General features: G+C 30.0%; 84 protein-coding genes (1 of these 84 only partly in view). 47 read left to right on the top strand and 37 right to left on the bottom strand.

Going from position 1 to position 88,174, the window contains the following annotated elements:
• The 3 genes from ACOQN8_RS11670 to ACOQN8_RS11660 form a co-directional block, all read right to left on the bottom strand.
• Positions 1–2,091 (bottom strand): proprotein convertase P-domain-containing protein (locus ACOQN8_RS11670; protein ID WP_420552793.1); only part of this gene is annotated, 2,091 nt, incomplete at its 3' end.
• 356 nt (positions 2,092–2,447) lie between these two features.
• Positions 2,448–3,587, bottom strand: coding sequence for a cysteine desulfurase family protein (locus tag ACOQN8_RS11665; protein ID WP_420552792.1), 1,140 nt, complete (start codon positions 3,585–3,587; stop codon positions 2,448–2,450).
• 15 nt (positions 3,588–3,602) lie between these two features.
• Positions 3,603–4,151, bottom strand: coding sequence for a Smr/MutS family protein (locus ACOQN8_RS11660; protein WP_420552791.1), 549 nt, complete (start codon positions 4,149–4,151; stop codon positions 3,603–3,605).
• A gap of 83 nt (positions 4,152–4,234) precedes the next feature.
• Here ACOQN8_RS11660 and ACOQN8_RS11655 point away from each other — a divergent pair, with 83 nt between their 5' ends.
• Positions 4,235–4,867, top strand: a complete 633-nt coding sequence (locus ACOQN8_RS11655; protein WP_235275667.1) for a low molecular weight phosphatase family protein — start codon at positions 4,235–4,237, stop codon at positions 4,865–4,867.
• Between the two features lies 1 nt (position 4,868).
• Here the strand turns inward: ACOQN8_RS11655 and ppk2 (ACOQN8_RS11650) are convergent, their stop codons facing one another.
• Both ppk2 (ACOQN8_RS11650) and ppk2 (ACOQN8_RS11645) read right to left on the bottom strand, forming a co-directional pair.
• A complete protein-coding gene (ppk2, locus tag ACOQN8_RS11650; RefSeq protein ID WP_235275668.1) occupies positions 4,869–5,648 on the bottom strand; it encodes a polyphosphate kinase 2 in 780 nt (259 codons plus the stop codon).
• Between the two features lie 3 nt (positions 5,649–5,651).
• A complete protein-coding gene (gene ppk2, locus ACOQN8_RS11645) occupies positions 5,652–6,509 on the bottom strand; it encodes a polyphosphate kinase 2 (protein ID WP_235275669.1) in 858 nt (285 codons plus the stop codon).
• A gap of 68 nt (positions 6,510–6,577) precedes the next feature.
• On the opposite strand from ppk2 (ACOQN8_RS11645), the gene ACOQN8_RS11640 reads away from it, so the two are divergent.
• Together ACOQN8_RS11640 and dnaN are read left to right on the top strand one after the other, a co-directional pair.
• On the top strand, positions 6,578–7,528 hold the full coding sequence (locus ACOQN8_RS11640; protein WP_420552790.1) for a lipid A deacylase LpxR family protein: 951 nt from the start codon (positions 6,578–6,580) through the stop codon (positions 7,526–7,528).
• Between the two features lie 84 nt (positions 7,529–7,612).
• Complete coding sequence (dnaN, locus tag ACOQN8_RS11635) at positions 7,613–8,731, top strand: DNA polymerase III subunit beta (RefSeq protein ID WP_235275671.1); 1,119 nt, start codon at positions 7,613–7,615, stop codon at positions 8,729–8,731.
• Between the two features lie 108 nt (positions 8,732–8,839).
• Here the strand turns inward: dnaN and ACOQN8_RS11630 are convergent, their stop codons facing one another.
• Positions 8,840–10,513 carry a vWA domain-containing protein gene (locus tag ACOQN8_RS11630; RefSeq protein ID WP_420552789.1) on the bottom strand — a complete coding sequence of 558 codons (1,674 nt, stop codon included), beginning with the start codon at positions 10,511–10,513 and terminating at the stop codon, positions 8,840–8,842.
• Between the two features lie 406 nt (positions 10,514–10,919).
• Here ACOQN8_RS11630 and ACOQN8_RS11625 point away from each other — a divergent pair, with 406 nt between their 5' ends.
• From ACOQN8_RS11625 to ACOQN8_RS11590, 8 genes are all read left to right on the top strand, one after another.
• A complete protein-coding gene (locus ACOQN8_RS11625) occupies positions 10,920–11,684 on the top strand; it encodes a ParA family protein (protein WP_150900772.1) in 765 nt (254 codons plus the stop codon).
• A 9-nt stretch (positions 11,685–11,693) separates the two neighbouring features.
• Positions 11,694–12,581, top strand: a complete 888-nt coding sequence (locus ACOQN8_RS11620; protein ID WP_235275673.1) for a ParB/RepB/Spo0J family partition protein — start codon at positions 11,694–11,696, stop codon at positions 12,579–12,581.
• Complete coding sequence (locus tag ACOQN8_RS11615; protein WP_235275674.1) at positions 12,582–13,160, top strand: DUF5683 domain-containing protein; 579 nt, start codon at positions 12,582–12,584, stop codon at positions 13,158–13,160. It begins immediately after the preceding gene.
• 2 nt (positions 13,161–13,162) lie between these two features.
• Entirely contained in the window at positions 13,163–13,864 is a 702-nt protein-coding gene (dapB, locus tag ACOQN8_RS11610; protein WP_420552788.1) for a 4-hydroxy-tetrahydrodipicolinate reductase, read from the top strand.
• 79 nt (positions 13,865–13,943) lie between these two features.
• On the top strand, positions 13,944–15,539 hold the full coding sequence (gene lepB / locus ACOQN8_RS11605; protein WP_420552787.1) for a signal peptidase I: 1,596 nt from the start codon (positions 13,944–13,946) through the stop codon (positions 15,537–15,539).
• Entirely contained in the window at positions 15,539–16,159 is a 621-nt protein-coding gene (locus ACOQN8_RS11600; RefSeq protein WP_420552786.1) for a WbqC family protein, read from the top strand. Before lepB ends, ACOQN8_RS11600 begins: the two co-directional genes overlap by 1 nt.
• A gap of 21 nt (positions 16,160–16,180) precedes the next feature.
• Positions 16,181–16,756, top strand: coding sequence for a Crp/Fnr family transcriptional regulator (locus tag ACOQN8_RS11595; RefSeq protein ID WP_420552785.1), 576 nt, complete (start codon positions 16,181–16,183; stop codon positions 16,754–16,756).
• A gap of 233 nt (positions 16,757–16,989) precedes the next feature.
• A complete protein-coding gene (locus ACOQN8_RS11590) occupies positions 16,990–17,559 on the top strand; it encodes a Crp/Fnr family transcriptional regulator (protein WP_235275679.1) in 570 nt (189 codons plus the stop codon).
• 131 nt (positions 17,560–17,690) lie between these two features.
• On the opposite strand, the gene ACOQN8_RS11585 is transcribed toward ACOQN8_RS11590, so the two are convergent.
• From ACOQN8_RS11585 to ACOQN8_RS11565, 5 genes are read right to left on the bottom strand one after another with little or no spacing between them, the layout of a single operon-like run.
• The gene (locus tag ACOQN8_RS11585) at positions 17,691–19,196 is read right to left on the bottom strand and encodes a lipopolysaccharide biosynthesis protein (protein WP_420552784.1); all 1,506 of its coding nucleotides are present in this window, start codon (positions 19,194–19,196) and stop codon (positions 17,691–17,693) included.
• 1 nt (position 19,197) lies between these two features.
• Positions 19,198–20,283 (bottom strand): non-hydrolyzing UDP-N-acetylglucosamine 2-epimerase, encoded by a 1,086-nt coding sequence (gene wecB / locus ACOQN8_RS11580; protein ID WP_420552783.1) that lies wholly within the window; start codon positions 20,281–20,283, stop codon positions 19,198–19,200.
• Complete coding sequence (locus tag ACOQN8_RS11575; protein ID WP_420552782.1) at positions 20,280–21,566, bottom strand: glycosyltransferase family 4 protein; 1,287 nt, start codon at positions 21,564–21,566, stop codon at positions 20,280–20,282. Before ACOQN8_RS11575 ends, wecB begins: the two co-directional genes overlap by 4 nt.
• Entirely contained in the window at positions 21,567–22,742 is a 1,176-nt protein-coding gene (locus tag ACOQN8_RS11570; protein ID WP_420552781.1) for a glycosyltransferase family 4 protein, read from the bottom strand.
• Between the two features lie 2 nt (positions 22,743–22,744).
• Positions 22,745–23,266, bottom strand: coding sequence for a class I SAM-dependent methyltransferase (locus ACOQN8_RS11565; RefSeq protein ID WP_420552780.1), 522 nt, complete (start codon positions 23,264–23,266; stop codon positions 22,745–22,747).
• A 320-nt stretch (positions 23,267–23,586) separates the two neighbouring features.
• Here ACOQN8_RS11565 and ACOQN8_RS11560 point away from each other — a divergent pair, with 320 nt between their 5' ends.
• Positions 23,587–25,284 (top strand): helix-turn-helix domain-containing protein, encoded by a 1,698-nt coding sequence (locus tag ACOQN8_RS11560; protein ID WP_420552779.1) that lies wholly within the window; start codon positions 23,587–23,589, stop codon positions 25,282–25,284.
• An 11-nt stretch (positions 25,285–25,295) separates the two neighbouring features.
• On the opposite strand, the gene ACOQN8_RS11555 is transcribed toward ACOQN8_RS11560, so the two are convergent.
• Positions 25,296–27,695: a YfhO family protein gene (locus tag ACOQN8_RS11555; protein ID WP_420552778.1), complete on the bottom strand. Its 2,400-nt coding sequence runs from the start codon at positions 27,693–27,695 to the stop codon at positions 25,296–25,298.
• 2 nt (positions 27,696–27,697) lie between these two features.
• Positions 27,698–27,979: a DUF4834 family protein gene (locus ACOQN8_RS11550; protein WP_235275687.1), complete on the bottom strand. Its 282-nt coding sequence runs from the start codon at positions 27,977–27,979 to the stop codon at positions 27,698–27,700.
• 141 nt (positions 27,980–28,120) lie between these two features.
• Between ACOQN8_RS11550 and ACOQN8_RS11545 the strand changes: the two genes are divergently transcribed.
• The 11 genes from ACOQN8_RS11545 to ACOQN8_RS11495 all read left to right on the top strand — a co-directional run bounded on the left by ACOQN8_RS11545 (position 28,121) and on the right by ACOQN8_RS11495 (position 39,697).
• Positions 28,121–29,494: a transporter gene (locus ACOQN8_RS11545; RefSeq protein ID WP_420552777.1), complete on the top strand. Its 1,374-nt coding sequence runs from the start codon at positions 28,121–28,123 to the stop codon at positions 29,492–29,494.
• An 18-nt stretch (positions 29,495–29,512) separates the two neighbouring features.
• Complete coding sequence (locus tag ACOQN8_RS11540) at positions 29,513–30,631, top strand: GTP cyclohydrolase (protein ID WP_420552776.1); 1,119 nt, start codon at positions 29,513–29,515, stop codon at positions 30,629–30,631.
• Positions 30,631–31,341: a 16S rRNA (uracil(1498)-N(3))-methyltransferase gene (locus ACOQN8_RS11535; RefSeq protein ID WP_420552775.1), complete on the top strand. Its 711-nt coding sequence runs from the start codon at positions 30,631–30,633 to the stop codon at positions 31,339–31,341. Before ACOQN8_RS11540 ends, ACOQN8_RS11535 begins: the two co-directional genes overlap by 1 nt.
• A gap of 148 nt (positions 31,342–31,489) precedes the next feature.
• Entirely contained in the window at positions 31,490–32,551 is a 1,062-nt protein-coding gene (locus ACOQN8_RS11530) for a helix-turn-helix domain-containing protein (RefSeq protein ID WP_420551163.1), read from the top strand.
• Between the two features lie 516 nt (positions 32,552–33,067).
• Positions 33,068–33,709, top strand: coding sequence for a DUF4159 domain-containing protein (locus ACOQN8_RS11525; RefSeq protein ID WP_420551164.1), 642 nt, complete (start codon positions 33,068–33,070; stop codon positions 33,707–33,709).
• Positions 33,693–34,607, top strand: a complete 915-nt coding sequence (locus ACOQN8_RS11520) for a bile acid:sodium symporter family protein (protein WP_150900753.1) — start codon at positions 33,693–33,695, stop codon at positions 34,605–34,607. The genes ACOQN8_RS11525 and ACOQN8_RS11520 overlap by 17 nt, the downstream gene beginning before the upstream one ends.
• A gap of 3 nt (positions 34,608–34,610) precedes the next feature.
• Positions 34,611–35,663 (top strand): lysophospholipid acyltransferase family protein, encoded by a 1,053-nt coding sequence (locus tag ACOQN8_RS11515; RefSeq protein ID WP_420551165.1) that lies wholly within the window; start codon positions 34,611–34,613, stop codon positions 35,661–35,663.
• Positions 35,664–35,747: 84 nt separating this feature from the next.
• Positions 35,748–36,188, top strand: coding sequence for an RrF2 family transcriptional regulator (locus ACOQN8_RS11510; protein ID WP_150900751.1), 441 nt, complete (start codon positions 35,748–35,750; stop codon positions 36,186–36,188).
• A 125-nt stretch (positions 36,189–36,313) separates the two neighbouring features.
• On the top strand, positions 36,314–36,760 hold the full coding sequence (locus ACOQN8_RS11505; RefSeq protein WP_420552774.1) for a hypothetical protein: 447 nt from the start codon (positions 36,314–36,316) through the stop codon (positions 36,758–36,760).
• Positions 36,744–37,478 (top strand): iron-sulfur cluster repair di-iron protein, encoded by a 735-nt coding sequence (gene ric / locus ACOQN8_RS11500; RefSeq protein ID WP_420552773.1) that lies wholly within the window; start codon positions 36,744–36,746, stop codon positions 37,476–37,478. Before ACOQN8_RS11505 ends, ric begins: the two co-directional genes overlap by 17 nt.
• Positions 37,478–39,697 carry a nitric-oxide reductase large subunit gene (locus ACOQN8_RS11495; RefSeq protein ID WP_420552772.1) on the top strand — a complete coding sequence of 740 codons (2,220 nt, stop codon included), beginning with the start codon at positions 37,478–37,480 and terminating at the stop codon, positions 39,695–39,697. The genes ric and ACOQN8_RS11495 overlap by 1 nt, the downstream gene beginning before the upstream one ends.
• 69 nt (positions 39,698–39,766) lie before the next feature.
• On the opposite strand, the gene ACOQN8_RS11490 is transcribed toward ACOQN8_RS11495, so the two are convergent.
• The gene (locus ACOQN8_RS11490; protein WP_420552771.1) at positions 39,767–40,822 is read right to left on the bottom strand and encodes an alpha/beta hydrolase; all 1,056 of its coding nucleotides are present in this window, start codon (positions 40,820–40,822) and stop codon (positions 39,767–39,769) included.
• Positions 40,823–40,958: 136 nt separating this feature from the next.
• Here ACOQN8_RS11490 and ACOQN8_RS11485 point away from each other — a divergent pair, with 136 nt between their 5' ends.
• Positions 40,959–41,837 carry a LysR family transcriptional regulator gene (locus ACOQN8_RS11485; protein WP_272150368.1) on the top strand — a complete coding sequence of 293 codons (879 nt, stop codon included), beginning with the start codon at positions 40,959–40,961 and terminating at the stop codon, positions 41,835–41,837.
• 8 nt (positions 41,838–41,845) lie between these two features.
• Here ACOQN8_RS11485 and ACOQN8_RS11480 read toward each other — a convergent pair whose 3' ends face one another.
• The 6 genes from ACOQN8_RS11480 to ACOQN8_RS11455 all read right to left on the bottom strand — a co-directional run bounded on the left by ACOQN8_RS11480 (position 41,846) and on the right by ACOQN8_RS11455 (position 48,177).
• On the bottom strand, positions 41,846–42,379 hold the full coding sequence (locus ACOQN8_RS11480) for a GNAT family N-acetyltransferase (protein ID WP_420552770.1): 534 nt from the start codon (positions 42,377–42,379) through the stop codon (positions 41,846–41,848).
• 46 nt (positions 42,380–42,425) lie between these two features.
• Positions 42,426–42,968 (bottom strand): Crp/Fnr family transcriptional regulator, encoded by a 543-nt coding sequence (locus ACOQN8_RS11475; RefSeq protein ID WP_175578742.1) that lies wholly within the window; start codon positions 42,966–42,968, stop codon positions 42,426–42,428.
• 2 nt (positions 42,969–42,970) lie between these two features.
• Positions 42,971–45,886 (bottom strand): serine hydrolase domain-containing protein, encoded by a 2,916-nt coding sequence (locus ACOQN8_RS11470; protein WP_420552821.1) that lies wholly within the window; start codon positions 45,884–45,886, stop codon positions 42,971–42,973.
• 37 nt (positions 45,887–45,923) lie between these two features.
• Complete coding sequence (locus ACOQN8_RS11465; protein WP_420552769.1) at positions 45,924–46,409, bottom strand: ABC transporter ATPase; 486 nt, start codon at positions 46,407–46,409, stop codon at positions 45,924–45,926.
• A gap of 70 nt (positions 46,410–46,479) precedes the next feature.
• Positions 46,480–47,307, bottom strand: a complete 828-nt coding sequence (locus ACOQN8_RS11460; RefSeq protein ID WP_235275703.1) for a 3'-5' exonuclease — start codon at positions 47,305–47,307, stop codon at positions 46,480–46,482.
• A 15-nt stretch (positions 47,308–47,322) separates the two neighbouring features.
• Positions 47,323–48,177, bottom strand: a complete 855-nt coding sequence (locus ACOQN8_RS11455) for a PPK2 family polyphosphate kinase (RefSeq protein ID WP_420552768.1) — start codon at positions 48,175–48,177, stop codon at positions 47,323–47,325.
• Positions 48,178–48,323: 146 nt separating this feature from the next.
• On the opposite strand from ACOQN8_RS11455, the gene ACOQN8_RS11450 reads away from it, so the two are divergent.
• The gene (locus tag ACOQN8_RS11450; protein ID WP_420552767.1) at positions 48,324–48,833 is read left to right on the top strand and encodes a flavodoxin family protein; all 510 of its coding nucleotides are present in this window, start codon (positions 48,324–48,326) and stop codon (positions 48,831–48,833) included.
• Between the two features lie 40 nt (positions 48,834–48,873).
• Here ACOQN8_RS11450 and ACOQN8_RS11445 read toward each other — a convergent pair whose 3' ends face one another.
• The 6 genes from ACOQN8_RS11445 to ACOQN8_RS11420 are packed head-to-tail and all read right to left on the bottom strand — an operon-like array spanning position 48,874 to position 53,175.
• Positions 48,874–49,797, bottom strand: a complete 924-nt coding sequence (locus tag ACOQN8_RS11445; protein ID WP_420552766.1) for an AraC family transcriptional regulator — start codon at positions 49,795–49,797, stop codon at positions 48,874–48,876.
• A 59-nt stretch (positions 49,798–49,856) separates the two neighbouring features.
• Entirely contained in the window at positions 49,857–50,219 is a 363-nt protein-coding gene (locus ACOQN8_RS11440) for a hypothetical protein (protein WP_420552765.1), read from the bottom strand.
• A gap of 1 nt (position 50,220) precedes the next feature.
• A complete protein-coding gene (locus ACOQN8_RS11435) occupies positions 50,221–50,532 on the bottom strand; it encodes a hypothetical protein (RefSeq protein WP_420552764.1) in 312 nt (103 codons plus the stop codon).
• Positions 50,525–51,829, bottom strand: coding sequence for an NAD(P)/FAD-dependent oxidoreductase (locus ACOQN8_RS11430; RefSeq protein ID WP_420552763.1), 1,305 nt, complete (start codon positions 51,827–51,829; stop codon positions 50,525–50,527). The genes ACOQN8_RS11435 and ACOQN8_RS11430 overlap by 8 nt, the downstream gene beginning before the upstream one ends.
• Before the next feature lie 44 nt (positions 51,830–51,873).
• Positions 51,874–52,419, bottom strand: coding sequence for a hypothetical protein (locus tag ACOQN8_RS11425; RefSeq protein ID WP_420552762.1), 546 nt, complete (start codon positions 52,417–52,419; stop codon positions 51,874–51,876).
• Positions 52,420–53,175 carry a helix-turn-helix domain-containing protein gene (locus ACOQN8_RS11420; protein ID WP_420552761.1) on the bottom strand — a complete coding sequence of 252 codons (756 nt, stop codon included), beginning with the start codon at positions 53,173–53,175 and terminating at the stop codon, positions 52,420–52,422.
• 251 nt (positions 53,176–53,426) lie between these two features.
• Here ACOQN8_RS11420 and ACOQN8_RS11415 point away from each other — a divergent pair, with 251 nt between their 5' ends.
• From ACOQN8_RS11415 to ACOQN8_RS11350, 14 genes are read left to right on the top strand one after another with little or no spacing between them, the layout of a single operon-like run.
• A complete protein-coding gene (locus ACOQN8_RS11415) occupies positions 53,427–53,822 on the top strand; it encodes a type III secretion system chaperone family protein (RefSeq protein WP_150900735.1) in 396 nt (131 codons plus the stop codon).
• Positions 53,823–53,834: 12 nt separating this feature from the next.
• A complete protein-coding gene (locus ACOQN8_RS11410) occupies positions 53,835–54,560 on the top strand; it encodes a PspA/IM30 family protein (RefSeq protein WP_235275712.1) in 726 nt (241 codons plus the stop codon).
• A 27-nt stretch (positions 54,561–54,587) separates the two neighbouring features.
• A complete protein-coding gene (locus ACOQN8_RS11405; protein ID WP_420552760.1) occupies positions 54,588–55,259 on the top strand; it encodes a hypothetical protein in 672 nt (223 codons plus the stop codon).
• Positions 55,260–55,289: 30 nt separating this feature from the next.
• A complete protein-coding gene (locus ACOQN8_RS11400; protein ID WP_420552820.1) occupies positions 55,290–57,362 on the top strand; it encodes a flotillin family protein in 2,073 nt (690 codons plus the stop codon).
• A 56-nt stretch (positions 57,363–57,418) separates the two neighbouring features.
• The gene (locus ACOQN8_RS11395; RefSeq protein ID WP_420552759.1) at positions 57,419–57,931 is read left to right on the top strand and encodes a toxin-antitoxin system YwqK family antitoxin; all 513 of its coding nucleotides are present in this window, start codon (positions 57,419–57,421) and stop codon (positions 57,929–57,931) included.
• 43 nt (positions 57,932–57,974) lie between these two features.
• Positions 57,975–62,837: a DNA repair ATPase gene (locus tag ACOQN8_RS11390; protein WP_420552758.1), complete on the top strand. Its 4,863-nt coding sequence runs from the start codon at positions 57,975–57,977 to the stop codon at positions 62,835–62,837.
• 15 nt (positions 62,838–62,852) lie between these two features.
• On the top strand, positions 62,853–63,407 hold the full coding sequence (locus tag ACOQN8_RS11385; protein ID WP_420552757.1) for a DUF4178 domain-containing protein: 555 nt from the start codon (positions 62,853–62,855) through the stop codon (positions 63,405–63,407).
• A gap of 3 nt (positions 63,408–63,410) precedes the next feature.
• A complete protein-coding gene (locus ACOQN8_RS11380; RefSeq protein ID WP_420552756.1) occupies positions 63,411–64,235 on the top strand; it encodes a hypothetical protein in 825 nt (274 codons plus the stop codon).
• A 28-nt stretch (positions 64,236–64,263) separates the two neighbouring features.
• The gene (locus tag ACOQN8_RS11375; RefSeq protein WP_420552755.1) at positions 64,264–65,142 is read left to right on the top strand and encodes a DUF350 domain-containing protein; all 879 of its coding nucleotides are present in this window, start codon (positions 64,264–64,266) and stop codon (positions 65,140–65,142) included.
• Complete coding sequence (locus ACOQN8_RS11370) at positions 65,130–66,692, top strand: polyamine aminopropyltransferase (RefSeq protein WP_420552754.1); 1,563 nt, start codon at positions 65,130–65,132, stop codon at positions 66,690–66,692. Before ACOQN8_RS11375 ends, ACOQN8_RS11370 begins: the two co-directional genes overlap by 13 nt.
• A 6-nt stretch (positions 66,693–66,698) precedes the next feature.
• Positions 66,699–66,995, top strand: a complete 297-nt coding sequence (locus ACOQN8_RS11365; RefSeq protein WP_150900727.1) for an S-adenosylmethionine decarboxylase family protein — start codon at positions 66,699–66,701, stop codon at positions 66,993–66,995.
• On the top strand, positions 66,992–67,999 hold the full coding sequence (locus ACOQN8_RS11360) for a potassium channel family protein (RefSeq protein WP_420552753.1): 1,008 nt from the start codon (positions 66,992–66,994) through the stop codon (positions 67,997–67,999). Before ACOQN8_RS11365 ends, ACOQN8_RS11360 begins: the two co-directional genes overlap by 4 nt.
• Positions 68,000–68,002: 3 nt before the next feature.
• On the top strand, positions 68,003–68,404 hold the full coding sequence (locus ACOQN8_RS11355; protein WP_420552752.1) for a glycine-rich domain-containing protein: 402 nt from the start codon (positions 68,003–68,005) through the stop codon (positions 68,402–68,404).
• A gap of 10 nt (positions 68,405–68,414) precedes the next feature.
• Complete coding sequence (locus ACOQN8_RS11350) at positions 68,415–69,494, top strand: hypothetical protein (protein ID WP_420552751.1); 1,080 nt, start codon at positions 68,415–68,417, stop codon at positions 69,492–69,494.
• A gap of 18 nt (positions 69,495–69,512) precedes the next feature.
• Here the strand turns inward: ACOQN8_RS11350 and ACOQN8_RS11345 are convergent, their stop codons facing one another.
• From ACOQN8_RS11345 to ACOQN8_RS11300, 10 genes are all read right to left on the bottom strand, one after another.
• The gene (locus tag ACOQN8_RS11345) at positions 69,513–69,941 is read right to left on the bottom strand and encodes a secondary thiamine-phosphate synthase enzyme YjbQ (RefSeq protein WP_420552750.1); all 429 of its coding nucleotides are present in this window, start codon (positions 69,939–69,941) and stop codon (positions 69,513–69,515) included.
• Positions 69,942–70,002: 61 nt separating this feature from the next.
• Positions 70,003–70,542: an NUDIX hydrolase gene (locus tag ACOQN8_RS11340; protein WP_420552749.1), complete on the bottom strand. Its 540-nt coding sequence runs from the start codon at positions 70,540–70,542 to the stop codon at positions 70,003–70,005.
• Positions 70,543–70,613: 71 nt separating this feature from the next.
• Positions 70,614–71,831, bottom strand: coding sequence for a hypothetical protein (locus tag ACOQN8_RS11335; protein ID WP_150900721.1), 1,218 nt, complete (start codon positions 71,829–71,831; stop codon positions 70,614–70,616).
• 22 nt (positions 71,832–71,853) lie between these two features.
• Positions 71,854–73,206: a hypothetical protein gene (locus ACOQN8_RS11330; protein ID WP_420552748.1), complete on the bottom strand. Its 1,353-nt coding sequence runs from the start codon at positions 73,204–73,206 to the stop codon at positions 71,854–71,856.
• Between the two features lie 226 nt (positions 73,207–73,432).
• Positions 73,433–73,654: a T9SS type A sorting domain-containing protein gene (locus ACOQN8_RS11325; RefSeq protein ID WP_420552747.1), complete on the bottom strand. Its 222-nt coding sequence runs from the start codon at positions 73,652–73,654 to the stop codon at positions 73,433–73,435.
• Between the two features lie 157 nt (positions 73,655–73,811).
• The gene (locus ACOQN8_RS11320) at positions 73,812–74,546 is read right to left on the bottom strand and encodes a LytR/AlgR family response regulator transcription factor (protein WP_420552746.1); all 735 of its coding nucleotides are present in this window, start codon (positions 74,544–74,546) and stop codon (positions 73,812–73,814) included.
• Between the two features lies 1 nt (position 74,547).
• Positions 74,548–75,783 carry a sensor histidine kinase gene (locus ACOQN8_RS11315; protein WP_420552745.1) on the bottom strand — a complete coding sequence of 412 codons (1,236 nt, stop codon included), beginning with the start codon at positions 75,781–75,783 and terminating at the stop codon, positions 74,548–74,550.
• Between the two features lie 105 nt (positions 75,784–75,888).
• Positions 75,889–78,798 (bottom strand): sensor histidine kinase, encoded by a 2,910-nt coding sequence (locus tag ACOQN8_RS11310; RefSeq protein ID WP_420552744.1) that lies wholly within the window; start codon positions 78,796–78,798, stop codon positions 75,889–75,891.
• Between the two features lie 261 nt (positions 78,799–79,059).
• Entirely contained in the window at positions 79,060–80,961 is a 1,902-nt protein-coding gene (gene dnaK / locus ACOQN8_RS11305; RefSeq protein WP_235275732.1) for a molecular chaperone DnaK, read from the bottom strand.
• Between the two features lie 134 nt (positions 80,962–81,095).
• Positions 81,096–81,701 carry an NUDIX hydrolase gene (locus ACOQN8_RS11300; RefSeq protein ID WP_420552743.1) on the bottom strand — a complete coding sequence of 202 codons (606 nt, stop codon included), beginning with the start codon at positions 81,699–81,701 and terminating at the stop codon, positions 81,096–81,098.
• A 7-nt stretch (positions 81,702–81,708) separates the two neighbouring features.
• Between ACOQN8_RS11300 and pyrE the strand changes: the two genes are divergently transcribed.
• Together pyrE and ACOQN8_RS11290 are read left to right on the top strand one after the other, a co-directional pair.
• Positions 81,709–82,356 carry an orotate phosphoribosyltransferase gene (pyrE, locus tag ACOQN8_RS11295; RefSeq protein ID WP_150900713.1) on the top strand — a complete coding sequence of 216 codons (648 nt, stop codon included), beginning with the start codon at positions 81,709–81,711 and terminating at the stop codon, positions 82,354–82,356.
• A 12-nt stretch (positions 82,357–82,368) separates the two neighbouring features.
• Complete coding sequence (locus tag ACOQN8_RS11290; RefSeq protein WP_235275734.1) at positions 82,369–82,758, top strand: SRPBCC family protein; 390 nt, start codon at positions 82,369–82,371, stop codon at positions 82,756–82,758.
• Between the two features lies 1 nt (position 82,759).
• Here the strand turns inward: ACOQN8_RS11290 and ACOQN8_RS11285 are convergent, their stop codons facing one another.
• Positions 82,760–83,491 carry a biotin--[acetyl-CoA-carboxylase] ligase gene (locus ACOQN8_RS11285; RefSeq protein ID WP_420552742.1) on the bottom strand — a complete coding sequence of 244 codons (732 nt, stop codon included), beginning with the start codon at positions 83,489–83,491 and terminating at the stop codon, positions 82,760–82,762.
• Between the two features lie 86 nt (positions 83,492–83,577).
• On the opposite strand from ACOQN8_RS11285, the gene rsfS reads away from it, so the two are divergent.
• The 6 genes in view from rsfS to ACOQN8_RS11255 are tightly spaced (at most 28 nt apart) and all read left to right on the top strand, a layout consistent with a single transcriptional unit that may run on beyond the window.
• Complete coding sequence (gene rsfS / locus ACOQN8_RS11280; RefSeq protein ID WP_150900710.1) at positions 83,578–83,946, top strand: ribosome silencing factor; 369 nt, start codon at positions 83,578–83,580, stop codon at positions 83,944–83,946.
• A 28-nt stretch (positions 83,947–83,974) separates the two neighbouring features.
• Positions 83,975–85,909 carry an ATP-dependent zinc metalloprotease FtsH gene (gene ftsH / locus ACOQN8_RS11275; protein WP_420552741.1) on the top strand — a complete coding sequence of 645 codons (1,935 nt, stop codon included), beginning with the start codon at positions 83,975–83,977 and terminating at the stop codon, positions 85,907–85,909.
• A gap of 12 nt (positions 85,910–85,921) precedes the next feature.
• Positions 85,922–86,512, top strand: a complete 591-nt coding sequence (locus ACOQN8_RS11270; protein ID WP_150900708.1) for a hypothetical protein — start codon at positions 85,922–85,924, stop codon at positions 86,510–86,512.
• Between the two features lie 9 nt (positions 86,513–86,521).
• Entirely contained in the window at positions 86,522–87,316 is a 795-nt protein-coding gene (locus tag ACOQN8_RS11265; RefSeq protein WP_420552740.1) for a phosphatidate cytidylyltransferase, read from the top strand.
• A 21-nt stretch (positions 87,317–87,337) separates the two neighbouring features.
• Complete coding sequence (locus tag ACOQN8_RS11260) at positions 87,338–87,595, top strand: acyl-CoA-binding protein (RefSeq protein WP_150900706.1); 258 nt, start codon at positions 87,338–87,340, stop codon at positions 87,593–87,595.
• A gap of 9 nt (positions 87,596–87,604) precedes the next feature.
• Positions 87,605–88,174, top strand: the 5' portion of a protein-coding gene (locus ACOQN8_RS11255; protein WP_420552739.1) for a YceI family protein. 60 nt of this gene lie beyond the right edge of the window; only the first 570 of its 630 coding nucleotides appear in the window; it begins with the start codon at positions 87,605–87,607; its stop codon lies beyond the right edge, outside the window.

Genomic DNA, 88,174 nt, shown 5'->3' with positions numbered 1-88,174 from the left:
TATTTCTGTTACAGTTACAGTAGCTGTATTGTCTATTGTACATGGACTTGTAGCTGCTTGTGTATATGTATAAACTAATCCAACATTACTCCAAGTCCCTCCTCCCGCTGGACTCCCTCCTAAAGCTCCAAATAACTGAGCTGTCGTTGGTGTATCCCCAGGACATACTTCTAAAGTTCCATTAGTACCGGCACTAGCAGGTTGCGCTTGAACTGTTATAAATATATTATCTTGTTCTATACAACTATTGTTTATAGTAGTAACTTCTACACGGTAACTATTCCCTGATAAAGCTGTTGTTGCATTTGTTATTGTTAAAGAAGCTGTATTTGTTCCACTATAAGGTGGTGAATTTGGTAAAGGAGTACTACTTGCCCCTAAATACCAATTATATATATAATCTCCAGCAGGAATAGCTCCCGCTGAATTTCTAACTCCTATAGGAGCAGCTGTTAATGTTATATTACTTCCTTCACATACTGAAGCGGGACTTGGTGTTATAGGTATACTAGAAATAACATCACCTATCCTTACTGCAGTTGTTATCGCTTGTGGACTACCTGCATTTGTAGGTACACCATTAGCATTTACACAAGCTGAAGACGTACAAAGCCTACCTGATGTTAAATCTGCAGCAACAAAACTACCTGCCGCTTCTATTGCGTCAAAACACCCATCTGCATCAGAATCAACTTCAAATGGATTTGTTTCTCCATCTGAATCAGAATCTAAAACCGTATAATTTAAATTAGCTCCAAACGTATCATTCGTTTCTATAGTATTGAATAAACCATTGGCCCCAGATCCAGTGTTTGCTCCATCAACTACTCCATCATTATTCGCATCTGCAACTCCACCTACAGCCAACACACCTGACTCGACAATATCGTAAATCCCATCATTATCTGAATCTAAGTCTAATTCATTACTGATTCCATCCCCATCTGTATCACAAATATTACTTGCCAACAAACTACCTCTTAATTCTTCAGGCCCTGGTCCTGTTTGATTTATAATTATAAAAGTATTATTTGCTAAAGGTGTCCAAGTAATTGTATTAAATGGTGTTCCGTCTTGAGCCACCATTGGCTCTAATGTTGTAGAAGTTGTTGTTCTTGTACCTAACAATGTAATTACTCCTGTTTCATCAATGGTTAACCTTAAACGCGGTAACCCATTAACATTTGGATTCCAAGGGCTCGAAATAAACGCGTTATCAGATTGAAATCTAAAATAGACTTCTCCTGTACCTAATGCTCCATTCTCAAATTCTAATATCGATGGATGCACTGGAGTTCCATTTACCGTCATTTGAAAAGAGTTATCTAACTCAGTTAAATCTAACCTAGCAAAACCTGTATCCGTATGATTTACTGTTACTTGACGATCACCTGATGCATTTGCAGAAGGTAGCAATGCTGTTGTTGCATTAGTACAGTATTCTTCCACATCAGTAATACCATCATTATCATCATCTAAATCACATTCATTATTAATACCATCTCCATCTGGATCATTAGCTGTAGGTGTTCCTACTATTGCTCCATCTGTACAAGGGTTTGCAATAACTACAGTCTGACATAAATTTAGTGTAAACAAATTTATAATACCATCATCAACTCCTAAGAAAGTATCTCTTCCTTGCAAACGCCACAATCCTGTAGAATTTTTACCATCAAAATCAGATAAATTTCCTATTGGTCGATAATTACCCGATAAATTCACATTCCCGGTTGGAAGAACATTCCCTGATTCATCATCAAAAGTAACATTCGAATAATTATCTCCACTACCTCCATTACCTGAAGACAAAAGAACTATAGTCCCATCAGGATGTCTAAGTCTTAAATCAATATCTGCATTCCAATTAATATTTATATTAACTAGTACATTTACATCTGTAATAGTAAACGAATCACTAACATTTACAGAAGCTATTGTTCTATAGTTACTATTATTAATATTCTGGGGAGTAGTATCTGAATAATTCGTACAAGTAGTTTGACCAAACGAATTATTAATAAGCAGAAATAATAAGAACACAAAAAACAGGGGTCCATTCTTTGAAGTGTCGGGGTAATTTTTCCTCATATTATTATATATATATCCTTATCCCAAATAAAATTTGGGAATTTTAATCTTTTTTTATAAAATGTTTGAGAATTTTTAAATCCCCAAGACTAACAATATCAACACTTTAAAATATTAATACTAATAGTTTGGGGGGACAACTGTAAGTAGTGCAAAGATAATTATAAATACTACTTTTCAAATTTTTAGATACTTTTTTTTGTAAAAAGTCACACTATAGAAAAAACAAATAACAAAAAAAGTCTCAATAAGAAAACAAAATAAAAAGCTCTCTTTTTAAAACCATTTAAGTTAATATTTTTCTAAATATAAGGGTTTTTATTTAAAAAACAAAAAAAAGCCTTAAAAAGGCTTATTTAAAGTTTTAGATTGTTTTTAATTTTTTCGATTGCAAAATATACATCTTGAATCGTTGTTAATTTACTAAATGAAAATCTAACTGATGTTTTTTTCGATTCTTCTTCCGACAAAAAAGCACTTAAAACATGCGAACCTTTACTCGCTCCACTTTGACAAGCACTCCCTCCAGAAACTGCAACCCCAACCAAATCCAAATTAAATAACAACATTTTTTCATTTACTGGGAAGCGCACATTTAATATTGTATAACTACTTTTTCTCATATTAGAAGATTCACCGTTAAACTCCACACCCTTAAAATGTGTTTTTAACTCACTTATCAAATAACTCTTCACCTCTTCCATAGACCTCTTATCATCCTCAAGACCTTCACACGAAATACTCAAAGCCTTCTCCATACCTAAAACAGCATGCACATTTTCTGTACTAGACCTCGCTCCTCTTTCTTGATTACCCCCATGTAATATTGGCTTAAGAAGAAGCCCTTTTTTCACATATACAAAACCCACTCCTTTAGGACCATGAAATTTATGCGCACTTGCTGCAATAAAATCTATTGGTGTTTTTTTCAAATCAATCTTATAGTGTCCAATTGCCTGAACCGTGTCTGAATGAAAATACGCTTGATATTTCTCACACAATAAGGCGACATCATCTATAGGCAATAAATTCCCTATTTCATTATTAACATACATTAAACTCACCAAAGTTTTTTCCTCCGACCTTTTTAAAACCTCCTCCAATTCACCTAATAAAACATTCCCTTTCTCATCTACATCAATATATTCTACAGCTACATTATAGCATTTCTGCAAATATTCAACTGTATGTAAAACTGCATGGTGTTCAATTTTAGAAGTCACTATTCTTGTTACACCAATATTCAAAACAGCATTATACAAAACCAAATTATCAGCCTCAGTCCCTCCTGCCGTAAAATAAATTTCACTTGATGAAACATTAAATTGTTTTGCTATATTTTTTCGAGCTGTTTCAACGGCTGCTTTTGCCTTTCTTCCAAACTGATGAGTAGACGATGGGTTACCAAAATTATCCATCATTGATTGTCTCATAACCTCCACAACCTCTGGCAACATTGGCGTTGTTGCCGCATTATCTAAATAAACATTTTTCATTTCGCAAAATTACAATTAATTCACATTTTTATATACGTATACCTCCGTAGCTCCTTGCCCATATTTTTGATATGAAGCGTCATAATACCGTACATTATAATTATTCAACAAATACTGTAACTCACTTTTCAAAACACCTTCTCCAACTCCATGAATTAACACTAATTTTGATATTCCTTTTGATATACAATACTCCAATTTTTGCTTTGCCAATTGAATTTGCTTTGACAAAATATCATATTTATCCATTCCTCTAACAGATTTCACAATCTTTTCTATGTGCAAATCAACCTCCATAACCACTTCGTTTTTATCTTTAATAAAAGGCGATTTCTTACTTTTAGCTCTCTGATTAATTTTTGCTTTTAATAATGGGTTATTTATATCTATATATTTACTCAACTGATTTTGATCTGCTTCAATTTTCACCAATTCAGAAGCTAAAAAACAATACTCCATCCCTTCATCATCTTTAATAAAAAAACTATTTCCTTCTTTTTTTATTACGAATCCTCTAATATCAGCATCCAAAACCGCCACTTTATTACCTATTTCTAAACACATTCTTAACCTTTACTTAATTCTACAAAAGAGCTTTACAGTGTATTTTTGCACATAATTCTATTTTACAAAAGAACTGTAAATAAATGATAAAGACTAAAAATATTAGTACAAAAACTTTCTTTGAAGAAGCTCGAAAAGAAACTATTATTAATAATGACCGTTTAAATTTAATTGACGATATCGCTCATACTATCATTGATGAATTTAATGATAGAGAAAAAATTAATTTAAACTTTATTTGTACTCATAACTCAAGAAGAAGCCAACTAGCTCAAGTCTGGAGCTTTTACGCTATAGAATATTTTAATTTAAAAAACATTTTCACGTATTCTGGCGGTACAGAAATTACCGCTTTTCATAGAAACACTGTAAAATGTCTTCAAAAAACTGGCTTCAACTTTAATATCATAGATTTTTCACATCAGAACCCTCGTTATTTAATCTCTTTTCAAGGAACTAAAAAGTCTATTTTAGGTTTTTCAAAAACATATGATCATTCAAGTAACAGCTTCCCTTATATAGCAATTACAACTTGTGATAGCGCTGATGAAAACTGCCCTTTTATCCCTGACGCTATCTCTAGGTTTCACCTTCCTTTCAAAGATCCTAAAATTTCTGACAACACAGATTTAATGGAAGAAACCTACTTAAACACTAGTAAACAAATTGCCGGTGAGGTATTTTACATTTTTGAAACTATAAAAAACCATTTATAATTTAGACTTCTGTATTTTTATCGTACGGAATACTCTTTAAAACATGGTTAATCACATTAATACGAGCTATGGTTTTTCTATTAGCTCGTATCACTTTCCAAGGTGATGTTTTTGTATTCGTTTTAGAAAACATTGCTCTTTTATACTCAGTATAATCATCCCACAATTCTTGCGCTCTCATATCTACAGGCGTCATTTTCCATTGCTTTAATGGATTATTCTTAATATCTCTAAATCTCTTCGCCTGTTCTTTTTTATTGATTGACATATATATTTTTACCAATCTGATTCCTGACTCTAAAATCATTCTTTCAAAATCATTTACCTGATTCATAAATATTTGATATTGCTCTTGAGTACAAAAGCCATTTACAGGCTCTACAACAGCCCTGTTATACCAACTACGATCAAAAAATACAATCTCTCCCGCTTTTGGAAACTGCTCTACATAACGCTGAAAATACCATTGAGACTTTTGATCTTCATTTGGCTTTGGCAATGCCACAATTCTCATATGCCTTGGATTAATTCGTTCTGTAATTCTACGTATTGCCCCACCTTTTCCTGCTGCATCTCTTCCCTCAAAAAGAACTATGATTCGTTCATTATTATTTATAGCCCAGGTTTGTAAACGAATTAATTCTACTTGTAATTTTTTTAATTTTCGTTCATAATCAACGTAACGTAATGCACGTTCCAAATTAAAAGGTTTTGACAATACTGCCTTCAAACCTCTATTCGTATTTAACTTATCTACATCTTTTTGTGTTAACTTTTCCATATCTTAATCTAAATGATTTGCTGAACGATAATAACGCATTACTATATTAGGATCAGGGTTTGATACCGTTTTAGACTCCTCTTCTTCTTCATAATTAAACTGAGACAAAACGTGTCGTATACACTCAACTCTTGCCTTCTTTTTATCATTTGTTTTTACAACTATCCAAGGACTATATGTTGTATGTGTTTTACTAAACATCTCATTTTTGTAATAAGTATATTTATCCCACAACTCTTGCCCTTTTTTATCTACTGGACTAAATTTCCATCTTTTCAAAGGATTGTCATTTCTTGCATCAAACCTACGTAATTGTTCATCTTTTGATATAGACAACCAAAACTTTATAATTATAACTCCATCTTCATACAACATATGTTCAAACTCTGGAACTTGCACTAAAAAAGTCTTATACTGTTCTTTTGTACAAAACCCCATAACCGGTTCTACAACTGCTCTATTATACCAACTACGATCAAAAAAAACAATCTCTCCCGGATTAGGTAATTCTTTAATATATCTTTGAAAATACCATTGTCCTTTTTCTACATCTGTTGGTTTATTTAAAGCCACTAAACGCATAGATCTTGGATTCAAATGCTCCATGAAACGACGGATACTTCCTCCTTTACCCGCTGCATCTCTTCCTTCAAAAATAACAGCTACTCGCTTGTTATTTTTCGCTATCCATTGTTGCAATTTCACCAATTCTACTTGAAGTTCTTTTAACTCTTTTTCATAAGCCAACTTAACCTCTACTTTATCTATAGAAATTTTCTTCTTTTTGATCACCTTCAACAACTCTTCATTTGTTGAAACACTTTCAAAATCAGCAAGTGTAAGTTTCGCCTTTTCTTTCATTAAAAAAACTATTATAATTATGAATAAATTAACCCTCGTTTTGCTAAAATAAAACGATATTAGCAGTTATGAAAAAAATTAGCTTCTTTTTATTCTCCTTAATTTCAATTAATTTTTATTCTCAAAGAAAATACTCCAAAGAGTTTAGTTTTCTTAACGATAATGATCTATTTGTATCAACATCACAAGACAGATATTATACTAATGGAATGTTTTTCACTTACAGGTATCTTAGCAAAAAAGAAGATGAAAACCTTGTAAAAAAATCATATGAAATTCAATTAGGGCATCATATGTATACACCATACAAAGCTACAGTTAACCAATTCATGAATCATGATCGACCATTTGCTGGCTATCTATTTGGAAGTTTTGGTATTAATCGGTTTTATAAAAACGAATCCATTCTAAAAACTTCAATTCAAACAGGAATTATCGGGCCTTCCGCTCTTAGCAAGGATCTACAAGATTTTATTCATGATATTTATGGCTATAAAAAAGCTATTGGATGGAAATATCAAATTGCTGATGCTTTTGCTTTAAATCTTTCTGGAAATTACATAAAAAAATTAGTAATTGACAAATCTAGTACTTTGGACATTAACTGGGTAAACAACGCCAGATTAGGAACTGTTTATACAGACTTTTCTAGTGGTTTACTATTACGTATTGGATTAAAACCTTTACAGAAAATCACCAATTCTATTATTTTTAACGCTAACCTTAATAATGACAAAACTGGCTCTAATAACGAAATTGAATCTTTTCTTTTTATCAAACCAATGCTAACTTACGCTATCTACGATGCTTCTATTCAAGGTAGTTTTCTTAATAACAATAGCCCTATTACATTTGAACTTGAACCTTTTAGGTTTACAAACGAAATAGGAATACGCTTTACTGCCAATCGTTTTAACTTTGGATACTCAGTCCATTTTCACACAAAAAAACTAAAAAGCATTAGAGTTCCGAGAGGAAATTTTTATGGTTCAATACAGTTAAATTATCAGTTTAACTAATCATTTTTAACTATTAAAAAAATAATTTTTAAAATCATCAAATTAAGATATATTTGTAAATCTAATAAACAGAAACTATACTAAATGAAATTTATCGTATCTAGCTCTCAATTATTAAAACAACTACAAGTTTTAGGAGGAGTTATAAATAGCAATAACACATTACCTATTTTAGACAACTTCTTGTTTGAACTAAATGAAAACGAACTTAAAGTATCGTCGTCTGATCTTGAAACTACCATGACTTCTGTTGTTGAAGTTGAGAGTACTGACACTGGTGCTATTGCCATTAATGCTCGTTTATTACTAGATACTTTAAAAACATTCCCAGAACAACCTTTAACATTTAAGGCTGAAGGAGATAGTACAATTGAAATTATTTCTGAGCAAGGTAAATACGATATGGCTTATTTTAGTGGTGAAGAGTTCCCTAAAGCTGTTGAATTACCTTCTCCTAGTAGCACTGAAATCCCTTCTCATATTTTAGCTACTGCGATTTCTAAAACAATATTTGCTGCTGGTAACGATGATTTAAGACCTGTAATGAGTGGTGTCTTTTTTCAATTTAATTCAAAAGAATTAACTTTTGTTGCTACAGATGCTCATAAATTAGTAAAATACACTCGTACTGATGTTACTGCTGATAAATCTGCTGAATTTATCATGCCTAAGAAACCTTTAAATTTATTAAAAGGAATTTTAGGAGGTTCTGACAACAATGTTGTTATTGAATACAATGAGACTAATGCAAAATTTACTTTTGAAAACGCAGTTTTAGTATGTAGATTAATTGACGGTAAATATCCAAATTACGAAGCTGTAATCCCAAAAGAGAACCCTAATAAACTTACTGTTGACAGGGCTTCTTTCTTAAATTCAGTTCGTCGTGTTTCTATTTTCTCAAGTAAAACTACACATCAGATTCGATTAAAAATGGCTGGAACTGAGCTAAATATTTCTGCTGAAGATTTAGATTACTCAAATAAAGCTGATGAGCGTTTAAATTGCGATTATCAAGGTGATGATATGCAAATTGGATTTAACTCTCGTTTTTTAAGTGAAATGTTAAACAACTTAAACTCTAACGATGTTTTAATTGAAATGAGTTTACCAAATAGAGCTGGTATTTTAACTCCAATTGATGGCACTGAAGAAGGAGAATTAGTTACTATGTTAGTTATGCCTGTAATGCTTAACGGATAAGACATTCAAAATTATATATTAAAAGCCACAAATGGAAATTTGTGGCTTTTTTATTTATCACCTAGTATCTCTTCTACTCCACTGTAAAGAAACTATATTTTCTTTTTTTCAGAACCCTTTACGCTTTACAGCTGTCAATTCTTTTATAATTGCTTCCAAACTATTTTTAATAGTTATTTTTTGATAATGTCCCATTCCTACTTCTGCTAATTTTTTCAATTGTTTTTCATTAGAAATTCTTTTACCAAACCCAAAAACAGAAAGTACTATATTTTCTTTAGCTCCTTGTTTTACTTGATCAAAACTTTTTTGAGTTAATGCAAAATCCCCATCCGTAGCTAATATAATCCTGTTATTACCATTAGTAATGAATTTTGAACGCCCTATTTCAAGGGCCAAATCTAAACCTTTTGCCGCGTTTGTTTTTCCGCTAGAACTCAGTTTTTCGAGTAAATCTATTGACTTTGAATCTGTAAAAGAAACATCTGTCATAATAGCCTTAGCATCATTAGAATAAATCACTACCGATAATCGATCATTTTTTCTTAAATGCAAAGAAAGTTGCTTTACAGAATTTTTAATCAATGGTAATTTTGTGTAATGATTCATGCTACGAGACACATCTAACAACAACACTGTATGGTTAAAAGCATATGATTCTATAAATAAATTTTCAATTGTTGGCGTTGGGTGATTTGGTTGAGGCTCCATATCATACCATCCAAAATCAATTACTTTATGTAGCAAAAATTGCGGGGCTACTTTCATATATTTCGTTTCAATGCTAGAATTAGCAAAGTTATTATAGTAAGCAATAGCACTATTTAAATCATAATATGGATAATTGTATAGTCTACTAACATCTCTTTTTTTAGATTTTTTATTAGACAAACAACTACTACAACTTATCCCTTTTATAAATTTTCTTAAAACACTTCCAAACATATCATAGTCATCATGTATTGAATGTACAGTTTCATAAGTATAAGGATGAATACCTTGTAAATTTCTATTTCTGTTGTTTTTTAATTGATCTAACAGTTTACTTAAACCAACGGTATCTATTAATTTAGTTGACGAGATCTCCTGTTTTCTAATTTTTTTCAAGTACAAACGAGCAGTATCTATAGCCATTTCCATTTTCTTGGCACTTAACACCCAAGAATTATTATTACTCGTAACAGGAAAGTATTTTCTATACACATTATGCACTAAGTTTTCAAATTCATAATTTAATTTACGTATCAACTCTTCAGCATTATCGAGCTTAGCTAAATTTAAATAAACACTATTAATTATTTTTTGATTATTAGATACAAGAGGCGCGTCTTTAGTTAAATCATATATTTTTTTATGAGCTACAGCAAAATTTTCAATATTATTTTTAATCGAATCAAACAACGATATTATTTTAGACCGGTCAGTTATTGGAATATTTTCTTGTAATAATCTCGCTTCTTTCAATAAAGATTCTTTTTTCTTCAAATCATAAGAAAACATTTTAGCAGGTTTATTAAACCTAGGAACTCTTAATTGATATTTTGAAGATTCTTGAATAGAAGACTTATAACTTTTGGTTACCTTCTTATTAAGACTTTGATTAAAAGTTAAATAGTTGAGTAACTTACGACCATATCCGTTTTTTTTAGCTATAAAATTCAGGTAATCTATATGCACATTAATTGTATTAGCTAATAAAGCCTGATTCGGTTTTTCTTCTTGTTGAGCGAAAGATGAAAAACAACATAGTAAGATAGTTAACAATAAGCTAATAATTCTCATAGAAGATAAAAAGAGTAGATGAATTCAATTTTTTGTTAAAACTACAAAAAACTATCTTTAACCTCACAAATTTCAACTCATTTAGCTTTACATTCCCTAATATTTCAGTAATTCAATAATTTAAACTCTAACGATGTCTTAACTGAAATGAGTTTACCAAGTAGAACAGGTATTTTAACTCCAATTTACAGCTCTGAAAAAGAAGAATTATTTATTATACTAATTACATCTATAAATCTGAACAGATAATATTCTCAAATCTAACATATTACAAAGCTATAAACTTGCATCTCCTGCTTTTTCTTTTTAACTCCATAAAATCAAACAGTTACATTTATTAACATCTTTCCCTTTCAAAAATGATAAATAATTGTAAATTTACCTCTTTCAAACTTTTCATATTATAATGGGTAGAATAATAGCAATTGCAAATCAAAAAGGTGGAGTGGGTAAAACTACTACTACTGTAAACTTAGCAGCATCATTAGGTGTTTTAGAAAATAAAGTATTGTTAATTGACGCCGATCCCCAGGCGAATGCTACTTCTGGTTTAGGCTTAGATGTTGAAAGTGTTGAATTGGGTACATATCAGGTTTTAGAACATGCTATTCCTGTAAAAGATACTATTTTAAAAACAGATTCTCCTAATGTTGATTTGATCCCTGCGCATATTGACTTAGTTGCTATTGAAATTGAATTAGTAGACAAACAAGAAAGAGAATACATGCTAAAAAAAGCATTAGAAGAAGTTAAAGATGATTATGATTACATCTTAATTGACTGTGCTCCTTCTTTAGGTTTAATCACATTAAATTCGCTAGTATCGGCAAATTCTGTAATTATACCTATTCAATGTGAATATTTTGCATTAGAAGGTTTAGGAAAATTATTAAACACTATTAAAAGTGTTCAAAAAATACACAATCCTGACTTAGATATTGAAGGTTTATTATTAACGATGTTTGATTCTCGTTTAAGACTTTCTAATCAAGTAGTTGAAGAGGTTAAAAAACACTTCAGTTCTATGGTATTTGAGACAATAGTGCATAGAAATATTCGTTTAAGTGAGGCACCTAGTTATGGTGAAAGTATAATTTCATACGATGCTACGAGTAAAGGTGCGGTAAATTACTTAAATTTGGCGAACGAAATTATAAACAAAAACGCATAATTATTGTAAATGGCAAAAGCAACAAAAAAACAGGCTTTAGGTAGAGGTTTATCAGCATTATTAAAAGAAACTGCAGAAGTAAATTCAGCAGAAGATAAAAACGCAGATAAACTAGTAGGTACAATTGTTGAATTAGATATTAAGTCTATAGATGTAAATCCGTATCAACCTAGAACTTATTTTGATGAAGAGGCCTTACAAGAATTAGCAAATTCGATTAAAGAACTTGGTGTAATACAACCTATTACAGTTCGTAAATTATCTAGTGATAAATTTCAATTAGTTTCTGGAGAACGTAGATTTAGAGCTTCTAAATTGATAGGAAACAAAACTGTTCCTGCATATATCCGTTTAGCTAACGATCAAGAAATGCTAGAAATGGCATTAGTTGAAAACATTCAACGTAAAAACCTTGACCCTATTGAAGTTGCACTTTCATACCAACGATTAATTGATGAAATTCAATTAACTCAAGAAGAGTTAAGTACTCGTGTTGGTAAAAAGCGTTCTACTGTTACAAACTATTTACGTTTATTAAAACTTGATCCTATTATCCAAACAGGAATGCGTGATGGTTTTATTTCTATGGGACATGGTAGAGCACTTATCAATGTTGATAGTAATTCTGATCAATTAAATATTTACGAAAAAATAGTTCGTGAAAAATTATCTGTTCGTCAAACAGAAGAGTTAGTTAAGAATTTAAAAGCTGGTAAAGTAGCTAAAGCTAGCAAAAAGAAAGCTTTACCTAGCTTTGTTGCTGACAGTGTGAAAGAAATTAGTGATTATTTTGGACATAAAATTGATGTTAGTGTAAATAATCGTGGAAAAGGAAAAATATCTATTCCTTTTCATTCTGAAGAAGATTTTAATAGAATCAAAAACCTTTTAAAGTAATTGAACATTCGACTTATCATATTCGTTTTTTTATGTGTTTCTTTTAGTCAAACTTCATTTGCGCAAAAAGATTCAACAGCTATTAGAGCTAAACAATTACAATTAGGTAGCGATAAATACAATCCTTTATCACCTTCAAAAGCAGCTTTTTATTCAGCTATTTTTCCCGGAGGTGGTCAAATTTATAATAAAAAATATTGGAAAGCCCCCATTGTTTGGGCTGCCATAGGAGCTAGTGTTTACTTTTACGTTGACAATAGTAATGAATACGATCGTTTTAGAACCGCTTTTAAGCTTCGTAGTCAAGGGCTTCCTGATGAGTTTGATGGCTTAAATGGGAACCCAAGTATTTCAACTACTGGTTTAGAAAATGCACAAAAAACATTACGTGAAAACCGAGATCTTTCACTTTTAACAGGTGTTTTACTATATGTTTTACAAATTGTAGAAGCTAGTGTTAATGCTCATTTATTGCAATTTGACACTGATGATAGCTTATCTATAAATCCTACAATTCAACCAGATCCTATGCTTATTGAAGCACCAAAAGTTGGTTTAACTTTAAAATATTCTTTTTAAAAATGAAAATAGCCTTACTTGGTTATGGTAGAATGGGTAAAGAAATTGAAAAAATTGCTTTACAAAGAGGTCATGAAATAGTAATCAAAACTTCTGGAAAAGAAGAATATAACATTACCGATGCTGATGTTGCTATTGATTTTAGTGTACCTTCTTCTGCATTTAATAATATAACAAACTGTATTAACAATAAAATACCTGTAGTTTCTGGAACTACTGGTTGGTTAGAACATTACAATTCTGTTATTGAGCTTTGTAATGAAAAAAAAGGTGCTTTTATTTACGCTTCAAATTTTAGCCTGGGCGTTAATGTATTCTTTGAATTAAACAAACAACTTTCTAAAATGATGAATACATTAAATCAATATAATGTTTCTATTGAGGAAATTCATCATACTAAAAAATTAGATGCACCGAGTGGAACTGCTATTACTCTTGCTGAAGGAATTATTGAAAATTCTGACAAAACAGCTTGGGAGTTAGATCAAAAAACATCGGAAAATAATATTCCTATTTCCGCTATTAGAACACCTGAAGTTCCTGGTACACATACAGTAACTTATAACTCAGAAATTGATACTATAGATATAAAACATACAGCTCATAACAGACAAGGTTTTGCCTTAGGTGCTGTAGTAGCTGCTGAATGGTTAATTTCTAAAACTGGAGTTTATACTATGAGAGATGTGTTAAACTTAGGTTAATTAGGTAACAAATAGAGAAAAAAGACACTAATACTATTGAATTTTATTCCTTTTTAAGGGAAACCAAAATATATACATTATGACATTTACTGAATGGTTTATATTCTTCTTAATACTTCAAGTAATTCATTTTTTAGGAACTTGGAAACTTTATGTTAGAGCTGGAAGACAAGCATGGGAAGCTGCTATTCCTGTTTACAATGCTATAATTTTAATGCAAATTATAAACAGACCTAAATGGTGGGTCATTTTGTTATTCTTTCCAATTGTAAACTTATTAATGTTCCCTATTATTTGGGTAGAAACTTGTAGAAGTTTTGGTTTTAATCAACGAAAAGATACTATTCTAGTTATCTTAACTTTAGGATTATATATTTACTATATAAATTATGCTACTGAAGCTAAATATATTGAAGATAGAAGTTTAGAACCGAGATCTGAATTAGGTGAATGGGTTAGCTCTATTTCTTTTGCCATAATTGCTGCTACTTTAGTGCATACATATTTTATGCAACCATATACAATCCCTACTTCTTCTTTAGAAAAAACATTATTAGTTGGAGATTATTTATTTGTAAGTAAGTTTCACTACGGAGCTCGTGTACCAAATACTGTTGTTGCTGCACCAATGGCTCATGACACTATACCTGGTTTAGGTATAAAATCTTATTTATCTAACGACAAAAATGAAGATAGCTTTTTAAATAAACTTTCATTACCGTACATGCGTTTACCTGGTTTCCAAAAAATTAAACGTAATGATATTGTCGTATTTAGCTGGCCTGCTGATACTTTGGCTTTAATGTGGGGAGATAGGTCTGGAAAGTCAACATACAAACCAATTGACAAAAGAACAAACTATGTAAAAAGAGCTACTGGTATACCAGGAGACACTTTAGAAGTTAGAGAAGGTTATGTTTACATTAATGGTAAAAAAACTGTATTACCAGACAGAGCTAAACCACAATGGTACTTTAAAGTTGATACAGACGGTAAAGATTTGCCTATGAGTGTTATAAATGAATATAACAAAAATGGAGAAGGTAAAATGTCTAATGATCGTGCTTTTTATTATTTCAATTTAACAGATGATGAGGCTAAAGCTTTAAGTAAAAACCCACTTGTAAAAAGTGCTACTAAATATTTAAAGCCTAAAGGGTTTTATGACAAATCTGTTTTCCCTCATAGCCCAAAATATGCTTGGTCTGGTGACAACTTCGGCCCTATTTACATTCCTAAAAAAGGAGCTACGGTTGAATTAAATGAAAATACAATTCCTTTTTACGAACAAATTATTAGAAGATACGAAAATAACGATTTAACGATATTTGGAAACAACATCTATATCAACGGTAAAAAAGTCAAAACATACACTTTTAAGCAAGATTATTACTGGATGATGGGAGATAACCGTCAAAACTCATTAGACGCTAGAAATTGGGGATATGTACCAATTGACCATGTTGTTGGTAAACCTGTTATGATATGGTTAAGTTGGGATCCTAATATTTCTATTCTTGACTTTGGTGCTAAAATAAAATCAATACGTTGGGATAGAATGTTTACAACTGTTGGTGGTAGTGGTAAACCAACTTCTTATTTATGGGTTGTAATTCTTTTAATTGCTGGATACACAGTTTATAGTTATAGAAAAGGTAAAAAGAACAAAGCTTAATGGCATTATTTATCCCTACATACTTTGCTCCTATTTCACAATATGCAGCAATATATCAATCAGACTCGATTTGTTTTGAAATACACGATAATTATCAAAAACAAACATATCGTAATCGTTGCTATATATATGGAGCTAATGGTAAACTTGCCTTAAATGTACCTGTAAAGCATAAAACAAAAGTTGGCAGAAAAAAAACTAAGGACACCTTAATTGAAAATGATTTCCCTTGGCAATCACAACATTTTAAATCCTTACAATCAGCCTATCGATCTTCACCATACTTTGAGTTTTTTGAAGATGATTTATCAAAAATTTTCACAAAAAAATACACTTTTTTACAAGATGTAAATATTGATTGTCATTTATTTATTGCTGATGCTTTACAAATAGAAACTTCTTTTGATAAAACTGAAAGTTATAGTTTAACACCAGAAACGATTGATTATAGAAATTTAGCTCTTGCTAAAAAAGGTTTGGAAATTGAACTAGATACTTATGTTCAAATGTTTGATGATAAATACGGATTTATACCCAATTTATCTATTCTTGACTTACTTTTTATGGAAGGCCCAAATGCTATTAGTTTTTTAGAAAAAATTAATGTAAATTTGGAGTAAACCACAACTTAACAGCAACTTATGTCTTTTTTCAGAAACTTTGTTTTTAATTTTTATGATAAAGTTTCAGAGAATTCTTTCGAAGAGTTTAATAGATTAATGTTTTCTAAAAGTTTTTCTAAAGACCATAAGCTTGTTGATTTAAATCAAACTCCTACAAACTTTTATATTTTAAAATCTGGTGTTGTCAGGTCTTTTTTAGTTGATGAAAAAGGCAAAGAATATACTAAAACTATATTTGTCCCAATAACTACAACAGGTAACTTAGGAGCTTTAATTACAAATACTCCTTCTAATTTAATTTATGAATGCTTAACCGATTGTGAAGTTTTAGAATGCAATTATCAATCCTTTTACAATTTATCATTAAAATATCATGATCTTTCTATTTTTCATTACAAAGTCTTAGAACACATATATATGAGAGAGGAAGCAAAAATACTTGAGCTATCAATACTAGACGCTTCTCAAAGATATGAAAAGCTTAAAAAGAGACTTCCGAATATTGATAATTTAATCAATCAATACCACATCGCTTCTTATTTAAATATTACTCCTGTTCAATTAAGTCGTATTAAAAAGAATAGTTATAAATAACTCTTTTCTTAACATATGTTAATGCGTAAATTTTAGATCTCTTTTATATTCGTAACGTAATTAACAAGTTACATATTTGAAAAAAAATTCCCCTAATTAATACTTTTTTTTCAATAGTCAGACTTATCCCCTTATATAAGTCTGATTTTTTGCGTCTATTTTTTTTTATCTCATAATTTTCATTAAATTTAGCTACTCTCAAAAGGGGTTAACTTGTTAATTTATATATATTTATGAGAAATGATATTGAGCAATTTCTTTATCAATTTACCGGTATACCTAGTAATATCATCTCTATTTTTGAAAATCTAGTTACATATTCCGAATTGGAACCTTTAGATTTTTTAGTAAAAACTAATGAATATCCTACTGATTTTTTCATTATTAAAACAGGAATAGTTAGATCTTATCTTGAAACAGAAACTGGAAAAGAAGCTACCAGAACTTTTTTTACTTCTGGTCAAACTACTGGTGGAGCCTCAGCAATGATGAGAGAAATCCCTTCTGAACTTAACTACCAAGCTTTAACAAAAGTAACTGGTTATAGAGGTAGTTTTCAAAAATTTAAAGAACTCACTTTGAAACACCATGAGATGAGTACTTTTTATGTAAAAATCTTAGAAGACGCCTATTTAAAAGCTGAAAATATTATTCTTGACATTTCTATGTATACTGCAAAAGAAAGGTATTTAAAACTGAGGAAAAGAATCTCAGGAATAGATAATTTGATTGCTCAAAAACACATCGCTTCATTTCTTAACATCTCCCCTGTTCAATTAAGTAGAATTAAAAAAACTTTATAGAACACCTCTTTTTTATAAACATATGTTAATCAAAAACATACAAAAACAACTGTATATTTGCCGCCGAAATATTCCCCTTATTTCTTTTTCCCTTATTAAAGACTTATTCCTCTTGTGAATACAGTCTTTTTTTATTTAATAAATCTAGCCACTAGGTTATTTATTTGACTAGATATTGATAATTTTATTACAATAAATACATAAACTACAATTATCAAAATACTCTTCAAGATAATATTAACTATTGGATCCAAAGGAAAATCGAAAGCTGAGAACTCAGGAACTGAGAAGTTCCAAAAATAAAAAGTAAAAAACATCGCTACAATTACCAAAAGGATTTGTAATGTTTTACCTGTATAAGGGAACATTTTTAACTTATTACTTACAAACCACAATTTAAAAATATTAAAAAATAAAATGGTTAATAAGGTAGCTAATGCTAAACCTTCAGTTCCCATTCCAATATAATTATAGAAGAATTTATTTAAATAAAATACCAAAAAAGCAGACCCTACTCCTATTGGCATTACAATTCTATAAAATTTAGAGTTGGTTATAATTGCACCATTGCTTCCCAAAGACATTAAAAATAACTTACCAATAGATATCAATAAAACCACTAATATTCCTCCTTCTCCATAATTCTTATTAGGCATAATTCTAAACAACTCAGCTACATTACAATTTACCAAAACAAAAAACAACCCTCCAATAACCAATAAATTTATTGAACTCTTCTTATACAAACTTTCAGTTTCCTTTACATTATTATCGTTTATAGATTTAGATGTAAGAGGTTGTAAAATTTGCCCCATTGCTCTACTTGGAGCTTCTATAAATGTTCCTATAAAAAGTGCAACACCATAATAAGCCGCTGTAGCAAAACCATCTTTTCCTGGGATCATTATTTTATCAATATCTAATACAATTGCACCTGCACTTCCTGCCAATACTATATAAAATGTATAACGTAATACTTCTTTAAAATTATAAGGCAACGAAAAGGTTATTTTAGGCTTATATAACCTAAATGCATACAACATCATTAAAAATGTTCTTAAAATGTATGCTATGGCCATATAATATAGAAATTCTTGCTTAGTTATGAGCTCAAAGTTTACAGCAAACAGCATAATCATTATAGCTACTCTATTATAAAGTTCCTTTAAAAGGTTTCCAAAAACTGATTGCATTTGGACTTTTGCCCATGAATAAAAAACTTCAAAATAAGCACAAGCTACAGCAATAATATATATGTATATCGTATAACTTTCTACAATTTGATTTCCTTCAACATTACTTTTTGAAATATAATCCATAATTTGATTATGAAAGAAATCCCAGAAAAAACCTACTGGTAATGCGACTAATAAAGGGAGAAATAAAACTGAACTTAAAAAACTATCTTTTTCTGTTTTTGTCTTATACCCTGAAAAAAACTTAATAATAGTGTAATGAACTCCTAAAGCTATTATTGGTAATAATAAATTAGATGCTGCAAACACATACATTGCTAGTCCATAATATTCATCTTTTAAAAATCTTGAATATAAAACTATTGTATTGATTCCTCCTATTAGAAAACCTAAATAGATTATAATTGTGTTTTTAAATGATTGTTTAAATACAATTCCCAATTTATTCTTGAATTAGTTTTTTTATTGACTGATATATCTTTTCTCCAACATTATCTCCATATAATTTTTCTTCAAAGCTCTTATTTGCTGTTAAGAAATTCTCATATGCTTCAATAATATTTGTATAATTTGTTCCTGCTAACTTAGCATAATTATTATTAACAAGCTCCACCCACTCAGTTTCTTCTCTTGCAACAATACAATGCTTCTTATTAAAAAAAGCTTCTTTTTGTAATCCTCCACTATCAGTAACAACTAAACTACAATTTTTTAATAGCTCTAGCATATCAAAATAACCTACTGGCTCTATGAAAGTAATAGCAGGTGTTAAACCATAAAACTCAAGTTTCTTTTTGGTTCTTGGGTGCAAAGGCAATACCACTTTTTTAGACTCATTTATTTTTTCTAAAGCTTGAAAAACCTCTGTTAGTTTTTCTTTATCATCGGTATTTTCTTGTCGGTGAATTGTAGCTAACACAAATTCATCTTTACTAAGTTTTAAATCGCTTATAATAGTCGATTTTTCATTTGAAAACTTACCATAAAACTCTACTGCATCTTTCATTATATCGCCATGTTGCTCTACAGTTATTGATAAGTTATCAAACCCTTCTTTCTTCAAATTTTCTACTGCTACTGCTGTTGGACAACTTAACAAGTTCGCAATTCTATCTGTAACAATTCTATTTACCTCTTCTGGCATTTGCATATTAAAAGAACGCAATCCTGCTTCAACATGCACTACTTTAATATGCATCTTTTTCGCAGCTAAAGCACCTGCTATAGTCGAGTTTGTATCACCATATACTACGACTGCTTCTGGTTTTTCTTCTTCTAAAATTTTTTCAATTCCTTCAAGCATTTGACCAGTCATTGCTCCATGACTTAATCCGTTTATATTTAAATTATATTTAGGCTTAGGAATTTGCATTTCATTAAAAAAAACGGCACTCATGTTTTCATCAAAATGTTGTCCTGTATGAACAATCACTTCTTCTACTTCATTATACTTCCCTATAACCCTGCTTAAAACTGCTCCTTTTACAAATTGAGGTCGAGCTCCTAATATAGTTACTATTTTTTTCAAGAACTTACTACTTGTTTTAGTATTACTGATAATTGCTTGGTTAATTCTTTTCTATGATATTTTTCGATATCTAAAGAAGATATTCTCAAATCATTTTGTTTGAACTTTTGATACAAACTTAAGACCACTTGCTTTATTTTTTCTTTTGATTCAAAATCAACAATAATTCCCGATTGAGTTTTATTTAAAATTTCAGCTAAATCTCCATCCTCTGGTCCAATTGCTAAGATAGGGCGTTTTGCTTGTAAATATTCGAAAATTTTTCCCGTAATAATACCTTTAGCACTAGGTACTTTATTTACTGCCAGCAATAACACCTGGGATTTCCTTTGATACTGCTGCACCTCTTGATGAGGGACATAACTTATTTTAGTTACATTTTGAAATTTAAAGCTTTTTAAACTGCTTTCAACTTCACTCGCAATTTTTCCTATTAGCTTTATTTCTAAATCGTTTTTAAAGTCTGAATGCTCTTCTGATAACTCAGATAATGCTTCCCATAATATTTTAGGGTTTCTATCTGCATTCATCAAACCTATATGAGTAATTGAAAAACTTTTATCTAATACTATTTCCTCTCCCTTTACTGCATCAAGTTCTGTATCATATCCATTAGTAACTACATGAATATTTTTTGAATATTCTTTATAGTTTTCTTTCATCGTTTTCCCTATTACTAAACTAGCATCGGCTTCTTTCAACACTTCCTTTTCTAATTCAAAATGCTTCTTTTTCGCTTTTTCAGTTAGCGGTAATTGATGAAAATAATCTATATCTGTCCATGGGTCACGAAAATCAGCTACCCATTTTATATTTAGATCTTTTTTTAATTGTAAGCCTATTAAATGTAAACTATGAGGTGGTCCTGTAGTAATTACCACATCAATGGAATTATTTTTTAAATAATTTTTTAAATACTTTACTGAAGGTTTTATCCAAAATTTTCTTGCATCTGGGATAAAATAATTAGCTCTGATATATTGCATTATCTTTCCAAAAAAAGTTGGATTAGGATTTAAAAAACCTGCACTTGTTTTTGTACTCTTTTTCTTGAAACGTGAAAGTACATCATTAGGCTCCCAAATACTTTTCTTTAACAATTCTATACTATCTGGAACATCTTTTTCTAAAGATGAATCTGTAATAGGATAATTAGCCTCATCTACAGTATAGATTACTGGTTCAATATTAAAGTTTCGTAAATATTTTACAAACTTCAACCAACGTTGAACACCAGAGCCTCCTGCTGGCACCCAATAATATGTTACAATTAATACTTTCAATTATAAACCAGCGTATAAATTTATTAACTCTTTGGATGTTTTATCCCAAGTAAATTCGTTTTGAACAAAACCTCTTCCATTCTTTCCTAATTGTTCTCTTAACAAAGAATTATTATATAGTTCTAAAACTTTATTTTCAAAATCTTCTACGTCTTTTTCTTTATGAACTAAACCTGTATTGTATTCTTCTACTAATTTTTTCTGAGCTGTGGCATTACTCACTATTAAAGGTTTACCTAAACTCATATATTGAAATAATTTATTAGCATAAGTTGTATCATGATGAATATTTCTGTGCAATGGTGATAAACAAACATCACTTTCTTGAATATACTTTACAAAAGTAGATTCATTTTGCCAACCTTGAAAATCAACATAGTCAGTTATTTTCAATTTATCCACTTCTAATTTTAATTCATTCGTTACTTTACCAACTATAACTAATTTTATATCTTTTATAGCCTTTGCTAATTTAGGCAAACTTCTAACAACGGTTTTCAAACCTCTTCTTTCTCCTGTATCTCCTATATACAATAATACAAAATTGTCTTTCTTTTTATTTTCAGAAACTTCAACTAGACTTTTTTCATAAAATGAAGATCTAACTGTATTCGGAACTACTGAAATAGTGCTTGAATCAATTTTTGTTCTTTCTACAATTTCTTCCTTAGCATCTTTTGTTACTACAATAACACGATTAGCTTTTTTTATAAAGGATTCTTCTTTTTCTTTCCATTTTTTGGGAGAAATAAGCACATTAGAAGGAAATTTTTTTAAATGAGGATAAAACTTCATTATTTCAGGTCTATTTTCATGCAAATCTAAAACAATTGGTAACCCTAGTTTTTTATTAGCCTTAAAAACAGCTTCTGCAATTACCATGTCATGAATATGAATGGCTTCAATTCTAGTTTCTTTTAAAAAATGATTTATTTTCTTTTCCATTAAAATAGAATATAATGGAATTGTGTAAGCTAATGCCGATAATTTATATTCTAACTTATTACTCTTATACCTTTTTACCGTAATTTGATTAACCTCTTCTTCTTTCTTTTGATTTGTATATGTTAGACAAAATAAAAAGACCTCGTGACCTTTATTTATTAACTCAATAGCCTCATTCTCCACCCTTGGGTCTGGGGGAAATATTTTATCTAAAATCATTCCTATCCTCACTGCTACTTCTTTTTTTCTGCGTAAACAGCATAATAACGAGGAGTGAATTTTCTTAAAATTGGTCGAAATCCTATTTTATTAATTGGACTTGTCCATTTCTTTCTATCCAAAATTTCCCAACCTGTTTTTTCTAATAACCAATCGTACTGCCAATCTTCAAATTCATGATAATGTCTATCCCACATATCCGTTTTACTTCTATAGGCATTAGTAAACCATAATTTCAAAGGTATAGTTGTTACTATTTTTTGAGCTTCAATTTCTCTAAGTACATTAAACGGTGCTAATAAATGCTCAAAAATCTCGAAAGCTGTTACAACATCTACTTTATATTCTTTTACTATCTCTGGTAATAAATCTAAGTCTTCGCCATTTGTGTTATAAACTGTATAACCATTCTTCTCCATTATTTCTGAAAAAGGATTACGAACTCCTAAGTCTAAAATAACTGCTGGAGCTGGAACATGCTTTTTTAAAAATTCTAAGGTGTGATTATATCTTTTCTCTGGTAATTTAGAGTACATAAATAATAATTTGAAACAAATGTATTATTATTTTATTTTTTACAATAGCAATCTCTTTGAATAATCAGTTTAAAACTCTAGAATTTATTATAAAATAAAAAAAGTGGAGGTCAATCTCCACTTTTTTACTTTTTCATAACAATGTTATGAACTCTTTCTTATTCATCTTCTGTGTATAGCAGTAAACAGAAGCGATACAAACATATTACTCTTTCTCGAATCATAAAAACATTGTACCCTTCCTTTTATAAAAAGCATTATATTTGGATTTGTTTTTATACGCTTTTCATAAAAAGCATTATTATATTTACATATTTAGAATGCATAAAAATTTTTACTTTGTTCTTTTCATTATTCTTTTTTTCAACAAAAAAGTCTACTCTCAAACGAGACAATTAGACTCTATTAATTTAAGCAAAGTAGACTTCTTTAAAAACTCTAATATTGATAGCTTATTTTTTTACTGTGATAAACTAGAAAACTCTAACAATATTTGTAAAAAATTAGAAGCTAAAACCGGAAGAGCTTATGGCTACTATATTCAAAAAAACTATGAAAAATCTGAGAAAATAATTAGAGGGGTTATCAACTTTGTAGATTCATTGAATCAGAGTTTAGAAAAACCTTGCCTTATAGATAGAAAAATATCCTCTTTAAATAGATTGTTTTGGATTAAAAAAAATCAGGAAAAATATGAAGATGCTTATGCTATTCTTATTGAAAAAGAAAACCAAATATCAAACCATCCTGTAAAGGATCAACTAAACTTTAGAAATCAATTAGGATTAAAGCTTAGCAAAGCAGTTATAAAAAACAAACTTGGCATGCATGATAAAGCCAAGGCTTTATTATTAAGTTCTATTGCTGAAATTCAAAATCCAATTGTAAAAGACTATTACAATGACGATTTTTTTATTCAATGGCAAGCTAATGTATACAATTGTCTTGGAAACACATACATAGCTTTAAACGGTAAAAACACCAATCCTAACAAAGTATTATTAGATTCTGCAACACATTATTACGATAAAGCCTATAATACATCTAAGCTATTAACTCCAATACATAAAGACTCTAAGCTATTTTATAATTTTAGAAAAACTGAAATTTTATTAGCCAAAAAAGAATACAAGAAAGCTATAGAATTAATCAATAATTATAAAAACATCAATAATGGTTGCGAATATAAACATCGCGAATATTTTCAAAAAGCCATTTGTTTTCATAACCTGAATGTTTCTGACTCAGCAATATATTATGCTTCTAAAATAATAAAAGATAAAAAGTATTGTAAAACAAGTAAGCTTATTACAATGTATGATATCTTATCTAATCAATACAATAAGATTCATAAAATTGATAGTGCATATAAATATTCTTCTTTAAACCTCAAACAATACGAGTTAGCTAGAAAAAACAAGGATAAAACCTTTAATTTATTTTACGATAATAATTTTAATAAAGCTCAGAAATTAAACTTAGAAATAAAAGAAAATGGAAAAAATAAAGAGCGTAAACTCATTATTTCTTTTTTCATATTACTTATTATACTTGCCTTTGTTCTTCTTTATGTTTACAAGAAAGAAAAAAACAAAAAAGAAAAATTAATTACAAAAATCAATAATCAACAACAACCTATTGAAGTAGAGAAAAAGGAATATAATATTGACGATGCCCTAGAAAATAAAATCCTTGATAAGATTAAAGATATTAATGAAAATTTTGAATTCCTAGATTCTAATTTTTCAATTTCAAGTATAACTAAAGACCTAGAAACTAATTCTACTTACGTTTCTTTTGTATTTAACAAACATTATAAGGAGTCTTTTAAACAATACTTTACTAGACGTAAAATAGATTATATCATTAACAAATTAAGGACCGATGGCCAATATAGAAAATACTCCATCCAAGGTTTAGCACAAGAAGTTGGATATACAAATGCCTCTGCTTTTTCAAGAGCTTTTAAAAAGCAAGTAGGTGTTACTCCTTCTGCCTTCTTAAAAACTCTTGATTAATTAAAATATAATTATTGTTTTCTTTTCTTAAAAGCCACCCAACCTACTGGAACTAATAGTAATAATGCGTATGAAAATAATGTAATTACATTTCCTGTTGCTATAACGGTAGGTTCGTATTTAAATACTATTTCGTGCTTCCCTTTTGGAATCTCCATTCCTCTTAACACATAATTTACTCTGTGATAAGGAACTTGTTTACCATCTAAATAGGCATTCCAACCATCCTTGTAATAAATTTCAGAAAACACAGCGAAACTGTTCCCTGTTGTATTTGTTTCATACACTAATTCCGTTACATCATTTTTAACTAACTTTATGGATGAAACAGAGTCTTTCTGAAACTTTAAAGAACTTAACTCCCCTTTTAAATTTTTTGAGTTCAATACAGCTTCTTCTTTCGTTTTTAAACTATCTAGAGCTTTTATTTCTCTATTGGCTGTATCAACAACTTTAAGTTTTTCAACAAACCAAGCATTTCCATTGGCATCTTTATTTTCTTGAAATTTGTCTTCACCAATAATAATATATTTAGCATTTAACATATTCAACACCTCCATATTATTCTTAGCTATTTGGTAATCAAACAACTCTTGATATCTCTTCATTTTTGCTGCATGGTACCCTCCTATTGAGTTATGAAAATAAGAAGTTCTTCCATCCTGCATTGGATTTACACTAAAGTTAGCTACTCTATAATAATCTTTATCTTTTAAAATTTCCTTGTCAGCTTGGTTTGGCGAAAATGGTTTTAATACTCTTCTTGCTGATGTAAAATCTTCTTTATTTACATAATTAATATCTACAGAAACCAAATCAAATACTATTAACCCACCAATAATTATTAAAACTGGAATTTGTTTTAATTTTCCTTTTAAATAAAACCATAATAAACCACCAGTTGCTAAAACTAACAAGAATGATCTTACACTATCATTAAACAACATATCCTTTCTATCAGAAATTAAAGCATCAATCAATTCTGGTAATTGTTGATATTGGTTATCTCTAAGCCCTTCAAAAGCAAACAAACTTGAACCAAATAAAGCAAATGCCCCAGTTATACCTCCTATCACATAAAAAGCTTTTTTAACAGCCGTTTCTTTTTCTTCTGAAGAAATTTTAGTTGAAAAGAAATCTCTTAAAGCTATAACACCTAATAATGGTACGCATAATTCTGCTATTACTTGAATAGATGAAACTGCTCTAAACTTATTGTACAAAGGCACATAATCGATAAAGAAATTTGTTATTACTGGGAAGTTTTTACCCCAACTTAATATAATAGAAAAAATAGTAGCAGAAACTAACCAATATTTCAATCTTCCCTTTACTAAAAATACTCCTAAAAAGAATAAGAAGAATAAAATTACTCCTATGTAAGCTGGTGCTTCTACAATAGGCTGTTTTCCCCAATAAGTAAGCACTTGACTTGAATAATCTTTTGCAACACTTTTACCAGCATTTTGCTCTAAAACTTGATAAAAATTAGAGTCCTCTCCTAATTTTTCAATAGTTCCACCTCCCATAAAGCGAGGTATTAATAGGTTAAATGTTTCTCCTATTCCATAACTATATTCAGTAATATAGGCTTTATCTAGTCCTGTAGTTTTTTCTTTAGGGCTTCCATCGGCATTTATAGTTAGTTCTGACTTCCCCCTAGTACTAAAGTCTCCATATTGTTTCATTGCCAATAATCTCGTAGAATTAACTCCTAAACCTATAAACATTGCAACAATCAATACTAATGCTTGTTTAGCAAAAACTGGTAATGTTTTTGTTTTAAATGCTTCAATAAATTCTACAATAGCTAATATTAACAAACAAAAAACAAGATAATAAGTCATTTGAGGATGATTTGCATACACTTCTAAAGCCATAGCTAAAGAAGTAATTACAAAACCTAGTAAATATCTTCTTTGGAAAACATATAATACTCCTGCGATTACTAATGGCATATACCCTATTGCATGAGCCTTTGCATTATGTCCTGCACCAAAAATAATAATTAGATATGTAGAAAAACCAAAGGACAAACTACCTAATATAGCTAGTTTCCAATCTACTTTCAATGCATTTAACAATAAGAAGAATCCTAAGAAATATAGAAACAAGTAATCAGCAGGTCTTGGTAAAAATCGAATAGCTTTATCAATATATCTTACAAAATCATTCGGATAATAAGCACTAACTTGATAAGCTGGCATTCCACTAAATGCATTTCCTAACCAATAAGGCTCTTCTCCTTTTTCTGCTCTATAATCAGAAACTTCTTTAGACATCCCTATAAACTGAGTAATATCACTCTGTTTAATTTGTTTACCACTTAAAACTGGATTAAAATATAACAATGATATAACAGCAAAAGCAGCTATTGCTATTGCAAATGGTAGTATTTTTTTAAAATTCATAGCTAATCTATTTCTTCAAAGTCAACATACTCTCCAACCGAATCATTGCTTTGTTTATTATTTCTTGGTTTTTTATCTATAATTGTTTTTCCTTCTTCAACATCTGTTTTTTGTTGTTGATTTTGATATTGTTGTTCAGCTCTTTTCTGTACTTTATCAACAGCTTTTTTTATTAAATATGGAGCAAACAACCTCACAACAAACTTAACAGCATAATATGCTACAAGGATTATTAGTAAAGTTCTTAAAAAATTCATAGGTCCAGCCTCATTTATATGTATCATCTATTTCTTGTAAATAAAAAAATCTATCAAAAATAACAATTTGAAGCAAAAGGAAGCGTTAAGACTTTACAAAACTTAAATTATACGGTAATTCGTATTTTTACGTATGTTTGTATAATTTCTATAACTTGAATTTATAACATGATTAAGAAACTTTTTTTGTTTTTTGCTTTTTGCTCAACCTTACTTGTAAACGCACAATACACGACTGTTATAAATTCTAACCGTCCAGGTTTCTCAGAGAGCCCATACAGTGTAGGTTCTGGTGTATATCAATTTGAATCAAGTCTGTTTTTCAGAAAAATTAATGCTACACCTACTTTTAGTAACCCTCAAGCTATAGGATTGAATTTGTTATTTAGAACAAGTTTCTTTTCCGAAAAACTAGAATTCAACTTAAATACAAGTTTACAAAACGATAAAAACGCATTCAAAAATGTTTTTGAATCTTCATATACTCAAACAGGATTTGGTAATTTAACTTTAGGAGCAAAATATTTAGTGTATACACCTAAATATGATGATAAAAGCAAGGAAATTAGAAGCTGGAAAGCTAGACACTCTTTTGATTGGAAAAGATGGATTCCACACGTAGGTGTTTATGCTGGCTTGAATTTTGGAAGCATTTTAAATGATTATCATAAAAAAGGTGGAGTAACACCAAAAGTTGGGGTTTTATTACAAAATGAATTTTCTGACAAATTGAATGTAATAAGTAACTTATATTATGATTATATAGGAAGTGATTTTTCTGAATTCTCATACATTATAACTGGAACTTATAATTTTAATGATTATTGGTCTGGTTTTGCTGAATTACAAGGATCTTTTGAAAAGTACCAACGAAAAAGCAATATTGGCTTTGGAGCAGCTTATTTATATAGCGAAAATTTACAACTTAATGCCACTGCTAGAATAATGCGTCAACAAAGCGAAATTGGATTTTATACTGGTGTAGGAGTTTCTTATAGAATAAACAGACATAAAGATGAATTTGTAGAAGTAGATGAATTTGGTAATAAAATTGTTGAACAAAAAGAAACTAAATACGATGAAAATAAAGGGTTCTTTGGACGCTTATTTAGTAAAGTTAAAAAACTGTTTAAGAAAAAAGAAAAGCAAACTATTGTTATTGATGATGGTGAAAAGAAAGAAGAAATAACAATTGAAAAACCAAGAAGACAACGTCAAAAATCTTTAGTAGATGTTATTGCTAAGGAAGATAAAAAACAAAAAAAGAAAACTACTAAGGCTGAAAAGAAAGCGGCAAAAAAAGCTAAAAAGAAAGCTGAAAAAGATGCTAGAAACAAAGCTAAAGAAGCAGAAAAAGCGGCTAAAAAGAAAGAAAAAGAACGCTTAAAGCTTGAAAAAGACCTTAAAAAAGAAAAGGAAAAAGAAGCTAAACGTAAAGAAAAAGAGCGTTTAAAGCTTGCTAAAGAAATAAAAAAGCTAGAAGAAGAATTAAAAAAGGAAGAAGAAAAAGAGAAAGAAAAAGAAAAGAAGAAGGATAAATAAAAATGATACATTTGCTGTATGATTGAAATTAAAGAAATAAATACCAAAAAGGAAATGAAACAATTTGTTAAGTTTCCTTTTTCTCTTTATAAGAATAATAAATATTGGGTACCTCCAATTATCAACGACGAACTAAATAGTTTTGACAAAGACAAAAACCCTGTTTTTGAACATGCAAACGCTCGTTTTTTTATTGCTTTAAAAAATGATGAAATTGTTGGACGTGTTGCTGCTATTATCAACACATATGAGGTTGAAAAACAAAACATAAAAAAGATGCGTTTTGGTTGGTTTGATGTCATAGATGATATCAATGTTACTAAATCACTAATTGAAAAAGTTAAAGAAATTGGTTATCAAAATAACTTAGAGTATGTGGAGGGTCCAGTTGGTTTTAATAATTTAGACAAAACTGGAGTTCTTGTAGAAGGTTTTGATCATATTGGAACTATGATTACTTGGTATAATCACCCATATTATTCAAAGCACCTAGAACAATTAGGCTTCAAAAAAGAAAAAGAATATTTAGAAAATAAATTCCGCTTTAGTAGTGAGGCTGCTTCAAAATATGAGAAGGCTAATAACATTATTCAAAAAAGATACAATTTAAAAGCCTTAAATTTCACTTCAACAAAAGATATTATGCCTTATGTTGATGAAATGTTCGATTTGTTTAGCAAAACTTACTCTAAACTTTCCACTTATGTTCCAATCTCTAATGCACAAATAAAGCATTTTAAAGAAAAGTACATTAGTTTTATCAATCCTGAATACATTAAGTTTGTTCTAGATGAGAACAATAAACTAGTAGCTTTTGCTATTGTGATGCCATCTTTTTCTAAGGCTTTACAAAAAGCCAATGGAAAACTATTTCCTTTTGGTATTTTTCATTTGTTGAATGCTAGACGTAATTCTAAAGATGTAATTTTTTATTTGATTGGAGTACATCCAGACTATCAAAATAAAGGAGTAACTGCTATAATTTTCAAACATTATTCTGAAATTTTCACAAAAAAGAATATTGAAAATTGTATAAGAACTCCTGAACTAGAAGATAATACTGCCATACAAAAGATATGGAAAGTTTTTAATCCTTCAGTACACAAAAGAAGAAGAACTTATAAGTTAGATTTATAATGCAGCTATTTTTCAACCCTAATATTACTCCCGAGACTAAAGAAATCACTTTCGAAAAAGAAGAAAGCAGACATATTGTTCGTGTTTTAAGAAAAAAAGAAGGAGATATTTTACATATTACCAATGGTAATGGGTATTTATTCTCTGCTGAAATAGTAATTCCAAACGATAAAAAGTGTTTGGCTAACATTATAAAAAAAGAAGAAAAAATTAATCACAGAAATTACTATTTACATGTAGCTATTGCTCCAACAAAAAACAACGATCGTTTAGAATGGTTTTTAGAAAAGGCTACAGAAATAGGTGTTGATGAAATTACTCCTATAATTTGTGACAATTCTGAACGAAAAGTAGTTAAAATAGAACGATTATCTAAAATAATTCAATCGGCTATGAAGCAATCGCTTCAGTTTACACTTCCAAAACTTAATTCACCTGTAAAATTTTCTGAGTTCATTAAAAATGATTTTTCTGAACAAATCTTTATTGCGCATTGTGAAGAAAACACAGAAAAATTATTTTTAAAAAACATTGTTAAACCAAATTCAAAGTATACTATTCTAATTGGACCTGAAGGTGATTTTTCTACAAAAGAAATTGATAGTTGTTTACATAAAAACTTCACCCCTATTTCTTTAGGAGAAAATAGATTAAGAACGGAAACCGCTGGTTTAAGCGTAGTACAAAATATTGCCTTTATTCATCAATAAGTCATTTTTTGTATATTTAAAGTTCTAAATAAATATACAACTATTGAATACTGCTGACTTTTTCAATTTTTTCTTACTTATTAGTGCATTACATGGTTTTGCCTTTAGTATAATTCTTTTTTGTTCTAAAAATGGGAGAGAAAAAAGTATGCTATATTTAAATTTATTAATACTAGCTATTTCTTTAAACAACTTCCAGTCTTGGGCTTTAGAAAAGAATTTATTTCAACATAGGTTTGCTTTAGACTATATTCAAATACCCTGGCACTTTTTAGCCATGCCCTTTCTTTATATGTTTTTAGTCAATTATTTGAATTTAGCAGATAAGTCTTATAAACTACTAAAAGTTATAATTCCTTTATTTTTAATAATCGTTGTAGCTCAAGTAAGTTTTGTATTTAATTACAGTAATAGCACATTTACTCAAAATGATTTAGATTATTTATACGAACGATATACTTCTTTTGAAGAAATTTTTAGTTTAGTAGTATCACTAAGCATTTTCATATACTCTTTTTATATCTTATATAAAAAAGAAAAACTTTTCCCTAAAATATTATCATTTGATAATTTAAAATGGATACACACTTTCTTTAAATTGACTACTGTTGGATACTCATTGTGGATTTTAGCTTTGATTATAAAAGTTAAAATGAATTTTTCAGGTTTTTTATTTTCATATTACCCTTTAAGAATTTACACAACCATCCTTATATACTGGCTAGGATATCAAGGACTAAGACAAATTCGAATACTAAAAGAACGTAAACATATTAGAGAGTCATTATCTATTGAATTGAATGGTAATATTAATGTTAATGCGATTAATTTAAATACAATAGAAGACACCTCTTCTGAAAAACATAAAGAGCAATTTTTGAAAATAGATGATTTTATAAAAAAGAGTAAGAAGTATTTATTACCTAAATATACTTTACAAAATTTATCATTAGATACAGAGTTAGGGTCAAGCACACTTTCTCTTATCATTAATAATATTGCTGGTAAATCATTTACTGATTATCTAAATGAAATGAGAGTAGAACAAGCTAAAAGCCTTTTACTCGATTTAGATTATTCTAACTATACTATTACTTCTATTGGGTTAGAATCTGGATTTAACTCAAAATCTACTTTTTATACTGTTTTTAAAAAACACACTGGGTATACTCCTGTTGAATTCAAAAACATCACAGTAGCAGTTAATTAAATTTGTTACTTTTTATAAAAAAAGGGTTCGAAAACATCCAAATTGGATGTTTTCGAACCCTTAAATTCTTAATAGCCTTTATATTTGTAAACGAGAAATTTGAAATCCAAAGTGAAAATTGTGAAGGGGTTTTCTATTTTGAATTTAAATATTCTTTAAAATATTTATTGAGTAATAAACTCAATAATGAAAAAGAAAAGGTTTGTCCTAAAAACACCAATATGACTATTGGTGTTTTTATTTTTTGTCACTCCTAAGTATATTATCTCACCAGAATAAACATTTTACTTTTTATAAAAAAAGGGTTCTAAATCGTCCAAATTGGACGATTTAGAACTCATTTATTTTTACCCTATTATATATTTGGTACAAGAAGTTATGTAATTATTGAAAATAATAAGGGGATTTTTAATTTATAAAATAACTTCAGTAAGGGGAAAAAGAAAACACCAATAGTCATATTGGTGTTTTTTATTGTTGTTTTATTATATTGCTCTTCATTACATAATATACACAATGAAAAAGGCTTTAGTTATTCTATTTTTAATAAACTCCTTCATCGTTTTTCCTCAACAAATAGCTGTATTAAAATATCAAGGAGGTGGCGACTGGTATGCAAATCCAACTGCATTACCTAATCTTATTGAATATTCTAACCTTCACACAAAAACCCTAATTGATAAAAACATACAAACGGTAAGTTTAGATGATGAAACAGTAAATAATTATCCAATTATATTTTTAACTGGACATGGTAATGTTTTTTTCTCCAATGAAGATGCTGAAAACCTTAAAAACTATTTAATTTCTGGAGGTTTTTTACATATTTCAGATAATTATGGGTTAAATAAATACATTAGAAGAGAACTTAAAAAAGTATTTCCTTCTTTAAAACTTCAAGAAATACCTAATAACCATCCTATTTATCACCAAACATTTTCTTTTCCTAATGGATTACCTAAAATTCATGAACACGATAAAAAACCACCTCAAGGCTTTGGTCTTTTTTACAAAGGGCGTTTAATTGTATTTTACGATTATGAAAGTGACTTAAGTGATGGATGGGAAGATGCATCTGTTCATAATAATCCTAAAGAAGTACGCGAAAAAGCTTTAAAAATGGGTTCAAACATTATAGAATATGCCTTTAAAAACTAATGATTTTCAAATAGACAGTATTAAAATAAATTTTGACACTGATGCTTTATGGATGTTAAACATCGCATTGGCTATTATCATGTTTGGTATTGCTTTAGATATTAAAATTGCTGATTTTAAAAGATTATTAAAGAATCCTAAAATTGTTTTAGTTGGATTATTATCTCAGTTTATTTTACTTCCATTTCTAACTTTTGTAGCTATTTACCTAATCAAACCATATCCTAGTTTTGCACTTGGTATGATGCTTGTTGCTGCTTGCCCTGGAGGAAATGTCTCAAACTTTTTTAGTAAAATGGCAAAAGGAAACACTGCTTTATCTGTTAGTTTAACTGCCTTTGCTACTTTACTATGTTTAATTATGACCCCTTTAAACTTACAAATATGGGGAAGCCTATATGAGCCTACTAATGCTATTTTAAAAAGTGTTTCTTTAAATCCTTTTGAATTATTTAAACTTGTATTATTAATACTAGGAATCCCAATAATTTTAGGAATGTTAGTCAATCATTTTCATTCAGAAATGGCTACAAAAATTAATAAGATACTTCGTCCTTTTTCAGTAGTTTTCTTTTTACTTTTAATTGTAATTGCTCTTTATGATAATGCTGATATATTTAAAAACTATATTCATTTAGTATTATTTTTAGTAATTTTTCATAATGTATTTGCATTTATTATTGGTTATGTAACGGCAAAATCATTCAAACTTAATCATAAAGACACGAAAACAATTTCTATGGAAACTGGTATTCAAAATAGTGGATTGGGACTTCTCCTAGTATTTAGCTTCTTCGATGGTCTTGGTGGTATGGCACTATTAGCTGCTTTTTGGGGTGTATGGGATATTTTTTCGGGAATGGCTTTAGCAACTTATTGGGGTAGAAAAAAACTATAATTAATGAGATACTTAGTTTACTATTTTTTTAAAGTACTAATCAAAACTGGTTTGTTTTTTTATTCTAATAAAATAAAAGTTACTGGAAATAAAAACATCCCTAAAGATGGTGCTATTTTATTAGCTTCTAATCACCCAAACGGTTTGATTGACCCTTTAATTATAGCAACTCATATTAAGAGAAAAACACATTTTTTAGTACAAGCTGGTGTTTTTACAAGTAAATCTGTTTCTAACTTTTTTAATTTATTAGGTATGATGCCTATTTATCGCATTAGAGATGGTATAAAACAACTTTCTAAAAATGAAGCAATCTTTAATCAATGCCAACAGCTTTTAAAGAACAATAAAGCATTACTTATTTTTCCTGAAGGAAGTCATAATAGAAAAAGAACTGTCAGACCACTTAGCAAAGGCTTTACAAGGATAATATTTGGTACTCTAAATAATTACCCAGATACAAAAATTTATATTATCCCTGTAGGTATTACTTATCAGAATTCTTCTCAATACCCTTCAAAAGTAGCTGTAAACTTTGGTGAACCTATTGTATCTAACGATTTTTACAAAGAAGACAATCTAAATGCCTCAGCTAAAGTTTTAAAAGAAAAAGTGAGCTCACAATTAGAAAACTTAGTAGTTCATATTAAAGATGATGAAAACTATGAATCTACTCTAGAAAAGCTAAATAATGCTCAAGTTGATTTTACTCAAGTAAAAGAGGTTAATAAAATAATAAAAAGTGGGAATTTACCACCTCTAAAACAATCTTATAAAAACACTTTTAATCCTTTATACTATTTAATGGTTTTAAATAGTGTAATTCCATATTATTTATGGAAAAAGGTAGGCAAAAAAGTTACTGAAATTGAATTTATCGACACTTTTCGTTTTAGTATTAACACAATTTTATTTCCTACTTTTTATGCATTACAAAGTTGGATTGTTTATTTATTTTTCAACTGGGAAATAGCATTATCTTATTTTGTTCTTTCTTTATCATTGGTTTTGCTATACACTAAAACCCACATATGTAAAACTGAAACTACAAATTAAAGTTTCTTTTGTGTTTCAAAATATTTTATAAAAGATATTTGTATCCGTTATAAAAATTACACTACCTTTGTAAAAATATTTTATATGTTTTCAAAATCTTGCGAATATGCCATGAGAGCAATATTATATATTGCCAAGCAAAGCTTTAACGGTAATAAAACTGGCGTTAAGGAGATTGCTAAGGCTACAAATTCGCCAGAAGCTTTCACTGCTAAGATTTTGCAAAAACTAACAAAAAACAACATTGTAAACTCTATTAAAGGCCCTTATGGTGGTTTTTTAATATCTGAAAGTAAATCTCAAACTATTAAACTTAGCGAAATTGTAAAAGTTATTGATGGTAATGAAATTTATACTGGATGCGGTTTAGGCTTAAGAGAATGTAATGCAAAAAACCCATGCCCTATTCATCATAAATTTATTGATATTAGAAGAGATTTAAAAACAATGCTAGAAACAACAACTATTTATGATTTAATCAAATCAGAAACTGGTGAAAATAAAATTCTACAATTAAAAAGATAAACTAAAAAGGCTGTTCCTTTTTTCAAAAACATAAAGGATAAAAATATCCTTTATGAAAACACATAATTAAAAACAGGAAAGTTTAATTCTTTAAAATAAAAAAGGATAAAAACATCCGTTATAAAATGACTAACCTAAAAAAAATAACAACTATACAAATTGCTTGCATCTTTATTTGGATTGGCTTTATAGCTTCTATAAGTTTTATGGAAGCATGGTTAAAATTTAAAGCTGAGGGAGTAACTACTGAAATTGGATTATCTATTGGACGTTTAGTTTTTAAAGCCTTAAACACAGTAGAAATAAGTTTAGCTTTTATAATTCTTATTTCAATATTAATTAGCAAGAACCTCAACTTGCTAAGAAAACTACTACCTCCCTATTTCATCTTACTAATACAAAGCATTTACCTCTTACCAGTTTTAGATTCAAGAGCTATACAAATTATACAAGGCATTTCAGTAGATAAAAATTACGACCACTTAGTCTATGTCTTATTAGAACTACTAAAAATAATAACACTCATTTTAATAGGTATACAAATAACATATAACAATGAATATAAATCCTAATACGCTAGTTTCAGATATAGTATCTGAAAACTACAAAACAGCAGAAACCTTCAAGCTTTATGGTATTGATTTTTGCTGCAACGGTAACAGAAGTTTACAAGAAGTATCTGAAAAAAAACAAATTGATTTATCAATATTAATTTCTAAAATTAAAAATGACAATGAGAAAAGTATAAATGCTAATCATGAAAATTTTCAAAACTGGGAACTAGACTTCTTGAGTGATTATATATATCAAAATCACCATACTTACATAGAGAGAAAAGGTCCTGAAATATTAGCCTATCTGAATAAGATTAGTTCTGTTCATGGTAAAAATCATCCTGAACTTTATGAAGTAGCCTTACTTTTTAAAGAAGCCCTCGATGACTTAACTATTCACATGAAAAAGGAAGAATTAATTCTTTTTCCTTACATAAAAAAAATAGCAAACTCATATAAGAACAATGAACATCTAAACCCCCCTCCTTTTAGCTCCGTATCAAACCCTATTGAAGCTATGCATAGCGACCATGATAATGAAGGTGAGCGATTTAGAAAAATTTCAGAATTAACAAATAACTACAAAATTCCCAGCGACGCATGCAATACATATAAAATCGCTTTTTCCTTACTAAAAGATTTTGAAGAAGACTTACACAAACATATTCACTTAGAAAACAATATTCTTTTTAAAAGAGCCATAACTCTTGAAAATAAATTAAATAACAAGAACTAATGAAAAAAATTTGGACAATTTTTATACTAGTAGTAGCATCTTCATTTGCTGCTCTTATATGGGTAGGTACTGAGATCTACCAAAAACAACCTCCTATTCCTCAAAAAGTAGTTGTAAAAAATACAAATTCAATAATCTATACTAAAGCAGACATACAAATAGGTCAAAATGTCTGGGAATCTATTGGAGGAATGGAAGTAGGCTCTATTTGGGGACATGGAAGTTACGTTGCTCCCGATTGGACTGCTGATTGGATTCACAGAGAAGCCGAGTTTTTATTAAACTATTGGGCTAAAAAAGATTACAATAATGATTTCGAAAAATTAGATGTAGAAAAACAAGGTGCTTTAAAAGCCAGATTGGTTAAAGAAATAAAAACTAATACTTATAATAAAGAAACTGAAAGTATTAGTATTTCACAAGATCGATTACTTGCTATTAAAAACAATATTACTTACTACAGCTCTATTTTTTCTGAAGGTCATGAACAATATGCAATACAAAAAGGAGCATTAACAAACGTTGAAAAACTTGAACAACTCAATGCTTTTTTATTTTGGACTTCTTGGGCAGCAAGTACTAATAGACCAAATAAAGACTACACATACACATCGAACTGGCCACACGAACCTTTGATTGATAATACTATTACCGCTGACTCTCAAATTTGGTCTGGTTTTTCTATCATTCTTCTTTTATTATTCATCGGTATTCTGGCTTATTATTATTTAAGAAACCACGAAAAAGGTGAAGCTGTAACAAGCTCTAGTAAAGACCCACTTGTTAACATGCCTTTATTTCAATCGCAAAAAGCAGTTTTAAAATACTTTTTTGTTGTTTCACTTCTAATAGCTTTGCAAGTAGTTTTAGGAATAATTACCGTTCATTATACTGTAGAAGGACAGTCTTTTTTTGGATTCGAACTATCAAAATTTTTGCCTTACTCTATTTCTAGAACTTGGCATACACAACTGGCTGTTTTTTGGATTGCCATTACTTGGTTAGCTACTGGTTTATTTTTAGCTCCTATGATTAGTGGTAAAGAAATGAAGTATCAAGTTTTTGGTATTAACTTTTTATTTATTGCCGCTTTAATTATTGTTTTAGGTTCTATGCTTGGCGAATGGCTAGGAGTACATCAATTTTTAGAATTATCTACCAATTTTTTCTTTGGACACCAAGGTTATGAATATATGGATATGGGTAGATTTTGGCAATTATTCCTTGCTGTTGGCTTAATTTTATGGATGTTCATGGTGGGAAGACATATTGTTTATGGCATCAAGAAAAAGAATGATGATAAGCATTTACTAACCATTTTACTTGTAGCGGTTATTGCCATAGGAATGTTTTTCTTTTCTGGTTTAATGTATGGAGAAAATAGTAGCTTACCTGTTATCAATTACTGGAGATGGTGGTTAGTACATTTATGGGTTGAAGGTTTCTTTGAAGTCTTTGCTACTGTTACGATTGCTTACCTATTTTCAAGAATGAAAATAATATCAGTAAAAACAGCTGGAAAAACTTCTATAGCTTCTGCAACTATCTTTTTGGCTGGAGGTATTATTGGTACATTACATCATTTATACTATTCAGGAACTCCAGTACAAGCTATTGCTTTAGGTGCTACTTTTAGTGCTTTAGAGGTAGTTCCTCTTACTTTAATGGGCTTTGAAATTAGAGAAAACTGGAATCTACTAAAAGAAAACGAATGGATCCGACGATACAAATGGCCAATTTTCTTCTTTATAGCTGTTGCTTTTTGGAATATGGTTGGAGCCGGTGTTTTTGGATTTTTAATTAATCCTCCAATTGCTTTGTATTATATTCAAGGATTAAATACAACTTCTGTGCATGCTCATACTGCTTTATTTGGAGTGTATGGTATGCTTGGAATGGGCTTTATCATTACTTGTTTACGTTTATACTCAAAACGCTTATGGAACGAAAAACTTATTAAAAATGCATTTTGGTTACTTAATATCGGATTAGTTCTTATGGTGGTATTGAGTTTACTTCCCTTAGGTATCATCCAAGCTTATACCTCTATAACAAAAGGATATTCTTACGCCAGAGATGCTGAACTTTTATACACTCCAACAGTGCAAACTATTAAATGGTTGCGCGTTATTGGCGATGTTGTGTTCTCTGTTGGTATTGGTTATTTCTGCTGGTTTGTAATAAAAGAGACTGTCAATTTAATTAAAAACCGCTCATAATTTTAATTCTTTTGTAGCAAAAAGGAGCTGTTTTCAACAACAGCTCCTTTTTAAAAACTAATTTACTCTTTAAATATTACTTAAAGTTTCAGTAAAATAGCTCTTTAACTTTACCACAGCTTGATTAACATACTTCTCTTGATCATATAAATCAAAATGTGTTGCTTCTTTTATTGTAAATAATTCTTTTCGTCCTTTAGCTCTATTTACTGCAACTTCACTAAAATAAGCTGACAAAGCTTTTTCTCCTACTATTGCTAAGAATGGTCTATCAGCCATTAACTCCATTTGTTCACTTGGGTTGAAAAAATAGCGGGTATCTAAAGACATTTCTGCTCTTAAAGGTGAATAAGTAGCAAATTGCCCACCTCTTTTTGGATTTCTATAATAATCAGCAGCTCTATCCCAAAACTCTCCCATTCCAGAATTTTTCACAGGAATTCCATCAACCAAAACAACTTCTCCTGTTTCAAAAAACTTCTGTCTTGCTTCGTTCCCCATTTTTATTTGTTGCTGAAACTGAGCTATTTTATCTCCTTTTAAAACATCGCTGTATTGAGTAGCTCCTCCTAATCCATAGTCAATAAAATCAACAAAACCACTCACCGTTGCCACTGATTTTACTCGCTGATCAAAAATTGCTGTTTGAATACTATATCCTGCTCCTGAACAAATTCCCAACTCTCCTACTTTTTCTTTATCCACTCCTGGTATTGTTCTTATAAATGAAATAGCATTTTTGATATCCTCTACTTTCATAGGTGCATTTTCCATAGCTCTTGGGTATCCTCCACTCTCACCATAAGTTCTATGGTCAAAAGCCAAAGTTACAAAGCCTTCTTTTGCTAATTTCTCAGCATAAATTCCTGCTGTTTGTTCTTTTATTCCACTTGCTGGCGTTATACAAACTATGGCAGAAAATTTTCCATTAATATCAAAATCTTTAGGTATAAATAAGTTTGCTGCTATTCTAGTTCCTTCACTTAAAAAACTAACTTTATTTATCCCTTCTACATAATTTACTCTATATGTGGCATCCTCTTTTTTTGTTTGCGCTTTTACATTAAACATCATACTTAAAATTAATACGGTTATTATTCTTTTCTTAAAAACTCTATTCATCATAATTATTTTTTATAATAATTAGTAAATAATTAACTTGCAAGTTGAAATAAAATATGACTATAATCTGAAGCAAATCTATAATTAAAGAGAAGGTCATCAAAATACTATTTTTTTATATTTATCATAATTATTTATTATGGATACTAGATTACTTAAATTTTTCATCGCTGTTTACGAACAAAAGAATCTAACTCGAGCTGCTTCTCAATGTTTTGTTTCTCAACCCAATATTTCTAATGGAATTAAACAACTTGAAGAAGAACTTGGAAAAACTTTGTTTGAGCGTCATAAAAAAGGGGTTGAATTAAAAACCGAGGCTCATTATTTATATCCTATCGCTAAACGTTTGGTTAGTGAAATAGATAATTTGAGTCATAGTTTTAAGGTTAGAAAATTTGAAAACAAAGTACAAATTGGTATCGCAGAGAGTTTGCCTCAAGAACACAAACAACAGTTTTTTAGAACTTCATCTAATATTTGTGATTCTGTAGAATGGATAGTAAATGAAATTGACAGAAAAAATGAACTTAATTTATTAGTCAGGGAATGGAAGCAAGAAGAAGACTTGTTTCTACCTCTTTGGAAAGAAGACTATGTTCTGTGTATACCTAACGACAATCCTTTAATAAACAAAGACCTTATTAGCTTAAAGGATTTAGAAAAAGAAACATTTATTCACTGTCCTCCATGTGAAGCTCACAAGCAATGTTTATCTATTTTAAACCACGAAACAAACAAAATGGTGACTGTTGCTAATTGCTCAACAAAAACCGAAACATTAACCATGCTAATGGCTGGATTAGGCGTTACTTTTTTACCTGAATCGTTTGTTGATGGGTGGTATGGTTTTGAAGTAAAAAAATATAAAGGGCCTCGTTATTTTAGAGAAGTTGGTTTGGCTTACCCAAGAAAAAGCTTAAGAAATCCAGCAATTGCTAAAATCATTGAACATTTTTCTAAAAATCCATTAAAAACAACAAAGTTTAGTGAGTTTGGCCACTATTTCAAAACCTAAGATTGCGTCTAAAACAATCTTCCATAATAGTTTAAATCAACCAATTCTCCCTTGGTTGTTCTATAATCACATCTAAGTACTCCTTCTTGTTCAAACCCACATCGTAAGGCTAGATTTATACTTCTTGTATTTTCTTTTGAAATTCTACAAAACAACTTTTTAAACTGATGCTTTTTTACTGTATTCTCTAGTATATAATTAAAACTCTGAGTTATAATCCCCTTTCCTTCATAGGACAAATCTATAAAAGCTCCTAGTTCGGCTTTAGGAACATCCCAATCTATATTTTTAAAATCTATAAAACCAATCGCTTTACCTAATTTCTTATCTATTATTAAATACGGATAATAAGTTTTCTCTTCTACTCGTACATCTATTTTTTTACAATACCCTTCTGTGTCTTGCAATGTTTGTGTATACTTTACTGTTCCAGCAAAAAAGTCTTCTAACCTATTTTTATTCTTATTAATTAATTCAAAAAAGAGAGCGCTTTCTTTTTCTGTTAATAATTGTACTTTAAAATCGTCCATTATCATACTCATTTATTTTTTTGTAAAATAACGGCAACTTACAAACAAATACATTGATTTAAATCAACGTTTTCTTCACCCTTGACAATGTTTCTGGGCTCATTCTTAAATAAGATGCTATGTATTTATTAGGAATCTCTTGAAACAGCTCTGGTCTTCTTTTTAGAACTCTTTGATATCTTTTTACAGGAGATGAAATTAACAAATCTTTTTCTCGCTCTGCTTGATGTACTATAATCTCCTCCAAAACCTTATACCACAATTCTTGATACTCTTGGCGAGAAAATATAAACTTTAAAAACTCTTCCTTAGACAAATAACTTACTTCTGTTTTCTTTAAAGCCTCTATTTCTAATTGAGAATTTTTACCCGAAAAAAAAGAATCTAACGCTGTTATGATAGATTCTTTATATCCAAAATAAAAAGTATGTTCTTCAAAGTCTTCAACAAAGAAAACTCGAACACTTCCCTTTTCTATAAAATAAATATTGGTATCAACGCTATGAGCTCTTTTTAAGAACTCTTCTCGATTTAAAACTTTTCTCTGAGTAGCAATTCCTTCTTTCTTTATATAAGCTCGTAACGTTTTATATGCTTCCATTTTTAATGGATTATTGCATTCTGAATATCTGCCTGTATTTTAGTTCTCATATTACTTCTAACCAAACCTGAGTTTTTCATTGTTGGATACACTCTGTTAGATAAAAACACATAAACTATTCCCGATTCAGGATCGGCCCAAGTATAAGTTCCTGTAAAACCACTATGACCAAAACTTTTTTCAGAAACACATCCACAAGTTGGCTTTTCTTCAGGTCTTATTTGAGGCTTATCAAAACCTAATCCTCTACGTACTTTTTTGTCTGCATAATACCTTTTATTAAACTTTTCTAAAGTTTCTGGCTCAAGGTATTTTTTACCTCCATACTCTCCATTTTGCAAGAACATTTGCATAATTTTAGCTACATCATTTGCATTTGCAAACAAACCTGCATGTCCTCCAACTCCTCCTAACATTGCTGCTCCCATATCATGAACATAACCATGTACTAATTGATTTCTATAATAAGTATCTTTTTCTGTAGGTACTATTTCTGACTTACTAAACTTATTAAGCGGCAAATATGTTGTTCTATTTGCTCCTAATGATTGATAAAACTCTTCATCAACCAATTTATTTAGAGGTGTTTTGTATTTTTTTTCTATAATTTCTTTAAAAATATAATAGCCTAAATCGCTGTACTTGTAGCCAACTCTTTCTCTTTGATCTACCTCAACAATATGTTTATAAATTGTATCTCTATACGCTTTACTTAAATATAAGTTTTTAGCAACCTTGATATTGTATTTTTTGGATCTTTTCTTTCTATAATATTTAGATGAATTTTTTCCAGTTTCTTCATCTTTTGTATTCATATAAAAAGGAATCCACGATTGTAATCTTCCGTAATGAGAAAGTATTTCTTTCAATAATAAAGTATCCTTATTTGACTCGTGATACCTTGGCAACACATCTCCTAAACTTGAGTACAAACTAATTTTCTTATCTTCTTCTGCCTTCATAATCATTGGCAACGAAGCTAAAATCTTAGTCAATGATGCAAGATCATAAATATCAGTTTTCTTTACTTTTCTTCTCTTTAACCCCGTATGATATCCAAAACTTTTATTATAGAATACTTTACCGTTTCTTGCTATTAAAACCTGCCCTCCTGGAGCCATTTTCTTTTGCAAAATAGTATCAATTCTTTTGTTTATGATAGAAAGTTTTTCTGAAGACATTCCAGCTTCTTCTGGAATTGTGTATTCAAAAACATTTAATCCTTTTACAGAAACTCCTTCCCCTTCTTTAAACTCTTCATTAATTGATACTGGTAATTTACCGCTCAAATCAAATGCTCCGAATAATGCCTGTGCTGAAAGTTCTTGTGCCAACTTGCTATTTTGATACGAAACTACAACTCCCTCTATGTTTGTAAAAGATTTTAGTTTTAATAAGCTATAAGGGCTTGTAAACACATCTAAAATCACCTTTTTAGTTCTCGCTATCTCTTGCAACCAAACTAGTTCTTTATTAGAAAATTTATAGCTTTTCCAAGGATGCTTATTTGATTTATGAAAACCTACAATTACCAAGTTATATTTTCTTAGTTTTTGCATTAAAACACTCAAATGCTTATCTGAAACCACATCTACCTTAGTGTAGTTTTTAAGCATATTAGAAAAATACTTTCCTTTTGCATCTCCTAAAGAAACATAGGCTATTTTTTTATCTTTTAAATTCTTTATTGGTAAAATCTCAGCTTCATTCTTTGCTACTGTAATTGAACTCTTTATCAATTTTCTATGCAATACCTCATCTGATATCGAATTTAAATCTTTGTTAAGGTTATCTGTAGAAATTGGCTCGAATTTATTCAAACCTACTAGATACTTCGCTTTCAATATTTTTCTTACTGAAAAATCTAATCTTTCTTCTGTTAAATCACCTTTTTCTAAAGCCTCTTTCAATAATTTTACTGATCCAGGAACATCCTGCGGTATTAATAAAATATCATTCCCTGCTAAAATTGCTGCTAAGTCTATTTCAGCCGAAGTTGAATAGTTAGCCGCTCCTTTCATATTCAATCCATCGGTAATTACTAAACCTTGAAAACCTAGTTTATCTTGTAATAAATTTGTTACTACATTTTTTGACAAGGATGTTGGTAACTTAGGATTTGGTTCAAAAGCAGGAATACTTAAATGCGCAGTCATTACACTAGCAACTCCTTCTTTAAATATTTTACGATAAGGATATAACTCTATTGAGTCTATTCTTTGTTCATTAAAATTGATTGTTGGTAAAGTATGATGAGAATCTGTTGCCGTATCTCCATGCCCCGGAAAGTGTTTGGCATTTGCTAAAACCCCAACACTTTGCATTCCTTTGGTAAATGCAATTGCTTTTTCTGTTACATTTTCTTTACGCTCTCCAAACGATCTGTTTCCTATTATTGGGTTATTAGGATTTGTATTAATATCAACCACAGGTGCAAAATTCATATGAATCCCCACTCGCTTACAGTGCTCTCCTATTCTCTTACCTGTTTCTTCTAAAAGTTCTTGATTTTTTATAGCCCCTAAAGCCATATTCCAAGGAAAACGATATGTTTTTTTAAGTCGCATATCCAATCCCCATTCTCCATCAAAACCTATCATTAAAGGAACTTTTGAGATTTCTTGATATTTATTAGTTAGAGCTACTTGTTTTTCAGGTGTTCCTTGCATAAATATTAAATTACCTACATGATACTTGTTAATCATATCTGTAATAAACTTTTCATGCTTTTTGTCCTTATTAGAATAAGCCTGTACCATAAACAACTGCCCTATTTTCTCATCAATGGACATTGATTTCATGATACTATCTACCCAAATTGTTTGCGATTCCTTATCTTTTGCTAATAACGGATCTACTTGTTGCGCTTCTACTACTTGAACAAAAACAAACGCTAAAAAAACTAGTACTTTCTTCATCATATTTAAAAATCTCTTACTACATGAAATCAATTTCTTATACCAAAAACCTCTTATGCCAACTTTTATCAGCTGTTACTTCCCAATTCGTCTCAAAATCCTCTTTGGTATTCACCATATTATTGAAAACTATGGTATTTGAAGTTATTTTTTGTTCTTTAGCAAATTGTTGAAACTCTGGTAACTTTACTATATTAATGTTTTCACCAACTTTAAAAGTTACATTCATTTTATTCATTAAATCTACATTCATTTTTTTTTCCAACTCTTGTACGAAACGAACTGAAGAATCTATAGAACATCCTGATACATTATTAAAACCTTCATCTACAGCTAACACTAAAAACTGATTATATTTTATAGTAAATGACCCTTTTAAATCATCTCCATGACGTGTCCAATTTTCAATAAAAAGTATTGCTTTTGCACAAATATGCTCTACTTCTTCAACTGTAAACTCTCTATCTGCTTGATAAATCCAAACTCGTGAATCGTTTGGTAAATTATTATATTCCGTGTACATTTTTCCTTTCTTTTATAATTCCTAAATTAAAAAACTATCAAGATTTTATATCTTAAACGAGTGTTAAAGATTACCTTAAATTAAATTTTTGTTGCAGTGCTTGTAGTTTCTCTTCATCTGTCATCTTTTTTTTAGGTGAAGACATACGTTCTTTCACTTCTCTCAAGACTTTTTTAGTGTATAGTGGAAAATCTGCATTTTGAATCCATGCATTGTATCCTGGGTTTTCTTTAAAAACCTCTTCTACTGTTCGTCCTTTATATTTACCGAAAGAAAAAATTTCTTGATCTTTATCATTCATCAAAACGAAACCTGCAAAATCTGCTCGTTTCCCATGTGCTGAATATTCACTTAAAGCCTCTACTGTATTATCTATATCATCATATTTTTCTATCTGAGCCATTAAAATCTCATAGGTAGCATTCGTATCAGCTTCTGCTCCGTGCGCTCCTACTAATTCTTTTCCACAGTAAAATTGATATCCTGCACTTAATGTTCTTTGCTCTTTTTTATGAAAAATTACTTGTACATCTATTGCTTTACGATTTTTCATATCAAAATCAATTCCAGCACGCATTAACTCTTCTGCTAAAAGAGGGATATCAAATCTATTTGAATTAAATCCTGCCAAATCACATCCAGCAATCATCTCATTAATTTTTGGTGCTAACTCTTTAAAAGTAGGCTCTGTAACTACTTTTTCATTTGTTATTCCATGAATATCTGATGATTCTTTTGGTATTTCTATTTCAGGATTCACCAACCATGTTTTACTTTCTTTATTTCCGTTTGGAAACACTTTTAATATTGATATTTCAACAACTCTATCTTTTGCAATATTAACTCCAGTTGTTTCTAAATCGAAAAATACGATTGGTTTTGCTAAGTTTAACTTCATCTAATTTTAAGAGAATTATTCATTATTTAATTGAGCTTTAAACTCGTCTATCTTATCTAAATCTTCTTGAGCTAATGTAGGTTCTTTAAATCCATACTTTTTTAACTCTTCACTAATTGTCTTTGCAACTATATATCTTGCTGTTGGTTTATCATCAGCAGGGACAACATACCATGGCGCATAATATGTTGATGTTCTTTTTAACAAATCCTCATAGCATGTTTGATATTTATCCCATAACTTACGTTCTTTCAAATCACCTGAAGAAAACTTCCAATTCTTCTCAGGAATATTTAAGCGACGTAATAACCTATTTTTTTGTTCTTCTTTTGACACATTTAAAAAGAACTTCAAGATAATTGTTCCGTTTTCTGAAATATGCTTTTCAAATTGGTTTATTCGATCCATTCTTGAATGATAAAAATCGTCATTTAAATCATCTAAACTTTTAACTGTTGGGATATTTTCTCCAAAAACATATTCAGGATGCACTCTTGTTACCAACACATTTTCATAATGAGTTCTATTAAAAACTCCTATTTTTCCTTTTGCAGGAAGAGCGATATAATGTCTCCATAAAAAGTCGTGCTTCAACTCTAACTCTGTTGGCACTTTAAAACTATGCACTACAACTCCACGTGCATTTACATCTTTAAACACTTCTCGAATCAAACTATCTTTCCCAGCGGTATCCATTCCTTGTAAGCAAATTAACATACTATACTTACTTTCAGCATACATAGTATCTTGTAATTTACTTATTTCTTTTCTTAATTTTTTAAGTTTTTTTTTCGCTTCCCCCTCTACTGTTTTCGTTTCAAAATCGCTTAACACAATCTCTTCTGAAAACTTAAACATGTCTGTATTCATAGATAATGCTTTTTATACGATAAAAGTACAAAAAATATCCCCTTTAATCATTGATTTTTTCTTGGTTATTATCATTTTTAACAATAAGATTCTTAATTGGTTTTTAATAAAATTTGTGAGCTTTATCACACATAAAACAAACAAAAATGAATAAAACTGTAATTATACAAGGAAGTTCAAAAAGCAATGGTAACACAAATACCGTTATCAACTACTTAAATAAAAATAGTGATTTTGATATTATAGACTTAAAAACCAAAAACATTGGAGCTTTTGAATATGACTTTAGTAATGCAAATGATGATTTTATTCCTTTAATGGAAACCATTATTGAAAAATATGACACAATCATTTTTGCTACACCTGTTTATTGGTATTCTATGAGCGGGACTTTAAAACATTTTTTTGACAGGCTATCAGATCTTCTTCATTATAAAAAAGAACTTGGAAGACAATTACGTGGCAAAAACATGGCTATGATTAGTAATTCTGGAGCCAATGATTTAAAAGACGGATTCACCATGCCTTTTATTGAAAGTGCAAATTATTTAGGCATGAACTATATTGGAGACACTCACGCATGGTTTACTGAAGACGGTAAAGAAATTAACACTGATGCTAAAGCTAAGATTGATGATTTCAGAAAATCATTCTAATAACAAAGCCTTTCATTACTAGTGAAAGGCTTTGTTTTTTTTATTCTACTGGTATACATAAATCTACAATCCATTTTTTTTGAGGATGCTCTTCTGCATTGTTATAATAAATCTCGAACGGATCTTGATCTCCTTTTCTATAACCATGTTCACTCATCCATACAAAACTACTTTCCCATGCTTTTTGAAATTGTTCTCCCACAACCTCTACTCTAGAAACCACACATTTAGTTGCTGGTAAAGTTTTCAAATTCACCTCTCCTTCTGTAGTTACCTTACGATCTAAAACCATACAAGCACTCTGCCTCACTTGGTCTGGCGACGTTATCTTAGGGCTATCATGATAAATTGTTACCATCCTTAAATTTGGTTGACTCATTAAACCTTTAGGAGCTGCCCATTGGATTAAACGATTGTACACACTTCCTATTAAATCCATCCCTCCTTTATGACTCAAGTAAGCCAATTGCATTTCTGGAACTACTTTTACTTCTGTTTTTGCATTCATTTTTAACCAATTTAAATTTTCATTTATGTTACAAATGTATTGCTCAAACCTAGTTTCTATTTGTCCATTCTTGCTTTCTATTTTACATATCTTGCTATATTTATTAGCACTTTCTTTTTTAAATTCCGCAGGACTCATTCCGTAAAAGTTCTTAAACGCTCTCGAAAACGAAGACAAACTTGTAAAACCTACTCTTTCAGAAACTTCTGTTATTGATTTTTCTTTTTGTTTTAATAAAAAAAATGCCGCTTTTTCTATTCTTTTTCTAACAATAAAATCATTTAATGTCTCGTTGGTTACAATTTTAAATAATCTATGAAAATGAAAAGGAGAAAAATGCGCTTCTTTTGCTACTCTTTCTAATACTAGTTTCTTATCTAAATTAGACTCTACATAATCTATTGCCTTTCCTATCCTAGTTATTGTTTTATTTGAAAAATTCACAGTTCCTTTCATCTATTTTATAGTTCCTATATAACACATACTTTCACTCTACAAACAAACAGTTCTCACTTTTAACCTCTAGATATTGACTTCTTTTGAAGCCCATAAAAAACTAAACCTCCCAAAAAATAAAGAATTACATCAATCACATCTGCCGTATATCTAGAATGGCTTTTGGGCAACACAAATTCAAATAAAACCGAATACATAGCACACATGTAAAAAATTACCCAAATAGGAATTTCATAATTCTTATCCCCTCTACTCCATCTAAGCACATACAAACTAAACGACAATACTATTGGTATAATAAGAAAATCATTTAAGTAAAACCTAATAATTCTTGGTAACTCAACTCCATATTTAGAAGCCAAATAAACAATTGTTCCTAAACACAGTGAAACCACTATATATATATGAAGTGCTTTTTTCACCCTACCCAGCTGCTACCATTGCAATAAACCAAGCCAGCATAGCTCCTATAGCACTTACCACCAAAAACACTGAATACAATATCCAACCTACTATCTTATAAAGAAAAAACGGATGCTGCTTTAAGCGCTCAGCTAAGTTAGGATTCTCTAATTCATATTTAGCTTCATCAATTCGCTTCTGCCTTTCTCCTTCTTGTTTTATTTCTTGCTTTTTCTTAAAAGAAATTAATTCTCCACAATTTTTACAAAAATCAGAGTTTTCAGTAAACACTCCACATTTAGTGCACTTGATGTTTTTTGATACTTTAGGCATCTTCTTTTACAAATGAATATTTATTTTGTTTTCTATAAGGACGAATTATCAAGCGAGTTTCTCTATCAAAACGAATATAACTATACACCCAGTTCATAAAAACAATTACCTTATTTCTAAAACCTATTAAAGAGAATAGATGCACAAACATCCACACAAACCAAGCAAAAACTCCTTGAAACTTCCACTTAGGTAAATCGACTACAGCTTTATTTCTTCCAATAGTTGCCATAGAACCTTTGTCATTATATTTAAAAGGCTTTAGTTTTTTTCCTTTTAATTTAGCTAAGATATTTTTTCCTAACAGCTCACCTTGTTGAATTGCTGGTTGTGCCATCATTGGGTGTCCACGCTCATAATCTTTTGTTTGCATGCAAGCAACATCACCTATAGCATATACATTTTCATATCCAACCACCTTACTATATTCATCAACCTTAAAACGATTCGCTCTCTCTATCAAACAATCTTGTTCTAAACCATCTATAGCATCTCCTTTTACACCAGCTGCCCAAATAACCGTTTCTGCTTTAAAATGATCGCTACCATTAGTAGTTACTGTTTCACCGTCATAATCTATCACTCTAAGATTTTTCCACACATCTACTCCTAGCTTGATTAAAAAATCCTCTGACTTTTTCGATGCCTTACTACTCATTCCACTCAACAACTCATTCGTACCTTGAATAAGATTTATCTTCATTTGACGAATATCCAAATCTGGATAATCTTTAGGTAAAATCCCTTTCTTCATTTCCGCCAAAGCCCCTGCTAATTCGACACCAGTTGGACCCCCACCTACAATTACAAAATTCATCAAAGCTCTTCTCTTTTCAAGATCTGTTTCCAATAAAGCTTCTTCAAAATTTTCTAACACCAAACTACGAATATTCAATGCCTGCGGAACTGACTTCATTTCCATTGCATATTTTTCAATATTCGTATTTCCAAAAAAGTTTGTAGTTGAACCTGTAGCAATAATTAATTCATCGTATTCTAAACTTCCTATTGAAGTCTCTATCACATTCAGTTTTGCATCGACATTAGTTACTTCTGCCAAACGAAAATAAAAATTCTCTACATCGTTAAAACGTTTCCGAAGTGGAAAAGCAATACTATCAGGCTCTAACCCTCCTGTAGCAACTTGATATAATAATGGTTGAAATGTATGATAGTTATGTTTATCTATTAAAACTACCTGAAGTTCTTGGTCTTCTAATCCTTTAGCAGCAGCCAATCCTGCAAATCCCCCTCCTATAATTACAACTCGAGGAAAACTGGTTTGTGGTATATTCATTTAGATTTATTAAAGTTAAAATCTAAACACAAATTTACTGAATTTTAATGATATTCCCTTTTCAAATCTTGCTTTAGTACCTGCAAGGATTTATTTGAACTAATCAAGTTTAATATTATTTCTTTACGCAATACATCAATATCTTCATCGTAGTATTTCGCCCACTTATATTCTTTAAATAAAGTTTGAATTTGCTTTAAGCGTTTATGAACCAATTCTGAAGTCATTAAAAAAACATTTTCATTCATCCCCTTACCTATTCTTTGGATTTTCACTTGCTTATTTTTAAAGTCAACTTCTAAATAAAAAACCTTATCAACATCATTTAATGGATAAAAATCTTTCCAATTAGCATAACCAACATAATAGTTTTGGTTTCTATAATTCTCAATCCCTTTTATTTTCCACCTACAATTAGCTACTCTACCCCAATGATTAGAATATCGATACACACCATCTTCCGTATAATAATATAAGCTTCCTGATTTACTTTGATAATGTGCAGACTTCCCTTTAAAAAAATCGATTTCCTTTTTCTCAAACTCACAATAGGTATGCTTGAAAAAATTATACTTATAATACTCCTTCAATTACAACCTGTTTTTAAGTTTTGTAAACTCCTGTTCCAAAAACAACAACTTCTCCTCTAACACATCATTAAACTCAGGCAATCTTTTAAAAAAAGCATAACGAATACGCCACAACTCTTTTACATCAGATAATGCATAGGTTTTATCTTCTATATTTTTATGATCCGCCCTTAAAACAATTTCATCATTTGTTACATATAATCTTCTTAAGATAAGCTCGTCATTTACCAACACCAAAGCCAACACACCGTTATTTAACTTCTCTATCACATTCTTAGGAACAAACTCCCCTACAACAACATCTTTAGGAAACAGACCTTTATCATGGTTTGTCATTTCTAAATTCCTAACAGTATATCCTCTAAACACTTTCTCCGTATTAATAGGTAAGTTCAAAACAGGCAAATCACCCACAAATGCTTTTTTATTGTAATACTTAATGTAATCAGCAACCTTCTTTTCAGTAATACACGGAACAGAAGCAAACATTTCTTTATCCATATCATCAGCCTGCAACGTAATATCATCCTTAAACTGCAGCAACTTATTTACAGTTAATTCAGAAGTTAGCAAATCATCTACCTTAATACTAAAATGATTAGCAATCTTTATTATCGTATCTATTTTAGGTTCACTCCTACCTTCCTCGTAAGCCCCTAAAGTAGCGCGCTTTAGATCAAAAATTTCAGCAAAAACCTGCTGACTCAACCCTTTAACCCCTCTTATTTTCTTTATGTTTTTTCCAAAAAACGACATGTTTTGCTAATTTTATTTGCAAATTAAATTATTTTACCTATCTTTACACTAACAATATTAGCTAATACTTTTGATATTTGCTATTTTTTTTAGTTAAAAATCAAAATAAAAAAGAACAACTAACCAAATTTTAACAACTATGATACTATTTACTATATGTATGACCGGACTTGTTTTCAAATCTTTTTTGTAATATTACAAGCGCTAAAAAGAGAAGAAAACAAAATTATAAACTACTAATTTCATTGCTAATGAACAATCACTATTTAAAAACAAAAAACTTTTTACAGGAGCTTAATGTAAACATTATAAAAGAAGACGAAACTGAGGGGATTTTTGTTATTGAAAAAGAAAGTTTTGGAATCAAAAACTTAATTATAGGAGTTGCTTACCCAATAGTTATTATTGAACAATTCATCTTTAAAGTTAATCAACCAAACGAAGAAATTTTTAAGAGTTTACTAAAAAAGAACAGAGACATTGTTCATGGTGCCTTTGTTTTAGACGACAGCTATGAGCGTGTAATTTTTAGAGACACTTTACAATTAGAAAATTTAGACTTAAACGAATTAGAAGCTAGTTTAAACTCTTTGAGTTTATTACTAAGCGAATATTCTGAACAAATTATTACATATTCAAAATATTAAAAAAATATTATTATGAACATTTTTAGAAGATTATTTAACATAGGAAAAGCCGAAGCTCACTCTGCCATTGATAAAATGGAAGACCCTATTAAACTGACAGAGCAAGGAATAAGAGACATGAAAAAAGACTTAGATAAAAGTCTTGAAGCATTGGCTCAAGTTAAAGCTATGGCTATTAGAGCCAATAACGATAAAGAACAATACACATCTAAAGCTGAAGACTATCAAAACAAAGCGATGCTTATTTTGAAAAAAGCTCAAAATGGTGATTTAGATATGGCGGAAGCTGATCGTTTAGCAAAAGAAGCTTTAATTAAAAAAGAAGAAGCTACAAACCACATTACTAGAACCACAGAAGAAGCTGAAAGATTTAACAAATCTGTTGCTCAATTAGAGAAAAATGTTTCTGAAATAAAATCGAATATCAGTAAGTGGGAAAATGAGTTAAAAACTTTAAAAGCCAGAGTTAAGGTTAGCAATGCTACTAAAAACTTAAACAAGCAAATGGCTGAAATCGATAGCTCTAGTACAGTTTCTATGTTAGAGCGTATGAAAGAAAAAGTACAGCAAGAAGAAGCATTAGCAGAAGCTTATGGAGACATCGCTAATGAATCTAAGAGTATAGACGAAGAACTAGACGCTATTGTAGACACTACTGAAGCTAGTGCTATGAGCGATTTAGAAAAGCTTAAAAAACAATTAGGAATGGATAAAAGTGACGAGACTAACAATTCTTAGAACTAAATAAATGTAAAAAAAATTAAAATGGAAGAGCTATTAAACAATGCATTCTCACCTGTTAATGCTACATTGAGCATCTTATTAATCATACTTTCTTTGTATTGGGTTTTAACGATACTTACAGGTATTGATTTAGATTTTTTTGATGTAGAGTTTGACATAGATTCAGATGTGGATATTGATGCTGATGTTGATAGCAAAATAGATGTAGACATACCAGATAATAACGCAGCAGAAGGTTTTTTTATAAAATTTTTAAAATACTTCGGATTTGACGAATTGCCTTTCATGTTCTTAATTTCGATTGTTGTCGTTGTTATGTGGTTTATATCTATAAACCTAAATCATTACTTAAGCTTTCCAACCTTCATTGGGTTTATTTTACTAATCCCAATCTTTTTTGCAAGCCTTTTTGTTGCTAAATTCCTAACAAAACCTCTCGTAAAGGTTTATAGAATGATTAACCACAAAGGAGAAGAAGTTATCGACTTTTTAGGAAGAGAAGGTAAAATTACTGCTTCAGTAAAGGATAATAAAATAGGTCAACTTGAGATTATGGTAAAAGGAGACCCTATAAAGATTTATGTAAAATCTAATTCAGGAGAAACAATAAAAACTGGAGAAAAAGCAGTAGTTATTGACGAATCAAAAGATCTCAAATATTACATCATAAAAAAACTAGAAACAATCAATTAAAACACTAAACTTATGTTAGAAACTTCTTCAATGGTAATCATAGCATTTATTGCTATTGTTATACTAGGACTATTATTCTGGATTATATCCATGTATAAAAAAATAGTTCAAGGAAAAGTACTTGTTAGAACTGGATTTGGAGGAACCAAAGTTTTCTTTAATGCTGGTATGGTAATCCCTGTACTTCACAAACAAGAAATTATGGACATTTCTGTAAAGAAGCTTGAGGTAGAACGTATTGGAAGCGATGGTTTAATTTGTAAAGACAATATGAGAGCTGATATTAAAGTAGCTTTCTTTGTTAGAGTCAACAAATCAGTTGCTGACATCATTAACGTTGCACAAACAATTGGATGTGAAAGAGCATCAGCAAAAGAAACCTTAGATAATTTATTTGAGGCTAAATTTTCGGAAGCTTTAAAAACCGTAGGTAAACAATTCGAATTTATAGAATTATACGAAGCTCGTAGAGAATTTAGAGAAGCTATTATGGATATTATTGGTACAGATTTAAATGGATATGCTTTAGATGACTGTGCTATTGACTATTTAGAGCAAACTCCTGTAAATTACTTAAAAGCTGATAATATTTTAGATGCAGAAGGGATTAAGAAAATTACTGAATTAACTGCTGCACAAAACATAAAATCTAACTTAATTAAGCGTGACGAAGAAAAAACTATTCGCAAACAAGACGTAGAAGCTAGAGAAGCTATTTTAGAGTTAGACAAGCAATTAGCCGAAAAAGAAGAACAACAAAAACGTGAAATTGCTAATATAAAATCACGTGAAGAAGCTGAAACACTAAAAGTTGCGGAAGAAGAACGTTTAAAATCTGAAACAGCAAGAATAGCTACTGAAGAAAAAGTACAAGTTGCGGAAGAAAATATGCAACGTCAAATAATTGTTGCTGAAAAAAACAAAATACGTACAGAAGCTGTTGAAACAGAAAGAGTAGAAAAAGACAGAGCTTTAGAAGCTACAGAACGTGAGCGTATTGTTACACTTGCTCAAATTGAAAAAGAGAAAGTTGTAGAAGTTGAAAAGAAAAACATTCAAGATGTAATTCGCGATAGAGTAATGCTAGAGAAAGGTGTTGTAGAAGAAAAAGAAAACATGAAAGACATCGAAGCTTTTAAAGGAGCTGATCGTGAAAAGCAAGTTGCTATTACTTTAGCTGAGAAGTCTGCTCAAGAGCAATTAATTAAGCGAATTAAATTAGCAGAAGCAGAAAAAGAAGCTGCCAAGCAAAAAGCAGAAGAAATCAACATCCATGCACAAGCTCAAAAAGAAGCTAGTGAAAAAGAAGCCGAAGCTAGAAAAACATTAGCGGAAGCTAAAGCAAAAGAAGAAGCTACTATTGGTATGTCTGAAGCACAAGTAATGCATGCTAAAGCAGATGCTAACGAACGTCAAGGATTAGTAGAAGCTACAATTATTGAGAAAAAAGCAAAAGCTGAAGCTGCTGGAACCTTAGCAAAAGCAGAAGCTCTTAAAGAAGAAGGTATTGCAGAAGCAGAAGTAATCAAAGAAAAAGCACTAGCAAAAGCAACTGGTGATAAAGAGATTGCTTTAGCTGAAGCTGCTGGAATTGAAGAAAAAGCAGAAGCTATGAAGAAACTTGACGGTGTTGGTAAAGAGCACGAAGAATTCAAACTACGCTTAGAAAAAGAATTAAAAGTAGACTTAGCTCATATTAATGTTCAGAAAGATATTGCAGATGCACAAGCACAAGTTATTGGTGACGCATTGAAAGCTGCTAATATTGATATTGTTGGTGGTGAAACTATGTTCTTCGATCAAATCATTGGACAAATCACAAAGGCTAAAGGATTTGATAGATTGGTACAACACAGTGATAATATTCAAGATGTAAAAGATGCTATTTTAGGAAGTGATAATGTAAAAGGAAACTTATTAGATAAAGTAAAAGACTTTGCTACCAAATACGGAATTTCTTCTGAAGACATTAAAAACTTAACAGTAGCCAACCTTTTAATGGACTTAAAAGGAAAAGCAACTAGTTCAGATGATGAAAACCTTTTTAGTAACCTATTCAATTTAGCAAAAGGACTAGGTTTATCTAACCAAAAGTTATCATAATTAACAATTAAAGGTAGAGTTTTTCAAACTCTACCTTTAAAATTTCAGCTATTCATGTGACAAATAAAAAACAAATAATTAGGTTTATTTTTTTCATTTTTTTATTTACATCTTGTCATAAAAAAATTAGTGAAAAACAAGCTTGGAATAACTTTTTTAATGGCAATATAGAAGTTTCAAACACCCATTTTAAAGAGCTTATTAAAAATAACCCAAGCAGTAAAAAAAATTACTTAGGCCTTGCTTATACTCAATGTATCGCTAACAAAGAATATATGCCATACATTAAGAAGTTTACAAATAATAACGACTCTATATTAATGTTTTCGCATATAGCGGGAACTTTAAAACAATATTTTAGCAATGACTCTGAAAAAAAATTGAGAGAACATTTAAAAAATAATTTGGAAATTATTAAATCCCTCCACCTAGATAGTAGTTTTAAAACCTATCATCTAAATGGAAATATTGAATCTCAAGGTCAATACAAAAAAATGAGAGCCATTGGTATTTGGAAAAGCTATAGTGCTAATGGAAAATTGATAGAAGAAGTTATTCACCCTGAATAATCTAACTCCTTTTCACATCAAAAAAACTCGACTTAAGAAAATTATGGAAAACAAAAACAATGCACAGCAATTAGATGGCGGCACCTATGAAATCATTCAAAGTAGATTGCAAAAACAAAAGCAAGACCTACAAGAAAGATTACATACCCTAAATGAGGATAGAAAACATGTTTTTGGAGCTATAGAAACCAAATTAATTGCTAATGATAGAATTAATACCGAAAACAATTGTATTGCCAGAGATATCGTTTCTTTAGGTAACATCTCTATTTTCGGATACAATGTTCACTTCGGATTAAGAACAGACATCAAACTATCGGATGTGTTTAGTATTTATGAATTTAAAGAACAACGTTTCCACATCCAATCTTTAGATCTACTAAACGATCCTGTTTTTATTGATGATTTTACCAATCTTTATAAATATTATAGAAATACTATTTTCTCAAAATTTGCTGTAATTGGAAACTATTTATACATGGTTTTTCAGTTAAGCGAAAACAAAAGCGATATTAAAGCTTTTAAATGGCTTATCAACGAAAATAATCTTCAATATATTGATAACAGAAGCGAACATGAATATAAATTTCCTACACAACACGAGTTTAAATGGCAGGAAGTAACTCGTGATATGCACCGATATGGAACCTACTCTCATGTATCTATTTTAGACAAGGTTTTTGTAGAAACCATTGGAGGAGATTTAACTATTAAAATTGAAGACAACACAGACGAAGGAAGAGGAATTCTTTCTGAACCTGTTGAACATATAGATCAAACATTAGACGATGGTCAATTCAGATATGGTAATTTAGGAAACCTAATTACCCTAGAAGTAAAACCATTTCAAGAACCATCTCGCTATTTTGTTTATAACCACAAACTTCAGGAAGTTCAAAAAATAGACAGTATTAAAGACACTGCTGTTCAGTTACCAGATGACCATGGTATTATATTCCCCAACGGATATTACCTACAAACTGGAGAATATAAACTTTTTGAAAACGATGCTAAGGAAGTAAAATTCCAAGAAAAAATAGTATCTCCTAATGGAGAAGACTTCTTATATGTATTTTATGCAACCATCCGTGGTTTATACATTTTAATGTCATACAACATCATAGAACAAGAAGTTAAAACACCCATAATTTGTAATGGTTTTACTGTATTACAAAATGGAGAACTTTGTTATTTTAAAACAGAAAACGAACAAACCAAACATCATGTAGTTCAGATTTGGCAAACTCCTTATTTGAAAGGAGATTTTATGCCTTCACAACATGAAAACACATTATTATACAAAATAGGAAACAAAGATATTGTTCGTGCCATGGCAGAGTGTCACGAATTAATCAACCTATTAAATAAAGAAGATAATTACACAGGTTTATACAACGATATTGCCAAAATATCAAAAGATATAAACGACACTTATTATTGGTTACCTGAAAAAGAAACTTCACAGTTAAACATTCCTATTGCCCAAATAAATGAAGCTGCAAATGCTGCTATTGAGGAGTTTGAGAAGGTGGTTCAACTAAAAAAACAAGCTGAAAAGGAAACTAAAAATATCAATCAGAAATCTGATGAGTTATTCAGTAAAATAAAAAGTACTTCTTTTAAATCTATTGATGACTTTGTTGTTCTGTTAAATCAATTACGAACCTTACGAGGAGAAGTAATCAGCTTACATGATATTCGATATATAAATGCAAATCTCTTAAAAGAATTAGAAGAGCAAGTTGCCGAACAAAACAACCTTATTTCTAAACGCTGTGTTCAGTTTCTTTTAAACGATAAAGCATTAGAACCTTACCATAAGAGAGTTTCAGAAAAAGAAGAAGCTTTACCAAATATTAAAAAGGTAATAGACGCCAAAGCTCTAGAGAAAGAAGTTAATCAGATTACTTCCGATTTAGAGATGCTAATTGATATTGTTTCAAATTTAGAAATCGAAGATACTTCACAATCCACTAAGATTATTGATAACATCTCATTGATTTTTGCGACATTAAACCAGTTAAAATCTGGAATTAAGAATAGCATCAAAAGCTTAGGAAGCAAAGAAGCTAAGGCCGATTTTAACGCACAGTTAAAGCTAATTGACCAAAGTATCATCAATTACATAGACATTGCTAATACACCTGAAAAATGCGATGAATTCTTAACCAAAACAGCTATTCAACTTGAAGAGCTAGAAGGGAAATTTGCCGATTTTGAAGAGTTTATTACTTTGATTATTGAAAAAAGAGAAGAAGTTCATGCCGCTTTCGATAACAGAAAGAATAGCTTAATTGAAAAAAGAAACAAGAAAACTGTAGCGCTACAAACAGCTTCAGAAAGAATTTTAAAAGGTGTAAGCAAAAAAGCGCTTACTTTCAATTCAACTGAAGATATCAACGGATATTTTGCCGCTGATTTAATGATTAATAAAGTTAGAGACATTATTAGTCAACTAAAAGAATTGGACGATATCGGTAAAGCAGAAGCTATTGAAACGCAATTAAAAGTTGCAAAAGAAGATGCACTTAGAAAGCTAAAAGACAAGCAAGAACTTTACGAAGACGGTGAAAATATAATCAAATTAGGAAAACACAAATTTGGGGTAAACAAACAATTACTCGACCTTACTATTGTTTATAAAAACGAAGAGTTATACTATCACTTAACTGGAACCGATTTTTACGAGGAAGTTTCAAATGAAATCTTACTTAACTCAAAAAAATATTGGGACCAAGAATTAGTTTCAGAAAACAACACTGTTTATAGATCTTCATTTCTAGCTTTTAAATTATTTAATAAGTTTAAAGAAGAAGAATTAATCAACCTTACCGAAGAAGAGCTACTAAGTTTAATTAGAAAAGAAAGTAGTAATTCTTATGCTGAAGGCTACATAAAAGGTGTTCATGATGTTGATGCTGCAAAAATATTACACACATTAGTACATAAACATCACGAACTTGGATTACTAACTTTTACTCCAGACGTAAGAGCCTTTGCTCAATATTTCTGGAACTCATTAACCGAAGAACAAAAAACAAACTACAATACTTCAATTAAGGCTTCTGGTGAAGTTTTAGCCGTGTTCCCAAATAGCACTGCTTACGATTTTATTATTGATGACTTAACTGATTATTTAAATAGTTTTTCAGAAAAAACACAGCTTTTTTCAAATGAGCAATCTAAAACCATTGCTAGGTATTTATTCAATGAATTAAAGAGTAATAATACTTTTCACACAAGTCCAGAAGCCTTAGTTTTAAAAGAAACATTTATTAAAACTTTAGACAGGCAAAATGCTCTTCATAAATTTAAAGCAGGTGTTGAAAAGCTCGAAGAGTACACTGATAAGATTCAATTAGCCAAACAATGGGTAAGCTCTTTCATTAACGAAAAAACCCCTACCGAAACAAACTATATAAATGAAGTTGTTGTTTTACTATTGTTTGAAAACCTTTCAGCTTTAAACCCTATCAATGTTCACCCAAAACAAACATTGCAAGGATTAAAAGGTAATCATACTACAATTAACGAAAACACTATTGAGTTTGACTACCATAATTTCATTGAAGAGCTTACTCAATTTAATCAAAATGAAGTACCTAACTTCATACAATATAGAGAAGCAAAACATCAAGTAACTGAAGAGTTAAAAGAAGAATTAAAATTAGAAGAGTTCAAACCAAGAGTACTATCTTCTTTTGTTAGAAACAAATTGATAGATCAAGTTTACTTCCCTTTAATTGGTGATAACCTTGCCAAACAATTAGGAACTATTGGAGACAATAAGCGTACTGATAGAATGGGAATGCTATTATTAATTTCTCCTCCTGGATATGGTAAAACCACCTTGATGGAATACATATCGAACCGATTAGGATTGGTATTCATGAAAATTAATGGTCCTGCAATTGGTCATGAAGTAACCTCAGTAGATCCAATGTCTGCTAACAACTCAGCATCAAGAGAAGAGTTAAAAAAATTAAACTTAGCTTTTGAAATGGGAGACAATGTAATGTTATACCTAGATGACATCCAACACTGTAATCCAGAGTTTTTACAAAAGTTTATTTCTCTTTCTGACGGAACAAGAAAAATAGAAGGTATTTACAATGGAAAATCTAAAACCTACGATTTAAGAGGTAAAAAATTCTGTGTTATTATGGCTGGAAATCCATATACTGAAAGCGGTGACAGATTCCAGATACCAGACATGCTTGCTAACAGAGCAGACATATACAATTTAGGAGATATTATAGGCGATACAGCACATTTATTTAAATTAAGTTTAATAGAAAATTCTTTAACCTCTAACCCTGTTTTACATCAACTTAGTAGTAAGTATTTTGATGATGTTTACACGCTAATTGACAAAGTGGAAAATAACACACAGGAGGTTAATTTAAAAGGAAATCACACCAAACAAGAAGTACAAGATTACATTGCAGTTCTTGAAAAAGTGATTACAATTAGAGATACTATTTTAAAAGTGAATCAAACCTATATTCAATCAGCAGCAATGGAAGACAGTTACAGAACTGAGCCTTCTTTTAAATTACAAGGTTCGTATCGTGATATGAACAAATTAGTTGCTAAAATTGTTCCTATCATGAATCAAGATGAATTAGGACGTTTATTATTATCTCATTACGAAAGTGAATCACAAACCCTAACCTCAGCAGCTGAAGCCAACCTTTTAAAGTACAAAGAACTAATTAGCGCCCTAACAAATGAAGAAAAAGAACGTTGGGACGACATTAAGAAGATTTTCCTTAAAAACAACAAACTAAATGGTTTAGGAAACAAAAATGAGATGACACAAATTCTAAGTCAAATGATGGCATTTACTGAGAACTTGGAAGGAATAAAATCTGTTTTACAGAAAGGATTAGAAAATAAAAATTAACCACAACCTACTACTATGGGATTTTTTGATTTATTCAAAAGCAATAAAAACGAAGAAGAAAAACATTACGATCCAATTAACATCAAAGTAACCGACTTAGAAAACGGTTACCTATTAGATTACGACTTAGAAACTTGGACAGTTACTAAAATGTCTGAATACGATTGGGGAAACAATCATTTCTCAAGAGAATTTGTAATTGAATCTAAAGGAAAGAAACGATTTCTTCATATAGAAGAAGATGATGAACTTATCATTTCTCTTTCAGAAGAATTAAAATACAGAAAATTAGGAGAAACTGTTACTGATTATATTGACACTAATGGAAAACCTCCAAAAAAAATTGCACATCAAAATATTACTTATTACTTAGACGAAGAATCTCCAGGATACTATAGAAATGTAGAAAACAAAAACTGGGAAGAACTTATTTCTTTTTACTACTTAGATGAAGACGAAGAAAAATGTTTAACCATTGAGCAATGGGACGAAAATGACTTTGAAGTAAGTATTGGAAAAATACTTAAACCATTTGAAATTAGTAATATTTTACCATCATACAACGAATAAACTATGCGACTTATCAACTATTTATTTCTATTAGCTATTAGTTTTTTAATAAGTTCTTGCAGCACTGAAAGAAAACCAAAATTTGTAAAATCACCTATCGATAATATCATCACTAAATACATTGACAAAAATGATTACAGTGTCATTTTAGCCGATATGGATTACAAAGAAGATACCGATAAATATTTTCATAAGTATCGAATTTTAATTGAAGAAAATCAACCAAACCTATCTATTGAACAATTAAAAGATAGCTTAGCTGAACCTACCGATATTAAAATTATTGACACTGACTGGAAGGAAGTTTCTCCTATAACTTTTGAAGAACATCAAAACGATTTAGGAATGACTATTTTAAGTAAGAAAAATGGAAAACTAGACAAAAATTCTGCTCCAGCTGGAGTTAATAATTATGTAGGAAATCCTAAATACGGAGAATGGAGAACCCATAGCGATGGAAGTTCTTTCTGGGCTTTTTATGGACGTTATCGATTATTTTCTGATTTATTCTTCGGACCAAGATATGGATATGGTTACGGCTACCCTAGAAGAGACTGGGACGACTATAATAGAAACTATCGTAATAGAAAATCATACTATGGTAGCTCTAGCAAATACGGAACAAACTCTACAGGAAATAAAAATACTTCTTGGGCTAAAAAGCCACAAACATTTAAAAGCAAGGTAAATTCAAAAGTTAGTAGAAGCGCTTCCAACATGCGTTCTAGAGGTTATACTTCAAGTAAAAGCTATAGCAAAAGAAGCAGAAGTAGCTCTAGATACAGCAGATCATCTTCTCGTTCAAGAAGCGGAGGCTTTGGTAAATAATAACTAACTTAAAAAGATTAAAATACAAATGGAAAACCTAACCGAATATATAGACATTATTAGCCTAGGACACTCTTTAGGCTATGTACTTTCTGCTTTTATCATCTTTTATTTAGGAAAGTTAATTTATAGCTTAATAAATAAGAAAATTAATATTGCACATGAACTTGTTGAAAAAGACAATTTTGCTTTTATTCTATCCTATACAGGTTATTTTGTAGGATTAGTTATAATTCTAGGAGGTGCAATTATTGGAGAAAGCGTTGATTTTTATACAGATTTATTTCACATTGGTACCTATAGTCTTATTGGTATTGTTTTACTGCATATTTCAATTCTAATTAGCAACAAGCTAATTTTACCAAAATTTGATATTAAAAAGGAAATTATTGAAGATAAAAACGAAGGTACAGGAGTTATAGAAGCTTGTATCTACATTGCAAACGCTTTAATATTACATGGAGCTCTTATTGGAGAATCTGAAAGTTTTCAAGAAGGAATACTCACCTTTATTAGTTACTGGGTTATTGGAAATATTATGCTAATTATTGCTTCAAAAATCTTCACTTTATGGATTCGTTTTGATGTACATGATCATATTGAAAAAGACAATGTTGCTGTTGGAATAAGCTTTGGAGGTGCAATCTTAGCGATAGGAATTGTAATTATGAACGCCTTATTAGATCCTTTTATTGATTGGACCACTACTTTAATCGATGTTAGTTTACAAACCGTTTTAGGAATTATCTTATTACCAATAATGCGTTTCTTAACTGACAAAATTTTACTTCCAGGAAGAACATTAACAGACGAAATAATTAACCAAGAAAAACCAAATATTGGAGCTGGTTTACTAGAAGCATTTGCTTATGTTGGCTCAGCTATATTAATTACATGGAGTATTTAAAAAGTAATTCATTCGTACTTAAATCGGCAATTTTTGCTACTGGTTTTGCTGGAATTGTTGCAGAGTACGTTTTATCTACACTTGCCACCTACTTCATTGGAAACTCAGTTTTTCAATGGACTATGATTGTTTCTTTAATGCTATTTTGCATGGGACTAGGTAGTAGACTTAGCCAGTATTTCACCAAAAACCTAGTGAGAAACTTTTTACTACTAGAGCTAGCATTATCTTTAATAGTAGCTTTCTCTTCGGTATTAGTATACACACTAGCTGCAGTTTCCTCTTATTACGATTTAGTAATTTATCTTTTAAGTATGCTTGTAGGCTTACTTATTGGTCTAGAAATTCCTTTGGTAGTAAGAATAAATAAAGAGTACGAAGATTTAAAAACCAACATCTCATCAATTCTTGAAAAAGATTATTATGGAAGTTTATTAGGCGGTGTATTTTTTGCTTTCATCGGCTTACCTATTTTAGGACTTACTTACACCCCTTTTATCCTAGGGTTCATCAACTTTTTTGTTGCCTGTATTGTTTTCTATCGCTTTAAAGGAAAAATGGTAAAAAAGCAATTCAAACCTATGCTAGGAAGTATTGGTATTGTTTTGACTATTCTTATTGCCGGAATGAGTTTTACAAACGACATTATTACCTGGGGAGAGCAAAAGAAATACAAAGACAAAGTTGTTTACGCAAATCAAAGTAAATACCAAAAAATTGTTTTAACCGAATGGAAGGATGAGCATTGGTTATACTTAAATGGAAACTTACAGTTTTGCTCTATTGATGAAGAAATGTACCATGAACCTTTGGTACACCCTATTATGCAAGCACATCCAAATCCACAAAAAATATTAATTCTTGGTGGTGGAGATGGTTGCGCAGTAAGAGAACTTTTAAAATATCCTTCTGTTGATAAAATTAACATGGTAGATTTAGATCCTAACATGACTAATCTAGGTAAAAACAACCCAATTCTTATAGACATCAACGAGGGATCAATGAATAGTGAAAAACTAACTATTTATAATAAAGATGCCTATGTTCACCTAGAACAAGACACAAAATCTTTTTACGATATTATTATTATTGATTTACCAGACCCAAGAAGTGTTGAATTAGGTAGGTTATACTCTCATGAATTTTACACTTTATGCAGACGTAAGCTAAGACCTAACGGATTACTTATAACACAATCTGGAAGCCCATATTTTGCTACAAAGGCATTTCAGTGTATAGATTTAACAATGCAATCGGCAGGATTCACTACAGTTCCAATGCACAATCAAATAATATCTATGGGAGAATGGGGTTGGATTATAGGAACTAAAAACAAGAATATTTCAAAAGAAACATTTAAAAAACAATTACAAAGCTTACAGTTTAATTCTATTACCACTAAATGGATTAACAACGAAGCAATGTTATTATTAACTTCTTTTGGAAAAAAAGATTTCTTTAATATCGATGCTAAAAAAATTGAAGTGAATAAGATTCAAAATCCGGTATTGTATCAATACTATTTAAAAGGAAATTGGGATTTATACTAATAAAAAATGAACACTAGTTACAAACATATACAAGCCGAAATATACAATCTTCAGGAATGGATTATAGAAACCAATCCTGAGATTTTAAAAACCAAATTTGAAAAATTGCTACAACAAAGTGAGTTTACCATTTTAGCTTTTAACGAACATTATTTTGAACAACAAGGGTATACTTGTTTTTGGTTACTCGGAGAAAGTCATTTAGCGATTCATACATTCCCTGAAAGCAAAAAAACTTACATTGAGCTAAGTAGTTGTAATCAGGAAAAATTAAACACTTTTAAAGTTTTAATGAACGCATGAGTACTAAACAAAAACTAATACTCCTCCTTATAATTGCAGCCATATACAACCTACTAGTATATGGTTTGTATTATTTTGAATCAAACTTTGAAAACACTAACATTCATAATCTTGCCGATGCTTATTGGTATTCTTTAGTAACCCTAACAACTGTTGGTTATGGTGACTTCTACCCTATTACTTTTTGGGGAAGATTAATTGGAATACTTTTCGTATTGGGAAGTCTTGGTATGTTAGGATACATCGTTACAGAATTAAGCTTAAAAATATCAGAATACTTAAAAAAAAGAGAAATGGGATACTTTGGAACAGATATGAACAACCACTGTATAATTATTGGCTGGAATACTTTTTCAAAACAAGTTGCCGAACAAATAATAAATGCTGGAGAAGATTTAGCTATAGTTGTTAATCAAGAATCAGATCTAAAAACAATTAAACAAATTTATTCAGATAAAAACTGTTTTGTTTTATTAGCTGATTTAAACGATTATAAGTCTTTAGAAAAAATAAACATTATTAATTCAAGAAGAGTTTACATTAGTTTTGAAAACGACACAGATTCCTTAGTTTATACCATTAGCTTAAAAAAGCGATTTGAAAAAGTGAATTGTGTTGTTGCTATAGAAAACATAGAATTAAAATCATCTTTTAATTATTTAGGAGTACAATTTATTATTCCTAAAAAAGAAATAGTTTCTAAGTTTATAGCAAGCTATATATTCGAACCTAATGTTGCATTACTTACCGAAGATTTAATATCTACCTCAAACGACAAGAGTAATTTAGATATTTGCGAAACTAAATTAACAGCAAATCACAACTATACAAACACACGTTTTTTAGACACTTATATTGATTTAAAAGAAAAATCAGGAATTACTTTAGTTGCTCTAAGTAGAGATGAACAGCTAATTAAAAACCCAGAAAACAATCTAATACTTAAAGAGAATGATGTCTTGGTTTATATTGCCAACGGAGAAAACAAACTCTATTTAAACTAGTTTATGGAACTCCAATTAAACGATATTTTATCAAACATTCCTCTATTAAAGAAAAAAATAGCTGAAATAAGTTTCAAAAACCAAGTTGATAGTGATCAATTATTAATAGAAATGGTAAAGTTTCTAAACCTAATTCATATTACTAATGAAAAACTAAGTCCTTCTGTATTAGTTGATCTAGCTTGGCATGAATTTATTCTATTTACCCGATACTATAATGAATTTTGTTTAACTCACTATTCAAGGTTTATACACCACACTCCTAGTGAAAACAGCGAACCAAAAACATTTCAAAAAACAATAGAACTTTATATAAAACACTACAACAAACCACCAGAATCCATTTGGGGTTCATATGCTATAAAAGAATGGGAAGCTAGCAATTGCGGAGCTTGCCACAATTAAAAATCAACTTATGTATTTAGAAGGTATTATTACCATTGACCCATCTCAACTTACAGAGATTAAAAAAGTAAAACCAACTAAAGCTTTTAAAAAGTTTTTTCACCACCTAACTTTAGGTGTTGTTTCCGACAAAGAAGAACGTGAAACTTTTACAGCTGTTGCAATTTTACAGCAACTAAACGCTACTTTTAGAAGTTTAAATATTACTAATATCATTAAAATTGCTCATGATGACATCAATTTTTATCATGATAAAGACGGAAAAGAAAATGATTTAAAATATGCGCTAGACAAATATGAAATTGAAATAAATGACGCTATGTCTATTCATTTCAAACAATTAAAACTTGTTTTGGAACACGAAGACAATGATTTCAAATATTTAATAGAAACCGAAATCAATAGAGATCATAAAATAGGTGTTTATCCAATTGTCATAAAAGTTTCTGGGTTATTTAAAGAATTTAGCTCAGGAGACATCAATAATAAAATAAGTAAAACCGTTAGTAATCAAGAAAGTTTTGACAAGTTTAAAAACGATAAAAATAAATGGTTTGACTATTTTTTAAACAGAATAAAACTATCCTTAAAAAAACAAATTGAAACTGATGATATACAGACCTATACTAAGAACAAATTTATTTTACCAAAACAAAAAATAAATAATAAAAAAGATATTCAACCTAATACTCAAGGAGGAGGAATATATGGCGGATATCACGGGTTTAACGACTTTCTTTTTTATAGTTTAATTTGGTCTGACATCATGCATCATAATGACAATATTACCATCCAAAATTCTTATTATGAAAATGACAAAGGTGAAGATTTAGGGTACGCTAAAGAAGTAGAAACTTCAAATGATATTTTTGATAGCGAATCTAATAGCGAAACCGTAAACTCTAGCACTTTTGATGAAGATCCTTTAAGTATTAATGAACCTGAGGTTACAGAATCTACTAGTTGGTTTGACTCAAGCTCATGGGGAAGTGATTCCGACTCTAGTTGGTTTGACACTGATTCTAGCTCTTGCTCTAGTTGTTCATCATGCTCAAGCTGCTCTAGTTGCTCTAGTTGCGGAGGAGATTAATAAAAAAGCAACCACTGCTTACAAATAAACAGTGGTTGCTTTTTTGAATTTATTTCTTCTACCTCCATAATTACGATGTTCACCTAAATAGATTCCTTGCCAAGTCCCTAGATTTAACCTTCCATTGGTTATTGGTATTTGTACCTGACAACCTAGCATAGAACTTTTAATATGCGCAGGCATATCATCAGCTCCCTCATAATCGTGTTTATAATAAGGCATATTTTCCGGAATCATTTTATTAATATGCGACTCGAAATCTTCTCTAACAGTAGGATCTGCATTTTCGTTAATTGTTAAACTAGCAGAAGTATGCTTTATAAAAGCCTGAAACTGCCCTTTCATAATAGTTTGAATTTCTGGAATAGCACTTTCTAAAATATCAGTAATAATATGATATCCTCTTCTAAATTCTGGTAATTGGATTTCTTTTTGATATATTTTCATAATCCAAAAATAACAAAAGCCACTGATGTAATATCAATGACTTTTAAAACAAACAACTTAATCAAAATCTATAAAAGTTAGTTCTTAATTTAAAATCTCTAGGCTTATCCTTGCTTTTTTCTCTTATTACTAAGGCTCCTCCCCAAACACTTTTATCTTTAAATATTCTTTTCATAATTGCCTTCATATCTTTGTAAGCCATTTTTTCTAAAGATTGATCTATGGGCACCCAAGCTACATCACTACATGATGGCGGAGGCTTTATAGTTCCTGAAACATAGATTGCTTGATAATAATGCATCAACGTTGGCTTAGGATATCCTTCAAAATGAAAAGTAAACAAACCTCTTAATTTGATATCTTTCACTTTTACCCCAACACTTTTTGCCATGCTTTTTACAAACTCTTTCATAGCAAAATCTCCAGCAAATTTTCTCCCTTGTATTTCCCAATCATTTCTCCACTTCACTAGCAACACTTCATTGGAACTATTTGTTATTACCAGTTTGATAAATGAATAATTTGGTTCTGTTTTTTTATTCTGCGCAGCTAGACTAAAAGTCATTAAAAAGAATACTACTGCAATTATTTTCTTATACATTCGTTAATTCAGAATTAAGAAAACCGAATTGTAATAAACAATTCGGTTTAAAATAATCAAAAAATAGGATTTTATTCATCTAAATAATCCTCTAAAACTGTAATCCACCCCTTAACTGGATCCAGTAATAGTTTTTCTGTATTTGCTGTATACTCTAACTGAATAGTTCCTGTTGCTACTGGATCTATATTTTGCCCATCTTTATATGCCCAAACAGTAACTTTTAAATCATATGTTTGCCCTTCTTTTAAATCGTCTTGAGCTTGCCTTAACAACTCTAAAAATGCATAATCTGCAATATTATTTGAACGGTTCACTGTTACTTTTGGATAAAAGAAATAGAAATCGTTTTTATACTTATCTAACTGCGGAATATTTTTAGCAAACTTTGTACTAGTTTTTCTCAATTCTTCTCTTCCTGTTTTCTTTCCTGCCATTTCATAAGTAATATTAAACCAAGAACCTGGATGAGAAACCGATAAAGGCTGATCAAAATAAGGCTTAAATGCTACTGTTGAACCTAACTCTTGTTTAGTAATAAAGTTAGCTACTTTTTCTACTGGCTGATTTGATCTTGAACTCCTTAAATAGTTAGTTCCTTTAGCAAAAGCAACTTTCCCATGATAATTTTTATACGAATCGAAACGCATTAATTTCTTTTTCGTTTTAGCCATTTTAAGTGAATTCAAATCACTTATAATCATATCTACTTTTGCTTGTGCTGTTTCAATATCCCAAGTATCTAAATCGGCTTTATTCTTTGCCATCACCTCAATTACTGTTCTTTTTGAATCTAATGGTACCGACTCATCATAGCTATTTATACTTCTATCAGTTTGTTGAGTTTGTGCAATTACTCCTGGAGCGACTTCAAAAACTTCTATGTATGATTTTGCTGATGATGACATCCATACAAAAAACATCTTTACTTGTTTTTTTCTAAAATAACTTTCTTTAAAGTTCATTTTTAATTGTGGATTCTCCTGCTTTCTTTCCCAGTAATGCAACTGATTTACAACCTTTCCTTGATCTTCTTTAACAAATTTAAATCCGAAAGCTTTTTTATCTTTTAATCCATGATACTCTCCACTCATACCAAGTTCATCGTTTACACTATTCAAATATCCAAATGTTCCTGATGATGCCCCTGATGATTTTGAACCTCTTTTTGATTTCTTTTTAGAAGTTACTTTTTTTATCAAACTTTTAAATTGTGCGTTCGTTTCTGTAGTACCCCCTAGAAACATCATTGCGCTCAATACACATGTTAATATTACTTGTTTTCTCATTTTAATTTAATTTTTAGTTTAGTTAAAAATTTAGTTTTATTGATTTTACTTGTTTTGTTATTCTTCCATTATCTCCTCTTTTACCATTCCTTCCTCTACTTGAATGTGAATACTTAGGAGCTCCTCCATTTCCACCGTCTCCCCCTTGGTTATTAAACTCTATATTTAGTTTTGTTACAGATGGATCTTTTATCAGCAAGATATTTCCTCCTGCTCCACCATAACCACCATTTCCTCCGTTTGGTGAACTTTTACGACCTTCATCTCCATTCATTCCTCTTCCTCCTTGATTATTGATAATTAACTTTGTATCAGTAGTCAGCTTATATCTAGCTACGTGCTTATTTTTGGTAGTATTGTAAATGTCTATTTTATTCAGTTTAACCCCAGTTTGTTTGTGACTTACTGTTTTTACTTTTATGGTAAGATTATCACCTCTTCCTGCATGCTGCCCATCTTTACCTTGAAAAACAGTTACGTATTTATGACGTTCGTGCCCCCAAAATCCCTGTTGATTAACCTGAATAGAAATATTATTAGTTGTATTGATATGCTTTTTTGCTTTTAATTGCGGATGATATTTAGAAGTTATTTCCAATGTTACTCTATCATTTTTTAATGATTTTGCATCTTCATCTACCCTTACTTCATCAATAGTATTGCTACATCCTTTGTGTGTTAACTTGAAATCACTCCAAGGAATTTTTCCTCCTAAATTTTTTGTTGATAATTTACTTCCATCTTTAAGTGTTGCAATTACTCCATACTTTATTGCCTCTGAAAAATGCGCTACTTTTTTTGGTGTGCTTACCAACTTAATTTCTATACTTTTAACCTCCTTAGCTTCTAAGGAATTTTTCTTCCTCTCTACTTCAACCAATGCCGCTTTTTGTTCTTTCACTTCAGCTCTTGCTGTAGTTTGGTTTTTAAATACAGATTTAGAATACTCTTCTACTAGTTTATTTAGTTCATTATATTTTTTTGAAAGGCTACCTCCTTTTGTAAACACATACTTTGTAGTTGCTTCTTCTTTCCCATTCCAACTATAATACACCCCTATTCCATTTACAAATGTTAATCGGTAGGTAGAAAAACTAAAATACGCCGGATGTCCTGGTACATCTGGTTTGAAATTCTCATCCAAAATCCCAGCCCTCTTTACTAAAACATTTGAAACATTGTTCCCTTCTTTTGTAAACGTTATTGGCCATTGCTTTTTTACTTTGACCATTTTGTATTTTTTGTACGAAACTTTTTCAACTTTAAAAACAGTATACTTACCTGACTGAAATGCTTCTAATATTTTATTTTGATTTTCTTGCGACTGACATAGAACTGCCAAAAGCATAAATATTATTGAAATATTTTTCCTCATTTTAAACCCCATTTTTGTCTTAGATTATTTTTAAGACAAATAAAATTCAGTTTTCAATATTTAGTCATAAATTACTTCCGAATGAATAATTTTCTTTTCCAAAAAGCAATACTCACAAGCAAAAAAAAAGCCTCCACATAACTAATTGTGAAGACCTTACAACATAAAAACTACTTTACTCTTAAGGTAAAAAGTTTTATTAAACTTAAATTCTCTATTTCTAATTTTATTCTAGAACTATATTTCTTTTAATAAATGCACCTTCCTCAGTTTTCAATCGAACTATATACTCTCCTCTTTCTAAAACTGGTAATTTAATTGTATTAAATCCTTTTCCTTTAAATTTAGTTCTTGCTTTGATAATCTCTTTTCCTAAAGAATCAAAAACAAACACTTTGGTTTCTCCTTTTGGAATCCCAGTAACCTTTAAAACCTTTACTCTTAACATTAAAAACAATTTTATTTATACTAATCTTTATATAAATTAACATCATATTTAACTTACTTACACTTTATCATTTCCCAGTCACCTTTTTTAACTTCCAAAAAGAAAACCACCTATTTCAATTATAGATGGTTTTCTTATTAAACTTTTATTTAAACTTCTAAGAACAAAAAAGCTCTTCAAAATATTCTTTATAACTCTTACTAATTGGTATTTTAAGATCTGTTTTTAGCTTTACTTCTTTCTCTTTTTTAGAATACGTTTCTATTTGATTAACATTGATAATCCACGATCTATGCACTCGAGCAAAATCATTATCTGTACATAATAACTTTTGATAATAACTTAACTTTTTGGCCACCACATACTTTTTATCATTATTCGTGTAAATTACTGAGTACATTCTATCGGCTTCTATACATAAGATATCACTTAAGTTTACAATAGCATAGTCAGTTTTATAAGGAATAGCTATTCTTTGAAGTTCTTTTTTATTACTCTTTAAAACTTCTAAGTTAGCATTGGAATTCCCTAAATTCTTTATTACCTTTTTTACCGCTTCTTTTAATCTTTCTATATCAATTGGTTTTAACAAATAATCTATTGCTGCAACCTCAAATGCTTTGATAGCATACATATCATAAGCTGTAATAAAAACAATTTGAAAATCGACATTTTCAAACTCTTCTAAAAGTTGGAATCCATTTTTTCTGGGCATTTCTATATCCAAAAAAACCAGTTGTGGTTTTGTTTTTTTTATTTCTTCAACTGCCTCATCTACATTAGAAGCTTCCGAAACCACTTCAATCTCTTTGCAAAAAGCATTTAATAAATATTTTAAATTCTCTCTTGCATTTAACTCATCATCAACTATTACCGCTTGTATCTTTGTCATCTTAACTTACATAAGGTATTTTTACAACTACTTTTGTTCCTTTTTCTACTTTTTCATAAACAACTCCTATATCTGTTTTATAAAACTCTTTAAGCAACTTCAATCTATTTTCAATAGCTTTTATTGAAGAATCTTCCGTTTCTAGCTTTCTGTTTAACGTATTTATTTGCTTAGATGCTTCAATTCCAATTCCATTATCAGTTACCGAACATATAAATATATCCTCTTGATAAAACTCTATTTCTATTTTCTTCTCTCCTTCAATCTTATGAAGCAAACCATAACGAATTGCATTTTCTACAAATGGCTGTATTACCGCTGATGGTATTTTTATTTCTTCTATATTTTTTTCTCCTCTTATTTCGTATTCAAAATCTTGTTTAAAACGTAACTTCTCTAACTCTAAGTACTTTTTTAACATTGATAATTCTACACTAAAATCTATAAAACTTTTTTCACTTGTTTTTATACTCTCTCTCATTAATAAAGAGAACTTTGTTAAATACTTATAGGCTTCCTCCTTATTTCCTGCTAATATTAAGCTCTGTATTGAATTGATTGTATTGAATAAAAAATGTGGATTCATTTGAGATTTGAGTGCTTTCAATTGAAGACTTGCCAATTCACTTCTCTTTCGTTCTTCCAACTCTAAATAAGCTTGCTCTAACTTCTCTTTACTTAACAATAATTCTTTTTCGTGCTTTTTATTTAAATTATCTGAATAATTTAAAATTACGTAAGCTGCAACAAATACAGAGAATACTAATACTGGTAAAATTGTATTATCGGGATAATGCTTGTAAATTAAATTTGGAACAAAATACAATATGAAGCAAAGCACAAGAATACTTATATTAATCCATTTTTTTTCTATTAAAATCAAACCTATCAATGGATATATAAAATAAAAGTTTTCTATTAAACTTAATGGCGTGGTATAATTTGCAAAAACAAAAGTAATCCCTATTATAGAACATATAAAAAGTACTCTTGCCAATATGTAAAAGTGCTTATACTGAAAAAGAAAAATAATAAATATGAGGACATAAGAAATTCCATGCATTATCAAACTTCCTTCTAACTCTCTTTCAAAAATAATATCGAAAATAGTTATAACCACTATCAATATTGACCATGTAAAACAAAAGATATTTAACAATTTTATCTTTTTATTTTCTTTTGCGTCATTAGATGGTAATATACCTATATCGAATATTTTATATATAAAAGATTTCATTTTGTTTTTGTCCCCCGCCTTTTTAAGACTTAGTTAAATTTATTTTTTTAGTTTATTTTTATTAAAAACTTCTTCCTAAACTCAAAAATTAACTTCCTAATAAAATTATAATCCGATTGTATAGGGAAGCCTCACCACAACCCTAGTACCCTCTTCTACATCTTCAAAACACACACCAATATCTACCTTATAGTATTCTTTTAAGAAAGCCAACTTGTCATCTATTGCCTTGGTCGAAAATGATTCTCTAGTAACTTTATTTTGAATTTTGAGTTCTTTAGCTGCTTTTATCCCTATGCCATTATCTGTTATTATACATATTAAAACATCCTCTTGCTTAAACTCTATAAGCACCTTCTTATCATTTCCTTTTTTATGCAAAAGTCCATGTTTCAATGCGTTCTCTATATAAGGTTGAATAATCATAGTTGGTATTTTTATATCACCTACATTTTCATTTCCTTTAATTTCATATGAAAACTCTTCTCTAAAACGTAACTTTTCTAATTCTAAGTATTTTTTTAATAATTGTAGCTCCTCATCAAAATGAACAAAGCTCTTCTTACTCATATTTAAGTTTTCTCTTATTAATAGAGAGAATTTTGTTAAATAATCATAGGCTTTATATTTATCTCCCCTTAAAACTAAGTTTTGAATTGAATTTAAAGCATTGAATGTAAAATGAGGGTTCATTTGAGATTGTAAACTTTCTAATTTAGATGACACTAATTGTTTCTGCATTCTTTCCCTTTCAAGTACCTCCTCTTGCTTTCTTTTTAATGTTTTCAATCGAGCATTAAATCTATACCAAATTACTAAAAACAAAGATGTTATTACACTTAATATAAACCACCATTCTTTATAAAATGGTAATTGAATCTCAATATCAATCTTTTTCACATCACTTTCTTTATCACCATTAAAATCAACCGTTTTTAATTCAAACCTATATTTTCCTGCTGACAAATCATTAAATGTAATCTGATCTATTCCCTTAGATAAAACATCCCATTTATCATTCTTCTTATTTTTTATTAAGCGATACTTATACTGCAAGCTTTCCTCCGTCAAAAAACCATTCGCATGAAATTTAAATTGTATTTTATTTTCATTATGTTTTAAGCTATAGGTATCTTTTATTTCAAGATGTTCGTCATTTACCAAAACATCTGAAAAGTAAAAATCTTGCACCTCCATCTCTTTAAAAACCTTGTCTTTATCTACTTCAAACACTCCTTTATTCGAACTAAAAAATACAGATTTATCAAACACAACTATATCTGATATGTTATAAGAGTTAACCCCATCTCTCTTTGTTAAATTTTTAAACGTTCCCTTCTTCACATCTAAGACCTGAATCCCTTTATTAGTCGAAATCCAGAGTGAATTTTCATTTGCTTTAATTACACTTGTCAAATTAGATATCAACCCATTTTCTTTTGTATAATTTATATAAGCCTTTCCATTTTTCACCCCTATTAAGCCATCTTTAAATGTAGACATCCATATAGTTCCATCTGCCGTTTCCTCTATGTCAAGTGCAAAAATTGGTTTATTTTTATATAAAACTGGGGTAGGTTTTAACTTTTCATCATATACTTTTACACCGTCAACATACCCTACATATATTTTCTTACTTAGCTTACTATAGTGTGCAGAATAGGATCTTTTCATCCCTATTCTAACTCGCTCTTCATTATCCTTTACATGATTAATAGAAGCATATGCAAATGCAGCAAATATTATTTTTCCATCTTTATATAATGAAAAATCTTTTGCATTCCCATACGATTTAAGCTTTTGATACTTTAATGTATTTACATTTAATATTACTGAATTTGATGCAAAACTTACTAGAGCTTTTTCATCATTCAACCCTATAATTGAAAATACTTTTTCTTTAGACCCTACATCTATATCCCTTTTCTCACCGGTTATCACATTTAAAAGCGTTAAGTACCCATTAGTTGACCCAAACAATACTTTATCTTTCCCAACCTTACCCATTGCACTTATGTTCTGAGCAGTATCAGCGCTTTTATATTTATTTAAATAAATATTAGGTATTATGAATATCCCATCTCTCAAAGTAGAGCACCAATAATTGTTATTAGAATCTGTAATAACTTGAGTTATTTGCTTATCCTTAAAATAACTTTTTACATGTTTTATCTCTTTACTTCCATATGTACATACATAAACTCCTTTTTCTGTACAAAACCACAACTCCTCATTTCTAATAAAAATTCTAATTGTAAAATTTTTTTTTAAATCTTCTGGAAGTTTTATTTTAACCAATTCATTATTCTCCTCCACAACCAACATTCCTTTTTGATTTTTAACTACATCTCCATTAAAATCATAACTATAATGAAACTGTTTATTTTGAAACTTAAAACTCCTCCAGTTTATACCTGAATATTTAACTGTATTTTTTAAACTTTGAATCCTCTTAAATGTTTTTCCATTTGTTGAGTAATTCATTTTGGTCTGACTCAGATAAAACAAAGTATCTTTTTTCTTAAAAACAGAAGCAATATAATTGTTGTTATTTATTAATTTACTCTCTTTGGTTTTTAAGTTCACATTTAAAATGTACCAATAATTAATAATTATTAAATAGTCTTTAAAAAATAGAAATTCTGCTAATTGACCATTAGCTTGCTCTTCAATATCTATAAAAAGCTTTAGTTCATCATTTTCTACATAAAAAAATTGACCTGTAATATTATTACACCAAACCCTTCCTTGGCTATCTAATTTTAAACCAAAAACAGACAATGCTCTTTTTTTAGGATGTGAATAGTTTTTAAACTCCTTTCCATCATACCTAAAAAGCCCTTTATCAGCTGCTAACCAGATATAACCTTTTTCATCTTCTAATACATCATAAAACTCAATATCAGGCAATCCATCTTTTTCTGTTAAATGTTCAAAAACTGGGTGTTGAGAGAACAATACAGTACTGGAAAACAACAAGATTAAATAAAGGAATAGCGTATTTTTTTTTATCATAATTCAAAGCTACATTTTTAAGTAATAGTTTAAACTTAAAAATAAAATATTTTAATTTCTAATTAACATAATTGTTTTAAGGGGATTACAATTGTATATAAACAAATCGCTAATCAATATTTTTTTCTACAGAATAAACGATATTCTTTCCGAATGACAACATATTATTTCCGAATGGAAGTTTTAAACTTCCTTAAAAACAAAAAGAGACTGTTCTAAACAGAACAATCTCTTTTAAATAATATATATGTAAGTTAAATCTTACTTCACTTCTTCGAAATCTACATCTTCAACATTATCTCCCTGAGCATTATTTCCTTCAGGTTGACCTTGTTGAGCTCCTGCATTTCCTCCAGCTTGTTGCTGTGCAGCATACATTTCTTCAGAGGCAACTTTCCAAGCTTCATTAATCTTTTCCATTGCAGCATCAATTTGCGCAAGGTCTTTAGATTCGTGAGCAGCTTTTAATTCTGTTAAAGCAGCTTCAATTGGACCTTTCTTATCATCTGATAATTTATCACCAAATTCTTTTAATTGCTTTTCAGTTTGGAAAATCATAGAATCTGCTCCATTAATTTTCTCTGCTGTTTCTTTAGCTTTAGCATCTGCATCTGCATTTGCTTCTGCTTCTGCTTTCATTTTCTCGATTTCTTCATCAGATAATCCAGAAGAAGCTTCAATACGAATATCTTGAGACTTTCCTGTTGCTTTATCTGCTGCAGACACATTAATAATTCCGTTTGCATCAATATCGAAAGTTACTTCAATTTGAGGAACTCCTCTTTGAGCTGGTGGAATATCTGTTAATTGGAAACGACCAATTGTTTTGTTATCTGCTGCCATCGCTCTTTCACCTTGTAATACGTGAATATCTACCGATGGTTGGTTATCTACAGCTGTAGAGAATACTTGAGATTTCTTAGTTGGAATCGTAGTATTTGCTTCGATTAATTTAGTAAATACATTCCCCATAGTTTCAATTCCTAATGATAAAGGCGTAACATCTAATAATAATACATCTTTTACATCACCAGTTAAAACTCCACCTTGAATTGCTGCTCCTAAAGAAACAACTTCGTCTGGATTAACTCCTTTACTAGGTGCTTTTCCAAAGAACTTCTCAACTGCTTCTTGAATTGCTGGAATACGAGTTGAGCCTCCTACTAAAATTACTTCATCAATATCAGAAGTACTTAAATCAGCATTTCTTAACGCTGCTTGACATGGCTCAATAGTTCTCTTTACTAAATCATCTATTAAAGCTTCAAACTTAGCTCTAGTCATTGTTCTAACTAAGTGCTTTGGTCCAGAAGCAGTAGCAGTAATATACGGTAAGTTTATTTCAGTAGAAGTTGTACTAGATAATTCAATCTTAGCTTTTTCTGCAGCTTCTTTTAAACGTTGTAAAGCCATTGGGTCTTTACGTAAGTCCATATTTTCTTCTGCCATGAACTCATCAGCTAACCAGTTGATTATTTTCTCATCAACATCATCTCCTCCTAAGTGTGTATCTCCATCTGTAGCTAATACTTCAAATACTCCATCTCCTAATTCTAAGATAGAAACATCATGTGTACCTCCACCAAAATCAAATACTACAATTTTCTTATCGTCATTTGCTTTATCTAATCCATAAGCTAAAGCTGCTGCAGTTGGCTCGTTTATAATACGACGAACTTTTAATCCTGCAATCTCACCAGCTTCTTTTGTAGCTTGTCTTTGTGCATCATTAAAATATGCTGGAACAGTAATTACAGCTTCTGCTACATCCTGACCTAAGTAGTCTTCAGCAGTTTTTTTCATTTTCTGTAATACCATTGCAGAAATTTCTTGTGGTGTATATAAACGACCATCAATATCTACACGTGGTGTATCGTTATCTCCTTTTACAACTTTATAAGGAACCCTTCCTGCTTCTTTTTCAGACTCAGAAAATTTATTCCCCATAAAACGCTTGATAGAATAAACAGTTTTTGTTGGATTCGTAACAGCTTGTCTCTTTGCTGGATCTCCTACTTTTCTTTCTCCTCCCTCAACAAAAGCCACAATAGATGGCGTAGTTCTTCTTCCTTCAGCGTTAGGAATTACTACTGGCTCATTTCCTTCCATTACAGAAACACATGAGTTCGTAGTACCTAAATCTATACCTATAATTTTACTCATAATTGTTATTTATCTTTTTTAAATTTTAATTCAATTTTACGAGTAGTTATAGTCAAAGTGTATGCCAATAACTTTTTGCTTTTGTTTTGGCAGAAAAAGTTTTAAAAACATGTACAATAAATGACATAGTGTCACTAATTAATCATTTCTTTATAGTGACTGTATACCAATTTAATATTACAGTAAGTATTTTGTAGTGCTACAGTTGTTTCTTCTGTATTCTTAAAAACAACTTTGGTTATTCCTTCTTCTATTTGAGGAGTTAATGCTCCTTGGTGTGTAGAATGCATCAAGTACCAGTGGGTTTCTTTTAATCGATGCTCTCCTTTTTGAAGGAATAAATGATAGGTATTTGTTAACTTTCTTATTATTTCTAAGTTTGAAACTCCACATTCTTCTTCAACCTCTCTGATTGCGGTTTCTTCTATGCCTTCTCCTTTCTCAATTCGTCCTTTTGGCAAATCCCATTTATTTCCTCTATAAATAAATAAGACTTCTTCATTATCATTTAAAACCAATCCTCCTGCAGCAATCATTACTTTAAACTTCATTCTAAAATCTTCCCAGTCTTTAGGCAAATTGGTTGAAAATAAATAAACGCCTTGTAACTTACCCAACTTCAACTTATAAATAACTTCATCTAAAGTTGTGTTTTTGTATATAAAAGCAGGATAATTTTCTTCATTTTTTATTGAAGTTGTAAAAATTATTGGCTTATCATTAACAAAAACTTTATACATTTGCGTTATGGATTTTAACAAAGATACGGCAAAAAAAACAGCTGAACTTCTTTTGCAGATAAAAGCAATAAAATTAAGCCCTAACGAGCCTTTCACTTGGGCTTCAGGCTGGAAATCACCAATTTACTGTGACAATAGAGTTACTTTATCTTACCCACCAGTTAGAAATTTTTTAAAAGAAAAAATAGCAAAACTAGTTGAGGAAAAACATGGTAAACCTGATGTAATTGCAGGAGTTGCTACTGGAGCTATTGCTATTGGTATATTAGTAGCTCAAGAATTAGGTGTTCCTTTTATTTATGTTCGCCCTGAACCAAAAAAACACGGTAGAAAAAATCAAATTGAGGGACATTTAGAAAGCGGTCAAAATGTTGTTGTAATTGAGGATTTAATTAGTACTGGTAAAAGTAGTTTAAATGCTGTTAAAGCTTTAAAAGAAGCGCATGCAAACGTTAAAGGAATGATTGCTATCTTTTCTTACGGTTTTGCTGTAGCAACTGAAAACTTCGAAGCTGCAAATGTTGAGCTTACTACTTTAAGTAATTATGAATATTTACTAGAACAAGCATTAGATAGTAAATATATTACCAGCGAAGAGTTAAGACTTTTAGAAGATTGGAGAGTTGGTCCTAGTGAATGGAAACAAGAATCATAAAAAAATAAACACATGAATATTGAAGGAAATAAAGTAACAGTAAAAAAATCGGCAAAAGATATTTTTGATTTTTTTTCTAAACTTGAAAACTTTGAACAATTAATGCCAGAAAACACTCAAAAATTTGAAGTTGATGGTGACAGTTTTATTTTTGGCTTAAAAGGAATGCCAGAAATAAGATTAGTAATGAAAGAGAAAACTGAGTACTCAAACATTACTTTAGGAGCTGCTAGCAGTAAATTACCTTTTACTTTATCTTCAGATATTAGTGAAGTATCTGAAAACGAATGTGAAGTTGTATTAAAGTTCAATGGAGATTTTAATCCTATGATGGCAATGATGGTAAAAAAGCCATTAACTAAATTTATTGAAACATTAACAGATAATATTTCAAAAATATAAATTAAGCAAATGAAACTTCCTTAAGGTCAAATTCCTTAACGGTTTCATCTTCTAATTCTATTTGGAGTTTTCCAATACTTGAAACTCCAATTATTTTACCCATAAATAAAATGTTCTGTTTGTCTTTAAACATAGACGGAACATTTTTTTTATACAAAACCTTCAAATATTCTTTTTCTAAAAATGGATATTCCTTCTTCTTTAAAATTTCAATTTTTTCTTGAAGACTTAAAATTATTTCGTTTAGTAGAAGATCCAAATCAAACTCTTTATTTAGAATTTTTTTCAAAGATGATGCATTGGGTAAATTAATAGGAAAACTATCTTGATTTACATTAATTCCAATTCCTATTATTGATGAACTAATTTGTTTCCCTTTTAAAACATTTTCAATTAAAACACCTGCTATTTTTTTATTTCCTGACATAATGTCGTTAGGCCATTTTACAGATAACTTAGGTAGTTTTAAACGATTTAGTACTTCAAAAACACTTAATGCAACACTATAACTTAAACTTTTTTGATTAATAATCTGCAAGTCTCTAAACTCACAAAAGACACTAAAAGTCAGGTTTTTACCAGACCTCACCTCCCATTTAGCGTTCATCTGACCTCTACCAGAAGTTTGACTTTTTGCTACTACAACAGTAAAGTCTTCAACAATAGAATTTTCTGCCATTTCCTTCAAAAAAGAATTGGTAGAATCGATGGCATCAAGTTTGATTATTTTCATATAAGTTTTGCAAGTAAAACAAGTATCAATATTACATAAATTACTCGCAAAAAAATAATAACTTTGCTAAAACTTAAATTTTTTTGATGACAAAAGAACAAGCAAGCGCGGACGATTTAATAGCTGTGATTATAAAGGGGATTGATGAGGTAAAAGGAGAAGACATCCAACTACTAGATTTAAGAGAAATAGAGAATACTGTTTGCGATTATTTTATAGTATGTTCTGGTAATTCTAACACACAAATTAATGCCATTTCTGGCTCTATACAAAAATTAGTAAGTAAAGAACTTAAAGATAAACCTTGGCATGTTGAAGGGCAAGGAAATGCTGAATGGGTTCTTATGGATTACGTAAATGTTGTTGTACATATATTTCAAAAGCAGGTACGTGAATACTATGATATTGAAAGTCTTTGGGGAGATGCAAAAATCACTGAAATTAACCCAGCTTAATTGCTAACAAATTTAGACACCTTATTTTATGAGTGAAAAGAAAAAAAATACGCCAAAATTTACTTTTAATTCGTTTTGGCTGTACATACCAATCTTAGTTATTCTTTTAGGAATAAGCTATTTTAATTCTGGAGATTTAGGATCTAGAAATATTTCTAAAAATGAGTTCACAAAAATCTTGAAGGCAAACGATATTGAAAAGATTGTTGTTGAGAATAATAATGTAGCTCAAATATTCTTAAAGCCTGAAGCTGAGAAAAAAGAGGATCACAAAAAATTAACTGATTCTCCTTTTTACAGAAAAGGAGCACCTTTATATAGTTATAACTTCGGTGATTTACAGAATTTTGAAAACGAAATTGACAAAGCTAAAAAAGAAAACAATCTTGATTTCGATAAAGCTAACATCGAAAGAACAAGTATGTTTGATACTATTATCAGCTTTTTACCTTTTATACTACTAATAGCTATCTGGTTATTCTTTATGCGAAGAATGTCTGGAGGAGCTGGTGGAGGAGCTGGTGGTGGTCAAATTTTCAATATTGGAAAATCTAAAGCAAAACTTTTTGATCAAGACACAAAAGTAAAAACAACTTTTAAAAATGTTGCTGGTTTAGAAGGTGCTAAAGAAGAGGTTCAAGAAATTGTTGACTTCTTAAAAACTCCTGAAAAATACACAAAATTAGGAGGTAAAATTCCTAAAGGAGCTTTACTAGTAGGACCTCCTGGTACAGGAAAAACATTATTAGCTAAAGCAGTAGCTGGAGAAGCTGGAGTTCCTTTCTTCTCTTTATCTGGTTCTGATTTTGTTGAAATGTTTGTTGGTGTTGGTGCTTCTCGTGTAAGAGATTTATTTAAACAAGCACAACAAAAATCACCTTCAATCATATTTATTGATGAGATTGATGCTATCGGTAGAGCTAGAGGTAAAAACAGTATGACAGGTGGTAATGATGAGCGTGAAAACACTTTAAACCAGTTATTAACTGAAATGGATGGTTTTGGTACTGACACAAATGTTATTGTATTAGCAGCTACTAACCGTGCAGATGTGTTAGATAAAGCCTTAATGCGTGCTGGTCGTTTTGATCGTCAGATATACGTAGATTTACCAGATTTACACGAACGAAGAGAAATTTTTGAAGTACATATTAAACCATTAAGATTAGCTGACAATGCTAATTTAGAATTCTTAGCACAACAAACTCCAGGTTTCTCTGGTGCAGATATAGCAAACTTATGTAACGAAGCTGCCTTAATTGCTGCTAGAAACAACAAACCTGCTATTGAACATCAAGATTTCTTAGATGCTGTTGATAGAATTGTTGGTGGTTTAGAAAAGAAAAACAAAGTAATTACTCCTAAAGAGAAAGAAGTCATTGCTTTTCATGAAGCTGGTCACGCTACAGTTAGCTGGATGCTTGAACATGCAGCTCCATTAGTAAAAGTAACTATTGTACCTAGAGGACAATCATTAGGTGCTGCTTGGTATTTACCAGAAGAAAGAAAAATTGTTCAAACAGAACAAATGTTAGATGAAATGTGTGCTACTATGGGAGGTAGAGCCGCAGAAAAATTAATATTTGATAAAATATCTACAGGAGCTTTAAGCGACTTGGAAAAAGTTACAAAACAAGCTCGTGCCATGGTTACCGTTTATGGTTTAAATGAAAAAGTAGGAAACATCACTTATTACGATTCATCAGGAAACGATTCTTTTGTAAAACCATATAGTGACGATACTGCTAAAACAATTGATGAAGAAATTTCTAAAATAATTGAAGGACAATATCAAAGAGCTATTGATATTTTAGAAGAACATAAAGATAAACTTACTTTACTTTCAGAATTATTACTTGAAAAAGAAGTTATCTTTAAAGCTGATTTAGTAAAAGTATTTGGTGAAAGACCATTTGAAAAAAAAGAAGATAACGAGAAAACAAACACATTAACTGAAGAATAGTTTTATTATTTAATGAGTTTTTTTAAAAAATTATTTAAATCATATACAGAATCATCTAGAGAAAAAAAGATTAACGAACAAGAGGTCAATCTTTCTCTAGATGATTCTTTCGTACACAACTTTATCAATAAAGGAGGGAAATTCTTATACTGCACATCTATTAAAGAAGTTACCAATAATTTAAAGCATATTCTACAAGAAAATAACTGGAAAAAAGTTACTTGTACCGATTTTGACCTATTAAAAATTGTTGAAAATGTAGATGTTAGTATCCAAAAACATTCTTCTGAATCTATTCCTTTCTTCACTTCTTGTGAACATTTAATAGCCAACAAAGGAGACATCTTATTCTCCTCTAACCAACTAGGAAGCAATAAATTATCATCTCATTCAAAGCATTTTATTGTTTATGCTACTACAAGTCAACTCGTTAAAAACATGGGAGAAGGCTTAACAGGAATTAAAACTCATTTTAGTGGTAATATTCCTACAAATATTAGCTCAACTACAAATTACAAAATAGATATTGAAGATGATAGTTTTTTAAGTTATGGAAATAGTAACTCAAAAAACTTATATTTGCTGCTCTTTGAAGACCTTTAAGATATAAATATGTCCAATCTTATAACAAGAAGTATTTCTGCACTTGTTTATGCTATAATTTTTATTTCTGCTATTCTATTTTCAGCAGAAACATATATAGGATTACTTGCAATTTTTGCAACCGTTTGTATTTATGAATTTTCTAAAATCATAAATCTTAAAAACATTATCCCTTATGTATTTTTAATTGCAATTGTATTCTTATCAATAAAACAACCAGCTTTTTCGTTGACAGAGCCTTTAATTGCAATCTCTTTAGTTGGACTAACAGGATTACTTTATTTACTTATTAGCACAAAACCGATTAAATACGGCAGTTTTATTCAAAAGTTAGGATTACATATTATATACCTAATACTTCCTTTTTATTTTTTAATAAAACTACCTTTTATAGATAATAACTATGTTCCTAATATGATTATTTATATCATTATTATCATATGGACTAACGATAGTTTTGCCTATTTAGTTGGTAAAAATTTTGGAAAGCATAAATTATTTGAATCTGTTTCTCCTAAAAAAACAATTGAAGGTTTTATTGGAGGCTTAGCTTTTTCTATTCTTGCTGGTATTTTAATTGCAAAATTCTCCAATGTTTTCTCAACTATAAATTGGATTGTTATCGCAATTATTGTTTCTATATTGGGTTCTTTAGGCGATTTAGTTGAATCGAAATTTAAAAGACAAGCAAAAGTAAAAGACAGCGGTACAATTATGCCTGGACATGGTGGACTATTAGATAGGCTAGATAGCTTGTTTTTTCTTGCTCCCTTCGTATATTTGTATGTACATTATATAATGTAATTATACACCTTATCATTCTTCATGATTAACGATCTAGATATAGAGTTTAATAAAGCTTACGAAAAAGCTTCTCGGATTAAAGAAAAACTCCCTCCTGATATTATGCTTAAACTATATGCATATTATAAGCAAGCTGTTAAAGGAGACCAATTTTCTTTTAATACCGACGATAACTTGAGAAATGCTTTTAAGTTTAATGCTTGGATGCAATTAAAAGGAATGAGTGAAGATGATGCAAAAAGAGAATATATCAACTTAGTCAACTCAATTATAAAATAAACAATCCTTATGAAAAAAATTATTTCTTCATTATTAATATGTGCTACTATAGGTAGCTTAGTATCGTGTAAATCGGAAGCAAAAAAAGAAGCTCCTGCTAAACCAGAGGTTAAAGTAGAAAAAAAGGCTGCTTTTGTTTTACAAGATGCAGACAACCTTATCAACTGGACAGCATATAAAACTACTGGTAAAACTCCTGTTAACGGTCAGTTTAAAAAAGTAACTATTACTTCAAACGGAGAAGGAAACACAGCAAAAGAAGCTATTAATAATGCTGAATTCTCTATTCCTGTTAGCAGTATTTTCACTAAAGATTCTAGTAGAGATTTTAAAATCAAAAAATTCTTTTTTGCTGTAATGGATAAAACTGAATTACTTTCTGGAAAATTAGTTCTAGAAAACGATTCTATTGGATATTCTGATTTAACTATGAATGGAGTTACCAAAAAGCTTCCTTTTAAGTATTCTATCAATGGAAAGAATTTTAGTCTAAGTGGAGTAATGAAGATTACCGATTGGAAAGCTGAAAAAGCATTAGCTTCTTTAAACGAAGCTTGTAAAGATTTACACAAAGGTGAA

The organism is Tenacibaculum aiptasiae (genome assembly GCF_965221665.1).
In the GTDB taxonomy this organism is placed as follows: domain Bacteria; phylum Bacteroidota; class Bacteroidia; order Flavobacteriales; family Flavobacteriaceae; genus Polaribacter; species Polaribacter aiptasiae.
Note: the sequence above shows the minus strand (reverse complement) of the source record. Positions and strands in the feature narration are given on the sequence as shown.

Bases quoted from the DNA above. Each gene is read 5' to 3' on its own strand.
- ACOQN8_RS11345 (WP_420552750.1), bottom strand. From the start codon at position 69,941: ATGAAAATATATCAAAAAGAAATCCAATTACCAGAATTTAGAAGAGGA.
- ACOQN8_RS11465 (WP_420552769.1), bottom strand. From the start codon at position 46,409: ATGTACACGGAATATAATAATTTACCAAACGATTCACGAGTTTGGATT.
- ACOQN8_RS11625 (WP_150900772.1), top strand. From the start codon at position 10,920: ATGGGTAGAATAATAGCAATTGCAAATCAAAAAGGTGGAGTGGGTAAA.
- pyrE (WP_150900713.1), top strand. From the start codon at position 81,709: ATGGATTTTAACAAAGATACGGCAAAAAAAACAGCTGAACTTCTTTTG.
- ACOQN8_RS11325 (WP_420552747.1), bottom strand. From the start codon at position 73,654: ATGTTAAGAGTAAAGGTTTTAAAGGTTACTGGGATTCCAAAAGGAGAA.
- ppk2 (WP_235275669.1), bottom strand. From the start codon at position 6,509: ATGAAAGAAAAGGCGAAACTTACACTTGCTGATTTTGAAAGTGTTTCA.
- rsfS (WP_150900710.1), top strand. From the start codon at position 83,578: ATGACAAAAGAACAAGCAAGCGCGGACGATTTAATAGCTGTGATTATA.
- ACOQN8_RS11265 (WP_420552740.1), top strand. From the start codon at position 86,522: ATGTCCAATCTTATAACAAGAAGTATTTCTGCACTTGTTTATGCTATA.
- ACOQN8_RS11435 (WP_420552764.1), bottom strand. From the start codon at position 50,532: ATGCCTAAAGTATCAAAAAACATCAAGTGCACTAAATGTGGAGTGTTT.
- ACOQN8_RS11375 (WP_420552755.1), top strand. From the start codon at position 64,264: ATGGAAAACCTAACCGAATATATAGACATTATTAGCCTAGGACACTCT.
- ACOQN8_RS11475 (WP_175578742.1), bottom strand. From the start codon at position 42,968: ATGGAAGCATATAAAACGTTACGAGCTTATATAAAGAAAGAAGGAATT.
- ACOQN8_RS11595 (WP_420552785.1), top strand. From the start codon at position 16,181: ATGTCTTTTTTCAGAAACTTTGTTTTTAATTTTTATGATAAAGTTTCA.
- ACOQN8_RS11530 (WP_420551163.1), top strand. From the start codon at position 31,490: ATGCTATATTTAAATTTATTAATACTAGCTATTTCTTTAAACAACTTC.
- ACOQN8_RS11525 (WP_420551164.1), top strand. From the start codon at position 33,068: ATGAAAAAGGCTTTAGTTATTCTATTTTTAATAAACTCCTTCATCGTT.
- ACOQN8_RS11545 (WP_420552777.1), top strand. From the start codon at position 28,121: ATGATTAAGAAACTTTTTTTGTTTTTTGCTTTTTGCTCAACCTTACTT.
- ACOQN8_RS11495 (WP_420552772.1), top strand. From the start codon at position 37,478: ATGAAAAAAATTTGGACAATTTTTATACTAGTAGTAGCATCTTCATTT.
- ACOQN8_RS11355 (WP_420552752.1), top strand. From the start codon at position 68,003: ATGGAACTCCAATTAAACGATATTTTATCAAACATTCCTCTATTAAAG.
- ACOQN8_RS11385 (WP_420552757.1), top strand. From the start codon at position 62,853: ATGGGATTTTTTGATTTATTCAAAAGCAATAAAAACGAAGAAGAAAAA.
- ACOQN8_RS11655 (WP_235275667.1), top strand. From the start codon at position 4,235: ATGATAAAGACTAAAAATATTAGTACAAAAACTTTCTTTGAAGAAGCT.
- ftsH (WP_420552741.1), top strand. From the start codon at position 83,975: ATGAGTGAAAAGAAAAAAAATACGCCAAAATTTACTTTTAATTCGTTT.
- ACOQN8_RS11485 (WP_272150368.1), top strand. From the start codon at position 40,959: ATGGATACTAGATTACTTAAATTTTTCATCGCTGTTTACGAACAAAAG.
- dapB (WP_420552788.1), top strand. From the start codon at position 13,163: ATGAAAATAGCCTTACTTGGTTATGGTAGAATGGGTAAAGAAATTGAA.
- ACOQN8_RS11410 (WP_235275712.1), top strand. From the start codon at position 53,835: ATGAACATTTTTAGAAGATTATTTAACATAGGAAAAGCCGAAGCTCAC.
- ACOQN8_RS11270 (WP_150900708.1), top strand. From the start codon at position 85,922: ATGAGTTTTTTTAAAAAATTATTTAAATCATATACAGAATCATCTAGA.
- ppk2 (WP_235275668.1), bottom strand. From the start codon at position 5,648: ATGGAAAAGTTAACACAAAAAGATGTAGATAAGTTAAATACGAATAGA.
- ACOQN8_RS11450 (WP_420552767.1), top strand. From the start codon at position 48,324: ATGAATAAAACTGTAATTATACAAGGAAGTTCAAAAAGCAATGGTAAC.
- ACOQN8_RS11505 (WP_420552774.1), top strand. From the start codon at position 36,314: ATGACTAACCTAAAAAAAATAACAACTATACAAATTGCTTGCATCTTT.
- ACOQN8_RS11350 (WP_420552751.1), top strand. From the start codon at position 68,415: ATGTATTTAGAAGGTATTATTACCATTGACCCATCTCAACTTACAGAG.
- ACOQN8_RS11310 (WP_420552744.1), bottom strand. From the start codon at position 78,798: ATGATAAAAAAAAATACGCTATTCCTTTATTTAATCTTGTTGTTTTCC.
- ACOQN8_RS11660 (WP_420552791.1), bottom strand. From the start codon at position 4,151: ATGTGTTTAGAAATAGGTAATAAAGTGGCGGTTTTGGATGCTGATATT.
- ACOQN8_RS11515 (WP_420551165.1), top strand. From the start codon at position 34,611: ATGAGATACTTAGTTTACTATTTTTTTAAAGTACTAATCAAAACTGGT.
- ACOQN8_RS11405 (WP_420552760.1), top strand. From the start codon at position 54,588: ATGGAAGAGCTATTAAACAATGCATTCTCACCTGTTAATGCTACATTG.
- ACOQN8_RS11370 (WP_420552754.1), top strand. From the start codon at position 65,130: ATGGAGTATTTAAAAAGTAATTCATTCGTACTTAAATCGGCAATTTTT.
- ACOQN8_RS11590 (WP_235275679.1), top strand. From the start codon at position 16,990: ATGAGAAATGATATTGAGCAATTTCTTTATCAATTTACCGGTATACCT.
- ACOQN8_RS11480 (WP_420552770.1), bottom strand. From the start codon at position 42,379: ATGAGTATGATAATGGACGATTTTAAAGTACAATTATTAACAGAAAAA.
- ACOQN8_RS11320 (WP_420552746.1), bottom strand. From the start codon at position 74,546: ATGACAAAGATACAAGCGGTAATAGTTGATGATGAGTTAAATGCAAGA.
- ACOQN8_RS11400 (WP_420552820.1), top strand. From the start codon at position 55,290: ATGGTAATCATAGCATTTATTGCTATTGTTATACTAGGACTATTATTC.
- ACOQN8_RS11415 (WP_150900735.1), top strand. From the start codon at position 53,427: ATGAACAATCACTATTTAAAAACAAAAAACTTTTTACAGGAGCTTAAT.
- ACOQN8_RS11285 (WP_420552742.1), bottom strand. From the start codon at position 83,491: ATGAAAATAATCAAACTTGATGCCATCGATTCTACCAATTCTTTTTTG.
- ACOQN8_RS11520 (WP_150900753.1), top strand. From the start codon at position 33,693: ATGCCTTTAAAAACTAATGATTTTCAAATAGACAGTATTAAAATAAAT.
- ACOQN8_RS11455 (WP_420552768.1), bottom strand. From the start codon at position 48,177: ATGAATACAGACATGTTTAAGTTTTCAGAAGAGATTGTGTTAAGCGAT.
- ACOQN8_RS11300 (WP_420552743.1), bottom strand. From the start codon at position 81,701: ATGTATAAAGTTTTTGTTAATGATAAGCCAATAATTTTTACAACTTCA.
- ACOQN8_RS11445 (WP_420552766.1), bottom strand. From the start codon at position 49,797: ATGAAAGGAACTGTGAATTTTTCAAATAAAACAATAACTAGGATAGGA.
- ACOQN8_RS11630 (WP_420552789.1), bottom strand. From the start codon at position 10,513: ATGAGAATTATTAGCTTATTGTTAACTATCTTACTATGTTGTTTTTCA.
- ACOQN8_RS11540 (WP_420552776.1), top strand. From the start codon at position 29,513: ATGATTGAAATTAAAGAAATAAATACCAAAAAGGAAATGAAACAATTT.
- ACOQN8_RS11620 (WP_235275673.1), top strand. From the start codon at position 11,694: ATGGCAAAAGCAACAAAAAAACAGGCTTTAGGTAGAGGTTTATCAGCA.
- dnaK (WP_235275732.1), bottom strand. From the start codon at position 80,961: ATGAGTAAAATTATAGGTATAGATTTAGGTACTACGAACTCATGTGTT.
- ACOQN8_RS11490 (WP_420552771.1), bottom strand. From the start codon at position 40,822: ATGATGAATAGAGTTTTTAAGAAAAGAATAATAACCGTATTAATTTTA.
- ACOQN8_RS11510 (WP_150900751.1), top strand. From the start codon at position 35,748: ATGTTTTCAAAATCTTGCGAATATGCCATGAGAGCAATATTATATATT.
- ric (WP_420552773.1), top strand. From the start codon at position 36,744: ATGAATATAAATCCTAATACGCTAGTTTCAGATATAGTATCTGAAAAC.
- ACOQN8_RS11665 (WP_420552792.1), bottom strand. From the start codon at position 3,587: ATGAAAAATGTTTATTTAGATAATGCGGCAACAACGCCAATGTTGCCA.
- ACOQN8_RS11640 (WP_420552790.1), top strand. From the start codon at position 6,578: ATGAAAAAAATTAGCTTCTTTTTATTCTCCTTAATTTCAATTAATTTT.
- ACOQN8_RS11360 (WP_420552753.1), top strand. From the start codon at position 66,992: ATGAGTACTAAACAAAAACTAATACTCCTCCTTATAATTGCAGCCATA.
- ACOQN8_RS11335 (WP_150900721.1), bottom strand. From the start codon at position 71,831: ATGAGAAAACAAGTAATATTAACATGTGTATTGAGCGCAATGATGTTT.
- ACOQN8_RS11390 (WP_420552758.1), top strand. From the start codon at position 57,975: ATGGAAAACAAAAACAATGCACAGCAATTAGATGGCGGCACCTATGAA.
- ACOQN8_RS11430 (WP_420552763.1), bottom strand. From the start codon at position 51,829: ATGAATATACCACAAACCAGTTTTCCTCGAGTTGTAATTATAGGAGGG.
- ACOQN8_RS11550 (WP_235275687.1), bottom strand. From the start codon at position 27,979: ATGATACATATAAATGAGGCTGGACCTATGAATTTTTTAAGAACTTTA.
- dnaN (WP_235275671.1), top strand. From the start codon at position 7,613: ATGAAATTTATCGTATCTAGCTCTCAATTATTAAAACAACTACAAGTT.
- ACOQN8_RS11565 (WP_420552780.1), bottom strand. From the start codon at position 23,266: ATGTACTCTAAATTACCAGAGAAAAGATATAATCACACCTTAGAATTT.
- ACOQN8_RS11600 (WP_420552786.1), top strand. From the start codon at position 15,539: ATGGCATTATTTATCCCTACATACTTTGCTCCTATTTCACAATATGCA.
- ACOQN8_RS11330 (WP_420552748.1), bottom strand. From the start codon at position 73,206: ATGAGGAAAAATATTTCAATAATATTTATGCTTTTGGCAGTTCTATGT.
- ACOQN8_RS11460 (WP_235275703.1), bottom strand. From the start codon at position 47,307: ATGAAGTTAAACTTAGCAAAACCAATCGTATTTTTCGATTTAGAAACA.
- ACOQN8_RS11560 (WP_420552779.1), top strand. From the start codon at position 23,587: ATGCATAAAAATTTTTACTTTGTTCTTTTCATTATTCTTTTTTTCAAC.
- ACOQN8_RS11315 (WP_420552745.1), bottom strand. From the start codon at position 75,783: ATGAAATCTTTTATATATAAAATATTCGATATAGGTATATTACCATCT.
- ACOQN8_RS11420 (WP_420552761.1), bottom strand. From the start codon at position 53,175: ATGTCGTTTTTTGGAAAAAACATAAAGAAAATAAGAGGGGTTAAAGGG.
- ACOQN8_RS11260 (WP_150900706.1), top strand. From the start codon at position 87,338: ATGATTAACGATCTAGATATAGAGTTTAATAAAGCTTACGAAAAAGCT.
- ACOQN8_RS11380 (WP_420552756.1), top strand. From the start codon at position 63,411: ATGCGACTTATCAACTATTTATTTCTATTAGCTATTAGTTTTTTAATA.
- ACOQN8_RS11340 (WP_420552749.1), bottom strand. From the start codon at position 70,542: ATGTATAAGAAAATAATTGCAGTAGTATTCTTTTTAATGACTTTTAGT.
- ACOQN8_RS11535 (WP_420552775.1), top strand. From the start codon at position 30,631: ATGCAGCTATTTTTCAACCCTAATATTACTCCCGAGACTAAAGAAATC.
- ACOQN8_RS11555 (WP_420552778.1), bottom strand. From the start codon at position 27,695: ATGAATTTTAAAAAAATACTACCATTTGCAATAGCAATAGCTGCTTTT.
- ACOQN8_RS11470 (WP_420552821.1), bottom strand. From the start codon at position 45,886: ATGAAGAAAGTACTAGTTTTTTTAGCGTTTGTTTTTGTTCAAGTAGTA.
- ACOQN8_RS11290 (WP_235275734.1), top strand. From the start codon at position 82,369: ATGAATATTGAAGGAAATAAAGTAACAGTAAAAAAATCGGCAAAAGAT.
- ACOQN8_RS11365 (WP_150900727.1), top strand. From the start codon at position 66,699: ATGAACACTAGTTACAAACATATACAAGCCGAAATATACAATCTTCAG.
- lepB (WP_420552787.1), top strand. From the start codon at position 13,944: ATGACATTTACTGAATGGTTTATATTCTTCTTAATACTTCAAGTAATT.